The 113259-nt window shown below is 64.6% G+C and carries 105 protein-coding genes, 2 tRNA genes and 1 other RNA gene (2 of these 108 only partly in view); 56 read left to right on the top strand and 52 right to left on the bottom strand.

The window, feature by feature from the left end:
• Positions 1 to 2061, top strand: partial view of a TonB-dependent receptor gene (locus tag WBP07_RS09545; protein ID WP_395390789.1) — the 3' portion only. It extends 540 nt beyond the left edge of the window; the window shows 2061 of its 2601 coding nt (coding positions 541–2601); the start codon falls outside the window, past its left edge; it ends in the stop codon at positions 2059 to 2061.
• Positions 2062 to 2191: 130 nt separating this feature from the next.
• Positions 2192 to 2587: a DUF1801 domain-containing protein gene (locus tag WBP07_RS09540; protein WP_395390788.1), complete on the top strand. Its 396-nt coding sequence runs from the start codon at positions 2192 to 2194 to the stop codon at positions 2585 to 2587.
• A gap of 68 nt (positions 2588 to 2655) precedes the next feature.
• Here the strand turns inward: WBP07_RS09540 and mtgA are convergent, their stop codons facing one another.
• Positions 2656 to 3324 carry a monofunctional biosynthetic peptidoglycan transglycosylase gene (gene mtgA, locus WBP07_RS09535; RefSeq protein WP_395390786.1) on the bottom strand — a complete coding sequence of 223 codons (669 nt, stop codon included), beginning with the start codon at positions 3322 to 3324 and terminating at the stop codon, positions 2656 to 2658.
• A gap of 79 nt (positions 3325 to 3403) precedes the next feature.
• On the bottom strand, positions 3404 to 3784 hold the full coding sequence (locus WBP07_RS09530; RefSeq protein ID WP_395390785.1) for a winged helix-turn-helix transcriptional regulator: 381 nt from the start codon (positions 3782 to 3784) through the stop codon (positions 3404 to 3406).
• A 103-nt stretch (positions 3785 to 3887) separates the two neighbouring features.
• Between WBP07_RS09530 and WBP07_RS09525 the strand changes: the two genes are divergently transcribed.
• On the top strand, positions 3888 to 4637 hold the full coding sequence (locus WBP07_RS09525; protein ID WP_395390783.1) for an SDR family oxidoreductase: 750 nt from the start codon (positions 3888 to 3890) through the stop codon (positions 4635 to 4637).
• An 89-nt stretch (positions 4638 to 4726) separates the two neighbouring features.
• Positions 4727 to 5761 carry a patatin-like phospholipase family protein gene (locus WBP07_RS09520; RefSeq protein ID WP_395390781.1) on the top strand — a complete coding sequence of 345 codons (1035 nt, stop codon included), beginning with the start codon at positions 4727 to 4729 and terminating at the stop codon, positions 5759 to 5761.
• A gap of 255 nt (positions 5762 to 6016) precedes the next feature.
• Here the strand turns inward: WBP07_RS09520 and rpoH are convergent, their stop codons facing one another.
• Positions 6017 to 6928 (bottom strand): RNA polymerase sigma factor RpoH, encoded by a 912-nt coding sequence (gene rpoH / locus WBP07_RS09515; RefSeq protein ID WP_395390779.1) that lies wholly within the window; start codon positions 6926 to 6928, stop codon positions 6017 to 6019.
• Between the two features lie 89 nt (positions 6929 to 7017).
• Positions 7018 to 7962, bottom strand: coding sequence for an RluA family pseudouridine synthase (locus WBP07_RS09510; RefSeq protein WP_395390777.1), 945 nt, complete (start codon positions 7960 to 7962; stop codon positions 7018 to 7020).
• Between the two features lie 18 nt (positions 7963 to 7980).
• On the opposite strand from WBP07_RS09510, the gene WBP07_RS09505 reads away from it, so the two are divergent.
• The 4 genes from WBP07_RS09505 to rnpB all read left to right on the top strand — a co-directional run bounded on the left by WBP07_RS09505 (position 7981) and on the right by rnpB (position 10327).
• Positions 7981 to 8442 (top strand): M67 family metallopeptidase, encoded by a 462-nt coding sequence (locus WBP07_RS09505; protein ID WP_395390776.1) that lies wholly within the window; start codon positions 7981 to 7983, stop codon positions 8440 to 8442.
• Positions 8443 to 8507: 65 nt separating this feature from the next.
• Positions 8508 to 9164 (top strand): histidine phosphotransferase family protein, encoded by a 657-nt coding sequence (locus WBP07_RS09500; protein ID WP_395395764.1) that lies wholly within the window; start codon positions 8508 to 8510, stop codon positions 9162 to 9164.
• 16 nt (positions 9165 to 9180) lie between these two features.
• Positions 9181 to 9885, top strand: a complete 705-nt coding sequence (locus WBP07_RS09495) for an N-acetylmuramoyl-L-alanine amidase (protein ID WP_395390774.1) — start codon at positions 9181 to 9183, stop codon at positions 9883 to 9885.
• A gap of 9 nt (positions 9886 to 9894) precedes the next feature.
• Positions 9895 to 10327: RNase P RNA component class A (gene rnpB, locus WBP07_RS09490), an RNA gene on the top strand.
• A gap of 17 nt (positions 10328 to 10344) precedes the next feature.
• Here the strand turns inward: rnpB and WBP07_RS09485 are convergent.
• Complete coding sequence (locus tag WBP07_RS09485) at positions 10345 to 11139, bottom strand: metallophosphoesterase (protein WP_395390771.1); 795 nt, start codon at positions 11137 to 11139, stop codon at positions 10345 to 10347.
• Between the two features lie 237 nt (positions 11140 to 11376).
• Here WBP07_RS09485 and WBP07_RS09480 point away from each other — a divergent pair, with 237 nt between their 5' ends.
• Both WBP07_RS09480 and WBP07_RS09475 read left to right on the top strand, forming a co-directional pair.
• Positions 11377 to 12138 (top strand): TorF family putative porin, encoded by a 762-nt coding sequence (locus WBP07_RS09480; RefSeq protein WP_395390768.1) that lies wholly within the window; start codon positions 11377 to 11379, stop codon positions 12136 to 12138.
• Positions 12139 to 12305: 167 nt separating this feature from the next.
• Positions 12306 to 12734 carry a VOC family protein gene (locus WBP07_RS09475; protein ID WP_395390766.1) on the top strand — a complete coding sequence of 143 codons (429 nt, stop codon included), beginning with the start codon at positions 12306 to 12308 and terminating at the stop codon, positions 12732 to 12734.
• 23 nt (positions 12735 to 12757) lie between these two features.
• Here WBP07_RS09475 and nhaA read toward each other — a convergent pair whose 3' ends face one another.
• Positions 12758 to 13969: a Na+/H+ antiporter NhaA gene (gene nhaA, locus WBP07_RS09470; RefSeq protein WP_395390764.1), complete on the bottom strand. Its 1212-nt coding sequence runs from the start codon at positions 13967 to 13969 to the stop codon at positions 12758 to 12760.
• Between the two features lie 151 nt (positions 13970 to 14120).
• Here nhaA and WBP07_RS09465 point away from each other — a divergent pair, with 151 nt between their 5' ends.
• The 5 genes from WBP07_RS09465 (at position 14121) to WBP07_RS09445 (ending at position 20462) form a co-directional block, all read left to right on the top strand.
• The gene (locus WBP07_RS09465) at positions 14121 to 15599 is read left to right on the top strand and encodes a glycosyl transferase family protein (RefSeq protein ID WP_395390762.1); all 1479 of its coding nucleotides are present in this window, start codon (positions 14121 to 14123) and stop codon (positions 15597 to 15599) included.
• A gap of 11 nt (positions 15600 to 15610) precedes the next feature.
• Positions 15611 to 16876, top strand: coding sequence for a hypothetical protein (locus WBP07_RS09460; RefSeq protein WP_395390760.1), 1266 nt, complete (start codon positions 15611 to 15613; stop codon positions 16874 to 16876).
• 46 nt (positions 16877 to 16922) lie between these two features.
• Positions 16923 to 17837 carry a sulfite exporter TauE/SafE family protein gene (locus tag WBP07_RS09455; RefSeq protein ID WP_395390759.1) on the top strand — a complete coding sequence of 305 codons (915 nt, stop codon included), beginning with the start codon at positions 16923 to 16925 and terminating at the stop codon, positions 17835 to 17837.
• Positions 17834 to 18598 (top strand): TIGR02186 family protein, encoded by a 765-nt coding sequence (locus tag WBP07_RS09450; protein ID WP_395390756.1) that lies wholly within the window; start codon positions 17834 to 17836, stop codon positions 18596 to 18598. The genes WBP07_RS09455 and WBP07_RS09450 overlap by 4 nt, the downstream gene beginning before the upstream one ends.
• Before the next feature lie 97 nt (positions 18599 to 18695).
• A complete protein-coding gene (locus WBP07_RS09445) occupies positions 18696 to 20462 on the top strand; it encodes an ATP-binding protein (RefSeq protein ID WP_395390754.1) in 1767 nt (588 codons plus the stop codon).
• 41 nt (positions 20463 to 20503) lie between these two features.
• Here WBP07_RS09445 and WBP07_RS09440 read toward each other — a convergent pair whose 3' ends face one another.
• The 3 genes from WBP07_RS09440 to WBP07_RS09430 all read right to left on the bottom strand — a co-directional run bounded on the left by WBP07_RS09440 (position 20504) and on the right by WBP07_RS09430 (position 25717).
• On the bottom strand, positions 20504 to 21934 hold the full coding sequence (locus WBP07_RS09440; RefSeq protein WP_395390752.1) for an MATE family efflux transporter: 1431 nt from the start codon (positions 21932 to 21934) through the stop codon (positions 20504 to 20506).
• 7 nt (positions 21935 to 21941) lie between these two features.
• Positions 21942 to 22688: a 7-carboxy-7-deazaguanine synthase QueE gene (locus tag WBP07_RS09435; protein ID WP_395390749.1), complete on the bottom strand. Its 747-nt coding sequence runs from the start codon at positions 22686 to 22688 to the stop codon at positions 21942 to 21944.
• 359 nt (positions 22689 to 23047) lie between these two features.
• Positions 23048 to 25717: a valine--tRNA ligase gene (locus WBP07_RS09430; RefSeq protein ID WP_395390747.1), complete on the bottom strand. Its 2670-nt coding sequence runs from the start codon at positions 25715 to 25717 to the stop codon at positions 23048 to 23050.
• 292 nt (positions 25718 to 26009) lie between these two features.
• Here WBP07_RS09430 and WBP07_RS09425 point away from each other — a divergent pair, with 292 nt between their 5' ends.
• The 5 genes from WBP07_RS09425 to WBP07_RS09405 all read left to right on the top strand — a co-directional run bounded on the left by WBP07_RS09425 (position 26010) and on the right by WBP07_RS09405 (position 30566).
• A complete protein-coding gene (locus WBP07_RS09425; protein ID WP_395390745.1) occupies positions 26010 to 27125 on the top strand; it encodes an MlaE family lipid ABC transporter permease subunit in 1116 nt (371 codons plus the stop codon).
• Positions 27122 to 28072 carry an ABC transporter ATP-binding protein gene (locus WBP07_RS09420; RefSeq protein ID WP_395390744.1) on the top strand — a complete coding sequence of 317 codons (951 nt, stop codon included), beginning with the start codon at positions 27122 to 27124 and terminating at the stop codon, positions 28070 to 28072. The genes WBP07_RS09425 and WBP07_RS09420 overlap by 4 nt, the downstream gene beginning before the upstream one ends.
• A gap of 11 nt (positions 28073 to 28083) precedes the next feature.
• Positions 28084 to 29022, top strand: coding sequence for an MlaD family protein (locus WBP07_RS09415; RefSeq protein WP_395390742.1), 939 nt, complete (start codon positions 28084 to 28086; stop codon positions 29020 to 29022).
• Positions 29023 to 29045: 23 nt separating this feature from the next.
• Complete coding sequence (locus WBP07_RS09410; RefSeq protein WP_395390741.1) at positions 29046 to 29675, top strand: ABC-type transport auxiliary lipoprotein family protein; 630 nt, start codon at positions 29046 to 29048, stop codon at positions 29673 to 29675.
• A 321-nt stretch (positions 29676 to 29996) separates the two neighbouring features.
• A complete protein-coding gene (locus WBP07_RS09405) occupies positions 29997 to 30566 on the top strand; it encodes an outer membrane protein (RefSeq protein ID WP_395390739.1) in 570 nt (189 codons plus the stop codon).
• 109 nt (positions 30567 to 30675) lie between these two features.
• Here WBP07_RS09405 and WBP07_RS09400 read toward each other — a convergent pair whose 3' ends face one another.
• Genes WBP07_RS09400 through crcB form a run of 6 tightly spaced genes read right to left on the bottom strand, consistent with a single transcriptional unit; the run spans position 30676 to position 34624 of the window.
• On the bottom strand, positions 30676 to 31374 hold the full coding sequence (locus WBP07_RS09400; RefSeq protein WP_395390738.1) for an ATP12 family chaperone protein: 699 nt from the start codon (positions 31372 to 31374) through the stop codon (positions 30676 to 30678).
• A 14-nt stretch (positions 31375 to 31388) separates the two neighbouring features.
• A complete protein-coding gene (locus tag WBP07_RS09395; protein WP_395390736.1) occupies positions 31389 to 31622 on the bottom strand; it encodes a hypothetical protein in 234 nt (77 codons plus the stop codon).
• Positions 31619 to 32269 (bottom strand): HAD-IA family hydrolase, encoded by a 651-nt coding sequence (locus WBP07_RS09390; RefSeq protein WP_395390735.1) that lies wholly within the window; start codon positions 32267 to 32269, stop codon positions 31619 to 31621. Before WBP07_RS09390 ends, WBP07_RS09395 begins: the two co-directional genes overlap by 4 nt.
• Positions 32266 to 32868 carry an FMN-binding negative transcriptional regulator gene (locus tag WBP07_RS09385; RefSeq protein WP_395390733.1) on the bottom strand — a complete coding sequence of 201 codons (603 nt, stop codon included), beginning with the start codon at positions 32866 to 32868 and terminating at the stop codon, positions 32266 to 32268. Before WBP07_RS09385 ends, WBP07_RS09390 begins: the two co-directional genes overlap by 4 nt.
• Complete coding sequence (locus WBP07_RS09380) at positions 32868 to 34220, bottom strand: RluA family pseudouridine synthase (protein ID WP_395390731.1); 1353 nt, start codon at positions 34218 to 34220, stop codon at positions 32868 to 32870. Before WBP07_RS09380 ends, WBP07_RS09385 begins: the two co-directional genes overlap by 1 nt.
• A complete protein-coding gene (gene crcB / locus WBP07_RS09375; protein ID WP_395390730.1) occupies positions 34217 to 34624 on the bottom strand; it encodes a fluoride efflux transporter CrcB in 408 nt (135 codons plus the stop codon). Before crcB ends, WBP07_RS09380 begins: the two co-directional genes overlap by 4 nt.
• A 155-nt stretch (positions 34625 to 34779) precedes the next feature.
• Between crcB and WBP07_RS09370 the strand changes: the two genes are divergently transcribed.
• The 7 genes from WBP07_RS09370 (at position 34780) to gatB (ending at position 40766) form a co-directional block, all read left to right on the top strand.
• Positions 34780 to 35415 carry a hypothetical protein gene (locus WBP07_RS09370; protein WP_395390729.1) on the top strand — a complete coding sequence of 212 codons (636 nt, stop codon included), beginning with the start codon at positions 34780 to 34782 and terminating at the stop codon, positions 35413 to 35415.
• 243 nt (positions 35416 to 35658) lie between these two features.
• Positions 35659 to 35865 (top strand): 30S ribosomal protein S21, encoded by a 207-nt coding sequence (gene rpsU, locus WBP07_RS09365; protein WP_132386556.1) that lies wholly within the window; start codon positions 35659 to 35661, stop codon positions 35863 to 35865.
• A 363-nt stretch (positions 35866 to 36228) separates the two neighbouring features.
• Complete coding sequence (locus tag WBP07_RS09360) at positions 36229 to 36798, top strand: FKBP-type peptidyl-prolyl cis-trans isomerase (protein WP_395390728.1); 570 nt, start codon at positions 36229 to 36231, stop codon at positions 36796 to 36798.
• An 11-nt stretch (positions 36799 to 36809) separates the two neighbouring features.
• Positions 36810 to 37349 (top strand): FKBP-type peptidyl-prolyl cis-trans isomerase, encoded by a 540-nt coding sequence (locus WBP07_RS09355; RefSeq protein ID WP_395390726.1) that lies wholly within the window; start codon positions 36810 to 36812, stop codon positions 37347 to 37349.
• Between the two features lie 129 nt (positions 37350 to 37478).
• A complete protein-coding gene (gene gatC / locus WBP07_RS09350) occupies positions 37479 to 37781 on the top strand; it encodes an Asp-tRNA(Asn)/Glu-tRNA(Gln) amidotransferase subunit GatC (protein WP_132263426.1) in 303 nt (100 codons plus the stop codon).
• Positions 37781 to 39268, top strand: coding sequence for an Asp-tRNA(Asn)/Glu-tRNA(Gln) amidotransferase subunit GatA (gene gatA, locus WBP07_RS09345; RefSeq protein WP_395390723.1), 1488 nt, complete (start codon positions 37781 to 37783; stop codon positions 39266 to 39268). The genes gatC and gatA overlap by 1 nt, the downstream gene beginning before the upstream one ends.
• Position 39269: 1 nt before the next feature.
• A complete protein-coding gene (gatB, locus tag WBP07_RS09340; protein WP_395390722.1) occupies positions 39270 to 40766 on the top strand; it encodes an Asp-tRNA(Asn)/Glu-tRNA(Gln) amidotransferase subunit GatB in 1497 nt (498 codons plus the stop codon).
• A gap of 412 nt (positions 40767 to 41178) precedes the next feature.
• On the opposite strand, the gene WBP07_RS09335 is transcribed toward gatB, so the two are convergent.
• From WBP07_RS09335 to WBP07_RS09325, 3 genes are all read right to left on the bottom strand, one after another.
• Positions 41179 to 41478 carry a hypothetical protein gene (locus WBP07_RS09335; RefSeq protein ID WP_395331636.1) on the bottom strand — a complete coding sequence of 100 codons (300 nt, stop codon included), beginning with the start codon at positions 41476 to 41478 and terminating at the stop codon, positions 41179 to 41181.
• Between the two features lie 34 nt (positions 41479 to 41512).
• Positions 41513 to 44437, bottom strand: a complete 2925-nt coding sequence (locus tag WBP07_RS09330; RefSeq protein WP_395390721.1) for a M16 family metallopeptidase — start codon at positions 44435 to 44437, stop codon at positions 41513 to 41515.
• A 276-nt stretch (positions 44438 to 44713) separates the two neighbouring features.
• On the bottom strand, positions 44714 to 45169 hold the full coding sequence (locus WBP07_RS09325) for a nuclear transport factor 2 family protein (protein WP_395390720.1): 456 nt from the start codon (positions 45167 to 45169) through the stop codon (positions 44714 to 44716).
• A 349-nt stretch (positions 45170 to 45518) separates the two neighbouring features.
• On the opposite strand from WBP07_RS09325, the gene clpB reads away from it, so the two are divergent.
• Positions 45519 to 48098: an ATP-dependent chaperone ClpB gene (gene clpB / locus WBP07_RS09320; RefSeq protein WP_395390719.1), complete on the top strand. Its 2580-nt coding sequence runs from the start codon at positions 45519 to 45521 to the stop codon at positions 48096 to 48098.
• Positions 48099 to 48241: 143 nt separating this feature from the next.
• Positions 48242 to 48769: a hypothetical protein gene (locus tag WBP07_RS09315; protein WP_395390717.1), complete on the top strand. Its 528-nt coding sequence runs from the start codon at positions 48242 to 48244 to the stop codon at positions 48767 to 48769.
• A gap of 57 nt (positions 48770 to 48826) precedes the next feature.
• Here the strand turns inward: WBP07_RS09315 and WBP07_RS09310 are convergent, their stop codons facing one another.
• From WBP07_RS09310 to WBP07_RS09295, 4 genes are all read right to left on the bottom strand, one after another.
• A complete protein-coding gene (locus WBP07_RS09310; RefSeq protein ID WP_395390716.1) occupies positions 48827 to 49081 on the bottom strand; it encodes a hypothetical protein in 255 nt (84 codons plus the stop codon).
• A 77-nt stretch (positions 49082 to 49158) separates the two neighbouring features.
• The gene (locus WBP07_RS09305; protein WP_395390715.1) at positions 49159 to 52170 is read right to left on the bottom strand and encodes a TonB-dependent receptor domain-containing protein; all 3012 of its coding nucleotides are present in this window, start codon (positions 52168 to 52170) and stop codon (positions 49159 to 49161) included.
• Between the two features lie 332 nt (positions 52171 to 52502).
• The gene (locus WBP07_RS09300; RefSeq protein ID WP_395390713.1) at positions 52503 to 53066 is read right to left on the bottom strand and encodes a hypothetical protein; all 564 of its coding nucleotides are present in this window, start codon (positions 53064 to 53066) and stop codon (positions 52503 to 52505) included.
• 151 nt (positions 53067 to 53217) lie between these two features.
• The gene (locus tag WBP07_RS09295; protein WP_395390712.1) at positions 53218 to 53433 is read right to left on the bottom strand and encodes a hypothetical protein; all 216 of its coding nucleotides are present in this window, start codon (positions 53431 to 53433) and stop codon (positions 53218 to 53220) included.
• A 34-nt stretch (positions 53434 to 53467) separates the two neighbouring features.
• Here WBP07_RS09295 and WBP07_RS09290 point away from each other — a divergent pair, with 34 nt between their 5' ends.
• The 9 genes from WBP07_RS09290 to WBP07_RS09250 all read left to right on the top strand — a co-directional run bounded on the left by WBP07_RS09290 (position 53468) and on the right by WBP07_RS09250 (position 64629).
• On the top strand, positions 53468 to 56536 hold the full coding sequence (locus tag WBP07_RS09290) for a TonB-dependent receptor domain-containing protein (protein WP_395390711.1): 3069 nt from the start codon (positions 53468 to 53470) through the stop codon (positions 56534 to 56536).
• Positions 56537 to 56643: 107 nt separating this feature from the next.
• The gene (locus tag WBP07_RS09285; protein ID WP_395390709.1) at positions 56644 to 58698 is read left to right on the top strand and encodes a tetratricopeptide repeat-containing sulfotransferase family protein; all 2055 of its coding nucleotides are present in this window, start codon (positions 56644 to 56646) and stop codon (positions 58696 to 58698) included.
• A gap of 74 nt (positions 58699 to 58772) precedes the next feature.
• Positions 58773 to 59900 (top strand): aspartyl/asparaginyl beta-hydroxylase domain-containing protein, encoded by a 1128-nt coding sequence (locus tag WBP07_RS09280; protein WP_395390708.1) that lies wholly within the window; start codon positions 58773 to 58775, stop codon positions 59898 to 59900.
• Entirely contained in the window at positions 59897 to 61393 is a 1497-nt protein-coding gene (locus tag WBP07_RS09275; RefSeq protein ID WP_395390707.1) for a 2OG-Fe(II) oxygenase family protein, read from the top strand. Before WBP07_RS09280 ends, WBP07_RS09275 begins: the two co-directional genes overlap by 4 nt.
• Before the next feature lie 118 nt (positions 61394 to 61511).
• Positions 61512 to 61817: a hypothetical protein gene (locus WBP07_RS09270; protein ID WP_395390705.1), complete on the top strand. Its 306-nt coding sequence runs from the start codon at positions 61512 to 61514 to the stop codon at positions 61815 to 61817.
• 208 nt (positions 61818 to 62025) lie between these two features.
• Entirely contained in the window at positions 62026 to 62811 is a 786-nt protein-coding gene (locus WBP07_RS09265; protein WP_395390704.1) for an SDR family oxidoreductase, read from the top strand.
• A 14-nt stretch (positions 62812 to 62825) separates the two neighbouring features.
• Entirely contained in the window at positions 62826 to 63467 is a 642-nt protein-coding gene (locus WBP07_RS09260) for a TetR family transcriptional regulator (protein WP_395390703.1), read from the top strand.
• Positions 63457 to 64347: an S-methyl-5'-thioadenosine phosphorylase gene (gene mtnP / locus WBP07_RS09255; RefSeq protein WP_395390702.1), complete on the top strand. Its 891-nt coding sequence runs from the start codon at positions 63457 to 63459 to the stop codon at positions 64345 to 64347. The genes WBP07_RS09260 and mtnP overlap by 11 nt, the downstream gene beginning before the upstream one ends.
• An 18-nt stretch (positions 64348 to 64365) precedes the next feature.
• A complete protein-coding gene (locus tag WBP07_RS09250) occupies positions 64366 to 64629 on the top strand; it encodes a hypothetical protein (protein WP_395390701.1) in 264 nt (87 codons plus the stop codon).
• A 44-nt stretch (positions 64630 to 64673) separates the two neighbouring features.
• Here the strand turns inward: WBP07_RS09250 and WBP07_RS09245 are convergent.
• A tRNA-Ala gene (locus WBP07_RS09245) sits at positions 64674 to 64749 on the bottom strand.
• A 366-nt stretch (positions 64750 to 65115) separates the two neighbouring features.
• Between WBP07_RS09245 and WBP07_RS09240 the strand changes: the two genes are divergently transcribed.
• Together WBP07_RS09240 and WBP07_RS09235 are read left to right on the top strand one after the other, a co-directional pair.
• Complete coding sequence (locus WBP07_RS09240; protein WP_395390700.1) at positions 65116 to 65436, top strand: hypothetical protein; 321 nt, start codon at positions 65116 to 65118, stop codon at positions 65434 to 65436.
• 70 nt (positions 65437 to 65506) lie between these two features.
• Entirely contained in the window at positions 65507 to 66145 is a 639-nt protein-coding gene (locus tag WBP07_RS09235; protein ID WP_395390699.1) for a LysE family translocator, read from the top strand.
• Between the two features lie 88 nt (positions 66146 to 66233).
• Here the strand turns inward: WBP07_RS09235 and WBP07_RS09230 are convergent, their stop codons facing one another.
• The 7 genes from WBP07_RS09230 to WBP07_RS09200 all read right to left on the bottom strand — a co-directional run bounded on the left by WBP07_RS09230 (position 66234) and on the right by WBP07_RS09200 (position 73639).
• Positions 66234 to 67247 carry a type II secretion system F family protein gene (locus WBP07_RS09230; RefSeq protein WP_395390698.1) on the bottom strand — a complete coding sequence of 338 codons (1014 nt, stop codon included), beginning with the start codon at positions 67245 to 67247 and terminating at the stop codon, positions 66234 to 66236.
• Positions 67248 to 67266: 19 nt separating this feature from the next.
• Entirely contained in the window at positions 67267 to 68238 is a 972-nt protein-coding gene (locus WBP07_RS09225; protein WP_395390696.1) for a type II secretion system F family protein, read from the bottom strand.
• A gap of 65 nt (positions 68239 to 68303) precedes the next feature.
• The gene (locus WBP07_RS09220) at positions 68304 to 69575 is read right to left on the bottom strand and encodes a CpaE family protein (protein WP_395390695.1); all 1272 of its coding nucleotides are present in this window, start codon (positions 69573 to 69575) and stop codon (positions 68304 to 68306) included.
• 4 nt (positions 69576 to 69579) lie between these two features.
• A complete protein-coding gene (locus WBP07_RS09215; protein ID WP_395390694.1) occupies positions 69580 to 70239 on the bottom strand; it encodes a CpaD family pilus assembly protein in 660 nt (219 codons plus the stop codon).
• 14 nt (positions 70240 to 70253) lie between these two features.
• Positions 70254 to 71786, bottom strand: a complete 1533-nt coding sequence (locus WBP07_RS09210) for a type II and III secretion system protein family protein (protein ID WP_395390693.1) — start codon at positions 71784 to 71786, stop codon at positions 70254 to 70256.
• A 47-nt stretch (positions 71787 to 71833) separates the two neighbouring features.
• Complete coding sequence (gene cpaB, locus WBP07_RS09205; protein ID WP_395390691.1) at positions 71834 to 72862, bottom strand: Flp pilus assembly protein CpaB; 1029 nt, start codon at positions 72860 to 72862, stop codon at positions 71834 to 71836.
• Between the two features lie 69 nt (positions 72863 to 72931).
• Positions 72932 to 73639, bottom strand: a complete 708-nt coding sequence (locus tag WBP07_RS09200) for a prepilin peptidase (protein ID WP_395390689.1) — start codon at positions 73637 to 73639, stop codon at positions 72932 to 72934.
• 129 nt (positions 73640 to 73768) lie between these two features.
• On the opposite strand from WBP07_RS09200, the gene WBP07_RS09195 reads away from it, so the two are divergent.
• The gene (locus tag WBP07_RS09195; RefSeq protein ID WP_395395763.1) at positions 73769 to 74725 is read left to right on the top strand and encodes an alpha/beta fold hydrolase; all 957 of its coding nucleotides are present in this window, start codon (positions 73769 to 73771) and stop codon (positions 74723 to 74725) included.
• Between the two features lie 5 nt (positions 74726 to 74730).
• Entirely contained in the window at positions 74731 to 75843 is a 1113-nt protein-coding gene (locus WBP07_RS09190; RefSeq protein WP_395390688.1) for an NAD(P)/FAD-dependent oxidoreductase, read from the top strand.
• Between the two features lie 42 nt (positions 75844 to 75885).
• On the opposite strand, the gene WBP07_RS09185 is transcribed toward WBP07_RS09190, so the two are convergent.
• Genes WBP07_RS09185 through ispH form a run of 4 tightly spaced genes read right to left on the bottom strand, consistent with a single transcriptional unit; the run spans position 75886 to position 79417 of the window.
• On the bottom strand, positions 75886 to 76998 hold the full coding sequence (locus tag WBP07_RS09185) for an FUSC family protein (RefSeq protein WP_395390687.1): 1113 nt from the start codon (positions 76996 to 76998) through the stop codon (positions 75886 to 75888).
• A 4-nt stretch (positions 76999 to 77002) separates the two neighbouring features.
• Positions 77003 to 77443, bottom strand: a complete 441-nt coding sequence (gene rnhA, locus WBP07_RS09180; RefSeq protein ID WP_395390686.1) for a ribonuclease HI — start codon at positions 77441 to 77443, stop codon at positions 77003 to 77005.
• Complete coding sequence (gene thrB / locus WBP07_RS09175; RefSeq protein ID WP_395390685.1) at positions 77440 to 78429, bottom strand: homoserine kinase; 990 nt, start codon at positions 78427 to 78429, stop codon at positions 77440 to 77442. Before thrB ends, rnhA begins: the two co-directional genes overlap by 4 nt.
• A gap of 13 nt (positions 78430 to 78442) precedes the next feature.
• Complete coding sequence (gene ispH / locus WBP07_RS09170) at positions 78443 to 79417, bottom strand: 4-hydroxy-3-methylbut-2-enyl diphosphate reductase (protein WP_395390684.1); 975 nt, start codon at positions 79415 to 79417, stop codon at positions 78443 to 78445.
• Between the two features lie 68 nt (positions 79418 to 79485).
• On the opposite strand from ispH, the gene WBP07_RS09165 reads away from it, so the two are divergent.
• Positions 79486 to 80160, top strand: a complete 675-nt coding sequence (locus tag WBP07_RS09165) for a hypothetical protein (RefSeq protein WP_395390683.1) — start codon at positions 79486 to 79488, stop codon at positions 80158 to 80160.
• Positions 80161 to 80202: 42 nt separating this feature from the next.
• Here the strand turns inward: WBP07_RS09165 and WBP07_RS09160 are convergent, their stop codons facing one another.
• The 7 genes from WBP07_RS09160 to WBP07_RS09130 all read right to left on the bottom strand — a co-directional run bounded on the left by WBP07_RS09160 (position 80203) and on the right by WBP07_RS09130 (position 84925).
• The gene (locus WBP07_RS09160; RefSeq protein ID WP_395390682.1) at positions 80203 to 80949 is read right to left on the bottom strand and encodes a hypothetical protein; all 747 of its coding nucleotides are present in this window, start codon (positions 80947 to 80949) and stop codon (positions 80203 to 80205) included.
• A gap of 164 nt (positions 80950 to 81113) precedes the next feature.
• Positions 81114 to 81881, bottom strand: a complete 768-nt coding sequence (locus tag WBP07_RS09155; protein WP_395390681.1) for a lysophospholipid acyltransferase family protein — start codon at positions 81879 to 81881, stop codon at positions 81114 to 81116.
• A gap of 10 nt (positions 81882 to 81891) precedes the next feature.
• A complete protein-coding gene (locus tag WBP07_RS09150; RefSeq protein WP_395390680.1) occupies positions 81892 to 82329 on the bottom strand; it encodes a Fur family transcriptional regulator in 438 nt (145 codons plus the stop codon).
• Between the two features lie 177 nt (positions 82330 to 82506).
• Complete coding sequence (locus tag WBP07_RS09145) at positions 82507 to 82953, bottom strand: MucR family transcriptional regulator (RefSeq protein ID WP_395390679.1); 447 nt, start codon at positions 82951 to 82953, stop codon at positions 82507 to 82509.
• 176 nt (positions 82954 to 83129) lie between these two features.
• A complete protein-coding gene (locus WBP07_RS09140) occupies positions 83130 to 83612 on the bottom strand; it encodes a GNAT family N-acetyltransferase (protein ID WP_395390678.1) in 483 nt (160 codons plus the stop codon).
• Positions 83613 to 83626: 14 nt separating this feature from the next.
• Positions 83627 to 84319 carry a tRNA (adenosine(37)-N6)-threonylcarbamoyltransferase complex dimerization subunit type 1 TsaB gene (gene tsaB, locus WBP07_RS09135; protein ID WP_395390677.1) on the bottom strand — a complete coding sequence of 231 codons (693 nt, stop codon included), beginning with the start codon at positions 84317 to 84319 and terminating at the stop codon, positions 83627 to 83629.
• Between the two features lie 27 nt (positions 84320 to 84346).
• A complete protein-coding gene (locus tag WBP07_RS09130) occupies positions 84347 to 84925 on the bottom strand; it encodes a NifU family protein (RefSeq protein ID WP_395390675.1) in 579 nt (192 codons plus the stop codon).
• Between the two features lie 207 nt (positions 84926 to 85132).
• Between WBP07_RS09130 and WBP07_RS09125 the strand changes: the two genes are divergently transcribed.
• The 5 genes from WBP07_RS09125 to WBP07_RS09105 all read left to right on the top strand — a co-directional run bounded on the left by WBP07_RS09125 (position 85133) and on the right by WBP07_RS09105 (position 91771).
• Positions 85133 to 88195 (top strand): M16 family metallopeptidase, encoded by a 3063-nt coding sequence (locus tag WBP07_RS09125; RefSeq protein ID WP_395390674.1) that lies wholly within the window; start codon positions 85133 to 85135, stop codon positions 88193 to 88195.
• Positions 88196 to 88297: 102 nt separating this feature from the next.
• Positions 88298 to 89116: a ribonuclease E inhibitor RraB gene (locus WBP07_RS09120; protein ID WP_395395673.1), complete on the top strand. Its 819-nt coding sequence runs from the start codon at positions 88298 to 88300 to the stop codon at positions 89114 to 89116.
• 207 nt (positions 89117 to 89323) lie between these two features.
• Positions 89324 to 90697, top strand: coding sequence for a class II 3-deoxy-7-phosphoheptulonate synthase (locus WBP07_RS09115; RefSeq protein ID WP_395395671.1), 1374 nt, complete (start codon positions 89324 to 89326; stop codon positions 90695 to 90697).
• Between the two features lie 173 nt (positions 90698 to 90870).
• The gene (locus WBP07_RS09110; protein WP_395395669.1) at positions 90871 to 91239 is read left to right on the top strand and encodes a hypothetical protein; all 369 of its coding nucleotides are present in this window, start codon (positions 90871 to 90873) and stop codon (positions 91237 to 91239) included.
• Positions 91240 to 91303: 64 nt separating this feature from the next.
• Positions 91304 to 91771: a GNAT family N-acetyltransferase gene (locus WBP07_RS09105; protein WP_395395667.1), complete on the top strand. Its 468-nt coding sequence runs from the start codon at positions 91304 to 91306 to the stop codon at positions 91769 to 91771.
• Positions 91772 to 91805: 34 nt separating this feature from the next.
• Here the strand turns inward: WBP07_RS09105 and WBP07_RS09100 are convergent, their stop codons facing one another.
• Complete coding sequence (locus tag WBP07_RS09100; protein WP_395395665.1) at positions 91806 to 93614, bottom strand: tetratricopeptide repeat protein; 1809 nt, start codon at positions 93612 to 93614, stop codon at positions 91806 to 91808.
• A 152-nt stretch (positions 93615 to 93766) separates the two neighbouring features.
• On the opposite strand from WBP07_RS09100, the gene WBP07_RS09095 reads away from it, so the two are divergent.
• Together WBP07_RS09095 and WBP07_RS09090 are read left to right on the top strand one after the other, a co-directional pair.
• Positions 93767 to 95686 carry a CocE/NonD family hydrolase gene (locus WBP07_RS09095; RefSeq protein ID WP_395395663.1) on the top strand — a complete coding sequence of 640 codons (1920 nt, stop codon included), beginning with the start codon at positions 93767 to 93769 and terminating at the stop codon, positions 95684 to 95686.
• A gap of 50 nt (positions 95687 to 95736) precedes the next feature.
• A complete protein-coding gene (locus tag WBP07_RS09090) occupies positions 95737 to 96486 on the top strand; it encodes an SDR family NAD(P)-dependent oxidoreductase (protein ID WP_395395661.1) in 750 nt (249 codons plus the stop codon).
• Positions 96487 to 96707: 221 nt separating this feature from the next.
• Here WBP07_RS09090 and WBP07_RS09085 read toward each other — a convergent pair whose 3' ends face one another.
• From WBP07_RS09085 to WBP07_RS09065, 5 genes are all read right to left on the bottom strand, one after another.
• A complete protein-coding gene (locus tag WBP07_RS09085; RefSeq protein ID WP_395395659.1) occupies positions 96708 to 98027 on the bottom strand; it encodes a glycoside hydrolase family 1 protein in 1320 nt (439 codons plus the stop codon).
• Between the two features lie 25 nt (positions 98028 to 98052).
• Positions 98053 to 98622, bottom strand: a complete 570-nt coding sequence (locus WBP07_RS09080) for a TetR/AcrR family transcriptional regulator (protein ID WP_395395657.1) — start codon at positions 98620 to 98622, stop codon at positions 98053 to 98055.
• A gap of 246 nt (positions 98623 to 98868) precedes the next feature.
• Positions 98869 to 100623 (bottom strand): chloride channel protein, encoded by a 1755-nt coding sequence (locus WBP07_RS09075; protein WP_395395655.1) that lies wholly within the window; start codon positions 100621 to 100623, stop codon positions 98869 to 98871.
• 240 nt (positions 100624 to 100863) lie between these two features.
• Entirely contained in the window at positions 100864 to 101442 is a 579-nt protein-coding gene (locus WBP07_RS09070; RefSeq protein WP_395395653.1) for an HD family hydrolase, read from the bottom strand.
• Between the two features lie 242 nt (positions 101443 to 101684).
• A complete protein-coding gene (locus WBP07_RS09065; protein WP_395395651.1) occupies positions 101685 to 102479 on the bottom strand; it encodes an SDR family oxidoreductase in 795 nt (264 codons plus the stop codon).
• 248 nt (positions 102480 to 102727) lie between these two features.
• Between WBP07_RS09065 and WBP07_RS09060 the strand changes: the two genes are divergently transcribed.
• Both WBP07_RS09060 and WBP07_RS09055 read left to right on the top strand, forming a co-directional pair.
• On the top strand, positions 102728 to 103906 hold the full coding sequence (locus tag WBP07_RS09060; protein ID WP_395395649.1) for a MaoC family dehydratase N-terminal domain-containing protein: 1179 nt from the start codon (positions 102728 to 102730) through the stop codon (positions 103904 to 103906).
• 13 nt (positions 103907 to 103919) lie between these two features.
• On the top strand, positions 103920 to 104429 hold the full coding sequence (locus WBP07_RS09055) for a nuclear transport factor 2 family protein (RefSeq protein ID WP_395395647.1): 510 nt from the start codon (positions 103920 to 103922) through the stop codon (positions 104427 to 104429).
• Here WBP07_RS09055 and WBP07_RS09050 read toward each other — a convergent pair.
• Positions 104426 to 105340: an SMP-30/gluconolactonase/LRE family protein gene (locus tag WBP07_RS09050; RefSeq protein ID WP_395395645.1), complete on the bottom strand. Its 915-nt coding sequence runs from the start codon at positions 105338 to 105340 to the stop codon at positions 104426 to 104428. The two genes, WBP07_RS09055 and WBP07_RS09050, sit on opposite strands and share 4 nt — an antisense overlap.
• A 150-nt stretch (positions 105341 to 105490) precedes the next feature.
• Here WBP07_RS09050 and WBP07_RS09045 point away from each other — a divergent pair, with 150 nt between their 5' ends.
• The 3 genes from WBP07_RS09045 to WBP07_RS09035 all read left to right on the top strand — a co-directional run bounded on the left by WBP07_RS09045 (position 105491) and on the right by WBP07_RS09035 (position 108974).
• Positions 105491 to 106567 carry a glycoside hydrolase family 76 protein gene (locus WBP07_RS09045; protein WP_395395644.1) on the top strand — a complete coding sequence of 359 codons (1077 nt, stop codon included), beginning with the start codon at positions 105491 to 105493 and terminating at the stop codon, positions 106565 to 106567.
• 119 nt (positions 106568 to 106686) lie between these two features.
• Positions 106687 to 106761, top strand: a tRNA-Gln gene (locus tag WBP07_RS09040).
• Between the two features lie 206 nt (positions 106762 to 106967).
• The gene (locus WBP07_RS09035) at positions 106968 to 108974 is read left to right on the top strand and encodes a site-specific integrase (protein WP_395395642.1); all 2007 of its coding nucleotides are present in this window, start codon (positions 106968 to 106970) and stop codon (positions 108972 to 108974) included.
• Positions 108975 to 109137: 163 nt separating this feature from the next.
• On the opposite strand, the gene WBP07_RS09030 is transcribed toward WBP07_RS09035, so the two are convergent.
• The 3 genes from WBP07_RS09030 to WBP07_RS09020 form a co-directional block, all read right to left on the bottom strand.
• Positions 109138 to 109710: a hypothetical protein gene (locus tag WBP07_RS09030; protein WP_395395640.1), complete on the bottom strand. Its 573-nt coding sequence runs from the start codon at positions 109708 to 109710 to the stop codon at positions 109138 to 109140.
• 347 nt (positions 109711 to 110057) lie between these two features.
• Positions 110058 to 110198: a hypothetical protein gene (locus WBP07_RS09025; protein ID WP_395395638.1), complete on the bottom strand. Its 141-nt coding sequence runs from the start codon at positions 110196 to 110198 to the stop codon at positions 110058 to 110060.
• Between the two features lie 220 nt (positions 110199 to 110418).
• Positions 110419 to 111264, bottom strand: a complete 846-nt coding sequence (locus tag WBP07_RS09020) for a hypothetical protein (RefSeq protein ID WP_395395636.1) — start codon at positions 111262 to 111264, stop codon at positions 110419 to 110421.
• A gap of 89 nt (positions 111265 to 111353) precedes the next feature.
• On the opposite strand from WBP07_RS09020, the gene WBP07_RS09015 reads away from it, so the two are divergent.
• Entirely contained in the window at positions 111354 to 112028 is a 675-nt protein-coding gene (locus WBP07_RS09015; protein WP_395395634.1) for a helix-turn-helix domain-containing protein, read from the top strand.
• Positions 112029 to 113169: 1141 nt separating this feature from the next.
• Here the strand turns inward: WBP07_RS09015 and WBP07_RS09010 are convergent.
• Positions 113170 to 113259, bottom strand: partial view of an antitoxin Xre/MbcA/ParS toxin-binding domain-containing protein gene (locus tag WBP07_RS09010; protein ID WP_395395632.1) — the final stretch only. Its footprint extends 432 nt past the window's final position; only the last 90 of its 522 coding nucleotides appear in the window; its start codon lies beyond the right edge, outside the window; the stop codon is at positions 113170 to 113172.

The raw sequence follows: 113259 nt of genomic DNA, 5'->3' as shown, positions 1-113259 counted from the left end.
ATGCGCGGTTCGATCGGTGAGTACGGCTACTTCCGCATGTTCGGCGTGGTCGACACCGGCGTGTTCACCGGCATCGGCACCCGCGCGTTCTTCGCGGCCAGCCACTCCGAGAACGAGAACCCGTTCCAGCGTTCGAGCGACATCAACAAGAACCAGTTCAACGCCAAGATCTACCAGCCGATCGGCGATAACGGCGACTTCATCTCGATCGCCGGTAACTACAACGTCAACCGCAACCGCAACTTCTCGTCGGTTCCGCTGCGTACCGACAGCTCGATCTTCGCGGTAAGCGGCACCTCGCCGAACCAGACCCTGACGACCACCGACCGCGTCGTCGGCTCGGGTTCGACCAACCGCTTCCCGACCACCAAGGATGAGCGCGACTACACGCTCGCCGCTTGCCAGGTTTCCGCGGCACGTGCCGGCGTCGTCGATTCGCCGAACACTTGCGGCACTCGTTATGACGAGAGCTACAACCCGTCGAACACCGGCAACATCCGCGTCAACTCGCGTTTCGGGCTGACGGACAAGCTTACGCTGACGGTTGATCCGAGCTACCAGTACACCAAGGCCAATGGCGGTACCGGCGCGGTTACCGGCTATGAAGGCACCTATACCCGCAAGGCGAGCGGCGCGAACGCTGCCATCACCACCCCGATCTACGGCTACATCGGCGGCAAGCCCTACTTCGGTGGCGTCGATCTCAATGGCGACGGCGACACGCTCGACAGCGTGACCGTCTACGCGCCCAGCGAGACCAAGACCAACCGCTTCGGCGTCATCGCCAACCTGATCTGGAACCCGATCGATGGTCAGACCTTCCGTCTGAACTACTCGCTCGACTACGGTCGTCACCGTCAGACCGGCGAAGCCGCTTTCGTGCGCCAGAACGGCCTGACCTCGGAATACTTCCCTGAAGACAATCCGATCCTCGATGCGTCGGGCGATCCGATCCAGAAGCGCAATCGCAAGTCGATCGCGATGCTGAACCAGGTTTCGGGTGAATATCGCGGTGAATTCCTCGACAAGCGCCTGACCGTCAACCTTGGCGTCCGTTCGCCCTGGTTCACGCGTAAGCTGGACAACAAGTGCGTGACCGAGGCCGGCGGCGCCTATGTCGACTGCTTCAACGACACCGTTTCGCAGGCGGCCTTCCTCGCTGCTACGCCGGGTGCCGTTGGTCCGACGAAGCGCACGTATCACTTCCACAAGATCCTGCCGACCGCCGGCGTGAACTTCTCGGTGATCGACAACCTGAGCGTCTATGCCAACTACACCAAGGGCATGCAGGTTCCGGGCACGGACAACCTGTACCAGTCGCTGGGCTTCACCTCGGGCCAGGCCCTGCCGAAGCCGGAAACCACCGACAACGTCGATGTCGGCACGCGCTATATCTCCGGCAAGTTCCAGGCTCAGCTCTCGGGCTGGTACACCTGGTTCAGCAACCGTCTGGCCTCGTCCTACGACCCGGTGCTCGACGTTACGCTCTATCGTAACCTTGGCAAGGTTCACAAGTACGGCCTCGACGGCAGCGTCGGCTACTCGCCGATCCCCGAAGTCACGCTCTATGCGTTCGGCTCGGTGCTGAAGTCGAAGATCATGGACAACGTCCAGTCGGGCGTGGATGCCAACGACAATCCGACCTACTACCTGACCAAGGGCAAGCGCGAAGGCGGTGCTCCGACCTACATGTTCGGCGGTCGCGTTCAGGGCGTCGTCGGTCCGGTCATGCTGGGCGCGCAGTTCAAGCGCACCGGTCCGCGTTACGTGAACGACCAGAACGTCGCGATTACCTCGAGCTACACTCTCAACGGCGCGGTCACGAACTATCAGGTCTATGGCGCCAAGACCCCGGCCTACAACGTGGTCGACCTCGACGCCAAGGTGAAGCTGGGCTTCCTGGGTCTGAACGATCAGACCTTCCTGCAGCTCAACGTCACCAACCTGTTCGACAAGCTCTATGTCGGCGGTTTCTCGTCGAACACCTCGTCGACTTCGATCCCGTATGCCTACATCGGTTCGCCGCGCACTGTCAGCGGCACCATCTCGGTGGGCTTCTGATCGACCGATATCGCGTCACGCGAAACAGGGGAGGGGAGAGAACTTCGGTTCTCTCCCCTTTTTTGTTGCGTGAAACGAAGGCCTTTCGCGTAATTCCACTGCCGAACTAGAACGCGGGAGCGGGGCGAAGATGGCCGAAGCGAATGAAGCGTCCCGACTGATCGACGCGCGGATTGCGGAGCTGGGTGACTGGCGCGGTGAACTGCTCGCGCGTCTAAGGGCGGTCGTGCTCAGGGCAGATCCCGAAATCATCGAGGAATGGAAGTGGCGGGGCGTGCCGGTCTGGTCGCGCGGCGGCATCGTGACTACGGGCGAGACCTACAAGGCCGTGGTCAAGCTGACCTTCGCGAAGGGAGCTTCGCTGGCCGATCCGAACGGCCTGTTCAACGCCAGCCTCGACGGCAACACGCGCCGCGCGATCGATTTCCATGAAGGCGACGCGGTGGACGAAGCGGCGCTGACCGCGCTGGTGCACGAGGTTGTCGCGCTCAACCTGGCGAAGAAGAAGCCCGCCCGCGCGCAGTGAGCGGTTTCAAGCTTGGGAATTGCCCCAGCATGGAATCCGGCCGTTCGAATCGAACGGGCCGGAACAGCTCAATCGTAGACGCAGGAATTGAAGCCTTCGCGCTTCACGGTGCCGATGCGCGCGGCGATGATGTTGCCGTAGCGGCGGGTGAAGCCCGAAGGGTTCTTCACGTCGCGGGTCTTGGGGCTGGGCAGGGCGGCGGCGATGCGCGCGGCTTCGATCGGGGTGAGGTTGGTTGCCGATTTGCCGTAGTAGCGCTGCGCACCCGCTTCCACGCCGTAAGTGCCGATCCCGGTTTCCGCGACGTTCAGATAGACTTCCATGATCCGGCGTTTGTCCCACAGGTTTTCGATCAGGAAAGTGAACCAGACCTCGAAACCCTTGCGCAGATAGCGGGTCCAGCCATCGCCCTGCCAGAGGAAGACGTTCTTGGCAGTCTGCTGGCTGATCGTAGAGCCGCCGCGAATGCGGCCGCCTGCGGCATTGCGTTCGAACGCCTTCTCGATGGCGTCGGTGTCGAAGCCATTGTGCGTGCAGAACTTGCCATCCTCGCCGGCGATGGCGGCGGCGACCATGTTGCGGTCGATCCGACTCAGGGGCTGCCAGTCCTTGGTGATGCCGTTGCCGTCGACCAGCATCGTCACCGTCACGGGCGGCGGAACGAAGCGGTAAAGCACGGTCACGCCCACGCTGATGGCGACGAAGCAGACGATGATCTTGGCAGTGAGGCGGAGCAAGCTAGGAATGCCCTTGAATTCGGGAAGGAAGGAGCCTGCTGCCTAGCGGGCTTGCTGGCCGCCGAAAAGTGGGTCGCGATCAGTCGCGTGCATCGAAGGCATTTCGGGCGTCGTGAACGTCGCGCAGATGCGCCTCTGCCCAGAGCCATACGCCGCAGAACGCCTCGCCCAGGCTGTGGCCCAGCGGCGTGAGGCGATAATCGACGTGCGGGGGGATCACGGGGTGGACGGTGCGCTGGACGAAGCCGTCGCGCTCCATTTGCCGCAAGGTCTGTGTCAGCATCTTCTGGCTGATGCCCGGCACGAGTCGCGCCAGCGCGGTGAAGCGCTGCTCGCCATGCTCTTCCAGCGATTCGAGGATCAGCAAAGTCCACTTGTCGGCCACGCGGCCGATCAGTTCGTTGACGAGGGCATCTACCCCAGGGGTATCGGAATGACGGGTGAGGGGCTGATTTTCCATTTCTTACCTCTGGGTGCGTACCGCACGTTCAGGTGCCTACTTTCCAAAAGAGAGTATAGCCGTACAACGGCCTTCGCAACGTTCCTTCCAAAGGAGTTTCCCCATGAAGACCAGTGGCAACACCATCCTTCTTTCCGGTGGCGGGTCGGGTATCGGCCGCGAACTGGCGCAGCGCTGGCACGATGCCGGCAATGTCGTGATCGTGACCGGCCGCACGCTCGCCAGCCTTGAGCAGACAGCGAAGGGGCGGGAGAACATCGTGCCGATGGCCCTCGACGTTTCCGATCCAGAAGCCATCCGGGCGTTTGCAAAGCAGGTGCTGGCCGAGTTTCCGGCGCTCAATGTGCTGGTCAACAATGCCGGAATCATGCCCTTGGAGGACATCTCCGCGCCGCGCGACCTGACGCTTGCCGAGGCTTGTGTGACGACCAACCTGCTTGGCCCCATCCGGCTGACCGACGCCTTCGTCGAGCATCTGTCGGGCCAGCCCGATGCGGTGATCGTCAATGTCAGCTCAGGCCTGGCGTTCGTGCCGTTGGTCAGCGCGGCGGTCTATTCGGCGACCAAGGCGGCGATCCACTCCTGGTCCGATTCGCTGCGTTTTGCGCTTTCGGGCAAGGTAGAGGTGATCGAACTGGCGCCGCCCGCGGTGCAGACCGAACTCACGCCTGGCCAGTCCACCCGCGAAGGCTACATGCCGCTCCAGGACTTCATCGACGAGGTCATGGATCTTTTCGCCCGTGTGCCCACGCCCGAACTGATTGGCGTGCAGCGGCTTGGCTTCCTGCGCAATGCCGAGGCGGAGGGGCGCTATGCGCAGACTTTCGCCACCTTGAACGCTCCCCACGCCTGATCGCTGGCGCGGCGCGGCCGCCGATGCTATGACCGCCATGTTGCGGCGCAGCATCGGCGGCCATGCTTATGTTTTCCAACGACAAGCCTATGCATAAACTCGACCTCGCCTTGCAGGGCGGGGGTGCGCATGGCGCATTTACCTGGGGTGTGCTCGATGGGCTGCTTCAGGATGAGCGGCTGATGCCCGGCGCGCTGAGCGGTGCGAGCGCCGGCGCCATGAATGCGGCCGTGCTGGTTTCCGGCCTTGTCTCCGGCGGACGCGAGGGCGCGCGCGAACGATTGCGCGCCTTCTGGAAGGAATTGAATCGATCGGGACGCGAGGCGGGCCCGCTGATCCCGATCATGGAGGCGTTTCCGCAGACCTCCCGCGCGCTCTCCTCATGGTGGACGACCGTGTTCGGAGACGTGGGCATGACGCACGCTTCGCCCGAACTCGGCCGGGAAATGCAGGAGATATTGCGCAAGGTCATCGAAACCCACGTGGATTTCGATGCGATTCGCAGTAAGGACGCGCCGCTTTTGTTCATCTCGGCCACGAATGCCCGTTCCGGGACCTTGCGCCTGTTCCGCAATGCCGATCTATCGACCGACGCGCTGCTCGCCTCGGCCTGTCTACCGCTCTATTTTCCGCCGGTGACCATTGACGGAAAGGACTATTGGGATGGTGGCTACAGCGCCAATCCACCCCTGGTCCCGCTGGTGCAGGAAAGCCCTAACGACGATCTCCTGCTCATCACGGTGAACACGCAGGTTCGTTCCGAAACGCCGCGCAACGCTGCCGCCATCATCGATCGGCTCACGGAGATCGGTTTCAACCAGTCCATGCGCAAGGAATTGCAGGGGCTAGTCCTGCTGCAGCATGCGATCGGGCAGGCGCAGACGAAAGCAGGGGCGAAGGACGGCTTGGTCGCCCAAGTGGAGCGCTTACGACTGCACGAAATCCACGACGAAGCGACGCTGGCGGCGATGCCTGCACAGACCAAGTTGCTGCCAGTGCGGCACTTGCTGCTCAAGTTGCAGGACGCCGGCGAGGCGGCGGCGATGCACTGGTGCGAGACTTGCGTCGAGCATCTGGGCAAGCGGAGCACGGTGAACCTGGCGCGGCGGTTCGGGCCGGCGTGAGGGTCTCCGGATCGGACACGCCGCTATTGTGCCTTAACTAGTCCGTCATCCCCGCGTAGGCGGGGATCCCGCTTGTTCTTGAGGCGTAGCGCGAAGGAAAGCGGGGCCCCCGCCTCCGCGGGGGCGACGGGGTGTTGTGCCGACCGGTTGCGTCCGCGCTAATATGATTGCGCCGAGGGCGAGGGCTTTCCGCCAAAAAGAAAGCCGGGCCGTCCTGTTGGACGACCCGGCCAATCTTCAGCATTCCCGTGAAGTTTAGAGCGCGGGAACCAGCTTCTTGTCCGTGGCGATGCGGTTCATCGCCTTCTGGAGCTTCTCGAAAGCGCGAACCTCGATCTGGCGTACGCGCTCGCGGCTGACCTTGTAGACCTGGCTCAGCTCTTCGAGCGTCTTCGGGTCGTCGGTCAGGCGACGTTCGGTCAGAATGTCGCGCTCACGATCGTTGAGCGAGTCCATCGCCTCGACCAGCATGTCGTGGCGAACGGTCGATTCCTGGGCCTCGGCCACGGTTTCGTCCTGCAGCGGGCGGTCATCCGCAAGGATGTCCATCCACTGGCCTTCGCCTTCCTCGCGCAGGGAGACGTTCAGCGAAGCATCGCCGCCCATCATCATGCGCCGGTTCATATTCACCACTTCCTGCTGCGACACGCCGAGCGTGGTCGCGATCGTGGCGACATCGTCCGGATGCAGGTCGGTGTCTTCGTAAGCGTCGAGGTTCTTCTTCATGCGGCGCAAGTTGAAGAACAGCTTCTTCTGGCCCGCGGTGGTGCCCATCTTCACAAGCGACCACGAGCGCAGAATGAACTCTTGAATCGACGCCTTGATCCACCACATAGCATAAGTGGCAAGGCGGAAGCCCCGATCCGGCTCGAACTTCTTGACCCCCTGCATAAGGCCGATGTTGCCTTCGGAGATCAGTTCGGAAACGGGCAGGCCATAGCCACGATAGCCCATCGCGATCTTCGCGACGAGGCGAAGATGGCTGGTTACCAGCTGTGCAGCTGCTTCGGGATCCTCGTGTTCCTTGTAGCGCTTGGCGAGCATGTATTCCTGCTCCGGCGCAAGTATGGGGAACTTGCGGATCTCGGAGAGATAGCGATTTAGGCTCTGCTCGCTGCCCAGCGTCGGAACAGCCGGGAGATTGCGTTGCTTGGTGCTCACTGTCATCCGTCCTTTCCGGTCGGCCCGCGGTCGAAGACCCTATGCAGGCATCTTAGCTTGGGGCCACCTTTATAAGATAGCATGTTAATCCGATTTCACTGACGCAGTTCGTCGATCAGGGCCCGCATGTCGTCGGGCAAGGGGCTGGAAAATCGGACTGTCTCCCCAGTAACGGGGTGGACGAAGCCAAGTTCCGCTGCGTGAAGCGCTTGGCGGTGAAATCCGAGTCGCTGAAGGACCGGGCGAATCGCTGAAGGTGTACGTCCATAGACTGGATCCCCCAATAGCGAATGCCCGATTGACGACATGTGAACGCGTACTTGGTGCGTTCTTCCCGTTTCGAGGCGACATTCCACGAGCGCGGCGCTTTTAAGCGCTTCGATCGTGCGGTAATGAGTCACAGCGTGTTTGCCCCTGCCTTGTTCGACCAGTGCCATCTTCTTTCGGTTGGTATTCGAACGGCCGATCGATCCGGTTACAGTCCCGGCGAGAGGAATCGGTTTTCCGGCGACGACCGCCCGATAAGCGCGCTCGATCGAGTGGTCCGCGAACTGGGCGGCGAGACCTTCGTGGGCGCGGTCGGTCTTGGCGACCACCAGAAGTCCCGAGGTATCCTTGTCGATGCGGTGGACGATGCCCGGCCGCGCAACGCCGCCGATGCCCGAAAGTTGCCCCCGGCAGTGGTGGAGCAGGGCATTGACCAACGTGCCGTCCAGATTGCCGGCGGCGGGATGGACCACCAGGCCGGGCGGCTTATCGACCAGGATCAGGTATTCGTCCTCGAACACGACGTTCAGCGGAATGTCCTGCGGGGCGGCTTCGGCGGGAATGGCTTCGGGAACGGCGATGGCGAAAGGCGTGCCGGGTTCGACCTTGAGCGAAGCTTGTGCGGCGGGCTTTCCCGAAAGCGTGACGCGGCCTTCGCCCATCAGCGCCTTGATCCGTTCGCGCGAAAGGCCGCTGGCCTCTGCAAGCGCCTTGTCGAGGCGGCCACCGGCCTCCCCGATCGTACCTTCAATGATGTTTTCCATGACCCCCATTGTCTGTACGATTTGGGGATGAATGTCGAAGTGACAAGGGCAGTTGTGACCGCTTTGCTGGATGAGGCGGCACGTATTTATCCGGAGGAGTGCTGCGGGCTGCTGCTGGGCGGGGCGTCAGATGGCGGATTGCGGATAGAGACCGCCGTTCCCACCGCCAATGTCGCCCCCGAACGCACGCGTCATTTCGAGATAGACCCTGCCGCGCTGCTTGCCGCGCATCGCGCCGCGCGGGGCGGAGGGCCGCAGGTTCTGGGCTATTATCATTCGCATCCTACGGGCCAGCCCGTACCTTCCGACGTGGATTGCGAACATTCCACCGGCGATTTGCGGATTTGGGCGATCATTGGCGACGGGCGTGTTGCATTCTGGCGAGATAGCGGGAATGGTTTTTCCGCAATTATCTGCGATGTCATCGGCGGGAATCATCCGGATTCGCCTATAGATTCTGCTGATGCGGCGCGGGTTGCCGAATCCTGATCGCCACCTATCTGGTGGCCACCTGAAAAAGCATGGAAGTTTCCGCAGACAATGAGCACGCCCAGATGAGCACCAGCGCGATCGAACTTGCCAGTCTCCTCTGTTCGCGCCTGTGCCACGACATGTTGAGCCCGGTGGGCGCACTGTCGAACGGGCTTGAGCTTCTGTCGGATGAGAAGGATCCGGAGATGCGGCAGCGCTGCTTCGAACTTCTCGACCAGAGCGCGCGGATCTCGGCGGACAAGCTGAAATTCTTCCGCCTTGCTTTCGGCGCTGCCGGCGGCTTTGGAGACATGGTGCCGGTCAGCGAGGCGCGGGCGCTGGTCGATGCGCTGATCGCCAACAACGCGCGGATCGTGGTCAACTGGTCGCTGGGCACCGATGTGATGCCGAAGCCGGCGATCAAGACGTTGCTGAACTTCGCGCTGATCGGGATCGAGGCATTGCCGCGTGGCGGCACGCTGGACATTGCCGCTGAGCTGCGGCCGGACCAGCTGACCTGCGGCACCAGCGAGATCGTGGTGCGCGCGGCCGGCCCGCGCATCGCGTTCGACCGGGACGTGGGCCGCGCGCTCGAAGGAGATTTGCCGGAAGGCGACCTGTCCAGCCGCACTGCGCCGGCGGCGATGATCCAGCAGCTTGCACAAAGCCTGGGCGGCCGCCTGCAATATGCCTTGGCCGACGACGCGCTGGTCCTCGGCGCGGTGTTGCCGGGCATCTGATGGAGCCGATGGGGCGATGAACCGCTGGCTGGTCAACAAAGTCGTCCAATCGCCCAACTGCAACGAGCGCAAGCTGCCGGTGTCGATGGTGGTGCTCCACTACACCGGCATGAAAAGCGCGGACGAGGCGTTGGCGCGCATGTGCGATCCGGCGGCGGAAGTTTCCGCGCATTACATGATCGACGAGGAGGGGCTGGTCACCTCGCTGGTGCCGGAAGACAAGCGGGCGTGGCACGCCGGCCGATCCTACTGGCGCGGGGTGACCGACGTGAATTCCGCCTCGATCGGGATCGAACTGGTCAATCCCGGGCACGAGTGGGGCTACCGGCCGTTTCCCGAACCGCAGATGGACGCGCTGCTGCCCCTACTGGCGGACATCATGGACCGGCACGACATTCCGCGCGCAAACGTGGTCGCCCATTCGGACATCGCGCCGGCGCGCAAACAGGATCCGGGCGAGTATTTCGACTGGGCGCGCCTTGGCCAGTTGGGCCTCGCTCTGGAAATCCCGCCAGCCAAGATGAACCTGTTCTACGACAATCCCGGCGCCTTCTATCTGGCGCTCGAACGGTTCGGATATGACATCGCCGATGGGCGCGCTGCGGTCAGCGCTTTCCAGCGGCGCTGGCGGCCAGAGATCATCGATGGCGTGATCGACGGCGAAATTGGCGGAATTCTCTTCGAACTGCTGTTGGAGCGCGACACCGGTCGTGCTAGGTGACCCGCCGCACCGGGGAGCCGGGCAGCCGCGGGCGTTCTAGGACGCGCGAGGAAAGTCCGGGCTCCACGAAACAAGGGTGGCGGATAACGTCCGCCGGGCGAGTCGGGTTTTCAGGCCCGGCGAAGCTTAGGGAAAGTGCCACAGAGAGCAGACCGCCAACCGGGCTAACACTCGGAAGGTAAGGGTGAAAGGGTGCGGTAAGAGCGCACCGCGCTACCGGTAACGGCAAGCGGCATGGCAAACCCCACCCGGAGCAAGACCGAATAGGGGCTGCGCGCCATCTTGAATGGCGGGTTCGTTTCGGACCCAGGCAGCCCGGGTTGGTCGCTTGAGCGGCGCAGCAATGCGCCGCCTAGAGGAATGGCTGCCACCGCGGCGTAAGGTCCCTCTGTTTGGGAGACCACGCCAGGTACAGAACCCGGCTTACAGGCTCCCCGGTGCGAATCCTTCGACGATCGGTCAGGCGGCGACCTGGATGGAAATCCCGTCGCCATCGTCGCGCGCCTGGATGAACCAGCGATTCTCGCCCTCCAGGCCGATCGCGGTCAGCGTGCCGTGGACATAGGCGCCGGTGTCGATGCCGATGCGGTTGGCGCGGATTTCCGGCTGCTCGGTAATCGTATGGCCATGCACCACCACCGCGCCGAAATCGCCGTCGTGCGTCAGGAACGGTTCGCGAATCCAGCGGCAGTCGTGGCCCAACTGATGCTCCAGCGGCGTGTCGGGGCGCACGCCGGCATGGACGAACAGATAGTCGCCAATGCGCAGCATCTTCTCGAAGCCGTCCACGAAATCGAAATCGTCCTGCGGGATCGCTTCCAGCATCGCCAGTTGCAGTTCCTCGGTGCTGGCTTCCATCGCGAATTCCGGATCGACGCCATAGGAGAACAGCGTCTCGCGCCCGCCGTACTTCAGGAAGCTGCGGAACGCGTCCAGCTTGCGCGCGGCGACCAGCAGCATTTCCTCATGATTGCCCTGGATGAATTCCACCCGGCGCTCCTGCGACCACTGCCGCGCGCGGGCGATCACGCCGGCGCTGGCGGGGCCGCGATCGATGAGATCGCCCAGCAGGATGACATCGCTGATCGCATCGCCGCGACTGGCGTCGTCGCGTTCGATCGCGGCGATGAGTCCCTCGAAGAGGTCGAGCCGGCCATGAATGTCCCCCACGGCATAGACGCGTTGTCCCGGCGGGAGCTTGGGCGTCCGCTGCCTGGCGGGACGGGCGACAAGGTTTCTGAGCTTCGCAAGCATTCTATGTCGCCAGATATACGCCGCGCCCGGGGTATCGGCAAGCATGGCCTGCTGCAGGTGCGAGTGACAAAAAGTCCACACTTCGTTTCCCGATTGTTGCTTCTGTGAAATTTTCCTTGTGCCCCTCCGTGGTGCGATGCAGCATTATTGTGCTGACGCACGCTGGCCCGACACGAGGAAGCGGCGAAAAGCGCAGGCGGGAACAAAGCACCAAGAAGAATTAGTGAGGGAATGACCATGCTTATGTCCGTCCGTGGCGCCATCGCCGCGACCCTTCTTGCGGGCTCCGCGCTCGCAGCGACCCCCGCCTTCGCTGATGAAGCAGACGCTCCCAAGGACTTCACCGTCACCGGCAACGTTGCGCTCACCACCGATTATCGCTTCCGCGGCGTCTCGCTCTCGAACGGCGATCCGGCCATCCAGGGCGGCATCACCGTTTCGCACAAGAGCGGCGTCTACGTCAGCACTTGGTCGTCCTCGATCCATGGCGGCGACGTGTACGGCGATCAGGAACTGGACCTTATCGCGGGCTGGACCGGCGATCTGGGCCACGGCCTGACGCTTGACGCCGGCATGCTCTACTATGTGTATCCGAGCGGCCACGTGGGCGATGCGAACTACTGGGAGCCTTACGCATCGCTGGCCTATTCGGTTGGCCCGGCGAAGCTGAAGGCGGGTCTGGCCTATGCCTGGAAGCAGAAGGGTTTGCTCACCATCGACGGCTATAAGCACGACAACGTCTACGTCTACGGCAACGTCGACGTAGCCATTCCGAACACTCCGGTCACTGTTTCGGGCCACCTGGGCTACACCAGTGGCGTGCTGGCGCCTTGCTACTACTGCAATGGCGACAAGACCGGCGTGGACTATTCGATCGGCGCTTCGATGACGGTCTACGGCCCGCTTTCGGTCGGCGTCAGCTACATCGGCGTCAGCGGACCCAGCATCGACAGCTACACCAACGACGCCGTGGTCGGCACGCTGACCGCTTCGTTTTGATCCAACGATACGTTCGCAGGAGGACCCGCCCGGAGCATTCCGGGCGGGTTTTTCGCGTCCCGACGCTGCGATTGCGAGAACATGGTGGAGTGGCGGGCGCGGTCTGGTCTATCGTGGCCTAAGGCAGACGCCGTAAAGGCGCGCCGCCCTCTTCCAAAGGACATCCCGTGACCAAGTATCTCCACACCATGATCCGCGTGACCGATCCGGAGGCGACGATCGCCTTCTTCGAATTGATCGGCGTGAAGGAAACGCGCCGCTTTTCCAGCGAGCAGGGGCGTTTCACGCTGATCTACCTGGCCGCGCCGGGCGAGGAATCGGAAGTCGAGCTGACCTACAACTGGCCGGCCGAGGACGGTTCGTTCGAAGAGTATACCGGCGGGCGCAATTTCGGTCACCTCGCCTTCCAGGTCGAAGACATCTACGCCACCTGCCAGACGCTTGCCGATGCCGGCGTGACGATCAACCGCCCGCCGCGCGACGGGCACATGGCTTTCGTCCGCACGCCGGACGGCATCTCGGTGGAACTGCTGCAGGATGGCCGCCTCGAACCGGCAGAGCCCTGGGCTTCGATGCCGAACACCGGATCCTGGTAAGGCGGAACCCGGTCGGCGCGGTGTCAGGCCGCGTCGACCGTTCTCCCTGCGCGCCGTGGCTGCGGCGCCAGGCGCAGGATCGCAAAGCCCAGCAGCGATGAGAGCAGCGAACCTGCCAGGACGCCCAGCTTGGCTTCCTCCACCAGATGCGGATCGCCGGGGAAGGCCAGGGCGCCGATGAACAGGCTCATGGTGAAGCCGATCCCGCACAGTACGGCCATGCCCCAGAGCTGAATCCAGCTTGCACCCTCCGGCCGGGATGCGAAGCCCAGGCGGTCGGCCAGCAGGATGGCGGCAAAGATGCCGATCTGCTTGCCCAGGAACAGTCCCAGCGTCACGCCCAGCGGCACCGGATCGAGCACGCCCGCCAGCCCGATGCCTGCCAGCGCGACGCCGGCATTGGCAAATCCGAACAGGGGCACGATCAGGAAGCTGTTCCACGGCGCCAGCCCATGCTCCAGCTTCAACAGCATCGACCGGCCGCGCATCGGGCGCAGCGGGATCGTGAAAGCCAGCAGAACGCCGGCCACCGTGGCGTGGATTCCCGAGTTGAGCACGCAGAACCACAGGCCAAGGCCCAATAGCAGGTAGACCGGCATAAACGGCACGCGCAGGCGCCCGCAGGCGACCAGCGCAACCAGCAGGCCCAGCGCCGTTACGGCCCAGACGGGTTCGATCCGCGCCGTATAGAACAGTGCGATCACCGCCACGGCGCCAAGATCGTCGACAATGGCCACGGTCAGCAGGAACAGGCGAAGCGAGGCCGGGACGCGCGGGCCCAGTAAGGCGAGCACGCCGACGGCAAATGCGATGTCCGTGGCGGCCGGGATGGCCCATCCGCGCTGGGCGGGCAGCGCCGTTCCAGCCGTGGCGAGATAGATCAACGCCGGCACCGCCATGCCGGCCAGCGCCGCCAGCACGGGAAGCCGTCGCCGGGCCGGGCTGGACAGTTCGCCGTCGATCACCTCTCGCTTTATCTCCAGCCCGACGACGAAGAAAAACACCGCCATCAGCGCGTCGTTGATCCACGCATGCAACGTGTCGAGTCGTGCAACCGGGCGCCAGCCAAGCGGATGATGAAACAACTCGTGGTAACCATGACCAAGCGACGAATTCGCTATGAAAAGCGCCATTAGCGCTACGAAAATCAGCAAAATTCCCGAGGTCGCGTCGCTGCTCATTAACTTTGTGAAACGAACAGCCAATTCATTGGCGTATTTGCGGTGCGAAATCATAAGTCCTGTCTCGGGCAGACTTGGAGGCGACGCAAGCCGACGGGCTTCCCAAAAGGCCACGATCTTGGGGGTAGGCTGAGATCTGGCTGGGGGTGAATGGTGAGCGTCGGGGGAAAACGTGGGGGCAGCAGGGGCAATTGATCGGGCGTTGGTGTGTTTGCAGCATGTCGAGCAGGAACTGCTGCTGTTTACTGCATTCTGGCTCCTGCTGGGTGCGTTCGACGATCTTGGAGCGGATATCGCCTGGCTGTGGCTGTGCCTGACAGGAAAGGCAAGAAGCACACGCCTACCTGCTGACGCGTGTAACGCGCGGCTGACCGGCCGCATCGCCATCTTCATTGCGGCCTGGCATGAGGACGGCGTGATCGGCCACACCGTACGCCATGCCCTTTCTGCCTGGAATGCGCAGGATTTCCGTTTGTATGTCGGTTGCTACGCCAACGATCCGGCGACGCTGGCGGCGGCGATGGAGGGGGCAGGGAACGACACACGCGTGCGGCTGGTCATACATTCGCGCCAGGGGCCGACGACAAAGGCCGATTGCTTGAACCGTCTCTACGCGGCGCTTTGCGAGGATGAGGATCGCTGGGGCGCGCCCTTCCGCTGCATCGTGCTCCATGATGCGGAGGACATGGTCCATGCGGCCGAATTGACCGTGATCGATCGGGCGCTCAGCGATGCGGACTTCGTCCAGCTGCCGGTCCGCCCGGAGCGGCAGCCGCGATCGATCTGGATCGCGGGCCATTATCTCGACGAATTTGCCGAAGCGCACGGGAAATCCCTGGTCGTGCGCGATGCATTGGGCGCGGCCTTGCCGGCAGCCGGCGTGGGCTGCGGTTTTGCGCGCGAAATGTTGGGCCGCATCGCTGCATATCGCCAGGCGGAGGGTGGCAACGGCCCCTTCGCTGCGGAATGCCTGACCGAGGATTACGAACTGGGCGTGCTGGTCTGGCGGGAAGGGGGCAAGGGCCGCTTCGTACGCGCGCGCGATGTACAGGGCGAACTCGTCGCCACGCGCGCTTTCTTCCCGGACCGACTGGAGGATTCGGTGCGCCAGAAGACGCGCTGGATCCACGGCATCGCCTTTCAGTCGTGGGATCGGCTGGGCTGGAGCAGGCTGGATGGTAGGGCTGGCATGGCTGCGGGAATGGCGGATGTCTGGATGGCATTGCGCGATCGCCGCGGGCCTTTGACGGCGATCATCCTCGCCGCGAGCTATCTCCTGGTCATCGTGGAAGGGCTCTTCGCCATATTGCGCCTTTCAGGGTGGCAGATCGCGCCGATCCATTCGCCTATCCTGCGGTTCATGCTGATCGCCTGCGGGGTCAGCCTTGCCTGGCGCTGCGCTTTGCGGGGACTGTTCACGGCGCGTGAGTACGGGGCGATGGAAGGCCTCTGGGCCATGCTGCGGTTGCCGGTGGCCAATATCGTCGTGATCCTTGCCGCACGCCGGGCTTTGATGAGCTACCTGCGCACCTTGGCCGGGGGCAAGGTCGTCTGGGACAAGACGCGTCACGAAGCGCATCCGGCGGCAACGCCTGTTTGCGCGGGAACGTCGCCGCCCGGGGCGATCGTGCCGTTGCCCGGTGCGCGCGTGAGGACCCAAGATGCCATGCGGACGGCCGCGTAATGTCCGGTCGCATGCGGGGGCAACCCGTCATCGCCTTGCTTGCGGTGCTTTGCGGGTGGGTCGGTGGGCGCCTCTCCGCATGGGAGGCGGATTCCTCGTTCGCGGCGCCGGCGGCACATTCGGCGACGGCCCAGTCAGGGATGGCACAGTTGGGGATGGCGCAGTCGGGGACGGCGCAGGGCGAAACCGGCTATCGGCTCGATCCGAATGCGGGCCCGCAAACGCCTGTGGGCGGTTTCATGCCATCGATGCCGCCGATCGCCGGACGGGAGGATGCCATGCCTGCGGATCTGGCCTATTATCGCTCGGTCATGCTGGCCCGGCGAAACGCGGTCGGCCGATATCTGCCGGTTTCCTACGGTTTTTCCGGCGCAGACCCCGCTTATCCCATGCATGGGAGAGGCGATGGGGCAGGCGACGCGTTCCGATCGCCGGAGCTGGCGCAAGGCGGTGCAAATCCCGGCCGCGACTTTCCGCGCACTCTTGTCGATATCCGCGCGCGTGAACGATTGCCGGACGGGCTGCCCCCGCTTTCAGGCCTCCAAGCCAGGCCTGAGGCGGGCGATGGCACGGCCGGGGTAGGCGATTTAACCGGCACCCAGCAAAGGCCGGTGGCCCGGCGGTGGTCCGCCGATGCCTGGGCGCTGTTGCGCGGCAGTGGGCCCGGACCGCTGGCCAATGGCGCGCTGCCGGCGACCTATGGCGCCAGCCAGGCCGGCGTGGTGCTGCGCTATCGCCTGTCACTTGCATCGCGTTACCGGCCCGATTTCTACATGCGCGCCACCTCCACGCTTCACCAGATGCAGCGGGAAACCGCAGCAGCGCTCGGCATCGCCGTACGTCCGTTGGAGGCGCTGCCGGTAATCGCGGCAGTGGAAGCACGCCAGACCAATCAGGGGGGCAGGCGCTTCTTTCAGCCGGCGGCAATGGTGATTACGACGCTGCCGCCTTTCGATCTGGCCAGCCGGCTGCGCGGCGAAGCTTATGTGCAAGCGGGCTATGTGGCCGGCACATTTGCGACGCCGTTTGCGGATGGGCAGTTCAGGGTGGACCATCCCTTGTTCCGGTTCGGACGGGGGGAGGGCCGGATCGGTGGCGGCGTCTGGGGAGGCGCGCAGAAAGGCGTAAGCAGGCTGGATGCCGGGCCTTCCGCAACCATCGCCCTGCCGCTGACGCGCAGGGTCTATGGCCGGATCGGCGTCGACTGGCGGTTTCGGGTCGCCGGTGCCGCCGAACCGGACTCCGGACCGGCGCTGACTCTTTCCGCAGGTTTCTGATTCGCGGCTTTTCTCGGCTCTCTTGCTGCGGTAGCGAGAGGCTCGCATGGATGTCTATCTTCCCATCGCCAATCTCTCGGTCAACGGTCTGGTCATCGTTGTTCTGGGCGCACTGACAGGAATCCTGTCGGGCATGTTCGGCGTGGGCGGCGGCTTCCTGACGACGCCGCTAATGATCTTCTACGGCATTCCGCCCACGGTCGCGGCGGCATCGGCGGCAAGCCAGGTGACAGGGGCAAGCGTTTCCGGGGTGTTCGCGCATGCAAAGCGCGGCGGGGTCGATTACCTGATGGGCACAGTGATGGTGTTCGGTGGTATCGTCGGCACCGGTCTCGGCGCTTTGCTGTTCAACTTGCTGGCCCGGCTGGGGCAGATCGATACCGTCATCAACATTCTCTACGTGGTCATGCTCGGCTCGATCGGCAGCCTGATGGCCAAGGAAAGCATCCAGGCGATCCGCGCCGAGCGCAGCGGTGTGCCGATCGCCGCGCGAAAGCGTCGCCATCACCCAATGGTCGCCAACTTGCCGATGCGCTGGCGCTTCTATCGATCGGGCCTCTACATATCGCCGTTGGCACCGCTGCTGCTGGGTATCGCCACCGGCATCCTGACGATGCTGATGGGCATCGGCGGCGGTTTCGTGCTGGTTCCGGCCATGCTCTATATCCTGGGCATGAGCGCCAACGTCGTCGTTGGCACCTCTCTCTGGCAGATCCTTTTCACCACGATCGCAACAACCATGATGCATGCGATGACGACGCATGCGGTCGACATCGTGCTGGCTTCCTTGCTGCTGTTCGGTTCGGTCACCGGGGCACAGCTCGGCGCACAATTCGCCCAGAAGGCCAGCCCCGTGAAGCTGCGCCTGATCCTGGCGGTGATCGTGCTGCTGGTGGCGGCTCGGATGGCGCTGGGCCTCGGCTATCGGCCGGATGAGATATTCACGGTCGCGCCGTTGTGAGGGCGGCGTTCGTCTCGGCCTTCGCCCTGCTGGCGACGATCTTGCTGGGCGGTGCGCGCGATCCGATCCTGGTGCCCGAAGTGTCGCAGCACGAGGTTGCCTTGCAGCAGGGCTTCACCGGCACCGAACTGCTGCTGTTCGGCGCCATTCTGACGCCGGAGGGATCGCGCGCCGCGCAGGACTACGACATCGTCATTGTCCTCAAGGGGCCGACCCAATCGATCATCCTGCGCGAAAAGCGGAAAGTCGCCGGCATCTGGATCAATGTCGATAGCGCCGAATTCCGCTCTGCGCCTTCCTACTACGCGATAGCCTCTACCCGTCCGATTGCCTCGATCGTCGATGACAAAACGGCGGCGATCTATGAACTGGGCCTCAAATGGCTGCAACTCTCGCCGATCGGCGCGATCGATCCCGATGAACAGGCGCGCTTTGCCAACGGGCTTGTCGACCTCAACCGCCGCAATGGGCTCTATCGAGAGGACGAAGGCGGCGTGAAGGTGAGCGAGCAGGTGCTCTATCAGGCCCGCATCGGCCTGCCTTCGCGGGTGCCCACGGGGACATACACGGCAGAGACTTTCGCCATTTCCAAAGGCCGCGTGGTAGCCTCGGCCAGCAGCCAGGTGGAAGTTCGCAAGCTTGGCTTCGAACGCGCGGTTGCCGGTTTCGCGGAGGATTACGGCTTTGCCTATGGCCTGATGGCGGTGGCGGTTTCGGTCGGCATGGGGTGGTTGGCCGGGCGCCTTTTCGCGCTGCGTTGAGACTTTCGTACGAGTGCGATCTTAGCTGGAAATTAACTGCCCGGTCATAGCTCAGGGAGGACCAGTTTTACTGGGCCAGTTTCACTTGAGGGGCAGAATGAACCAGATGCAGATGGAGGGTTTCGATCCCTCGCGCGCGCCGCAGGCCGATCAGCCCACGGCTCATGCCGCGCCATCCCATCCAGCCCAGCCGCATCCTGCCCAGGCTCATCCCGCGCACGCCCATTCGGCGCCCCCCAGACATGCCGCGCCGCGCCTCGACACCGGGCGCGAACCGATCGGCGTGATCCTGGAGATTTCGGGCGCCGGTACGCGCATCGCGCTCGACATCAACCGCCTTGGCGAAGTGATGAAGGATGGCGATCCCTCTGTCGCGCAGTCGGGGCAGGTCGGCAGCCAGGTGAAGATCCGCGTCGGCAACGGCTGGCTGCTTGCCAGCATCCGCAACCAGAAGAGCGACAGCAAGACCCCCGGCGGCATCGTTGCCGAGGCGGACTTCCTGGGCGAAGGCAGTGAGGAGCGGCTTACCGGGCGCATCCACGGCTTTCGGCGCGGCGTCACGTTCTATCCGTCGCCAGGCGCGCTGGTCTATCCGGCGACGACTGACGACTTGCGCCAGATCTATGCCAGCGACGGGCGCAGCGCGATCCAGATCGGCAACGTCTATCCCACCAAGGACATTCGCGCCGGGCTCTACATCGACGCGCTGCTGGGCAAGCACTTTGCCCTGCTTGGCTCCACCGGCACAGGCAAGTCGACCAGCGCCGCGCTGATCCTGCACCGCATCTGCGAGCATGCGCCGGCCGGCCACATCATCATGATCGACCCGCACGGCGAGTATGCCTCGGCCTTCCGCAATACCGGCGTGATCCTTGACGTTTCGAACCTTCAGATGCCGTACTGGCTGATGAACTTCGAGGAGCATTGCGAGATCCTGCTGTCCTCGCGCGGGGACGATCGCCAGCTCGACAGCGAGATCCTGGGCAAGTGCCTGCTGGAGGCGCGATCCAAGAACCGTCTGGCCGAGCAGCTTGGCAAGATCACCGTGGATTCGCCGATCCCCTATCTGCTTTCCGACTTGTCCAACATCCTGAACAATCACATGGGCAAGCTGGACAAGGGGCATTCCAGTGCGCCGTACATGCGGATCAAGAACAAGCTGGACGAGTTGAAGGGCGATCCGCGCTACCAGTTCATGTTCTCGGGCATGCTGGTGGGCGACACGATGGCGGAGTTCATCTCCAAGATCTTCCGCCTGCCTTCCAACGGCCGCCCGATTTCGATCATCGACGTGTCCGGCGTGCCTTCGGACATCACCAGCACCGTTGTCGCCGTGCTCAGCCGCATGGTCTTCGACTACGCGATCTGGGGGCGCGAGGAGAAGACCCGGCCGATCCTGCTCGTCTGTGAGGAGGCTCACCGCTACGTGCCGAGCGAGAAGAACGCCGACGGATCCTCGGTCGGGCGCATTCTTTCGCGCATCGCCAAGGAAGGCCGCAAGTACGGCATCTCGCTGGGCCTGATCACCCAGCGCCCGTCCGACCTTGCCGAAGGCGTGCTGTCGCAGTGCGGCACGATCATCTCGATGCGCCTCAACAACGACCGCGACCAGGCCTTCGTCCGCGCGGCGATGCCCGAAGGCGCGCGCGGCTTCCTCGATTCCATCCCGGCGCTGCGCAATCGCGAATGCATCATCTGCGGGGAGGGCGTTACCATCCCCATCCGTGTCTCGTTCGACGAGCTTGAGGATTACAAGCGCCCGGCATCGGCGGACCCTTCGTTCACCGAACTGTGGAACAGCTCTGGCGGAGAGGAAGAGGCCGTCCTGCGCACGGTCCAGCGCTGGCGCGCGCAGGGGCGGTAATTCGGTCGTTTATCCTCCCCCGTGAGGGGGAGAGGAGGCGCTTACAGATCGAACGCCCGCCGCCACTTGCCCCAGCGGTAATAGGCCAGGGTCAGCAGCACCGTCAGCGTCGATCCCACCGGGTAGGCCCACCACAGCGCTTCGCTGCCGATCACCGGATAGGCGAGGTAGTAGAAGCCCAGGCGCCCCGGATAGAGCCCCAGGAACATGATGATCAGCGGTGCGACCACCGCGCCATAGGCGCGCAGAGTGCCGGTGAGGATCATCGTGATCGACATGATCACGAACGATGCCGTGCAGACCAGCTGGATATGCCGCGCGATCGGCATGGCCGGGCTGTCTCCGCCCAGGAACAGCGCCAGCAGCGGATGGTCGAACACCACGATCAGCGCGGCCATCAGCAGCGAGATGGCAAGGTTGGTGGCAAGGCCGATTTCGGTCACCTTGCCCACGCGGCTGTGATCGTGCGCCCCCAGCGACTGCGCGACCATCGCGCTTACGGCCGAGCCGATCGCCATCGCCGGCATCTGGAGGTAGTTCCACAGCTGCAGCGATGCGCCGTAGGCCGCCGCCGAATCCAGCCCCTCTCGGTTGACGAGGCCGACCATGATGAGCCCGGCGGAGGACACCAGCAGCATCTGCGCGCCCATCGGCAGACCCTTCAGGATCACATATTGCAGCTCGCTGCCGCGCGGGATCAGGTAGCCCAGCTCCGCGCCGCGCAGGCGCATCGGCAGGTCCTTGCGGTAGATCGTCCAGAGCTGGAACACGAGGCCGGCGAAGTTCGCGAAGGCCGTTGCCGCCGCCGATCCGGCAATGCCCAGCGAGGGCAGGGGCCCGGGGCCGATGATCAGCAGCGGGTTCAGAATCACGTCCAGCGCCACGGTCAGGATCATCGCGTAGAGCGGCGTCTTGGAATCGCCCGCGCCGCGCATGCCCATCGACACCATCAGCGAGAGCGAGCCCAGCGGCAGCGTCACGAAGATCACGCGCAGATAGGCCAGCGCCTCGATCCGGCTGGCGCCCGGCGTGCCCAGCGCGTGGAGCAGGGAGTCCGCCCCAAACCAGCCGGCGAGCCCGCAGCCGATCGCCAGCATCGTGCAGAAGCCGACGCCTGAACCGAACGTCTTGCGCGCCGCGTCGATGTCGCGTGCGCCGAAATGCTGGCCCACGCGCACCGTGGTCGCCATGCCGAAGCCGAAGACCAGCGCGATCAGCAGGAACATGATGATGTTGGCATTGGCCGTTGCCGCCAGCGCGCTTTCGCCCAGCAGCCGGCCGACCCAGATCGCATTGACCGATCCGTTGAGCGTCTGGAGGACGTTCGAGATCAGCATCGGGATCGAGAACACCAGCAGCGTCTTCAGGATCGGCCCCTGTGTGAGGTCGCCCTTCATGCGCTGCTGCTGCGCTGGCGTTTCAGGTTCCCCCGGCTCGGTTTCCCCGGCGGGAATCGGCGATGCTTCGTTCATGTACCCCTCAAGTTCCCCGCGTATCGCCCCAGATGTGGATGTGCAGGCGGTCCGTGAAGCGATAGCCTTCGCGCATGCATAAATCCGATAGCCAACCCGAGCGCTGCCGGATGACATCGCTGGAGCGTCCTTCGGGCATCAGGAATAGCCGTTCGAGCGGGATCGCGTAAGTCTCCCTAAGCGCTTCCACCTCTTCCACGTCGGCCGGTTCCGCCACCACGAACTTGAAGAAGGCGCGCGGATCCGCCGCCCATGCGGCAAGCCGCTCCGGCACAAGCGCCAGTTCCGCCGGATTGCCGCTGTGCGCCAGCTTCGGGCTGACATTGTACTGCTGCACCCGCGCATCGAGCGCGGCGTGCGGGGCGACCGATCCGTTGGTCTCGATCTCCACATGCATGCCCGGCCGCGCCTCGTCGAGCGCCGCCAGCATCCGTGCCAGTTGCGGGCCCTGAAGCAGCGGTTCGCCGCCGGTGATGACCAGGCGGTCGGGCGGCAGGTCCGCCACCATCTGCGCTACCTCGGCCTCTTCGGCCATGACCTGGTTGGCCTTGCGCTCGAAAGCCAGATCGTCGCGGTGGAAGCGATTGTCGCCGGTGAAGCGCCATGTGTAGGCCGTATCGCACCACTGGCAGGCGAGATTGCAGCGCGACAGCCGCACGAATGTGCTCGGCCGCCCCATGCTGGGGCCTTCGCCCTGAAGCGAGGCGAAGATTTCGGGTTCGCCGGGGGTGGTGGTGGCAAGCGCAAGCGTCACGGGAAATCTCGAATGCAAGTTTACGGTTTCGGGGCGGGCGGTTGACACAGTTTACACGGTCCAGAGGAAAAAGTGTCACCTTGTGTCGGAGGTGTCACCTTGCGGCCGGTTTCGGGGGGAGAGAGCAGGGCGGTCACGCGCGGAAATGTGTCAGAGGCGCGTGGGGTAGGAAAACGAAATCGGCCGTTTGTGGGCGTCGCGCAAGCCCACCCCGCTGCGACTAGGCAGGCGAGCTGCCAAGTCTCGCGGCCCTCCCGCCTGCGGGAGGGCTCGCTTGCGCAGCCGCGTCATCGCGGCGCTGTTACTCCCCTCCCGCAGGCGGGAGGGGTTGGGGGTGGGCCTTGCGCGACCTGTCGGGGTCAGCCCAGTCGCGCCAGCGCTGCCGCCAGACGCTCCGCCTCGGCAGAGTGGTGCGCGTGGTCGGCGCGGGCCTTGTCGATAGCTTCCGGCTTGGCCTTCTCGACGAAGGCCGGGTTGCCCAGGCGCTTATCGAGCGAGTCCCGTTCCTTGACCGAAGCGGCCATGGCCTTTTCCAGACGGGCCTTCTCGGCAGCAATGTCGATCACGCCTTCCAGCGGGATCGCCAAGGTCGCGTCGCCCGCGCCCACTTGCATGGCGGCACCGGCCGGAGCTGCCTCGAAGTGGATCGCATCCAGACGCGCCAGACGGTCGATCGCGGTGCCGTTGCGGCCGATCACCGCGCGGGTGGCGTCCGAAGGATCGGCGACATAGGCAGTGAGGCGCGCACCCGGTGCGATGCCGAGTTCGGACTTGGCGCCGCGAAGGTTGCCGATCAGCGCGATCAGCCATTCGACTTCGGCCTTCGCCTCGGCATCCACTGCAGCGTCCGGTGCGGGCCATGCGGCGACGATCAGGTCCTGATCGCGCGTGCCCATCTTGCTCCACAGCTCTTCGGTAACGAAGGGCATGAAGGGGTGGAGCATGACCAGGATTTGGTCGAGCACCCAGCCGGCGACGGCCTTAGTCTCGTCATCGAAGCTGCCCTTGATCAGTTCGATGTACCAGTCGCAGAACTGGTTCCAGACGAAGTGGTAGATCGCATTGGCGGCCGCGTCGAAGCGCAAGTCGGCCATGGCCTTGTCGAGCAGGGCGACGGTCTCGACGACTTCGCCGATGATCCACTTGTTGACTGCGGTGGTCGCTTCCGGAGCCTTGACCGAAGTGCTGGCGACGATGCCATTGGACTGGCAGAAGCGCGCGGCGTTCCACAGCTTCGTGGCGAAGTTGCGGTAACCTTCGACGCGCTTTTCATCCATCTTCACGTCGCGGCCCTGGCTTTCCATGGCGGCCATGAAGAAGCGCAGCGCGTCGGCGCCGTACTTGTCGATCAGGCCCAGCGGATCGACCACGTTGCCCTTGGACTTCGACATCTTCTGGCCATCGGCGGCGCGGACGAGGCCGTGGAGGTAGAGCCGCTTCCACGGCACTTCCTTCATGAAGTGAATGCCCTGCATCGCCATGCGCGCATCCCAGAAGAACAGGATGTCGAAGCCGGAGACGAGCAGGTCGTTCGGATAGTGCTTCTTCAGCAGCGGCGCGTCTTCATCAGGCCAGCCGAGCGTGGCGAAAGGCCAGAGCGCGGAGGAGAACCAGGTGTCCAGCACGTCGTTGTCGCGGGTCAGCTTCTTGTTGCCGGCCTGCGCCTGCGCCTCTTCCTCGGTTTCGGCGACGAAGATTTCGCCGTCTTCCGAATACCACGCCGGGATGCGGTGGCCCCACCAGAGCTGGCGGGACACGCACCAGGGCTGGATGTTTTCCATCCAGTTGAAGAAGGTCTTCTCCCAGGTCTTCGGGACGATCTCGATCGCGCCGGAGCGGACGGCTTCCATCGGCGGGCCGGCAAGCGTCTGCGCATCGACGTACCACTGGTCGGTCAGCCAGGGTTCGATGACGACGCCGCTGCGGTCGCCGAACGGGGTCTGGATCACGCGATCCTCGACCTTTTCGAGCAGGCCGTCGTCTTCCAGGAATGCGACGATCGCCTTGCGCGCCTCGAACCGGTCCATGCCGATGAACTGCGCGGGGACAAGGCCGTCCTGCGTCTGGCAGACCTTGGCATCGGCATCGAGCATGTTGAGCATGTCGGCGGCCTTGAAGCCCGCACGCTTGCCAACCTCGAAGTCGTTGAAGTCATGGCCGGGCGTGATCTTCACCGCGCCGGAGCCCAGTTCGGGATCGGCATGCTCGTCCGCGACGATGGGAATCTCGCGGCCGGTGAGCGGCAGGGTGACGGTGGCGCCGCGCGCCAGCAGTTCCTTGTAGCGCTCGTCCTCCGGGTTCACCGCGACGGCCATGTCGGCCAGCATCGTTTCGGGGCGGGTGGTGGCGACGTGGATGTGGCCCGAACCGTCCGAAAGCGGATACTTGATGTGCCAGAAGTGGCCGTTGGTCTCGCGCGTTTCGACCTCAAGGTCGGAAATGGCGGTGCGGAACTTCGGATCCCAGTTCACCAGGCGCTTGTCGCGATAGATCAGGCCCTGCTTGTGCAGATCCACGAAGACCTTGACCACGGCCTTGGTGAAGTGCGGGTCCATCGTGAACTGCTCGCGGCTCCAGTCCATCGAGCAGCCCAGGCGGCGCAGCTGGCCGGTGATGGTGCCGCCGGATTCGGCCTTCCACTCCCAGACCTTCTCGATGAAAGCTTCGCGGGTGTAATTCGCGCGCTTGTCCTGCTTCGCTTCCATCTGGCGCTCGACCACCATCTGCGTGGCGATGCCGGCATGGTCGGTGCCGACCACCCAGAGCGCGTCCTTGCCCTTCAGACGCTCGTGACGGATCACGATGTCCTGCAGCGTATTGTCCAGCGCGTGGCCGATGTGGAGCGATCCGGTGACGTTCGGCGGCGGGTTCACGATGGTGAACGGCTGCGCGTCAGGACGCTCGGGGCGGAACAGCCCTTCGCCTTCCCAGTGCTGGTACCACTTCGCCTCGATCTGGGCGGGGTCGAAGGTCTTGTCGAGCCCAGTTTCGAGGGTGCCTTCGGGCGCGGTTTCTGGAGTGTCGGTCATGGGGCGGGGCTTTGCCAGTAGAGGCACCCGCGCGCAAGTACGGGGAGTCCTTTGTCGGGTACGCCTTCGACATCCGTCGAAGGCTTGCGGCACCAGCCCACTCCCCCACCCGACCTCCCATCCAGGATACACTGCTGTGGGAGGTCGGGTGGGGGAGTGGGCTGGTGCCGCTCAAAGCGGGCGGATGCCCGTTTTGCCCGACCGTGAGGTCGTCCTAATTGCAAAATCAACAATCTGTCGCAGCCGGGGAACCCCTTGCCGGTACAGGCATTTTCCCCCAATACGAGCGCACATGCGGGAATGGGCTGAATTCACTCTGTCGGGAAGCGACAACGATGGCGTCCGCACGGTGGCGCTGGCGGGGCCGCTTTGCGTGCATTCGCTGGGCAATCTGGACGCCAAGATGGCGGAATGCGGCGGTCCGGTGCACCGGATCGACATGTCCGGCGTGACCGATATCGACACCACCGGCGCCTGGCTGGTCAAGCGTTTCGCCGAAGAGCACGGGCTGGAGATCGCCGGCCAGAGCGAGGCGGCCAAGCGCCTGTTCGCCGCGATCGGCCGTCTTCCCAAGGACGAATCGAAGGCGGAGCCGCAGGCCGGCCTGCTGCTGCGGACGGTCGGCGAATTCGGGGACGTGATCGTTGCCTGGGGCAAGGGTCTGGTCAAAGCCGTCGGCTTCCTGGGCGAACTGATCCTGGCGCTGGGCGTGGCGATCCGTCACCCGTCGCGGCTGCGCGGCACGGCGCTGGTCTTCCACATGCAGCATGTGGGCATCAACTCGCTGTGGATCATCGGGCTGATGAGCTTCCTGATCGGCATCGTCATCGCCCAGCAGGGCGCGGTGCAGCTGGCGCAGTTCGGCGCGGAAATCTACACGATCAACCTTACCGGCCGCCTTGCCATGCGCGAACTGGGCATCCTGATGACTGCGATCATGGTCGCCGGCCGCTCGGGATCCGCCTTCGCCGCGCAGATCGGCACGATGAAGCTGACCGAGGAAGTGGACGCCATGCGCACGATCGGCGTCTCGCCGATGCAGGCGCTGGTGGTGCCGCGCGTGCTGGCGGCGATGCTGATGATGCCGCTCTTGGGCTTCTATTCCACCGTGCTGGCGATCATCGGCGGTGCCTTCATCGCCAACTTCGCGCTCGACATTCCGTTCTGGACCTTCCTCCAGCGTACGCAGGAAGTGGTGCCGGTTACCGATATCTGGGTGGGCCTGCTGAAGGCGCCGGTCTTCGCGCTGATCGTGGCGCTGGCGGGCTGCTATCAGGGCATGCAGGTCACCTCCAATGCCGAGGAAGTGGGCCAGCGCACCACGCAGGCAGTGGTGACCGCGATCTTCACGGTGATCGTGCTGGATGCTTTCTTCGCGATCTTTTTCACCAAGATCGGCTGGAAATGACCGAACTCGCCACCGACACCCAGGCCGGGGCCGAAGCAGGGCGCTCCCCGGCGCAGGACGACTATCCGATCGTCGTCGAAGGGCTGACCAATGCCTTCGATGGCTTCGTGGTGCACGACAACCTCTCGCTCAAGGTTCGCAAGGGAGAGATTCTGGGCGTCGTCGGCGGATCGGGTACCGGCAAGTCGGTGCTGATGCGTTCCATCATCGGGCTGCAGCAGCCGGAATCGGGCGATATCACCGTGCTCGGCCACCATATGGAGGACTCCACGGACGAGGAGGGCATCGACCTGCGCTCGCGCTGGGGCGTGCTGTTCCAGGGCGGTGCGCTGTTCTCCACGCTGACGGTGGGTGAGAATGTGGAAGTGCCGCTGAAGCAGTTCTTCCCTGAGATCGGCGATGAACTGCGCGCCGATATCGCGCGCTTCAAGGTGCGCCTTGCCGGCCTGTCGGAAGAGGCGGCTTACAAGTATCCCAACGAGCTTTCGGGCGGCATGCGCAAGCGCGCCGGGCTTGCCCGTGCGCTGGCGCTCGATCCCGAACTGCTGTTCCTGGACGAGCCGACCGCCGGCCTCGACCCGATCGGCGCCGCCGCTTTCGACCGGCTGACGCGCGGGCTGAAGGAGACGCTGGGCCTCACCGTATTCCTGATCACCCATGACCTGGATACGCTGCACGCCATCTGCGACCGCGTGGCCGTGCTGGCGGACAAGAAGGTGATTGCGGTGGGCACTATTCCGGAGCTTCTGGCGCTCGACCATCCGTGGATACAGGAATACTTCAACGGCCCGCGCGGCCGTGCGGCGTTGAGCGCCAAGGACGAGATTTCGGATACGACTTCGGACAAGAACGACCCCGCGAACGCGTTTTTCGGCGCGGCGGAGGACGGTTCCGGATCCGGTAACAATTCAGGCTCCGGCAACAATTCGGACGAGCCGGAGGCATAGGGCACCAGAGTATGGAAACACGGGCCAATCACGTCTGGGTCGGAGCGGTCACGCTGGTGCTGCTGGCGGCGCTTGCGGCGTTCATCATCTGGATTGCCCGCCTGAACGAAGGCGCGCGCAACGAATTCGACATCTTCTTCAAGCAGTCCGTGGACGGGCTCGCGAAGGGCTCCGGCGTCGATTACGCGGGCGTTCCGGTCGGGCAGATCAAGCAGATCGAGCTTTGGCCGCAGGATCCCAGCTTCGTGCGCGTGCGCATCAGCGTCAATTCCGACGTTCCGGTTACGGTGGGCACCACGGCGACGATTCAGGGCAGCTTCACCGGCGTGTCGGACATTCAGCTTGAAGGCGCCGTCAAAGGCGCGCCGCTGCTGATGGAACCGGGGCCGGAAGGCGTGCCGGTGATCCCGACCAAGCGGGGCGGCCTGGGCGAAATCCTGTCCAACGCACCGCTGTTGCTGGAGCGATTGGCGACGCTGACCGAGAATCTGAACCTGCTGCTGTCCGAAGACAATCGCCGATCGATCACCGGCATTCTCAAGAATACCGACAAGATGACGCACGATCTTTCCGCCGCTACGCCGGAAGTGCGCAAGACGCTGACGCAGCTTCAGGGCACGCTGGATCAGGCGACCAGGACTCTGGCGGCGTTCGAAGGCGTGGCCGGCAAGGCGGACAATCTGCTGGGCGATCAGGGCAACTCGCTGGCCGAACAGCTGCGCAAGACGCTGGCATCGGCGCAGAAGTCGATGGATACGCTGGACCAGACGCTGCAACACGCGCAGCCGGCTTTCGACAAGGTGTCCGATCAGACCCTGCCCGCAGCCGAAGCCGCGATCCGCGACTTGCAGGCAACCAGCCGCGCCTTGCGCGCAGTGACGGAAAAGATCGACGAACAGGGCGCCGGCGCGCTGCTCAAGGGGCAGAAGCTGCCCACTTACAAGCCATGATGGGGCCAAGGATGCGAACTGAGATGCGAACCGCGAAGAGCAGCGCCCGTAAGCCTGGCGCCCGCCATGTTCTCGGCAGCGTTCTGGCGGTTGCGGCCTGCCTTGCGCTGCCCGGCTGCATCAGCCTGGCCGCCAAGCCGCCCGCGCAACTGATCCGCCTGACGCCGGACGAGAGCGCACCTGCAGGTTCGCAGACCACCGGCCAACTGTCCGAAGCGATCGTCGTGCTCGATCCCGAATCCGACCGCAGCCTGGATACGCCCCGCGTGCCGGTGAAGATCGACGCCTCCAGCCTGTCCTACCTGAAGGACGCGTTCTGGACGGAGAAGCCCGCACGCCAGATGCGCACGCTGCTTGCAGAGACGCTGCGCGCGCGCAGCGGCCGGCTGGTGGTGGAAGGCCTGGACTTCGAAGGGCGCGGTCAGGTCCAGATCGGCGGACGCCTGCTGGCGATGGGCTATGACGTGCCGACGCGTTCGGTGATCGTCCGCCTCGACGTCACCCGGTCCGAGCGCAATGGCCCGATCACTTCCCGCCGCTTCGAAGCTGCCGTACCCGACGTAAAGCCCGATGCCGCGGCCGTGGCGCCGGCGCTGAACCGCGCCGCCAACGACGTGGCCAAGCAGGCGGCCGACTGGATCAAGGGTTCCTGAAACGACTTGATCGTGGCTATGTAAGGAACGGTAACAATAATTGTCACCATTTCTTGCACTGATCAGCGTTCCAGTGAATTTTCTGTAGTCCAGTCGATTGCATTTGACAGGGTGAGGCCCGATTTTCGGGTTTCAATTGTTGCTCAAGGATTTCTGCGGGCTGGGCGGTCAATCCCAATTGTTTTCGTGTGACAAGATTGCAACGTTTGGATGACGGGCAAGACTTTTACGCGTCTTGCCCGGTTGCAACATGACAGGTGCCCTGTATTCGGCCCCCACTCCACGCCAGGGGGGCGGGAGTGATTACAGGTGCGATTTACCATGAAGAAGATCACCCTCGCGGCCGCTGCGGCCGCGCTGTTCGCCATGCCTGCTGCCGCCAATGCGCGGGCTTATGTCGAAGTCGATGGCGGTTTGGACAGCGCGTCGATCGGCGGCGAGGCGTCTCAGGGCTTCGCCTATGGCGTGGCTGCGGGTTACGACATAGAACTGGGTAACTCTATGTTCGCAGGCATTGAGGCTACTGCTTCGGACAGCACGACCAAGAAATGCTACGGCTCGATGGCGACCATCGGATACCGGTATTGCGTGAATTCCGGCCGCGATCTTGCCGCCGTCGTTCGCCTTGGCACCAGTGTTGGTGAAAAGACCAAGCTCTATGTGCTGGGTGGATACACCAACGGCCGCGTCCGTGAATCGGAAGAGATGGACACCGGCAACGGCATCGTTGGCTACAAGGACGGCACCAACCTCGACGGCTTCCGCCTCGGCGCTGGATTGGAGCAGGAACTGGGCCACAATCTGTTTGGCAAGGTCGAATACCGCTATTCGAACTATCAGTACGGCGTGTCGCGCCACCAGGTGGTTGCGGGTGTCGGCATCAAGTTCTGATCGACTGACGTACCGTCGCTGACGGACGGGGCGTGCGACCCTGCCCCGTCTGCGCGATGTGGCCCGCTCCGGCTCTTCCGGGGCGGGCCTTTTCCGTGGTGAGTGGCTTTCAGTGGGCCCGCGACAGGCGGGCGAAGTCCATCGCCAGCTGGAAGGCGGTGAAACGGGTGGCGCGGCGTTCGGCGGCTTCCCAGTCCTCGCCCCAGAGTTCGACCTGCCAGTCTTCCTCCAGATTGGCGGCCTTCCACAGCGCTTCCGCATCGGCGTCGGGCTCGATCGCGGCAAGGGCGATTACCAGCGAGGCGGCAAGGCTCGCCAGCATCCGCAGCGCAGCGAGGGTGAAGGCGTCCTCGGCCGCCAGCACGGCTTGGAGATGCGCTAGCGTCTCGGCCGGCAGGGGCTTGTGGAGAATGCCGGAGACGCGCGGGAACTGCACGCCATGCTTGGCTTCTGCGGCAGTCAGCAGCGGCTCCCACACCGCAAGCTGGCGCTGGTACAGCGCATCCTCGGGATCGGCGCGGTAGGACAGCGTGTCCGTCTCGGCATAAGGCAGGATCTCGCGCAGGGCGAGCGCCGGGTCGGCACCGATGGCGTCCACCGCGAAATCGGCCAGGTCGCGCAGCGGGAAAGTCTGCGGATCGATCTTTTCGCCCTGCGCAGCCCATTCGGCGGCCAATGCCTGCGCCAGCGCCTGGGTGGGAACCTCTTGCGCACGGCCGCCGGCGGTCTTGATGCCCCGCCCGTCCAGCAGCACGCGCCAGCCATTGTCCGCTTCGGCGACGGTCACTTCCTTGTAGAAACGCTTCACGTGTCGAATTCCGGTCAGTTGCGGCTGCGCCACTTGCGCGCGAGCAGGCGGGGGATGACGAAGACGTCGATCATGCCGTTGGCGATGAGCAGGTAGCCCAGCCAGAGCGGCCATTGCAGCTTGTTCGAACCGATCGCCAGGCCGGCGACGACACAGGCGACGCCGAAAATACGCACGAGCTGGATGGTGATCCAGCGGTTGCGCGCCGGGTCCTTCGCCGTTTGGTCGGCCGTTCGATTGGTGCTCATGACAGCAGGTGCTCCAGCAGTTCGCGTGGCGTCTCGACGACTTTTTCGGCCCCGGCGGCCAGCAGTTCGGTCGGGTGATGATAGCCCCAGTCCACGCCGACGCCGCGCGTGGCGGCATTGCCGGCCATGTGCATGTCGTAGACGGTATCGCCGATCATCACCGTTTCGCTGGGCTGTGCGCCGGCATCCATCATCGCCTCCTCCAGCATCGCCGGGTGCGGCTTGGAGGGGTGGCGGTCCGCCGTCTGGAGCGAGACGAACAGGTCCTTGATCGCATTGCTCTCAAGGCAGAAGGACAGCCCGCGATCGGACATGCCGGTGGCGACGGCCAGCGTCCAGCCGGCATCGCGCAGGGCGTGCAGCACTTCGGCAATGTCCGGGAACAGCGGCTGCGAGACGCGGCCCTCGGTGCGGGCCTGCCGGAACGCGGCCTTGTAGGCATCGGCCATGGCGTGCTGCTGCGCCTCGTCGCTGTCGGGCAGCAACTGGCGCATCGCCTGTGGCAGAGAGAGGCCGACCGCACGGCGGATCAGCCCGCGTGAGGGGGCGGGAAGGTCGAACTGCGCGAACGTCGCCTCCATCGCCTCGCAGATCGGGGCCTGCCCGTCGACGAGGGTGCCGTCGCAATCGAATACCGCCAGTTTCATCCGACCAAATCTCGCATCAATTGGGCGATGGCGCGCGACCCTTCGGCCTCCAGCCCCAGCGCCACCCGCTCACGCTCGTCGGCGGGCTTGTTCTGGGATAGCTTGAAGGTGGGGCGCCATGCCTGCACTTCCAGTTCGAAGCCGACGATCGCGGCCTTCAGCTTGGCAAGGTAGCCGGGCGAGACTTTGTCCATCGTCCACACCTTTCCCTCGGCAATCCGAGCCTCGTTACGGGCGGAGAGGGCTTCGAGAAGGCCCATCAGCCCCTCGTCATCCATCCGGCGCACGCGGCCTTCCATCTCGACGCTGACGTAATTCCACGTCGGCACTTGCTCGCTGTCCGCATACCAGCGGGGCGAGACATAGGCGTCCGGCCCGTTCACCACCGCCAGCACCGTGGCATCGGCGATATGGCGGGTGAGGGCGTTTCCGCGCGCCAGATGGAACTGCACGGCGCCGTCACCCGTCCACAGCAGCGGCGTGTGGGCAACGCGCGGCCCGTCCGGCGTGGCGGCGAAGATCATGCCGAAGCCGACCTCCTCCACCAGCGCCTCGGCCATCATACGATCGGCCGGACGGAACTGCGCGTTGGGATGCATCAGCGCTTGCCGCGCGGTGCGCCGCCACCGGCGGGGCGACCGGCAGGCCTGCCGCCGCCAGTGCCAGGGCCAGTGCCATTGGGCTTGCGCGGCCCGGACGGCTTGCGGACGCCGGCGGGCTTGCCGGCAGCAGGTCTACCGGGGGCGGGCTTGCCCGCAGCCTTGCGCGGCCCGGCCTTCGCTGCGCCCGGTTTACTGGCAGCCTTGCCCGAAGGCTTCCCGCGCGATCCGGGGCGTTCCGAACCACCGTCACGGCGCGAGCGGCGCTCGCCGCGGCGTTCCTTGCGGTACTGCTTGGCGTAGGCCTTGGCGGCGCGCTTTTCGTCGTCCTTGGTGAACTCCGGCGCGCCTTCGGGCAGTTCCGCGCCGTCCGCCTCGTCGAAGCCGAGCGATTCCATCGAATTGGCGAAATGCTCGGGCAGGGGGGCAGTCACGTCCAGCGGGGCGCCGTCCGGATGCTCGATGATCAGGCGGCGCGCGTGGAGGTGCATCTTGCGGCTGATCGTGCCGGACAGGAACGCTTCCTGCCCGCCGTACTTGCCGTCACCCACGATCGGGTGGCCGATCGCCGCCATGTGCACGCGCAGCTGGTGGGTGCGGCCGGTCAGCGGGTGCAATTCCACCCATGCGGCGCGGTTGCCGGCACGGTCCAGCACGCGGTAGCGCGTCTTCGCCGTCTGGCCTTCCTTCTCGTCCACATGCATCTTCTCGCCGCCGGTGCCCGGCTGCTTGGCGATCGGCAGTTCGATCATGCCATCGTTGATGCTGGGCACGCCGACGACCAGCGCCCAATAGATCTTCTTGGCCGTGCGCCCCGAAAAGCGCTTGGAGAAGAACGCCGCGCTGCCCGGCGTGCGGGCGACGAGCAGCACGCCCGAGGTGTCCTTGTCGAGACGATGGACCAGACGCGGGCGCGGGCCCTTGTCCGCATAGGCGTCGAGCAGGCCGTCGACATGCTCCTTCATGCCCGAACCGCCCTGGGTGGCGAGGCCCGGCGGCTTGTTAAGCACGATCGCGGCACGGTCCTGCGTCAGCACCATGGCGTCGGCACGCTCGATCTCTTCCTCGGTCAGTTCGCGGCGCGGGCGCGAGGCGCCAAGGCCGGGCTTGGGCTCGCCGCCCGGCGGCACGCGCAGGATCTGGCCCGCTGCCAGGCGGGTGTCGACATCGGCGCGCTTGCCATCGACGCGCAGCTGGCCGGTGCGCGCCCAGCGCGAGACCATCGCGAAGCCCACTTGCGGCAGGTGGCGCTTGAACCAGCGGTCCAGCCGCACGCCATCGTCGTCATGACCGACGGTGAACTGGCGAACGGTGTCGGAGTTGGAAGGGGGGGAATTGTCGGCGCGGCTCATGCGGCGCTCCTCATCATAATAAGGCCGAGGAACAGCGCGGCGAAGCCTGCTGCCAGCGAAATGGCGACGTAGAATGCCGCAAGGCCCGGCTGTCCGCGCTCGGCCAGCGCGATAGTGTCGAGACTGAAGGAGGAAAAGGTCGTGAAGCCACCCAGCACGCCCACGCCGACCAGCAGTCGGACGTTTTCTCCGCCGGGCGCCATACGGCCCAACCAGCCGGCCAGCAAGCCCATGACAAGGCTGCCGACGACATTGACGGTCAATGTGCCATAAGGAAACGCCAGCGCGCGGGCGGGGCCAAGCAGGGCAGTCCAGGCATAGGCTACGACGAAGCGCAGCCATGAGCCGACCGCGCCGCCCAGCGCCACCATGCAGGAGGCGAGGAGGAAGGAAGGTTGGGGCATGGAGCCCGCCTTAGCCGCGAATGCGCGGATTTCCAATCGTGGTGCAAAACCGCATGCCTATCCGTGCAGATACTTGTGTGCGCTTTGACCGGTTGGCGGTTCCCGCTCTCTATAAAGAGCCTCGGGTGCGACCCCACTCCGCAAGGAGACATTCTATGCAAGTCTCATCCGCAACGAGCGCCATGAGCGCTCTGTTCAATCCCCGCAAGGACATGGACGACAAGATCTCGTCCGCCGTCAGCAGCGGTTCGATCAGCGATACCGACGCCACTGCTCTGGAATCGGCCCTCGATTCGATCGACAGCTCGCTTTCTTCCAGCTCCAGCACTTCGGGCAGCCGCCTCGATCCCTCGCAGATGAAGGATCGCATCGATTCGCTGATCTCCGACCAGGTCTCTTCCGGCGCGCTGACCGAAGACCAGGCGAGCGCGCTTCAGTCGTTGTTCGCGCAGGGTCCTTCGGGATCGTCCTCCACCGACGCATCGGCTTCGGCCGGCGGCGAGGATGCGATGGGCGGTATCGAGGGGATGGGCGGTCCGGGTGGCCCCAAGGGCGCCGGTGGTCCGCCTCCGGGGCCGCCGCCGCCGGGCGCGGCCGATGAAACCGACGATACGGACGATTCGACTTCCACCGATTCGACCGACTCCACGGACTCGACCGACCAGGCGCTCGATGCGATCCTGGCCTTCATCCAGAACCTGAAGGATGCCTCGGGCACCAGCAGCACCTATTCGGCCTCTGGCGTCAGCGAATCCGTGGCTTCCGGCCTGATCGTAGACCAACTGGCCTGATCGCCCGCATTGGTGTAGAACATTCTCCGTCGGGCTACCGCGCCCGGCGGAGGACTGTGTGAAAAGCGGCTATTTCGGCCTCGATTGAGCCGAGATTGCTTGCCTTGCACCCCCGTTGGTGCTAGCGGCCCCCAACTTCGAGCCGACCTCGCAAGGGATTCGGCGTATTTTCGTATTTTTTCAGGGCACCTTCCGCGTCGGAATGCGGAAACAGTGCTTTCGATTTGTGAGGTGTGTCGGTTTATGCAGATTCTCGTCCGCGACAACAACGTTGATCAGGCTCTCCGGGCTCTCAAGAAGAAGCTGCAGCGTGAAGGCGTTTACCGCGAGATGAAGCTGCGTCGTCACTTCGAGAAGCCCTCCGAGAAGCGTGCACGCGAAAAGGCTGCTGCCGTTCGCCGCGCCCGCAAGCTGGAGCGCAAGCGTCTCGAGCGCGACGGCGTCAAGTAAGAGCACCTGCCGATAGGCGTGGGGACTGCCCCCGCGCCTTAAGGCTGGCTCGGGCGGCTCGCGCCCCCACCCGATCCCCTTCCGGCCGTGCCGGGGGAATGTCGGGTGAGGGCGCGGGCCGCTTTCGCTTGCCTGCGTTTCAGGCGTTTGTCTGCGTTTCAGGTGTTTGCAGGTTCGGCCCGGCGATCTCCTGTCGCGCCTGTGCATGCCTGCATATCCGGCAACCGGCAGCGCGGCTTAATCGCTTGATGGTTGCGTTTTCCTGATCCATGAGGGCGCGGACGAATCCCGCGCCCTTTTGCCTATTCGCGCCCCGCGCGCCTATGCAGACGATCGGCGCCACAAGAAAACCAGGAAGGCTCCATGACAGAGATCACCCGCGTCCCGCTGCAGCCGGTTGCCAAGGGCGCCGTTGCCAAGATCTGGATCGGCGTGGCCGCCATCGCGCTCGCCGCCGCTGGCATCGCCTATGCCTCGCTGCCGCCTGCGGTCCATGTCGAGACGATCAAGGCCGGTTCGGGCGAATCGCCGACCATGGATGACGTTGTGCTGATCAACTACAAGGGCACGCTGGCCGACGGTAAGGTGTTCGACGAGCAGAAGAACGCCCCGATGGCGCTGGCGGAAGTCATCCCCGGCTTCGGCAAGGCGATGGTGAAGATGCAGCGCGGCGGCAAGTACGAAGTCGAGATTCCGGCTGAGCTCGGCTACGGCGCCAAGGGTGCCGGCCCGATCCCGCCGAACAGCAACCTGAAGTTCGAGATCGAACTGATCGACTTCAAGAGCCGTGCGGAGATCGAGCAGCAGCAGCGTATCCTCCAGCAACTGCAGCAGATGCAGGCGCAGCAGGGTGGCGCTGCCGGTGCGGCGATGCCGGGTGGTCCCGCAGGTGAGATGCCCGGCGGCCCCGCCGGCGCTCCGGTTCAGCCCTGATCGCGCGCCCGGTGAAGATCGCTTCCATCGCGTCGGCTTCGCTGCTGGCGCTCGCACTGCCGGTGGCGGCCCACGCCGCCGCAAAGCCGGCTGCCGCTGCTGCCGCCAAGCCCGCCGCGGCGCCGGTTGCTCCGGCAACGGCGGCCGCTCCGGCCGCGCCCAAGGTCACTGTCGAAACGGTGACCAAGGGTGATGGCGCCATGCCCGGCCGCGACGATTTCGTGCTGATCGCCTACAAGGGCATGCTCAAGGACGGCACCGTGTTCGACCAGTCGGAAGCGACGCCGATGGGCGTTGCCGATGTGGTGCCGGGCTTCGCCGATGGCCTGGTGCAGATGCAGCGCGGCGGCACCTACCGCCTGACGATCCCGGCGGTGCTGGGCTACGGCGCTGAGGGCTCGGGCCCGATCCCGCCGAATTCGGACCTCGTCTTCGAAGTCCAGATGATCGACTGGAAGACCCGCGCCGAATACGAACAGTTGATGGCGGCGGCTCAGGCCCAGCAGCAGGAAGCTCCTGCCGATCCGCAGGCCCAGCAACCCAAGCAATAAAGACGTCGGCGGCCCTTCGTGGGCCGCTCGATGCTTGAAGCAATTCCGGCCGGGTGCTAGCGCCCCGGCCAGAACTTCTGGCGTCCGCGCGTTTTATCGGCGCGGTGCCGGTCTAACTGAAGGAACGCCATGTCGGTCGATACCGCAACCGTTGCGAAGATCGCCAGCCTTGCCCGCATCAAGGTGAGCGAGGCTGAAATCGAGGCGATGGTCCCCGAACTCAACGGCATTCTTGCCTGGGTAGAGCAGCTCGGCGAAGTCGATACTTCGCAAGTTGAGCCGATGACCGCCGTCATCCCCAACACGCTGCGCCTGCGCGATGACGTGATCGATGCCGATCCGCTGACCGGCGGCAACAAGCGCGATGCCGTTCTGGCCAATGCTCCCGCCGCCGAACACGGCTTCTTCGGCGTGCCCAAGGTGATCGAATAATGACTGATCTTACCGAATTTGGCGTCGCGCAGATCCGCGACGGCGTTGCGAACGGCGATTTCTCCGCCGTCGAAGTGGCTACGGCGTTCAACGCCAATGTCGCCGCCGCGCAGGAAGCGCTGAACGCCTTCATCATCGCCACGCCTGAAAAGGCCATCGAAGCCGCACAGGCCACCGATGCCAAGCGTGCCAAGGGCGAAGCTCTAGGCAAGATGGGCGGCGTGCCGATCGGCATGAAGGATCTGTTCGCCACCTTCGACGTGCAGACCACTGCCGCCAGCCACATGCTGGAAGGCTTCAAGCCGCAGTACGAATCGACCGTCTCGCAGAAGCTGTGGGATGCTGGCGCGGGCATGCTGGGCAAGCTCAACCTCGACCAGTTCGCCATGGGCTCGTCGAACGAGACCAGCTACTTCGGCAACGTGATCTCGCCGTGGAAGCGCAACGATGGTGGCAACGCCGCCCTCGCGCCAGGCGGTTCCTCGGGCGGTTCGTCGTCGGCTCTCGCCGCGCGTCTCTGCCCGGCGGCGACCGGCACCGATACCGGCGGTTCGATCCGCCAGCCTGCCGCCTTCACCGGCACCACCGGCATCAAGCCGACCTACGGCCGTTGCTCGCGCTGGGGCGTGGTCGCTTTCGCCAGCTCGCTGGATCAGGCCGGCCCGATGGCCCGCTCGGTGCAGGACTGCGCGATCATGCTCGAAGCCATGGCCGGTTTCGACGCCAAGGATTCGACCAGCCTCGACCTGCCGGTACCGAACTGGGAAGCCGCGCTTTCCGGCGACATGAAGGGCAAGAAGGTCGGCATTCCGAAGGAATACCGCGTCGATGGCCTGGACGAAGACGTGTCGAAGTCGTGGGACGACGGCATTGCCTGGCTGAAGGATGCGGGCGCGGAGATCGTGGAGATCTCGCTGCCGCACACGAAGTACGCGCTGCCGACCTACTACATCATCGCGCCTGCCGAAGCCTCGTCCAACCTCGCGCGCTATGACGGTGTGCGTTACGGCCTGCGCGACCTGCCGGACGGTGCCAACCTTCAGGACATGTACGCTGCGACCCGCGCCGCCGGTTTCGGCCCCGAGGTGAAGCGCCGCATCCTGATCGGTACCTACGTGCTCTCGGCCGGCTTCTACGACGCCTACTACACGCAGGCCCAGAAGGTCCGCGCGCTGATCGCGCAGGACTTCGCCAAGGCCTTCGAGCAGTGCGACGTGATCCTCGCGCCGACCGCGCCCTCGGCCGCCTTCGGCCTGGGCGAGAACGTCGACGATCCGCTGAAGATGTACCTCAACGACGTCTTCGCGGTGCCGGCCTCGCTTGCGGGTCTTCCGGCGATGTCGGTTCCGGCCGGCCTCAACCGTGAAGGTCTGCCGCTGGGTCTTCAGGTCATCGGCAAGGCTTTCGACGAACAGGGCGTGCTGAACGCCGGTCTCGCCATCGAGGCTCGCGCACAGTTCGCGGCCAAGCCGGAAAAGTGGTGGTAATATGAGCACGTATCGCATCCAGGGCGCGACCGGTGACTGGGAGGTCGTGATCGGCCTCGAAGTCCACGCGCAGGTCACCTCGAACTCCAAGCTGTTCTCCGGCTCGGCGACGGCTTTCGGCGCGGAGCCGAACAGCCAGGTCTCGCTGATCGACGCGGCCATGCCGGGCATGCTGCCGGTTCCGAACCGCGAATGCATCCGTCAGGCCGTGCGCACCGGCATGGCGATCGAGGCGCAGATCAACAAGTGGTCGCGCTTCGACCGCAAGAACTACTTCTATGCCGATCTTCCGCAGGGCTACCAGATCAGCCAGCTCTACCACCCGATCGTGGGTGAGGGCTCGCTGACCATCGATGCGGACGAGAAGGCAGGGATCCCGGCCGACAAGGTGATCGGCATCGAGCGCATCCACGTCGAACAGGACGCGGGCAAGCTGATGCACGACCAGCATCCGACGATGTCCTATGTCGACCTCAACCGATCCGGCGTGGCGCTGATGGAAATCGTCAGCCGTCCGGACATGACCTCGCCCGCAGAGGCCGGCGCCTACCTTTCGAAGCTGCGCACGATCCTGCGCTATGTCGGCTCGTGCGACGGCAACATGGACCAGGGTTCGATGCGTGCCGACGTCAACGTCTCGGTGCGTCGCCCCGGCGAGGAACTGGGCACCCGTACCGAGACCAAGAACGTCAACTCCGTGCGCTTCGTCATGCAGGCGATCGAGCACGAGGCGAGCCGTCAGGTCGACGTGCTGGAGAGCGGTGGCAAGATCGTGCAGGAAACCCGCCTGTTCGATCCGGGCACCGGCTCAACGCGTTCGATGCGCTCGAAGGAAGACGCGCACGACTATCGCTACTTCCCCGATCCGGACCTGCTGCCGCTGGAACTGGACGATGCCTTCCTTGAGGCTTGCCGCGCCAGCCTGCCCGAACTGCCGGACGCCAAGCGCGCCCGCTACGAAGGCGAACTGGGGCTTTCGGCCTACAACGCTGCCGTGCTGACCGCCGACGTCGATACCTTCGCGTGGTTCGAGGCGCTGCTGGCCGAAACCGCTTCGGCACAGGGCAAGGCGCCCGCCGAAGTGGCCAAGCAGGCGGCCAACTGGCTGATTTCCGAGTTCTTCGGCGCGCTCAACAAGCAGGGCAAGTCGCTGGAAGACTCGCCGATCAGCCATGAGCAGGCGGCGGAACTGCTGGCGCTGGTGGGCAAGGGCACGATCTCGGGCTCGATCGCCAAGCAGGTTCTCGAAACCATGTTCGAGACCGGTGACAACGCCGGCGTCATCGTCGAGCGCGAAGGCCTCAAGCAGGAATCGGACACCGGCGCCATCGAGGCCAAGGTGGACGAGATCCTCGCCGCCAATGCCGACAAGGTCGCGCAGTACCGCGAAGGCAAGGTTGCGCTGTTCGGCTTCTTCGTCGGCCAGACGATGAAGGCTATGGCCGGCAAGGGCAACCCGCAGGTCGTGAACGAGATCCTGAAGGCCAAGCTGGGCTGATTTCGTTTCGGATCGCTTAGAAAAGCCCCGGAAAGCAATGTGCTTTTCGGGGCTTTTTCTTGTGGTGCGGCATGGCCCACCCCGCTGCGACTAGGTTCGCCTGCGGCTCACCAAGTCTCGCTCCCCTCCCGCTTGCGGGAGGGGGTGGGGGTGGGTGCTTGCGGCATTGTGCAGGCGCAGCGTTGAGCGGATCGTGCACGCCATCCCATTCCCGTCGCCCCCGCGAAGGCGGGGGCCCGCTTTCTTTCCTCCATTCTCGCCATGCGCGCGCCAAGAGGAAGCGGGATCCCCGCCTTCGCGGGGATGACGAATTATTGTTAGGTTGTGGGACGGACCGGCTGGGTCTGAACCGGAGCGGGCCGGTCCAGCGCTTGTGAGGCAGGGCGCACCCCACCTCACAAACATGCAGATTTCAGCCGACCTTGGTGCCGTTCAACTGCATCGTGCCGAAGAACCCAGCCTTGATCGTGCCGGTCAGGTCGGTGCCGTCCACGGTCGCCTTGCAGTCGAGGTCGATCGGCATGGGCGAGGTCATCTTCATCTTCCAGCTCAGCGTATTGCCGCTGATGGTGCCGTTGCGCAGTTCCATCGTGCCCAGATCGCCGGTGATCTGGCCGGTGAAGGTGTCACCTTCCGGCACGATGGTCAGTGTACCCTTCTGGTGGCCCATCGGGGTCTTGGTGGAGCATTCGTAGGTTCCGCCGAGCGACATCATATTCTCCTGTTCGAGTCCGTGCGCGGGCGCATCATTCCGATTCGCCTTCCGCGCCTTCTTGCGCGGCGGGTGCCTGCTGGAATTCGATCGGCAGGCCAAGCCCCTTGAGCTGAGGTTCCACGGCCTTGCGATCACCCACGATCACGAAGACCAGCCCCTGCGGGCGCAGGAACTGCGTGGCGGCGGTGGCCACGGTGGGCTTGCCGATGCCGCGGTACTTGGCTGCCAGCGTCACGTAATAGTCCTCAGGCCGGCCCAGGCGGTCGTTCTGGCTGATCGCGCCGGCGACTTGTCCGTTGGTTTCGAACAAGTTGGGAAGCTGGCGGATGGCGCCATCGGTCACGCGCTGGAATTCCTCGTCCGTGATCGGCTTGGTGGCGGGGTAGGCGGCCATGTCCGCCAGGATCGCCTTGATCGCGGCGCCGGTACGGTCCGACTGGACGGGGGCGGAGAGCATGAAGCTGCTGGGACCGATCGGCTTGCTGACGCCGCTGTAGACGCCGTAGGACCAGCCTTTTTCCTCACGCAGGTCCTTGTTCAGGCGCGAGAGGAAGCCGCCGCCCAGCACTTCGTTGGCCAGTTGCAGCGGTTCGGTATCGGGCGTGCGGCCGGTGATCGGCAGGATGCGGCCGGCCATGATCACGGACTGGGGCGAATGCGGTCGGTCGATCAGCACGATGCGCGGCTTGCCGGCGGTGATCGGCGCGGTGAGCGGCTTGACGGGGGCGGGGGTGGCCGGCGCCTTCCAATCGCCGAAAGCGCGTTCCAGCAGCGGCTTGAGCTGCTCCATCGTCACATCGCCGACCACGGTGATGCGGGCCAGGTCCGGCCGCAGCCACTTGTCATGCGCGGCCTTCAGCGCATCGGGCGTCAGTGCGGCGAGGGTGGCGGCCTGTCCCAGCCCGTCGCTGGGCTGTGCGTAGGGGTGGCTACCATAGAGCGCGGAACCCAGTGCACGGCGGGCCAGCGCCGGCGGCGAGGACTGCGTCTGCGCCAGCGCGGCTTCGGCCTGCGCCTTCACGCGCTCCACTTCCGAAGGGGCGAAGGCGGGGCGGCGCACGACGTCGGCCAGCAGGTCCAGCGAGGGGCCGAGGTTGTCGGTCAGGGCCGTCAAAGACGCGCTGGAGGTATCGAGCGATCCGTCGATGGAGATACTGGCGCCCAGCCGTTCCTGCGCCTCGGCAATGCCGGTGGCGTCGAGAGTGGCGGTGCCCTGGTCGAGCATCGAGAGCATCAGCCCTTGCGTGCCCGGCGTGTCGAGCGCGTCGGCGGCATAGCCGGCGTCGAAGTCCATGGTCAGCACCAGCTTGGGCACGGCGGTGCGGCGCGCGAGCACCACGGGGATGCCGTTCGAGAGCGTGGTGCGCTCGATCGCCGGGAACACCAGCGCGCCCACCGGGGCGACCGGCGGCGCGGAAATTTTCGGTGCGGGCGGCAGCGCGGGGGCGGGCGCCTTGGGATCGGGCTTCGGCGCGGGGGTCTTGTCCTCATCCCCCCAGCCGCCCAGCTTGGCGCCGTCCATCGTGCGTTCGCCGGGCACCACGTCCAGCGCGTAGACCGGGCGAGAGAGCCACTTGTTCATTGCCGCCTTGATCTGCGCGGGCGTCAGCGCGGCCATGGCGGCCAGATCGCGCTTGTACTTGGCCGGGTCGCCCGAATAGGCCTGACCTTCGGCCAATGTGGCGCCCTTGCCTTCGAACCCGCCGACGCGTTCCAGCCCGCCGATCTCTTCCGACAGGGTGCTGACGACGGCGCGGCGCACTTCGTCCTCGCTCGGCCCGTCCCGCAGGTAATCGGCCAGCACCTGGTCGAAGGCGGCATTGGCCTTGGCGCGGTCCACGCCCGGCTTCACGCGCATGCCCATCGACAGGAAGCTGATGCTTTCCTCCACTTGCGCGCTGGCGGTGACGCCCACGGCAAGCTGCTGGCCGCGGACCAGTTCGTTGTCGAGCCGGGAACTGGCAAGGCCGCCCAGGATGTCCATGCCGACGGCCAGTGCGGGCGCATCGGGATCGTTGAGACCGGGGCCGGTCCAGTTGCGACTGAGGTAGGTCAGCGGCACCTGGTCGGCGATCTCGCGGTGGATCGGCGCGGGCAGGGTGACCGGGCCGGCGGTGACGGGCGCGACTTCGGGCCCGCGCGGGATCTGGCCGAACCACTTTTCGACCAGCGGTTTCGCCGTCGCCGCGTCGATATCGCCGGAGAGGACGAGCACCGCGTTGTTGGGGCCGTAATGGTCGGTGAACCATGCGCGCACATCGGTCAGCGTTGCCGCGTCAAGGTCGGCCATCGAACCGATGGTGGTGTGGCGATAGGGGTGGCCGACGGGCAGCAGCCCCTCGTTCAGCGCATACTCGACAAGGCCGTAGGGCTGGTTGTCGCCCTGCCGCTTCTCGTTCTGGACGACGCCGCGCTGCTTATCGAGCTTGTCCTGCGTGACGGCGGGCAGCAGGTGGCCCATGCGGTCGCTTTCCAGGAACATCGCCAGCGGTAGCGCGCCGGTGGGCACCGTCTCGACATAGTTGGTGCGGTCGTAGGACGTGGAACCGTTGCTGGAGGTGGAGCCGGCGGCGTCCAGCGGCACGTCGAAGTCCGGCACGTTGGAGGAACCGCCGAAGAACAGGTGTTCGTAAAGGTGCGCGAAGCCGGTCTTGCCGCGGGGTTCGTTGCGGGAGCCGACATGGAAATAGAGCGTGACGCCGACGATCGGTGCCTTGCGGTCGGTGTGGACGATCGTGGTGAGGCCGTTGGGCAGCACGAACGTCTCGTAGGGAATGTCCACACGCGACACGAGTGCGGCGGGGCTGGCCGGCTGCGGCGCGGCGGGCGCGGTGTTGGCCGCTGGCGGCAGGGCCGCGCCTGTCGCGGGAGGCGTGCCGGCAGGGGCAGTGGCGCAGGCGGAAAGGAGCAGGGCGGTGGAGAGCGCGAGCAGGCTCGAACGGGTCACGGTTCGCATGGCCAGAGGTCTAGCACGGATGGCGCGGCCCGCCAGTGTTTCAATCGCTTGGTGGGTTTTGGTGGTGGCGGCGGTTTGTGGGCGAGTGGTCGGGGATGGGTATGAACGCGAGACCGGCCCCACTTACCCGTCATCCCCGCGTAGGCGGGGATCCCGCTTTTCTTTGCGGGCGTGGCAAAAGGAAGCGGGGCCCCCGCCTTCGCGGGGGCGACGGAGTGTCATTGTGCGTGGGATGGATGGGCAGCCTGAACCGCCTCTAGACCCACCCCTGCACACTCACCCCCGCCGGAAGATCTGCCCCGAATCGAAGCGGGTGATGCGCCATTCGCCGTCCGGATCGCGGCGGCATTCCATCTTCACGTCGGCCACCGCCAGCGGGTCGCAATACTTGTCGAACGGCGCCTCACCCTGCGCGGCGAAGAACACCAGCAGGTAGCCGACCTTGGCATTGTCCGCATCGTCGAACGAGACGCGCAAGCTGGTGATGATGTGGCGCATGGTCATCAGCCCGGCACCGGCGCGCAGCGCCTCGGCACGGCCCTGGTAGAAGGTTTCGACCGCCTTCAGCCCTTCGCGCCATTCGCCGCCCACGTTGTAGGCCACGTCCTCCGCCAGCACGTCCGACTTGCGCATTTCCAGGCCGTTGTGAATGTCCAGCTCGTCGCCCCATTCGTAGACCACCTGCTTGATCGCGAGCACGTCCGCTGCCTGCTGGGGGGTGAATTTCGCCACTGTCGATACCTCTTCCAGTTGGTCCCGGCCGTTGGGTCCGGTCCTGCCGGCGCAGGCTAGGCAAAGGGCGGGCCTGCGCCAAGCACTTGCGCGCGAAACACCGGCTTCACCGCCCGGGCGACGTTGGCCGAAATACGGATAGGCAAAATTGTCGGCAGGTTCAGGGTTATCGGGGGCTGGCAATCTGGCGGCAGACCCCCATGTTGGGGCGGGCCGGCTCCGGCTTCCCGTGAGCCACCTGTGATTTAACGATTTTCCTTGCGCGGCATCACGCGCGAAAAGATCATTGCACGTCTTGTGTTGCAATAATGCAACACTATATGATCGGGATCAGGAGGCAATTCAGACCATGAATCTCGAAAAATTCACCGACCGGGCCAAGGGGTTCCTGCAGGCCGCGCAGACCGTGGCGATCCGCATGAACCACCAGCGCATCAGCCCGGACCACATCCTAAAGGCTCTGCTGGAAGACAGCGAGGGCATGGCCGCCGGGCTTATCAAGCGTGCGGGCGGCAATCCCGATTTCGCCGTGCAGGAAGTGGACAAGGCGCTGGGCAAGCTGCCTGCCGTCTCTGGCAGCGGGGCGCAGGCATCGCCCGGGCTCGACAACGATGCCGTGCGCGTGCTCGATCAGGCCGAGCAGCTTGCCACCAAGTCCGGCGACAGCTTCGTCACGGTGGAGCGCATGCTGCTGGCACTGGCGCTGGCCACCACGACCACCGCAGGGCAGGCGCTCAAGGCCGCCAACCTGACGCCGCAGGCGCTGGAGGCGGCGATCACCGACTTGCGCGGTGGCCGCAAGGCCGACAGCGCGGGCGCGGAAAACGCCTATGACGCGATGAGCAAGTACGCGCGCGACCTGACCGAGGCGGCACGCGCCGGCAAGCTGGACCCGGTGATCGGGCGCGACGAGGAAATCCGCCGCACCATCCAGATCCTCGCCCGCCGCACCAAGAACAACCCGGTGCTGATTGGCGATCCCGGCGTTGGCAAGACTGCCATCGTCGAGGGGCTGGCCCTGCGCATCGCCAATGGCGACGTGCCGGACAGCCTGAAGGACCGGACCCTGATGTCGCTCGACATGGGTTCGCTGATCGCGGGCGCCAAGTATCGCGGCGAGTTCGAGGAACGCCTGAAGGCCGTGCTCGACGAAGTGAAGGGCGCGGACGGGCAGATCATCCTGTTCATCGATGAGATGCACACGCTGATCGGCGCGGGCGCTTCCGAAGGTTCGATGGACGCGGGCAACCTGCTGAAGCCCGCTCTCGCACGCGGCGAACTGCACTGCATCGGCGCGACCACGCTCGACGAGTACCAGAAGTACGTCGAGAAGGATGCGGCTCTGCAGCGGCGTTTCCAGCCGGTCTTCGTGGGTGAGCCGACGGTCGAGGACACAATCTCGATCCTGCGCGGGCTCAAGGAAAAGTACGAACTGCACCACGGCGTGCGCATCACCGATGCGGCGCTGGTGGCGGCGGCGACGCTTTCCAACCGCTACATCACCAACCGCTTCCTGCCGGACAAGGCGATCGACCTGATGGACGAGGCCGCCAGCCGCATCCGTATGGAAGTGGAGAGCAAGCCCGAGGAGATCGAGAAGCTCGACCGCCGGATCATCCAGCTGAAGATCGAGGAAATGGCGCTGGCCAAGGAAACCGACGAGGCTTCCAAGGATCGCCTTGTCAATCTGCGCGAGGAACTGGCCAATCTTGAGCAGCAATCGAGCGAACTGACCACCCGCTGGCAGAACGAGCGCGACAAGATCGCCGCCGAAGGCAAGATCAAGGAACAGCTCGATCAGGCGCGACTGGAACTGGAACAGGCGCAGCGCAATGGCGATCTCGCCAAGGCGGGCGAGCTGTCCTACGGCACGATACCGTCGCTGGAGCGCAAGCTGGCCGATGCGCAGGCCCAGGCCGGCAACGCCCTGCTGCGCGAGGAAGTGACCGAGGATGACATCGCCTCGGTCGTCAGCCGCTGGACCGGCGTGCCGGTCGACAAGATGCTGGAGGGCGAGCGCGAGAAGCTCCTCAAGATGGAGGAAGTGATCGGCGCCCGCGTGATCGGCCAGAAGGATGCGGTCTCCGCCGTGTCCAAGGCGGTGCGGCGTGCCCGCGCCGGGCTTCAGGACCCGAACCGGCCGCTCGGCTCGTTCCTGTTCCTCGGCCCCACGGGTGTCGGCAAGACCGAACTGACCAAGGCGTTGGCCGGCTTCCTGTTCGACGATGACAGCGCGATGGTCCGCATAGACATGTCGGAGTTCATGGAAAAGCACGCGGTGGCCCGCCTGATCGGCGCGCCTCCGGGCTATGTCGGCTATGAGGAAGGCGGCGTGCTGACCGAAGCCGTGCGGCGCCGCCCCTATCAGGTCGTGCTGTTCGACGAGGTGGAGAAGGCCCACTCCGACGTGTTCAACGTGCTGCTGCAAGTGCTGGACGATGGCCGCCTGACCGATGGCCAGGGCAGGGTGGTGGACTTCACCAACACCTTGATCATCCTGACCAGCAACCTCGGCAGCCAGTACCTGACCCAGCTTGACGAAGGGCAGGACGTGGACACCGTGGAGCCGCAGGTGATGGAAGTGGTGCGCGGGCATTTCCGGCCCGAGTTCCTCAACCGGCTGGATGAGATCGTGCTGTTCCACCGCCTCGGTCAGGAACACATGGGCCCGATCGTCGATATCCAGGTCGCGCGCGTGCAGAAGCTGCTGAAGGACCGCAAGATCACGCTGGACCTGACCGACGCCGCCAAGCGCTGGCTGGGCCGGGTGGGCTACGATCCGGTCTACGGCGCAAGGCCGCTGAAGCGCGCGGTGCAGCGCTACCTGCAAGACCCGCTGGCCGAGAAGCTGCTGGCCGGCGAGGTGCCCGATGGCTCGCACGTCAAGGTGGACGATGGCGACGGGGCGCTGGCGATCAGCGTCGTGTGAACCATAGCAGGGTAACTTGGGTAATCCGTTGTAATATGGCCCCTCGTCCGCTTGACCGTGGGCGAGGGGCCGTTACCGTGGCGCGATTATCGAGGCGCCCGGCCCATAGTGCCGGTGCCTGTGCATGCGATGGGGTATTTTCGATGAAGCGTTCGTTCCTGCTGCGCGGTGTAGTTGCCGTCGGTGCGCTGTCGATCGCGTTTCCCGCCGCTTTCGCACAGGACGTATCGGGTGAACTGGTTCGTTGCGGCGCAATTTCCGATGATGGCGCGCGGCTCAAGTGCTTCGATGCGCTGGTGCCCAATGCGCGCAAGACCGATGCCCAGCGCCAAGCCGAGGCGGCAGCGAAGACGACCGCCGAATTCGGTTTGACCCCGGTGCAGCGCAGCGAACATGCAAAGCGCGAGAATCCCGAAAAGGCCGCGCGTGAGGAACTGGCCCACCAGCAGGACTTGAGCGTGACCGCGAAGATCGCGGCCATGGACATAACGCCCTATACGGCGGTGTTCACGCTGGACAACGGGCAGGTCTGGCAGACGACGTCATATGGCCGCCTGAACACCATCCCGCGCGTGGGGCAGGGGGTGTCGGTGAAGTCCGGGCCGCTTGGCGGCTACCGCCTGACGATCGAGGGCAAGACCAGCGAAGTGGGCGTAAAGCGCATCAAATGAGGTCCGTCGGATGCGGCTTTGGCCGCGCTCCGACGATTTTGGTTCGATTGTAGGCGGTCAGCAGGCGTTGCCGCCACATGAGCTGGCGCGGTTGCGCGCCTCCATCGCGGCGCGTGCTGCTTCCTCTTCCTTCTTCCATTCAGCATTCGTCTTGCAAACACGTTCTGGAATTCGCGATGCCACATCGCGGACTGCGCGGCAGCGCATGGCGTCGGGATCCACAGGTGCACCTTTCGTCTGTGGATCATCCTTTCCTGCAGCGACAAGCGGGCTGCCTGCTGCAAGCAAAAGAAGTGGCAGGATGTAACGCATCTCTCTGGTTTCTCGCATAAAAAAGGAGGCAGCGATTTCTCGCTGCCTCCCATGTTTCGTTCTGACTGGCAAGCCGATCAGAAGTGGAAGCGAATACCCGCGTAGTAGCGGCGACCGAAGATGTCGTAGACGTCTGCAGCCGTATTCGAACCCGTCACGTTGAAGACCGAACCCGACAGGATGTTGGGGGCCTTCGTGTTCAGCAGGTTGTCGATGCCGAAGTAGAACTCGAACTTCTCGACCGGTGCGACGCTCGCCTGGGTGTCCAGGTAGAAGATCGCCGGAACCGAGACGCACTTCGCCGGCAGGTCGAACGAAGCACAGTAGCTCTGATCGTCTTCATAGGACTTGCCGATGAAGGTGCCGGTGAACGACCACTTGAACTTGTCGCTGGTGTAGCCGAGCGTCGTGGTGAAGCGATCGCCGGCCGTGCCGATTTCGCCATCCGACGGATCGGTGATGCCGCCCGCAACCGCAGTGTAGTCGTACTGGAACAGGTGCGTGTACGACAGGTTCAGGTTCAGGGCACCGTCGACATTGAAGAAGTGGACGGGGGTGAACCAGCTGGCGGTTACGTCAAGGCCCTGGGTCTTGAGCGTTGCGCCGTTGACGTTGTAATCGTTCACGAACTCGATCGAGCCAGAGCTGTTGGTCGACGTTTCGGTCGGGCGGCGAACGATGCGATCGCAATAGAACGGATCGCCAGTTGTGTAGCACTGGTTCAGGATCGTAGTGCGACCGATGGTGTCGATCACATTGTCGATCTTGATGTTGTAGTAGTCAGCCGTGATCGTCAGGTTACGCAGAGCGTCGAACGAACGCGGGTTGATGACCGCGCCAACCGTCCACGAGGTCGACTTTTCTTCCTTCAGGTTGGCGTTGCCGCTGTCGAAACCGCTGAGGCTCTGGGCGTCTGCCTGGGTCAGCGTAAACTCGCCGTTTGCGGCGATATTCGCAGCCACACCCGGTGCTGCACGGCAGTTGGTTCCCAGTGCGCCTGCAGTGGTTGCAGTCACGCCTTCGCAGGGATCCTGAATGCCGGCCGGGAAGGTCTGGGCCAGACCCTGGTACAGCTCACCGATGTTCGGTGCACGAACCGAGCGTGCCCAGCTGCCGCGAATACGCAGATCGGAGATCGGCTGCCACGTGCCCTGCACGTTGTAGCTGTAGATCGTGCCGACCGTGGAGTAATTCGCGGTACGCAGTGCGCCGCCGATTTCGAGCAGCTTGGCAAAGGGCTGATCCTTGAGGATCGGCGCCTTGACTTCGGCATAGCCTTCGATGACGTCGAACTGACCGTAGGTGTCGGGCAGCTGGTTGCCGCCGTTCAGGCCCTGGTTGGTCAGCGCGTCGTTGTCTTCCGAGCTCGATTCCTTGCGGTATTCGAAGCCGACGGCGATGCCGAGCGGGCCGGCGGGCAGATCGAACAGCGAACCGCTGACGTTACCCTGGACGACCTGCTGCTTGATGTTGGTCTGCAGCGACTGCTGAGCGGCGATGTACTGGATCGCCTCCTGCGAGATCGAGCCCTTGCCGAAGATGTTGACCGGAACGCAGCCGTTGGCGCGCGCTTCGGCATCGATGCAGACCACGTTGCCATCGGCATCCGTCATCGCGGCAAGCGCGTTGCGGAAGTTGTTGATGTTCACCTGGCCGTTCGAGGTCTGGTTCTCGGTAACCTGGCCGTAGTTGTAGCTCAGGTCCCAGTTGAACTTGTCGAGGATCGTGCCTTCGAAGCCGACCACGAAGCGCAGGAAGTCACGCGTGGTCTTGCCGGTGCGGTTGCCGAATTCCGACAGGCGACGGGCAAAGCCCATGTCGCGCAGGCCGTCGCCGTCCGTATCGGTCGCGGCAGCGAGAATCTCAGCGGGGACCAACGGGTTCGGCGTGAGGACGCCCACGCCGTTGGCGCCGATGACATAGTTTTCAAGCGGCATGCGGCCGGTCGCAGGATAGACGCCGGTCGAGGTGTCCGACGACAGTGCGAACGGCTCGATGATGCGCGACGACTGCGTCTTGTTGTAGGTGCCTTCGAAGAAGAACGAGATATCGTCCGACACGTCGTAGTGGCCGACGGCGGCAAGCGTGTAGCGCTGCACCGGAACTGCAAGGGTGCGGTACTGCTGGCGGTTGAAACCGTTCGGGCCCGTACCGTCGCCAAGACTGCTCGAACAGGTCAGGCCGCTGGTGGTCGAGCAGGACTGCAGAGCACCGTCGGGGCCATAGGTGAAGTTATAGGGCGCCTTAGTGGCGGGATCCAGGCCGACGACAAAGCGGCCCTGCTCCGGATAGCTCGAATAAGCCGGTGCGTAGGGCTTTCCGTAGTCGGCAATATCACCCGTCACGTAGATGGAGGTGTCAAGATTGTCGACCTGGGTGCCCTTGCGCTGGCGCGAGAGCAGGCCCTTCTCGTTCGAGTAGCCGAAGTTCACCATGATGTTACCGCGACCGTCGTCGAAGTTCGAACCCATGGTCAGGTTGGCCTGGTAGCGCGGGCTGTCGCCGTGCTCGGTGATGCCGTACTGGGCATCGCCTTCAAGGCCCTGGAAGTCCTTCTTGTAGACGAAGTTCACCACGCCGGCGACGGCGTCCGAACCGTAGAGCGACGAGGCGCCGCCGGTCAGGACGTCAACGCGTTCCAGGAACTGGGTCGGGATGACGTTGAGGTCGACCGTGGACGAGCCGGGAACGCTGGCAACCACGCGGCGGCCGTTGACCAGCACCAGGGTGCGGGCCGAGCCGAGGTCGCGAAGGTCGATCGAGGCAACGCCGGTGCCCGACGTGAGGAACGCCGAGTTGGTGCGGCTGAACGTCGGCGTACCGAACGCCGGGTTCTTGAGCAGCAGGTCCTGGATGTTGGTGACGCCGGACTGCGCGATGCGGGCGCTGTCAACGATCTGCAGCGGTGCGTTCGATTCGGCGATCGGGCTGGCGATGCGCGAGCCGGTGACCACGATGGCCGGGCCTTCTTCGGCATCCGGCTTGCTGGCGCCCGCGTCCTGCGCGTAAGCCTGCGTCGAGCACAGAACGGCAAACGCCGTCAGGCTCGTGGCGCCCCGCAGGACGGCCTTCTTGAGTGTGAGTGTCACTGTGTGTCCCTTGTTTGCAACCCCTCTCCCGCAGCGTGACCAGACGGAGAGAGGAGCCGGATTTAGCGTGCAGGTCTGAATAAATTCCTGCAGCCATGGGACTTGTGTTGCTGCCGTGGGGCGGTCGTTCAACCCGTTTTGCCACCTGAACGGCTAATGAATTTCACCTTGTTGCGTTTATGTAACAGGTTTTCCGTCCATGTTTTTCGCCATTTTTGGCGTAGGCCTCACGCTCTTGGAATGAAGTGCGCGGATGTCAGGAGCTTGCGGCGAAAATGTTGCAAGTTCGTGGGCGTTCCGGCAATTCCGTTGCTTCGGATTGTGTGGGCGAACTATTTCACCCGCCGCATTTTCACGGCCGCTTGGCCGCGCACCGAAACAAAATAGGTTCCCAGCACGCCCCGCGAGATTCGCGCCTCATTTCCGGCCTTGGGCGACAGGACGAAGTCGCGCGTGTCGTTCTGTTCCCATGTGCTGCCATCAGCGAAGGTGATGACCCAGCCGTTGGCATTCTGGCGCGCGCTTTCGACGGTCGTGGTTACTTCCTTGATCTCGTTCGAATCTTCTTCGCTGCCACCGAATCCCATCAGCTTGGCGACCGGCGCGGCAAAGCCGAACAATCCGCGCTTGGCACGCTGCACCGCCTGCTTGTCGGCGATGACGATTTCCTTCTTGCGCGTGGCTTCATCCAGCGCGGCTGACTGACGATCGAAACAGGCGAGGCGTGCTGTCCCGTCCGTGATCGTGCGGCAGTCCATGAGTTGCTGGAAAAGTTCGGGCTGAGGAGGGGGCTCGTCGTCCTTTTTGGCGGCCGACGCCGGCAGCGAGGCAAGCATTGCAAGAACCAGAACGGATTTCAGGGTGGTGCTTCTCATCCTGCGCATCGTGTCCCTCATTGCTGTTCGACAGGCTGGGGAGTGGTTAGCAATCGCTGGCGGGTTTCGGCAAGGCGCTTGGATGGAGCATGGAAGATGTCCGCTGCAGCGCTGCGATGCGCAATAAACTTACATCAAGAAGGGCCTCAATTCTTGCAATGTTGCGACAATGTCACGACGGCTGGTCGCGGCGGTGTGGCGGCATTTCAGGGCGCCGCGATTGCAGCAATTCTGCAATGTTGCGCTTTTGCCACAAGGTTTCGTGAATGTTGCGCCGCTGCGCGCAAGGCTCTTTGAGATAGATCCGCTTTGCGTAAGAAAAGCGCATCTTCCGGTGCGCGAAACATCGTTGCTCGGATTTCGCGCTTCCGGGGACTTCAAGGTGCATGGGTCACGCCGCACCTTAGGAAAGGGACACACCAGTGAAGACAACATCTCTCACCGCGCTGAAGGCAGGTGCAGCACCCATGGTGCTGGGCTTCGCCCTATTCAGCACTGCCGTGCAGGCGCAGGACACCGCAGCAACGGACGCTGCGCCCGAGGCCGGCGCGCCGATCATCGTCACGGGTTCGCGCATCGCGTCGCCGAACCAGACGTCGATCGCGCCGATCACCACGGTGACGTCGCAGGACATCAAGCTGCAGGGTACGATCCGTACGGAAGACCTGCTGAACTCGCTGCCGCAGGTTGTTGCGGGCCAGAGCTCGGGCCTCGCCAACGGTGCGACCGGTACCGCCACGGTCGACCTTCGCGGCCTTGGGCCGTCGCGCACCCTGGTGCTGATCAACGGCCGCCGTCTGATGACCGGTGACCCGAACAGCACTTCGTCGGCCGCTGACCTTAACTTCATTCCCGCCGCGCTGGTGAAGCGCGTCGACGTGCTGACCGGCGGTGCTTCGGCAACCTACGGTGCGGACGCTGTCGCCGGCGTCGTCAACTTCCAGATGGACACGGAATTCGAAGGTTTCCGTATCGACGCCAACTACGGGCTTTATACCCATAGCAACGGCAACGACTTCGCCCAGGACGTGCTGAACCAGCAGGCCGGCAACCTGGATTACACGTACCCGACCGGCAACAATGCTGACGGCGGCCAGTACGACGTCACCGCCGCGTTCGGCACCAGCTTCGATGACGGCCGTGGTCACGCGACTGCCTATGTCGGCTATCGCCGCGCGAGCGCCGTTCTGCAGGGCCGTCGCGATTACTCGTCGTGCTCGATCGGCGCCAGCTCGACTGGCACGTTCAGCTGCGGCGGTTCGGCCACGGCGAACCCGGGCAACGTTCTCTACTACGATCCCGCTAACATCAAATCGTCGACCATCGGCGCGTTGGGGGCGGGCACGATTACGCAGGGTGCGCAGAACATCTACAACTTCGCGCCGCTGAACTACTATCAGCGTCCGGACGAACGTTACACCGCCGGCGTCTTCACCGACTACGAGATCAGCAGCGCCATCCATCCGTACATGGAATTCATGTTCATGGATGACCGTACCGTTGCGCAGATCGCGCCTTCGGGCGATTTCGGCAACACGCTGACGATCAACTGCGACAACCCGCTGATGTCGGCTGCGCAGCGTGCCGAACTCTGCCAGACAAGCAATCTGATCAACGGGTTCATCGGCAATTTCCCGGTGGCTGCGGGTGCTCCGTTCAACGAAAACCCCGGCGCGGCCCCGATCAGCTATACCGATCCGACTACTGGTCAAACCTACAACAGGGCGTTCATGCAGTTGCTGCAGCGCAACGTCCAGGGTGGTGCGCGCCAGAGCGACCTTCAGCACACTGCGTTCCGCACCGTGATCGGTTCGCGTGGTGAGCTGGGCAAGGCTTGGTCGTACGACGCCTACTACCAGTACGGCCGTACCAACTATACGCAGGTCTATTCGAACGAGTTCTCGGCCTCGCGTCTCGCTAATGCGCTTGACGTGGTGAGCTATACCAATCCTGATACTGGCGTAACGAGTAATGTCTGCCGCGTCGCTTTGTCTGATCCGTCGTCGCGTTGTGCGCCGTACGATGTGTTCAGCGGCAACGTTTCGCAGGCCGCGCTGGACTACCTGTCGGCTACGGGTTTCATGAAGGGCCAGAACTCGCAGCAGGTCGCCAGCGCCACGCTGACGGGTCTGCTGGGCGAATATGGCATCAAGTCGCCGCTCGCGTCTGATGGCGTGAACGTTGCGCTCGGTGTCGAGTATCGCCGTGACTCACTGGAACTGAAGACCGACGAGGCCTTCAGCACCGGCGATCTCACCGGCCAGGGCGCGCCGACCCTTGATACCAACGGTAGCTACAAGGTCAGCGAACTGTTCGGCGAAATCGACATTCCGCTGATCCAGGACGGTTTCGTTCAGAGCCTGTCGTTCAATGGCGGCTACCGCTATTCGCACTACAGCATCTCGAACGGCCGCACCTTCAATACCAACACCTACAAGCTGGGTCTCGAACTGGCTCCGATCTCGGACATCCGTCTGCGCGCCGGTTACAACCGCGCCGTTCGCGTGCCGAACATCCAGGAACTGTTCGCGCCGCAGATCATCGCGCTTGACGGCACGACCGATCCTTGCGCTGGCGAAGACACGGTGTCGGCGGCTTGCGCGGCGCAGGGCGTGACTGGCGGTACCTCGCTGAACCCGGCGAGCCAGTACAACGGCCTGATCGGTGGCAACCCCGATCTGAACCCGGAAAAGTCGACCACCAAGACGCTGGGCGTCGTGCTTGCTCCGCACTGGATCCCGGGCCTGACCGGCAGTGTCGACTGGTTTGACATCAAGGTTAAGGACGCGATCCAGCAGTTTGGCGCTGACGCGATCCTGGCGGCTTGCGGTGTCTCGGGTGGCACGGCTGACGCGTGCGATCTCATCCATCGTAATCCGGCCGGTTCGCTGTGGCTTAGCTCGGACGGTTACGTGGAAGATATCTACCACAACGTCGGTAGCGTGAAGACCCGCGGCATGGAGTTCAACGCCAACTACACCCGTGAAATCGGCGATGCGGGTCGCCTGTCGCTGAACTTCGTCGGCACCTGGCTGGACAACTACACCGTCGACAACGGTCTGACCGAAAAGTACAACTGCGCTGGCTGGTATGGCCCGACTTGCGGCACTCCGCTGCCCAAGTGGCGCCACAAGGCCCGCGTGTCGTTCAACACGGCTAACGGCATGGGCTTGTCGTTCCAGTGGCGTCACCTCTCGGGTGTCACCACCGAGTTCGCCAACCCGTCGAGCACGCTGTTCGACGATCGCGCTCGTCAGCAGAACTCGCTGGACTACAAGATCAAGTCGCAGGACTACTTCGACCTGACCTTGACGGCGGCTCTGGGCGATCACCTGACCTGGCGTCTGGGTGCGACCAACCTGTTCGACAAGGATCCGCCGCTGGTCACCTCGACTGGTTGCGCCAGCGTGGTCTGCAACGGCAACACCTACCCGGGCACCTACGACGCTCTGGGTCGCTATGTGTTCACCGGCATCACGATGAACTTCTAATCGTTCCCTTGAGCGTTTAGTCTTTGGCGGCGGTCTTCCCTGGGAGGCCGCCGCCTTTGTTTCCGGGTCTCGTTCAAAAGGGGCCGTCACGAATTTCGGACCCGTTCATGACCAATACCGCTATGCCCTCGGATACGCTTCGCCAGATTGCCGGACTGGCGCGGATGGGGCGGTTGGATGAGGCCGCGCTTGCCGTGGCGACGGCCATTGCGGCCAATCCCGGCGATCCCGCGCTCGCCGCGCTGGGCGGAGCGGTTGAATTCCATCGCGGGCGTTTCGATCGCGCCGCGACTTATCTGGAGCGCGCCCATTCCCTGCGGCCGCAGGATATGGTGGTGCGTACCAACCTTGCGGAATCGTATTTCCGAACCGGCCGCAATGCGGAGGCATTCGCGCTGTGCGACGAGGCTTCGGTACTGGCCGAGCCCAGCCTTCGGCTGGCGCGGCTGGCCGGGCACCTCGCGCAGGAAGCGGACGATCTGCCATTGGCGATCAGGGTCTACCGCCATGTCCTGGCGAAGCAGCCGGACGACTGGTCGCTGCTCAATAACCTCGGCAACGCCCTTTCCGGGAACGAGGAGAACGCGGAAGCCGTCAAGGTTCTGCAGCGGGCGATGAAGCTGGCGCCCGATTCACCTCCTATCCGCGTAAACTTGGGAACCGCTCTGCTGAGAGCCGGACAGATCGAGGAGGGTGAGCGTGTCCTTCACGATGCGGCGCGCGATTTCCCTGACGACCATGTACCGATGCTGACGCTGGCAACGTTCTATCGCGACACCGGCATGGAGGATCGCCTTTACGAGGCGATTGCTGAGGCGGCGCGGCGCGCGCCCGATAATGCGGGCATACTCTCCGATTACGGCCAGGAAGCTGCGCTTCGCAACGATTTCGGGATTGCCGAAACTCAGTTCGAAGCCGCGCTTGCCATCGATCCGGCGCTTGGTCCGTCGCTGGTCGGGCTTGCCGCCATCTACGAACGCAGCAACCGCGAGGCGGAACTGGATCCGCTGCGCGAGCGCGCGGTCGCCGGCGCGGCCGATGCGCAGACGCTGGCTTTCATCGATGCCCTTCGCTTCAAGCGCGCGGATCAGTTCGATCAGGCTTTCGAGGCGCTGGAGCAGTCCGGCGAGGTGGTCGTGGTCAGTCGCCGCCACCAGTTGCGCGGCATCATGCTGGACCGCATGGAGCGCTACGACGAAGCATTCGCCGCGTTCTCGGCGATGAATGCCAGTCATTTGGATGAGCCGTCGCGCCCGGCCGAACGCGCCGCGCATTTCCGCGCAGGCGTTGCGCGGGACAGGGCGCTGGTGACGCCGCAATGGGCGGCGGGATGGACGAACACGCCGCCGCTCGAACGGCCGTCGCCGGTGATTCTGCTGGGCTTTCCGCGTTCCGGCACGACGCTGCTCGACACCATGCTGATGACTGCGCCGAATACCCTGGTGCTGGAGGAAGAGCCGTTCCTGGCCGAGATCGAGCAGGAACTGGGCGGAGTCAGCGCTTTGCCGGCACTGGACGAGGGCGCGATCATCGCCGCCCGTGCGCGCTATTTCGAACGGGTGGCCGCGCATGGCCCGCTGGGGCCGGAAACGCTGGTGATCGACAAGCATCCCATGCACCTGAACCAAGTGCCGGTGATTCGCCGCCTGTTCCCGGATGCCCGCTACGTATTGGCGCTGCGCCATCCTTGCGACGTGCTGCTCAGCTGCTTCATCACAAATTTCCGCAACAACAACGCCATGAGCAATTTCCTCGATCTGGAAACGGCGGCCGAGTTCTACGACCTGGCCTTTTCCTACTGGCAGCAGGTGCGGGCGGTGTTCGACCTGCCGGTGCAGACGGTCGTCTACGAGCGGTTGGTGGCCGATCAGGCGCGTGAGTTGGAGCCGTTGTTCGACTGGCTGGGCCTGCCTTGGCAGGGCGAATCCTTCGATCACCGCACGGCGGCGCGATCGCGCGGTGTCGTACGAACGGCCAGCTATGCACAAGTGACCGAACCGGTCTACACACGTGCCGCGGGTCGCTGGCGCCGGTACGAGCGCCATCTCGCACCCATTTTCGAAACGCTGAAGCCCTGGGCGGAGGGCTTCGGATATTCGCTCGATGACAATCGGGTGCCATCGTGGCCCGAACCGATCGGTTCGGCCGCCGACAAAGTTTGACCTGACCCGGGGGGGCAATGAATTCAGGCCTATCGCAACTCGCTGAAATTGATCGACTTGTTGCAGCGGGGCAGTTGCCCGATGCTGCAGAAAAACTCGAAACACTGCTGGCCGACGATGCGGGGGCATTCGTTGGCGCGCAGGCCCTTGCCCAATGGCTGAAACTGGCGGCGCTGCGCCGGGCTTTGCGGCAGCCACGCCGCGCGCTGGATGCGGTGCATCGCGCGCTGGCACTCGCTCCGCTGGACTTCATGGCGCTGGTCATGCGGGCAGGCCTGCTCGAGCGCCTTGAGGACGCCGCCGCCGGCGAAGCCTGGGGCGCGGCGATCGCGCAGAAACCCGAAACGCCATTGCCGGCTCCGCTGGCCGCCGCGCTGTCGGCGGGCGAGGCGTTTCACGCGGCCTGGCAGGCGCGGCGGGCGGAGCAACTGGCGCAGGCCGGCAAGGCAGCGCTGGACGCTTCCGGTGAGACGGATGCGGAGCGAGAGGATATGGAATGGCGGCTTGCCCGCTTCCGCGACAACATCCTGCAGAAGACCCGCGTCTACCACTCGACGCCGACGCATTTTCATTACCCCGGCCTTGTCGAGCGTGAGTTCCACCCGCGCCATACCACCCCTTGGCTTGCGGATGTGGAAGCCGGGTTCGAGGCGATCCGCGCGGAAATGCAGGCGCTGATCCAATCCGAGCGGGCCGAGCTGGAACCCTATGTCCAGTACGACCAGCACCAGCCGCTCGACCAGTGGCAGCCGCTCAACCACAGCCCGGATTGGAGCGCGATCCACCTGCTGCGCCACGGGCGCGTGGTGGAGGGCAATGCCGCGCAGGCACCGCGCACGATGGAGATCCTGTCGCGCCTGCCGCAGCCGCAGGTTCCCGGCGCCTCGCCCAATGCGATGTTCTCGCTGCTGGCGCCGCATACCGCGATCCCGCCGCACGTCGGTGTCGACAATACCCGGCTGGTCTGCCACCTCCCGCTGGTGGTGCCGTCGGGCTGCTGGTTCCGGGTGGGTGCCGAAACGCGCGAATGGCGCGAAGGAGAGGCTTTTGCCTTCGACGATACGATCGAGCATGAGGCGTTGAACCCCAGCGACCTGCTGCGCGTGGTGCTGATCTTCGACGTGTGGCACCCGGGCCTTTCCGCGCCGGAGCGGCAGGCCGTGGCGGCAACCGTAGCATCGCAAGGCGCTCGCGACCGATGATGAAAACGAACGCTTCCTTGCGCGACGATCCGGAGAGCTTGGCCGAATTGGCGGGCCAGGCGCTGGCGAACGGAACCGAGGAAGCGGCAGAGGCGCGCCTGTCCGGCTATCTGCGCGGCCATTCGCCCGAACCCTCGCTACTGCATTGGGCGGCGATGCTTCGCCGCGCGCTTGACCGGCGCGCGGACGCGATTGCGGCGTTGGAGCAGGGCCTTCGCCTTGCGCCGGGCAATGCCGGAATGATGCACGCGCTGGCGCATGTGCGGCTGGAAGCGGGCCTGCCCGCCTCAAGGCAGTTCGAAGAGGCGATCCGATTGGCCCCGACCAAGGGCGAGATCCGTTTCGGCCTCGCCTCCGCCCGCCATGCCGAGGGGGAGGGCGCGCGCGGACTGGCCGAACTGGAAGCGATGCTGGCGGCCAATCCCGGCTGGATGGAAGGGCATCGTCAGTTTGCGCAGCTTGCCACGCTTGTCGGGCAGGGCGGCCGCAGCTTGGCGACCATCGAAGCGGCGCTTTCGCGGTTTCCACAAAGCGATGCCTTGCGGAGCTTGGCGATCGATCTCCTGCTGGCGGGGGAGAAGTTCGGCCCGGCGCTTGCCGTGGCGGAGCGCGCGCTTGCCGTGCATGGCGCCGCGCCCGGCTTCCAGCTTTCCCGTGCGGCGGCGCTGGACGAACTGGGGCGCAGCGACGAGGCGGCGGCGCAGTTCGCGGCGCTAGGTGTGCCGGTCGATCATGGGCACGCGGTCTGGCTGGTGCGACATCTGCTGCGCACCGGGCGTGTGGCTGAGGCTTGCGAAACCATCGAGCCCTGGCTGGCAGCGACCGGGGCGGAAGGCATGTGGCCCTATGCGGCGCTGGCCTGGCGGCTGACCGGTGACGCCCGGTCCGAATGGCTGGACGGGCAGGAGGGCCTGTGCCGCGTGGTCGATCTGGATCCGGAAGCGATCGGCTTGGCCGACCTGCGCTTGCTGCTGGGCCGACTTCACGGCGGCGCCGGACGCTTCCTCGACCAGTCGGTGCGCGGTGGTACGCAGACCGATGGCGCGCTGCTTTCGCGGATCGAGCCTGAAATCGTCCGCCTGCGCGAAGTGCTGCGGCGCGAGGTTTCGCACTATCTTGCCGCCTTACCCGCCCCCGATCCGCGCCATCCCACGCTTTCGCATCCGCGCGCGGGGCGGCCGCGTTTCGCCGGAAGCTGGTCGGTCCGGCTGGGGCAGGCGGGGTTCCATGCCGCGCACCATCATCCGCAAGGCTGGATCAGTTCCGCGCTCTATATCGCGGTTCCACAAGGGCTTGAGGGGGAGGAGGGCCATCTCGACCTGGGCGGTGCGCCGTCCTCGCTGGGGATCGAACTGGCGCCGCGTCTCACCGTGCGGCCGCAACCGGCGCGGCTGGTGCTGTTTCCGTCGTGGATGTGGCACGGCACCCGGCCGTTCCCTTCGGGCGAGCGCATGTCGGTGGCATTCGATGTGGCCTTTCCGCTGCGCTCTTGAACGACTGCCCAACGCGGCATAGTTTCGTTTCATGAGAAAACGGCACGACGCCTGCGGGGCGCGTGCTTGGGAGAATACCATGTTCAAGCGTACCCCAGTTTTGATTGCTGCGATTTTGATGACTGCCGCCCCTGCTTTCGCTGCCGCTCAGGCTGCGCCTGCACCTGCCGCCGCTCCGGCCTCTGCCGCCGAGGGCGTGGCCAATACGGCCCCCGCCGCCGCACCGGCTGCGCAACCGGCGGCACAAGTGAGCGCGATCGACAAGAAGGATCCCGTGATCTGCCAGCGCCAGCAGGAAATCGGCTCTCTGCTGCATGCCAAGAAAGTCTGCATGACCAAGAGCCAGTGGGAGGCCCAGCGCCAGGCCGATCGCTCCAACATCGAACGTTCGCAGATCCAGCGCGGGATGGACCCCGTGCAGTGACCGTTTCGCGTGCTCCTTTCGGCATGACGATGTGTCGGACGGAGCACGCGCTGCGACGTGTTCTACGTCGCGCTTTACGTCGCCGGGGCGGGTTTTCGCGCTCGGTGATTGACCTGTCCACGAAGGCCGCTTAACCGGCCGATTAAATGTCGTGCGTGTCTTCCGGACGAACGGAGGGTCGTGGGGCTTCGTGGAACGGGAGAATGCGATGATTCTGGACAGCAGCACGGCCGCCGTCGTTACCGGTGCGGCCTCTGGCCTTGGCGCGGCAACCGCGCGCGCGCTTGCGGCCAAGGGCGTGAAAGTGGCGATCTTCGATCTGAACGAGGAAGTCGGCGAAGCCATCGCGGCAGAGATCGGCGGCGTGTTCTGCAAGGTGGACGTCACCAACGACGCCAGCGTCGATGCAGGCTTCGCCAAGGCCCGCGCCGCCCATGGCCAGGAACGCGTGCTGGTGAACTGCGCCGGCATCGCGCCTGCCGCCAAGACCGTGGGCAAGAACCGCGAAACCGGCGAACCGCGCGCGCATGACATGGCCGTGTTCGAGAAGGTGATCGCGATCAACCTGGTCGGCACCTTCCGCTGCATCAGCAAGTCTGCGGCAGGCATGGTCACGCTCGATCCGGTGGACGAATTCGGTTCGCGCGGCGCGATCGTGAACACTGCCTCGGTCGCGGCGCAGGACGGGCAGATCGGCCAGGCCGCCTATGGCGCGTCCAAGGGCGGCGTGCTGGCGATGACCCTGCCGGTCGCGCGCGATCTGATGAGCGAGGGCATCCGCGTCAACACCATCCTGCCCGGCATTTTCGAAACGCCGATGATGACGGCGATGCCGCAGCAGGTGCAGGATGCGCTGGCGGCGATGGTGCCGTTCCCCAAGCGTCTGGGCAAGGCAGAGGAATACGCCAAGCTGGCGGTGTTCATGGTGGAGCATGACTACCTCAACGGCGAAAGCGTCCGTCTGGACGGCGCGATCCGCATGGGGCCGAAGTAACGGACAGGCAGGCGATGGCCCCGATCGGCACCAGCAGCACCGAAGACGCCGCGCCCCCCGGGGCGCGGGCGCACCTGCTCGACACGGCCAGCGCGATCATGCGCGAAGGCGATGTGATCGACATCTCCCTGTCCGAACTGTCCCTGCGTTCCGGTCTCAATTCGGCGCTGGTGAAGTACTACTTCGGCAACAAGGCGGGGCTGCTGAAGGCGCTGCTCGATCGCGACTGGCAGGCCATCGTCACCAGCGTGGACGCGCTGCTGGCGAAGGACGGCTGGTCGCCCGAGGCCAAGCTGCGCCGCCATCTCTGGAAGGTGGTCGATACCTTCTACGAGGTGCCTTACCTCAACCGCCTGACCATGCGCATGGTGCGCGAAAGCGACGATGCAGAGGCGCGGCGCATTGCCGACAGCTACCTCTCGCCGATCTACCGCGCTTATGAGGAACTGATTGGCACCGGCGTGGACGCCGGTGTCTTCCGCGAGATCGACCCGCAGCTGTTCTACTTCACGGTGACGGGGGCGGTGGACCGGTTCTTTTCGGCCCGCCTCGTCCTCAAGCATTGTTTCGGTCAGGATACGTTGACCGAAGAGCTGCGCGACCGCTATCGCGAGCATACCATAGACATCATCATGGCAGGTATTCTTGCGCGCTGAAAAAGGCAGCTTCTGGCACATCGGAGTGATCGGCGGATCGGGACTGACCGCCGGGATCGAATTGGAAGAGGCACAGGAGATTTCGGTCTCCAGCCCGTTCGGCGAAGCTTCGGGGCCGGTCACGACCGGGCGGATCGAGGGGGTGCGCTTCACCTTCATCGCCCGCCACGGGGCCGGGCATGCGATTCCGCCCTCGGCCGTGAACTATCGCGCCAATATCGACGTGCTGGCGCGCTGTGGCGTGACCGATGTGCTGGCGCTTTCCGCCATCGGTTCGCTTCGTGAGGAGATGGCGCCGGGCCACATGGTGATGGTGGACCAGTTCATCGATCGCACCCAAGGCCGCAACGGCAGCTTCTTCGGCACGGGCATGGTCGCGCACGTCTCGCTGGCCGATCCCGCTTGCCCGCGGCTTTCGGCGCTGGCCGGGGAAGCGGCGCGGCTGGCGGGGGCGACCGTGCATCCGGCAGGGTGTTACCTCGCCATGGAAGGGCCGCAGTTCTCCACCCGCGCCGAAAGCCGCATGTATCGTGCCTGGGGCGCCGATGTGATCGGCATGACCGGCATGCCCGAAGCGCGCCTCGCCCGCGAGGCGGAGCTGCCTTACGCAATGCTGGGCATGGTCACCGACTATGACTCATGGCGTGAGGAAGAGGCGGGCGTGGAAGTCAGCCACGTGCTGGAAGTGATGCACGCCAATGCGCGCGTGGCCCGCCAGACCTTGCGCCTGCTGGCGGCGACGCTGCCTGCGGAGCGGCCGCACAGCCCGATCGACCATGCGCTTGACCATGCCTTGATCACCGCGCCCGAGGCGCGCGATGGCGCGCTGCTGGCGCGGCTGGATGCGGTGGCGGGCAGGGTGCTCGACCCTCAGGGCTGAGCGGCAAGCGATTCCACCATGGCAAAGCGGAAGAAGCGCTATCTCACGGCAACGATGCCCGATGGTTACGTAAAGACCATCGGGCCGACCGCCGATCCCTTCACCCATTACTGGCGCATCGTGGCGGAGCTGGAAAACGGCAAGACCGAGGTGTTCTGGGGGCACGAACGCTCGCTGGCCGAAGCCAAGCGCAAGCGCGCCGCGAGCGAGGACGCCAAGCGCATGCGCGGCTGGAAAAGCTACGTATTCGAGATCGTGGAACTGGTTGAAGTTCCGGTCTGAAACATCTGATTTTTTTGGGAAAATCCGCAAGAGCGGAAAGGAAATGGTGGAGCCTAGCGGGATCGAACCGCTGACCTCCTGCATGCCATGCAGGCGCTCTCCCAGCTGAGCTAAGGCCCCAATCATTTCATCGGATCGATCCCTGGGAGGTTCGATCCAGCCCCTGCTTGCGCCGGGGAGGAGCGCCCTTTGGCGTGCCTTTGCCGGTCTGGCAAGACAAAAATTGAGTTATCGACAGGCTGTTTGTGGAAAGGCGCGAGGATGCGTCATTCGGAGCCATGCGAATTGGCGGCCTATGCGGGCATCGGGGCAGGGAAATCGTCCGAGCCGGTCGGCATTGCACCTGAAGATTGGCACCTTGGCGGCTTTTCGTGATTTGAATTCAGAGCTTAGCCATCTGCCGCAGTCGAGATTCGTTGTAGATACCTGCATTGCAGACAGGGGGCGGCCGGTTTGCCGGCGCCGTGCTTCAGGAGGACCCCGCTCATGGACTGGAACCCGATTGTCCAATTACTGGATGAACTGAGGGATGGGGAGCGCTCCCTGCTCGATATGATTAGCGCGACCTCGCGTTACGATCGCGCTTCGTTGGCCGAGAGTCTGCTGTACCTTGCGGATCGGGAACTGGTCGGACTGGCTGCGGGTGAATATCCCTTCGAGCCGATTCCCCGAACGGAATGGTCGCGCCGGCTGCGCGACGCGTTCGCAAGCGACGGTTCCGATCCCGTGGGATTGGCCGGCATATCGGTCGGCCTGACCGAACGGGGCGAGAAAGTCCTCGAACTCTTCGGCATCGGATATCCGTAGGGCGTCGGGCCTCGCGGCAGGGGATCAGCAAGGGGGTGGCAAGCGGGCCGCGCGGCTGTAGAAGCGGCGCATGACCAGTCTTTCCCTGCTTCTCGCCTTTCTTGTTGCAGCCACGATCCTGACTATCACGCCGGGTGTCGATACGGCCATGGTGCTGCGTTCGGCCACTGTGGAGGGCCGCCGGCCGGCGATCTTCGCGGCGCTGGGCATTCTCATTGGCTGTCTGATCTGGGGCGCGGCGGTCGCACTGGGGCTGGGCGCCCTGCTGCGCGCGTCGGAACTGGCCTATACGATCGTCAAGTTCCTGGGCGCCGGATACCTGCTCTGGCTGGGCGCGAAGCTGGTGCTTCGCCCGCGCGAAGGTCTGGATGTGGCGCAGGGTTCATCGGGCAGGCGGGGCGGCGGAGCCTTTCTGCAAGGGTTCCTGACGAACATGCTCAACCCCAAGATCGGGGTGTTCTACGTCACCTTCCTGCCACAGTTCGTACCGCACACCGTATCGGGCAGCACGGGCGTTGCCGGGTATACTTTCCTCCTGGCCTGCCTTCACGTGCTGCTGACCGTCGTATGGTTCGCCGCATTGATCGGCGCGGCGGCGCCCCTTGGCCGCTTCCTGCGCCGGCCCGGGGCGGTCAAGACGATGGACCGGCTGACCGGCGGCGTTTTCATGGCGTTCGGCCTGAGGCTGGCGGCGTCCTCCACGCGTTGAATTGCCTCGGGTGAGGTAGTGCGCCCAAACGAAAACCCCCTTCGCGGCCTATGCCGGGAAGGGGGCTCGGTTCCGAAAACGGTTTGTCTTACTTCGGCGGGTGCGGATCGCCGCCCGAGAAGGCGTCGGCGATCGAACAGGCCGCCGGGCCGAGAATGACGACGAACAGCGTCGGCAGGATGAACAGGATCAGCGGCACGGTCATGATCGCCGGCAGGCGCGCGGCCTTTTCCTCGGCACGCATCATGCGCTCGTTACGGAATTCGGCCGAAAGCACGCGCAGGGCGGAGGCGAGCGGCGTGCCGTAGCGTTCGGTCTGGATCATCGTCGTCACCACGCCCTTCATCGAGTCCAGGTTGACGCGATAGGCCAGGTTTTCGAAGGCCTGGCGGCGCTCGGTCAGGAACGAAAGCTCGATCGAGGTGAGCGAGAATTCCTCGCCCAGTTCGGGATAGGCGCGGCCCAGTTCGCGGGCGACGCGATCGAACGCGGCATCGACGGTAAGGCCGGCCTCGGCGCAGATCACCAGCAGGTCCAGCGCGTCCGGCAGGCCCTTGCGGATCAGGTCGGTGCGCTTGGAGATCAGGTTCTGCAGGAAGATGTCGGGGCCCTTGTAGCCCAGCAGCAGCATCGCGGCGAAGCCCATGAAGCGCTTGAATGCGCCCCATTCGGGGAAGTAGTTGATGCCGTAGATCATGAGCGCGGCGATGCCGCCCAGCACGATCGGCGCGACCATGCGGGCGAAGACGACCGCCACGGCCCATTCCTTGTTGCGGATACCGCCCTGCGCCAGCTTCTGCTGGATGACCTTCAACTGGCTGTCCTGCAGCACGCTCAGCGCGCCCAGGAAGCTGCCGATCTTGTCGGTGGTCTCGTTGCGGCGAACGACGGACGTGCGCTTCTTGGCCGTAGTGACGATCCCGGCCTTCAGCGCCTCGCGCCGCTGGTTCAGCGCCTTGACGCGCTTGGCCATTGGATCGCGCACGGTGATCGCGGCATAGATCGCCAGGAGCGCCGAGATGGCGGCCACGGCGGACAGCAAGGTGCCGACGAGATAGACGTCGAAACCGAGAATCGTGGGACCGGCGGGTTGATTGAGCATTGTGGCTGGTTCTTTCCGCTCAGATCTCGAAGCTGACCATCTTGGCCATGATGAAGGCGCCGATGCCCATCCAGATGGCGCCGCCGATGCCGGCGACCATCAGGCGTTCGTCGATGAAGAACTTTCCGCCGTAGCTCGGGTTGATCCAGAAGATCATGCCGAAGACGATGAAGGGCAGCGAGCCGACGATGTAGGCGGACGCCTTCGATTCCGAACTCATCGCGCGGATCTTCAGCTTCATCTGCGATCGCTTGCGCAGCACGTCGCCCAGGTTCGCCAGCGTTTCGGCCAGGTTGCCGCCGGTTTCGCGCTGGATCGCCAAGGTGATGCAGAAGAAGTTGAATTCGGCGATGTTGAGGCGGTCGGCTGTTTCCTGGAGGGCGTCCTCCATGGTCTTGCCGATTTTCATGCGTTCGGTGACGAGCTTGAATTCCTCACCCACCGGGCCGGGCACTTCCTGGGCGACGATGCCCAGCGTTTCGGTCACCGGCAGGCCCGAACGCAGGCCGCGCACCAGCAGGTCGATGGCGTCGGCGAACTTCACGTTGAAGGCATTGGTGCGCCGCGCGACCATCTTGCCCAGCACGAAGTGCGGCACCCATGCCCCGATGAAACCGCCGAACGCCAGCGCGAACGGCAGCACGCCGGACTTGAGGAAGACCAACACCGTCACCGCGACGCCAAGGCCGACCGAGCCATAGATGTACTGCGTTACCGTCCAGGTCCGTCCGGAACGATGCAGGCGCAGGGCCAGTGCATCGATCATCGATCCCGATCCGGCAACCTTGTGGACGCGCGGCTTGCGGGCCGCCACGGCGCGGCGCATCTGCGCCTCCAGCCGGTCGTCCTGGTTCTGCGAGTGGCGGAACCGCACACTCTTCAGGCGGCGGGTCGATTCCTTGTCGGGAGAGGGGCCGGAGAATGCGGCCAGGACGAGCCCGATCACCGCCAGCAGGCCGACCATCACCAGACCGAGTTGCATCAGATTCATCGCCGTCGTCCACTTGTCGCTGCGCCATCAGGGCTGCGTGGCGGCCGGGCCGCCACGCGCCACGGTCAGGCCGCCGCTTCCTTCTTGGTGGTCTTGCCCATGATCGACTTGAGGTCGAACTTGCCCAGCAGCGAAGGCTTGGCGCCGCCCTTTTCGGGGCCGTCGCCGGCGTCATCGAGAATAAGGCGCGACAGTTCGCGAATTGCGCCGCCCGCCCGGGTGGAGCGGTTGGCGTCGGCAAAAGTCTGGCCCAGCTTCGCCGCCGTCGATGCGGCCTTGAGGTCATAGGGGATCGAAAGCTGGACGCGCGTCTCGATCGAGGCCTCGAAATCCGCCTTACTGATCTCGGCTAGGCCCGACTGCACCTTGTTGGCGACCACGATCACCCGCGCGTGCGGGGCATTGACCCTGAGCCACGAGAGCATGCGGATCGTGTCGCGGGCGGAGGCCAGCGTGAATTCGGTGGCAAGCACCACCACGTTCACGTCCGCCACCAGTTGCGGGAAGTTGATCAGCATGTTGCGCGGCAGGTCGATCACGGTCATCTCGAAGGCCTGCCGGAACTCTTCCTCCAGCTGGAGGAAGGCGGAACCGTCGGTCATCAGCGGGGTGCTGATGGGCGCTTCGGCCGAGAGGATCGCAAGATTGTCGTTGGCGCGGATCATCGCGCGTTCGATGAACAGGCCGTCGATGCGGCTGGGGTTCTCGATCGCGTCGGTCAGGCCGCGGCCCGGCTCCAGATCCAGCACCAGCGCGCCGGTGCCGAAGTGGATGTCGAGATCCAGCAGCGCGGTCGGCAGCTTGTTGTCGGCGCTGAACAGCCAGGCGAGCGAGGTCGCCAGCGTGGAGGCGCCGACGCCGCCGCGCGTGCCGATCACCGCGGTGGCGACGTGCGCCTTGGCGGCCCCGCCGTCATGCGAACGGGGGGCGGAGATTACGGCCTGCGCCTGCGTCAGCGAATCGCGCACTTGCGCGGGCGACAGCGGCTTCAGCAGGTAATCGTGGATGCCGCTGGCGATCAGGTCGCGGTAGAGGCGGACGTCGTTGACCTGCCCGACCGCGATGACCATCGTGCCCGGCTCGCAGACTTCCGCCAGGGCATTGATGTCGTTCAGCGGGTCACCGCTTTCCGACAGGTCGACCAGCAGGATATTGGGCGAGGCGGTGATCGCCAGCGATTGCACGGCATTGCGCAGGCCGCCCTTGTTGCACTTCTCCGGCTGCCAGCCCATTTCAACGGCGAGCGGACGCAGCACGTCGAGCGAGGCTTCGTCGCAGAGATAGGCGGCGAACTGGTCGCGGCCGCCGGGGCCGCCGGATTTCCAGGGTGCGTTCATGGGATTATTCTCCCTTACTCGAAGTAGCGGGAAGCTGGGTGCCGCCCTTGCCGGACGGATCGGCAGCGCGGTAGGCTTCGATCGCCTTGGTGCTGCGGACGCTGACCGTGGTGTCGCCGGTCGCGCCGTGGACCAGGTCTTCCGGATTGGCGACCATCGCGGCAAGGTTGGAATTTGTCGCGCAGCCGTAGTTGCCCGAAAGGCCGTTGCCCGGATTGAAATCGCTGTTGGTCGACCAGTCGGGGCAGCCGGGTACAAAGGCCTTGGAGCGGACCAGCACCACGCGGGCACGGCCCTTGTCGAGATAGCCTTCGGTGGCCGGCGTGCCTTCGCTGAGCGACAGGCCGAAGCGGGCGGCCACTGCCTCTACCGCGCTGCGGGTGCCGGGGTTGGAGCCAGCATCCTCCACATAGATGCGATCGCCGTAGCGCGCGCCCATGGCGGAAAACCAGTCGGCCAGACGCGCCTGTTCGCCATAGGCGAGGCCGTCTCCGCCGGTGCCCACATCGAGGGCGTAGTTGACCTTCTCGACGATCGGCTGATGCACCGAATTCATCGAGCGGTTGGTGGGTACGCCGCCACATCCGGCAAGCGCCAGGCCAAGCGACGTGGCGAGTGCAATGCCGGCTGTGCGGCTGGAAAAGGCGAAACGGGACTTGGTCATCGGAATCACCTTCCTCAATTCATGCTGAAGCCAGGCTTCGCGCCGGCCGACGCAGAGGCGCCCTTGGTCTTGTTGTCGCTGGCGCGGGCCTCTCCGCTCACTGCGCCACCCACTGCAGGCGCAGCGGGGGCCGGAGTGCCGGACGGCGGGGTGCTCTTGCCACTGCTGACGCCGTCCGCGTTCATGTTGCCGAGGACGCGTTGCAGATCGTTGGGGGCATTGAACCCGTCGGTCGGCAGCTTGATCTCAGAGTTGTCGACGGGATTGACGAGGTAGGGGGTGACGACGATCACCAGTTCGGTTTCACCACGCTTGTAGCTGGTGGACCGGAACAGAGAGCCCAGGATCGGTAGATCGCCTGCGCCGGGCAGCTTCTGGATGGAATTCTGCGAATTGTTGCTCAGCAGGCCGGCGATCATAAAGCTTTGGCCGGAGCCCAGTTCCACAGTCGTTTCGGCCCGGCGCACGGTCAGTGCGGGAACCGAATAGCCGTTAAGCGAAACCGCGCCATCGCTCGTCAATTCCGAGACTTCCGGGCGAACGCGCATAGAGATGCGGCCATTGCCGAGCACGGTGGGCGCGTAGCTGAGCGACACACCGTACTTCTTGTATTCGACGGTGATGGTCGTGCTGCTGGTGCCTTGCGCGATCGGGATGGGATATTCGCCGCCCGCCAGGAATTCCGCGCTTTCGCCCGAAAGCGTGGTGAGGTTGGGCTGGGCGAGCGTGGTGGAAAGGCCCACCGTCTCGGCCGCATCAAGCGCGCCGAGGATGTTCACGCCGAACAGCTTCCCGGCGAGGGCGAGCGTGCTGCCCGTCGTCGCGGGGTTGACGCCCGTGGCACCGGTGGGGGCCGTGCCCATGCCCAACGCGCCACCGGGCGTGTACTGGTTGAACCAACCGCTGCGTCCCTGGCCGATGCCGAACTTGAAGCCGCCGGTACTGTCCACCGTCGTCAGGTTCGATTGCAGCGACTTGACGACCGTACGGCTGACTTCGGCGATGCGCACTTGCAGGTTTACCTGCAGCGGCGTGGCCATACGCAGGCGGCTGATGACGTTGGCGTCCTTGCCGACATAGGCCTGGACCAGCCGTTCGGCTTCAGCCGCGTCTTCCGGTGTCTTGACCGTGCCGGTGAGCAGGAAGGTGCCGGATCCCACGGTGGAAACGCCGATCTTGGCTTCCGGCATGGCCAGGCGCAGCATCGAATCGACGCTGTCGATGTTCGAACCCACCCGCACCGTTGCCGACCAGACCACCGCACCGGCCGAGTTGCTGGCGTAGACCGTGGTGGTGCCGCCGGCCTTGCCGAACAGGTAGAACTGGTTGCGCGACTTGACCTGCACATCGGCCACCGCGTCATTGGCGACGAACACGTCGGTCATGGCGCCGGGGACATTGACGAGCTGACCGTTGCCGATCGAAAGCGTGATGTCCTGCACCGGGCGAACCACCGACTGCGCGGCGATCGGGGCGGCGAACGGCATGGCGAGCGGTGAGAGCACGCAGGCGGCACGCAGCAGGGACTTGAGAAGGCGCGTATTCATCGGATGGCCCTTCTTCGGGTGGAAGCGGTTGGTTCGCGGCGCGTGCATCAGTGGCTGCCCACGGGTTCGACGGTGACGTTCTTGCCACGGGTCACGCGGATCACCGGGCCGACGGGGGCGGCCGGAGCGGAAGAGACCGGGCCGGAGGCGACGATCGGACCAGCCGCGACCACCGGTGCAGACGATGCCGAGGTCGACGGGCGGCTGGAGCGCTGGAAGCGCGAGACGTCACCACCGGTCACATACGTCGTGTTGCCCTCGATCGGCTGGTTCATGGCATTGCGCATGAGCTGTTCCTCCTGCGCCTTGCTTGCGCCTTCGGGAACCTTCAGCTGTCCAGCGGCGAGCACGCGTTCGAATTCGCCCTGATTGTCGGAGATCGAGCGCAGCGAGAGGCTGATGGTGCCCAGTTCCTGCGCCACGGCGACCTTTTCGGCGATGCGCGGGGTGACTTCGAGAGTGACGGTGCTGACGGCCTTGACCACGGTCTTTCCGTCCACGATGTCCTGATCTGTGGCCTGGTCGGTCGCCAGAACGCGCAGATTGCGCAGGATGGTTTCGGAGGCGCGCAGGGCTTCGCCGCCGTCGGTGCCGGCGACCTGCTGGGTCAGCACCAGGTCGACGCGGTCACCCGGGAAGACGAAGCCGCCGACGCCGGTCTTGGCGGAGACGGGGATGGTCACGGCGCGCATGCCCGGCCCGAGCGCGGCGGCCAGGAAGCCGCGGTCGCCCGGCGCGACAAGGCCGCCCTGGGTGATCGGCTGACCGGCCGTGATCGGATAGCGGACCACGGTGCCCATCAGCTTCTGCATGTCGGCCTCGCCCTCGATGAAGTAGGCGTCCTTCACCAGTTCCTTGGGCCAGTCCTGGTAGGACACGGAGTCGGCGGTGATGATGGTGCCCACCGGCAGTGCGCGCTGCGCCACCAGGACCTTGGGGCCCGTGGGTACGGCAGCGGCGACGGCGGCACCGGCCTGGGGCGCCGCGGCGCCGCTGAACATCGACCTGGCGGCAAAGGCGGTACCGGCTGCGACGAGCAGCGCGATAACCAGCAGCACCAGCTTCTTCTTATCCATGGCTATGAAGCCCCCTGAGTATCCCCGACTAACTCTGTGTACCTTCGGGTAAATTGGTTAAAATCAGGTTCACCCCGTTATGGTGCCCAATATGGAATTTGCCGGGACCGCAGAGATTGTGCGGTCCGCGAGCACCCACAGCCCCGCCGCCGCGATGGCGACCCCGTAGGGCACGCGCAGCTTCGACTTCTGGCGGCGCTGGATGTGAGCGAAGGCAAGAGTGAACAGGATGACGATGAAAAGGCCGGTCACGGCCGCCGTCAGGGCGGTCGTGCGGGCCAGCAATTCGGGTGCGAACAGCGGGCGGCCCTTGGCCAGCGCCCAGGTCATGGCGGCGGCCAGCCAGACCCAGCCGGCGGCGGCCAGCCATGCGGCGATATCGCGCACGGCTTCGCCGGGGCGGCGCTGCATGTTGCAGGCGGCCATGGCCACCGAAGCACCGCCGCCGGCCACGGCCATCAGTACCACCAGCATCAGGAAATGCGCGGGTGCGAACCACAGCGCCAGTGCGGTCAGCAGCTTGACGTCGCCGCCGCCCATCTGGCGGATGACGAACAGGATGCAGGTGATGGCGAATGTCGTGAAGGCGAGGGCGATCTGGTAGCCGATATCGGCCCAGCCATAGCCCATCGCCAGCCACCAGAGGGGGGCGGCTAGGGCTATGCCAAGGTTAAGCGCGTTGTCTATCTCGCGCCGCTTCAGATCGGTGAAGGCGGCGACGAGCAGCGCGGTTGCCAATGCGGCCAGCAATGCGTAGGCAAAATACGCGGCGTACATGCGTTAGGACCCCCCTTAACAAGGGAGTGATCTAGCGAGTATCACTTACCAAATAGTAACCAGTGCACTGAGGCTGGAATTAGCCACGTGACCATCGAGACAAGTGAAATTCCCTATCCTTTCAAGGTGATGGAAACCAAGGACCGGGCGCGGCGCGCGATCCCGCAGGGCGTAGTCGAAAGCCGCTGGCTGGCCAGCGACGGCAAGACGGCGATCCGCCGGATCGACTGGCCGGTGCCAGCGGAGCCGCGCGGATCGCTGCTGTTCCTGCCCGGGCGCGGGGATTGCTACGAAAAGTGGCTGGAGACGCTGGAGCAGTGGGCCGAGGAAGGTTGGGCGGTTAGTTCCATCGATTGGCGCGGGCAGGCCCTGAGCGGCCGGCTGGGCCGCGATGGCATGACCGGCCATGTCGATGACTTCGCCATCTGGATCGACGACCTTGCGAAGTTCTGGGCGGAATGGGCCGCCGGAACGCCGGGGCCGCACGTGCTGGTCGGCCATTCGATGGGCGGCCATCTGGCCCTGCGCGCGGTGGCGGAACGGCGCGTGGTGCCTGATGCGCTGGTGCTCTCTGCGCCGATGCTGGGCATCCATCCCACCACGATTCCCGCCACGATCCTGCATCCGGTGGCACGGATGATGACCGCGCTGGGCGATTCGCGCCGGCCGGCGTGGAAGGGCAACGAGAAGCCCCAGCTTATCCCGAACGCGCGTGCACTGCTGCTGACGCATGACGAATCGCGCTATGCCGATGAGGACTGGTGGCGCCGCGAACGCCCGGCCATTGCCATGGGGGCGGCAAGCTGGCGCTGGATCGAACGTGCCTTGGCCTCGATCAAGGGGTTGGAGGCCAAGGGCGTGCTCGAATCGGTGGAGCTGCCGGTGCTTCTGCTGGCCACCCGCCATGACGGGCTTGTCTCATGGCCGGCGATTCGCAAGGCCGCCGCCCGGCTGCCGCATGCCCAACTGATCGATTGGGGGCGCGAGTGCCGGCATGAGATCTTGCGTGAGGTCGATCCGGTGCGAGATCGGGCGATGGCTGCGATCCGGGACTTCCTGAAGCGGGAAGCGCCCGCTAGGGGCTGATCCCCATGGACGCCCCCACGAATACGCGGTTCGATTTCGTCATTGTCGGCGCCGGCATGGCCGGTGCCTCGCTGGCCGCGCGGCTGGCGGGTAGCTCAGCGGGCGCGCGGGTTCTGGTGATCGAGGCGGAGGAACGGCCCGGCTATCACGCCACCGGCCGGTCCGCCGCGTTCTGGACCGAAAGCTACGGCGGGCCGCGCGTTCAGCCGCTGACGGCGGCTTCGGGCGCCGAACTGCGCGCGCTTGGCGTGCTGGCCCCGCGATCCGCGCTGACGCTGGGGCGGGTGGGCGAGGAGGCCGAGGTCGAGCGCTTTGCCCGCACTTACGGCGATCTGGGAGTCGAGGTTCGGGTTCTGGACCGCGCGGGGATCGAGGCACGCGTGCCCGGCCTGCGTCCCGGCTGGACCAGCGGCGTGCTGGAGCCGAGCACGTGCGACATCGACGTAGCCGCGCTGCACCAACACTATCTGGCTGCCGCCCGGCGCGAGGGCGTGGAGATTCGCTGCCGCGCGGGCCTGCGCGCCGCCACCCGCACCGCACACGGCTGGACGCTGACGCTGGCCGATGGGCAGGAGATCGTCTGCGGCGTGTTGGTCGATGCCGCTGGGGCATGGGCCAATTCGGTGGCGCGATTGGCGGGCATGCGGCCGCTGGGCATCGCGCCTTACCGCCGCACCATGGCGCAACTGGCGATCGGCCGCCCGGTGCCGGACGACCTGCCGCTGGTGCTGGACCTTGGCGAGACCTTCTATTTCAAGCCCGAGCATGGCCGCCTTTGGCTGAGCCCGCATGACGAAACGCCCAGCGCCCCTTGCGATGCCGCGCCGGAGGAACTGGACGTGGCGCTCGCCATCGATCGGCTGGAGAACGTGGTCGACTGGCCGGTGGAACGCGTGGAGCACCGCTGGGCGGGCCTGCGCTCCTTCGCGCCGGACCGGCTGCCGGTCTACGGCTTCGATCCGGCCGACCCGGCGTTCTTCTGGTTCGCCGGGCAAGGCGGCTTCGGCATCCAGACCGCACCGGCCGCTGCCGTATTAGGGGCGGCGTTGCTATTGGAAGAGAAGGGCGGCGATCTCGATCCCGCGCCTTATTCGCCGGACCGCTTCGTGACGGCGTAAGGACGCGATCATACTCGGATACGGGCCTACTCGGATCCGGGCCTACTCGGATCCCGGAACGTCCTCCACGCGCTCTGCCGGTTTGCGGCCCGGAGCGACGAAGTGCCAGATCAGCAGCACCGGCTCCAGCACGGCCATGCCGATCACGATGCTGATCAGGCGGTGGATGGCGGGCAGGATATGCGCGTCCGCATAGGAATCGGGCACCAGCACCACCAAGACCGTCAGCGTGAATTGCAGGCCCAGATAGGTGACTTGCGGCAGGCCGTTCTCGATATGGCGGCCGATCACGATGCCAAGGCAAGTGCCTGCGATCAGCACCGGTGCGCTACCCTCTGCCAGCAGCAGCACGGCCAGGGCCAGACCGCCGCCGGCCAGGCAGCCCAGGGTACGGTGGAACAGCCGCCGCGTCACCGGCACGAAGCCGCTGGCGCCGATGCCGGCCACCGGCACGATCATCACCGCCATGATCGTCACGGCTGCCTGCGCCATCTCTGGCAGGTCGAACAGGGCGTGGAGCAGGGGCAGCACGGCAATGGCGATGCCCGCCTGCACCGCGTGGCGCGCGGCGTGAGGATGCCAGCCCATCCGATCCGGCCGGGGGCTTTGCAGCGCCAGCCACTTCTTGCCCGCCAGTGTGGCGGTGACGAGGCTGACGATCACGCAGGCGACGGTGCCCGCGATCACTTCCAGCAGGCGCGTCTGCGCGAATTCTATGGTGTCGAGCGCGGGATGCTCCAGCTTGTCCAGCAGCACCATCTCGAACGTCAGGCCGAACAGCAGCCACGCGTAAGCCCGCCTTGCGGTAAGCATGCCGTAGAGGCCGACCGCGCCCACCGCCGCCGCGCTCACCATCGCCAATGGCAGCGACCGTGCGGCCCATGGCACCACGATCAGCGCAAGTCCGGAGCCGAGCGCGGTGCCGACGATGCGCAGCACCCCGCGCAGCATCGTTTCCGAAGCCTCGCTCTTCAGCAATACGAAGGCGGTGAAGGCGGCCCAGCCGACCATGCGCGCGCCGATCAGATGCGCGATGACTATGGCCAGCATGACCGAGGCGACGCAGGCCCACTCGTCCGCCATGCGCGGGCCGGGCGTTACCAGCGCGCGCGCTTCTTCCTCGAAACGCTGGCGAAACGCGCTCAGCGCCGCCAAGGCGTCAGGCCTTGCCGGCAGCGACCGCCGCGTCGCTCGCCAGCTTGTCCACGCGCTCGTTCTCGACATGGCCGGAATGGCCGCGCACCCATTGCCAATCCACCTGATGGCGGCCGCTGGCCTCGATCAGATCGTGCCACAGGTCGGCATTGCGCACGGGCTGCTTGCTGGCGTTGACCCAGCCCTTCTTCTTCCAGCCGTGCACCCACTTGGTGATGCCGTCGATCACGTACTTGCTGTCGGTATGCAGCGTGACTTCGCAGGACTCGGTCAGCGCGTTCAGCGCCTTGATGACCGCGGTCATCTCCATGCGGTTGTTGGTGGTGTCGGGATCGCCGCCCGACATCTCCTTCTCGTGCACGCCCATGCGCAGCAGCACGCCCCAGCCACCGGGGCCGGGATTGCCCTTGCAGGCGCCGTCGGTGAAAACGTCTACCTTCTTCATGCGCCGAAGATACCGAAGTTGGCCGGATCGGCATAGAATTCAAGGCGACGCGCGAAAGCCATGGGGTCCTTGGGGGTAACCAGCGCGTCTTCGGGCGTGTTCAGCCAGTCGTAGGCGCGGGTGGAAAGGAAGCGCACGGCGGCGCCGCGTGCCAGCACGGGCAGGGCGGCGCGTTCGGCGGCGGAGAGCGGGCGGATGCTCTCATACCCGGCGATCAGCGCGGCGGAGAGATCGGCGTCGAAACGCGTGCCGTCGTTGGAGAAGCACCACGCCGCATGCGTCACCGCCACGTCGTAGGCCAGCAGATCGGTGCAGGCGAAATAGAAGTCGATCAGGCCGGTGACCTTGTCGCCCAGCATCAGCACATTGTCGGTGAACAGGTCGGCATGGATCACGCCGCCCGGCAGGTCTTGCGGCCAGCTTGCGGCCAGCAGCGGCAGTTCCCGCTCGACCAGAGCGGCTAGCCCTGCATCGATCGAGGCCAGCCCGTCATGCCCGCAATCGCCCAGAAGCTGCTGCCACGCGGGCAAGTCCAGCGAGTTGGCGCGGTTCATCGGAAAGTCCGCCGAAGCCTGATGGACTTGCGCCAGCGCCGCGCCCACCGCGTGGGCCTGGCCCACGGTCGGCTCCGAAACCGAAACGCCGGGCAGATACTCGATCAGCGCCAGCGCCTTCTTGCCTTCCGGCGTATCGATCAGGCGGTGGCTGGCGCCGTCGCGGTCATGCATGGTGCGCGGCACCGGGCAGCCGCGTGCGGCCAGATGGTCCAGCAGGTCCAGGAAGAACGGCAGTTCCGTGATGTCGGTCCGGCTTTCGTAGACCGTCAGGATGAAGCGGCGAGAGGCGCCGTCCTGTTGGGTTTCGATCAGCCAGTTGCTGTTGGACACGCCCTCGGCAATGCCCTTGGCGGAGATCAGGGTGCCGACATCGAACGCATCGACGATCGACGCCATCTCTTCGGCGCCGAGCCGGGTATAGACTGCCATGTTTAGGGAATCCTCAGCGGGCGAGCTGGCGGGGCAGCTTGAAAGTGATGGTCTCTTCGGCCGTGACGACCTGCTCGGCCGTAACGTCGCGCAGTTCCGCGATGCGGGCGATCACTTCGTTGACCAGCTCTTCCGGCGCGGAGGCGCCGGCGGTGAGGCCGACATTGGCAATCCCGTCGAACCACGCCGGATCGATATCGGCGGCGCGCTGGATCATCCGGCCCACCGAACCCGAACGCTCCGCCACTTCAACAAGCCGCAGCGAGTTCGAACTTTTGGGCGAACCGATCACCAGCACCAGTTCGCACTGCGGCGCGATCTGCTTGACCGCGGCCTGCCGGTTGGAGGTGGCGTAGCAGATATCCTCCGCCTTGGGCGCCACGACATGCGGGAATCGCGCCTCGATCGCGGCGATGATCGCGTGGGTATCGTCCACCGAAAGCGTGGTTTGGGACAGATAGGCCAATTCGCGGTCGGCCGGAACGTCGATGGTGGCGACATCCTCCACCGTTTCGATCAGCGTCATGTTGCCTTCGGGAACCTGGCCGAAAGTGCCGATCACTTCGGGATGGCCGGCGTGGCCGATGAAGAGAATGTGGCGCCCGTCCGCGATCTGGCGCTCCGCCTGGCGGTGGACCTTGCTGACCAGCGGGCAAGTGGCGTCCAGCCACTCAAGGCCGCGTGCGCTCGCTTCGGCGGGGACCGACTTGGGCACGCCGTGCGCGGAAAAGATCACCGGCACGCCGTCCGGCACCTGATCGACGCGCTCCACGAAAACGGCGCCCTTGGCCTTCAGATTGTCGACCACGAACTTGTTGTGCACGATCTCGTGGCGGACGTAGACGGGCGCGCCATAGATCTCCAGCGCGCGCTCCACGATTTCGATGGCACGGTCGACGCCGGCGCAGAAACCGCGCGGGGCGGCAATCAGCAGACGTAGGGGTTTGCTGTCGGTTAATGTCTTCTCAGGCGGAAAGGGCGCGTTCATGAATGGGCCTCTAGCGCTTTGCCGCGCGCGCCGCTAGGGCAAGCGCACGCCACTCGAGGGATGTACCGATGAATGCACGCCGCCTGACTGCTACCGTCCTCTGCTCCGCCGCCGCGGTGACCGCGCTCAGCGGCTGTGCGAAGAAGGGCGATATCGTGGTCGATTCGGGCGTGGGCATCACTGCGGTGCGTACCGCGTGCCCGGCCGTGGGCATTCCCGACTACACCGGCGACATCACGCTGTTCCGCACGCCGAACGACAAGACCTCGACCAATATCGACGTCGTGGCAGCGATGACCAACGTGCGTACGCAGTGCAGCGACCAGAACGGCGCGCAGGCGAACGACAAGGTGACCTCGCAAGTCAGCTTCGATGTTCTGGCCCGCCGCAACGACACGCAGAGCGCCCGCCAGGTAACGCTGCCGGTATTCGTCAGCGTGCTGCAGGGCGGTTCCGCCGTGGTTTCCAAGCGCGTGGGCCAGGTGCAGGTCTCGTTCGCCGCCGGTCAGGACCGCGCGCAGGCGCACTTCGCCGGCACCGCCTACATCGACCGCTCGGCAGCGACGCTGCCTGCCGACGTGCGTGAGCGCATCACCCGCCCGCGCAAGGCCGGCGATCAGGACGCCGCCGTCGATCCGCTGTCGCAGCCCGACGTGAAGGCCGCCGTGGCCCGCGCCAGCTTCGAAGTGCTGGTGGGCTTCCAGCTTGATGAGAGCCAACTGGCCTACAACGCCACGCGTTGAGTTATCCGGCGGGGGCCTTGTCCCCCGTCGCCATCGCGATGATCAGCAGCTTCTTTTGATGCCGCTGATCTCCCGCAGGTTCGCCGCCGATTTTCTCAGCGTCTCTGTCTGCTCGCCTACCTGTCGGCTCAGGCGCTGGTAATTGTCGGTCGCTTGCAACGCGTTTGCTTCTTCGGACAATTCCGTTGCTTGCGAATGTAGGGCGAAGGCTTGCGCATCGATCTTAGCGCGCTTTGCATCCCGCTCCTCCGCGTTCTCACGATGGAGGTTCGCGATCTGCGCTGTCAGCGATCTCACCAGTTGCAATTTTTCCACCATAGCCCGGGCGGCGTCCGGGCTTGTTGCAACTTCGCATTGCAGGCGTTCAACTTTGGCCCGATGTAGCTTGATCTGCGCTTCGAGGGGCGCTGCGCGTTGACGGATGCTCTCCAACTGCTGCTTGTGTTCCAGCGTGTGGGTGCGACGCAATTGAGCCGATTTGCGGTGTAGAGCGGCTGCTTCATGGAGCAATTCGGTGCGGCGGGTCTGAAGCGGTTTCAGCTCGTTCAGATTTTCCTCCATTTGCGTGCGCAGCTTCAATGTAGAGGAAGTCGCGTTCTTCATGGCGCGTTGCCATCGGTGCGTGATGAAGAAGGCCATTAGTATGACGGCGAAAAGTAACGCCTCGATAAGCATATGCAGGTGGCTTCGACTATTCTGATGTACCACGATGCGAACGAGTGGTGATGCGATGAAAATAGCGATCGTTGCGAGTTTTCCGTTTCTCGCAAGCTTTTCGGTCTGCGGCATGGAGAGTTATCCCGCTATCTTGCTATGAGCGCTGTATAGCCGGGCAGATAAAAATCCTCTTAACTGGAAGATCTCGACGGGATGACGGATTTTGACATCCGTTAAAGAATATTTCCCTGCAATATTCCCGGACAGTCGCTGGCTGCATCAACCTAAGGGCGCGGCTATTGCGCCTTTGTCCGCTCGATCGCCTCTCGCGCGTGGCGGGCTATCGTCTTGCGGTCGCTGCGCTGTTCGCTCGTCAGCGGCGGCAGGAAGTGTAGCGTAAGGCGCAGCGGCTTCCAGCGCGCGAGGAGGCGCAGGAAGTTGTCCAGTCCCGGCTCCTCGCCCACCCAGGCCATGTCCGCCACGCGCGGGCCATAGTCCAGCCAGACCGGCTGGATCGCCAGGTCGTCGCAGCCGGTCTCGACCGCCGAGAGCAGCGATGACTTGAACGGCAACAGCCCCGTGCCGTCGCTGGTGGTGCCTTCGGGGAAGATCGTCAGGCTGCCGGTATCGGCGATGGCCTGGCGCACCTGCTCGATCTGCGCGGCGACGCTGCGGCGTTCGTGGCGCGCCACGAAGATCGTGTCGTTCAATTCGCAGAGCCAGCGCAGCGGGCCGAAGTCGGCAAGGCCGTCATGCGCGACGAAGGCGGTGCCCGTTGTCCCGGCAAGGGCGGGAACGTCCAGCCAGGATACGTGATTGGCCAGCAATACGCTGCGTTTTGCAGGGCGCGCGCCGCGCATCGTGATGCGCAGGCCGGAAATCGCCGCCACCGCGCGCAGGAACAGGCGCGGTGCTGGGTTGGCGCGCGTGAAGATCGCGATCAGGTAATAGGCGGCAAGGCTGGCCAGCAGCGTTAGCAGCAGGGCGAACAGCCGGACGGCCACGAGCGGCCAGCCCCAGAGCGCGATGGGATGCTCCGGAGCGGCCGCCGTTGCCTGTGTCACGGGTGGCGCATCACTTGCGGGTTTCGCCGTCCTCGCGCTCGATCCGCACGCCGAACAGTTCCATGCGGTGATCGACGAGACGGAAGCCGAGGCGTTCGGCCACCTGGCGCTGCAGCGCTTCCAGCTCGGGGTCAACGAATTCGATGACGGCGCCGGATTCGACGTCGATCATGTGGTCGTGATGCGCCTCGGGCGCGGCTTCGTAGCGGGCGCGGCCGTCGCCGAAATCATGGCGGTCCAGAATGCCCGCTTCCTCGAACAGGCGCACGGTGCGGTAGACCGTGGCGATCGAGATGCCGGGATCGAGTGCGGAGGCGCGCTGGTGCAGCTTCTCCACATCGGGGTGGTCCGTGCTTTCGGACAGGACTCTTGCGATCACCCGACGCTGTTCGGTGATGCGCAGGCCGCGTTCGGCGCAGAGGGCTTCGATGTCGATAGGTTGGTGCACGTTTGACCTGTATCAATGAAAAGAGGCGCACCCGCTATTTAGGCTGGTGCGCCTCCAATCACAACCTTTGGGGGCGCTGGACCATCCGGCTTTCCGCAGTTTGGTCCCTTGGCGATGCCGCGAAGGGATGTTTTTGCGGTGCCAGACGGCAACCAAGCGGCCTCAGGGCGCCGTCGCTCAGGCGGCGGCGGTCTTCGGCTTGCGGCCACGGCGCGCGTTGGGCTTGCGGCCCAGGCCGATTTTCTTGGCCAGTTCGCGACGCTTTTCGGCGTAGTTGGGGGCAACCATCGGATAGTCGGCGGGCAGGTTCCAGCGCGCGCGATATTCTTCCGGCGTCATGTTGTAGTGCGTCATCAGGTGGCGCTTCAGCATCTTCAGCTTCTTGCCGTCTTCAAGGCACACGATGTAGTCGGGCTTCACCGAAGCGCGCACCGAAACGGCGGGCTCAGGCTTTTCTTCTTCGACTACGGGTGCGGTGCCGAGACCGGCAAGGGCGCCATAGACATTGGTGATCAGCGAGGGCAGGTCCTCGACGCCGACGCTGTTGTTGCTGACATGTGCTGCCACGATGTCAGAAGTAAGCGTGATGAGAGTCTCGTTGGCGTCAGCCTGGATAGTTTCCATATTCTTACGACCTTTTATTTTTGCGACCTGATGGACCGGACGCCGGAAGCGTTTCTCGGTCGAAAGTCGCCATGAACCATTCGCTGGGAGAATACAAGGTGATTCCCCGATGGTTACCAGTTCTCATAACTGTTTGCCGTTAATCCAGCGTGAATAGTACCGGATTGGTTGTTACATCAGGGCAAGTTGGCCGTAATCTTGTCGCAAATGTCACAAGCGAAGGTGATCGCATCGATGCGTTCGCCATTGGGCAAGCGATAGTATTCCTTGCGCTCACCAATAGGATAGAAGCCGAATCCGGAATAAAGGAAGCCGGCAGGGTTGCCTTTCCTCATTTCCAGCAGGAGTCGATTTGCGCCGCGCGCCGATGCGGCAAGACGCAGCGCATCCAGCAAGGTTCGGCCAAGTCCAAGGCGCCGGTATTCGGGCTTTACTGCAAGAAGAAGCAGTTCTTCTTCTTCGTATCCGGTGCGGGAAAGAGAAAATCCTGCCGCTTCATCTCCTTCGCCAACGGGAAGGCCTTGCGGCGTCAGCAGGCAGTAGTGGCAATTCCCGATGGCAAGCGCGTCATCTACCTGGCGGCGATTCCACGCCTCGCCCCATGCCGGATCGAATGCGGCCGCCATTACATCCATGATGCGGTCGAGATCGTCCAGCATGGGCGCTCCCTTCATTACCTGGCTCCGGGAATGGTTTCGGCGGGAATGGTTGTGGCGGCGGCCATTGGCTTGGCGTCGGGCGCGCGGCCGTAAAGCGGATGTGCCTCGTGCGTCAGGGCATCGGCGGGCAGCAGCGCAAGGCGGCGGGCGTCGGGCCAGATGGCGAATGCCTCACCAGTGCCGCGCGCGGCGACCAGCGCCTCGGCCTGGGTGCCGGCGACGACCGTTTCCGCGCTGGCCGCAGCCGCCGCATCGGGGCGCATCGAGGCGAGGGGGCGGGTGACCGCGCCGATGCCGTCGAAGCCTTCGGTGAACCATTCGCCGTGGCCGCCCGTCATGGCCACGGCCACGGGCACCTTGCCACGCTCATTGCGGGCCATCGCCGCGATCAGGGCCATCGTTGGGTAGCCCAGGACTTCGGCGCCCCAGGCCAGTGCCAGCGCGCGCGCGGCGGCAAGGCCCACGCGCACGCCGGTAAAGCTGCCGGGGCCCAGCGCCACGGCAATGCGGGCGGCTCGGCCGCGATCGGGCAGGGCGGCGATCATCGGCACCAGTGCCTCGGCATGGCCGCGGCCCAGCATGCGGTAATCGCCTGCGATCAGTTCGCCATCCCGGAACAGCGCGACCGAGCAGGCCTCCGTTGCGCTGTCTATCGCGAGAGTAAGGCCAGGAAGGTCCAGTGCGCGGCTATCGGCGGATGCGGTCACGATATCGTTGGGTCAGGATCGGCGGGATCAGGCGGCGCGGACTTCGGTGACTTCGGGAACGTAGTGCTTCAGCAGGCTTTCGATCCCGTGCTTCAGCGTCGCGGTGGAGGAGGGGCAGCCAGAGCAGGCGCCCTGCATCGCAAGGTAGACCACGCCATCGCGGAAGCCGCGATAGACGATGTCGCCGCCGTCGTTGGCGACGGCGGGGCGCACGCGGGTTTCGATCAGGTCCTTGATCTGCTCCACGATGTCGGCATCGGCCGGATCCTCGCCATAGTCCACCTCTTCCTCGGGCGGGACGGAGAAGCCGCTGGCGGTGCCGCCCGCGAACAGCGGGGCCTGCGATACGAAGTGATCGAGCAGGACGGAGACGACCTGCGGCTTCAGATCGGACCATTCCACGCCGGGCGCGGCGGTGACCGAAACGAAATGCTCGCCGAAGAACACGCCGGTAACGTCGCCCAGATCGAACAGGGCCTGCGCCAGCGGCGAGGCTTCGGCCGCCTCGGGCGAGGTGAATTCGCGCGTGCCTGCGGGCATTACCTGCCGGCCGGGCAGGAATTTCAGCGTGGCGGGGTTCGGCGTGGCTTCGGTTTCGATGTACATGGTTCTCGCGATGTAGGAGGAGTGGGCCTCCGGTCAAGTCCACACTGCTGCCGGAATGAGGCAAACGACTGGCGTAGACTGCAACTAAAGTACTCGCCGGACGCAAACGTGGCGACGCGGATTGGTCGGAAAGTGTTCTAATGGCGCGTTTCCGGGGGTATCTCTATTCACTGGCCCTTAAGGGATGCCCGTCTTATACCCACCGCGATGACCACTACTTCGCGCGCCGCACGCTCGCTCGCCGCCTTGCTGCTTCTGGCCCCGCTCCCGCAGCCTTTTCTTGCACCGGCGTTTGCCGGAACCACGGCGAACGCCGCAAAGGACGGTGCCGCTGCGGACGCGCCGAAGCCGGCCCAGAAGGCGGTCCAGAACGGAAAGAAGCAGGCCGGCCGTCCCGCCACGGCGCCGGCGCAGCGCCCGCTGCCGGTGGTGGTCAAGCAATCCGGCGAGGATGAGCCGCTGGCGGGTGACGCCGACCCCTGGCTCTATCGCGGCAGCGACATCCCGCATGACAAGGAATGGCACTTCGGCGAACTGTCGAACGGCCTGAAGTACGCCGTGCGCCGCAACGGAGTGCCGCCGGGGCAGGTTTCGATCCGTATCCGCGTCGATGCCGGTTCGCTCTACGAAACCGATTCGGAGCGCGGCTATGCCCACTTGCTGGAACACATGCTGTTCCGCGAATCGAAGTACATTCCCGAAGGCACCGCGATCGCCGCCTTCCAGCGCCTGGGCGCGACGTTCGGCAGCGACACCAATGCGGTAACCTCCACCACGCAGACCGTGTTCAAGCTGGACCTGCCCAACGCCACGCCCACTTCGCTGGACGAGACGTTCAAGCTGATGAGCGGCATGGTCACCGCGCCGGCACTTTCGGCATCGAACCTGAAGCAGGACCTGCCGATCGTCATGGCCGAAATGCGCGAGCGCGGCGGTGCCTCGAAGCGCGTGCAGCAGGCGATGCAGCAGGTGCTCTACGCCGGCCAGCCGCTGGCCCAGCGGGAGCCGATCGGCACGGTGGAGACGCTGACCGCGGCCACCCCGCAAAGCGTGCGCGCCTTCTATTCGCGCTGGTATCGTCCGGACAATGTGGCCGTGATCGTGGCGGGTGACGCCGATCCGGCGACGCTGGAAAACTACGTGAAGAAGTGGTTCTCCGACTGGAAGGCCAACGGCGCGCTGGCCACCGCGCCCAGCTTCGGCGATCCGGCAGCCCCGGCCGATGCCGATCCGAAGAACCCGGTGGGCGAGACGCGCGTGCTGGTGGAGCCGGACCTGCCGCCTTCGCTGCTCTACGCCACGCTGCGTCCGTGGCGCCAGGTGACGGACAATATCGCCTACAACCAGGGCCTGATGGTGGATGCCATCGCCCAGGCCGTGATCAACCGCCGTCTGGAAACCCGCGCGCGGGCAGGGGGCAGCTATCTCTCCGCCTCGGTCGATCAGCAGGACGTCTCCCGCTCCGCCGATGCCACCTTCGTTTCGATTACCCCGCTGGGAGATGATTGGAAGGCTGCGCTGCGCGATGTGCGCGCGGTGATCGCCGATGCCCTGACCCATCCGCCCACGCAGGCGGAAATCGACCGCGAAGTGGCCGAGCTGGACGTCAGCTTCCAGGTCCCCGTCGAACAGCGCCGCATCCTGCCGGGATCGAAGCTGGCGGACGACATGGTCAATGCCCTCGATATCCGCGAGACGGTAGCCGGTCCGGAAGACGTGCTGAACATCTTCCGTGAATCGAAGCCGCTGTTCACCCCGGCGAAGGTGCTGGAACATACCCAGCAGCTGTTCTCCGGCACGGTTACCCGCGCGCTGTTCACCACGCAGAAGCCGGGCGTCGTCACCGACGATGCGCTGCGCCTTGCGCTGATGGAGCCGGTGAAGCCCGATGCGGCGACCCGCACTGCCAGCAATGCGCCGCCGGTCTCGTTCGATACGCTGCCCGCCATCGGCAAGCCGCAGAAGGCGGTTTCCGACAAGCCGACCGGCCTGCTGGATATCGAGCAGCTGGACTTCGCCAATGGCGTGAAGGTCCTGCTCTGGCCGGTGCAGGAAGAGCCCGGCCGCGTCACCGTGAAGGTGCGTTTCGGCGGCGGCACGCGCTCGTTCTCGCCCAAGGATGCGCCCTATCTCGGCCTGGCGGACTATGCACTGGTGGGGTCCGGCCTTGCCACACTGGGCCAGGAAGACCTCGACCGGATTTCCACCGGCCGCAAGATGGGCTTCGATTTCAGCACGCAGGACGCCTCGTTCGTCTTCACCGCCGAAACGCGCCCGCAGGATCTGGCGGATCAGCTCTACCTCTTCGCAGCCAAGCTGGACCTGCCGCGCTGGGACCCCAGCCCGTTCGCCCGTGCCAAGGCCGCCGCGAAGATCCAGTACGATACCTTCTCCACGTCGCCGCAGGGCGTGTTGAACCGTGATCTGGCGTTCTACCAGCGCGGGCAGGACCCTCGCTTCGCCACGCCCACCCCTGCGCAATTGGCCGGCACCACTGCCAAGGGCTTCAAGACGGTGTGGAGCAAGGCGCTGGCCAGCGGTCCGGTGGAAGTGCAGATCTACGGCGATTTCGACAAGGCGGCCGCCACCGCCGCGCTGGAAAAGACGTTCGGCGCGCTGAAGCCGCGCAGCCCGGCACCGATCGTGCCCGCCGCCGACGTGCAAGTGCCCAAGCCATCCGACGTGCCGATCGTGCTGCACCATCATGGCGACCCCGATCAGGCGGCGGCCGTGATATCGTGGCCGACCGGCGGCGGTGCCATGGGCATCAGCGAATCGCGCAAGCTGGAAGTGCTGACGCAGCTCTTCACCAACCGCCTGCTCGACGCCGTGCGTGAGAAGCTGGGCGTGGCTTATTCGCCTTACGTCTATTCGCAGTGGCCGGTGGACATGAACACCGGCGGCTCGATCACTGCGATGGCGCAGATCGATCCCAAGTCGGCCACGGTGTTTTTCCAGACCGCCGACGAGATTGCCGAGAACCTGATCGCCAACCCGCCCAGTGCCGAGGAACTGGCGCTGGTGACGGAGCCGATGCGCCAGCAGGTGACCCGCGCCGCATCGAGCACGGCCTTCTTCATGAGCCAGCTGGAGGGCGCCACCTACGACCCCTCACGCTTCGGCACGGTGCGGACGATCCTCAACGACTATACCAAGGTGACCCCGCAACAGATGCAGGAACTTGCCGCGCGCTATCTGGGCAAGGACAAGTCCTGGCGGCTTGAGGTGATGCCGGAAGGCAAAAGCTCCGGCACGGTCGCCAAGCGCTGAACGCGTGACCGTCTGCCAGCAGGGGACGGCGCCAATTTGAATAGCCGCCCGCCATCGGTGGGCGGCTATTGTTATATTCTTTAAATGGGCGGGGGGGCTCGAATGTTCAGGAAGGTTGTATCCCTGTTGGTGGGAGCCTTGGCAGTGCCGCAGGCTGCGCAGGCCGAGGCTGACGATACCGGTACGGGCGAGGCATGGGTTGTCTATGAACGGGCGGGGGCAAATGGCCTCCCGTTGGTTGTCTTGGCGCGCACGGGCAATGCAGAGGGCGACAAGCTACTGCGCGAGGGGCTGGTCACTGCGGTAAGCTGTCGTGCCGACGCTGACAACATGAACGAAAATGGCATGCCGCAAGGCACGGATCGCCTCTATGCGTTGGAAGACCGACTGGCCAGTGAGCGCGGGTTGATAGACGCAGGCGGGGTGCATGTAGCCAGTGTGACTGGTGACGGTCAGCGTCGCACCTTCTACGCTCACCGTGCGCCCATCGACCTGAACGCAATTGTTCGCGGCATGTCCGTTCCAGGCTTTTCTTGCGACGCTTCTGCGGTGGCGGACCGCCGATCGCTGATTGCGCTGATCACGCCGACGGCATTGGAGCGTCAATTGAACGGTGATCAATCCATCATCGCCATTTTGCAGCAAAAGGGCGATGATGGGCGTGTGCCGCGCAAGACCGATTTCTGGTTCTACGGAGACAAGCAGGGCATTGCCTCTCTCGCGGCCTATCTGAAGCCCAAGGGTTTCACCGTCGATCATGCCCTGAAGGACCCGGCAGGCGTGGTGTTGTCCCGGAATATGGCCATCGATCTGGCCGAGTTTCGGTCTATCACGCCAAGCCTCGTCGAAGCGGCAGATCGCGCCGGAGTAGAGTACGACGGATGGGAAACCCGCGTGGTCAGACCCGCCTCGGCACCCTGAAAATTCCCTTGCAGGCGTTCGTTCTGTAACAATCTTACCCATCGCCCCGGTGCTGCGGCGCAATCGATCACGCTGATCGGCTAAACCGGCTTTGCAAAAATTGCTTGGAGCGGCTATGGCGCGCCCCTTGTTTGCGGTTCTTGCCGGTTTGGCCCCATGCATGTGGCGCGGGGAGAGAAGGCGAAGGAACCGCCAGGAGTACGTGACGTGGCTAGCAATTGGACCCCGGATAGCTGGAAGGCTCAGGAAGCCCGCCATCTTCCGGTATACGGCGATGCGGAGAAGCTGGGCGAGGTTGAGGCCACGCTTGCAAAGTTTCCGCCGCTGGTCTTTGCGGGCGAAGCGCGTGCTCTGAAGGCGGATCTCGCCGAAGTCGCTGCCGGTCGCGGTTTCCTGCTCCAGGGCGGGGACTGTGCGGAGAGCTTCGCCGAATTCAGCGCCGATAATATCCGCGATTCCTTCCGTGTGCTGCTGCAGATGGCGGTGGTGCTGACTTTCGCCAGCAAGCAGCCGGTCGTGAAGCTGGGCCGCATGGCGGGCCAGTTCGCCAAGCCGCGCTCGGCGCCGACCGAGATGGTCGATGGCGTCGAGATGCCCAGCTACTTCGGCGACATCATCAACGGCATCGAGGGCAACGCCGATGCGCGTCGCAACGATCCGGAGCGCATGCTGCGCGCCTATGCGCAGTCTTCGTCCACGCTGAACCTGCTGCGCGCCTTCGCGCATGGCGGCTATGCGAACCTGCGCCAGGTCCACCAGTGGACGATGGAACACATCAACCGCAGCCCCTGGGGCGAGAAGTTCTCGCTGATGGCGGACCGCATTGGTGAGGCGCTGGACTTCATGGCCGCCTGCGGCGTGGATCCGACCTCGGTCCCGCAGCTTCAGGGCACCGACTTCTACACCAGCCATGAAGCGCTGCTGCTTCCTTACGAGGAAGCGCTGACCCGCCGCGATTCGCTGACGGGCGACTGGTACGACTGTTCGGCCCACATGCTGTGGATCGGCGATCGCACCCGCTTCGAAGGTTCAGCCCATGTCGAATACCTGCGCGGCGTCGGCAATCCGATCGGCATGAAGTGCGGCCCCAGCCTTGAGTCCGACGCGCTGCTGCGCATGCTCGATACGCTGAACCCGGCGCGCGAGCCGGGCCGCATGACGCTGATCAGCCGCTATGGCTATGACAAGGTGGAAGCGGGTCTGCCCAAGCTGGTGCGCGCGGTGAAGGCCGAAGGTCACCCGGTGGTGTGGTCGTGCGATCCGATGCACGGCAACGTCATCAAGACCGACACCGGCTTCAAGACCCGTCCGTTCGACCGCATCCTGGCCGAAGTGCGCGGCTTCTTCGCGGTTCACCGTGCAGAGGGCACCCACGCCGGCGGCATCCATATCGAGATGACCGGGCAGGACGTGACCGAATGCACCGGCGGCGCCATCGCCATCACGGACGAGGCGCTGAAGGACCGTTACCACACGCATTGCGACCCGCGCCTCAACGGTGCGCAGTCGATCGAACTCGCTTTCGAGATCGCCGATCTGCTCAACCTCGAAGCGACGGAGCGCCAGAAGCAGGCTGCCTGATCCGCTGCTTCGGGAAAGCCTGAAGCCAGATATGAACGGGCAGGGGAGCCATCGCTCTCCTGCCCGTTTGCTTGTCCGGTGGTGCCCTGAACTTGCCGGTCCGACGATGTTGTCGTAGATTTTCCCGGATATTGTTCGGGTGGAAAGCCCGCGCGCATGGAGAGGCTGGGGCGATGGCGGTTTTTGCGCGACGTGTTGCTGGGGCTCTTGCTCTGGTCGGCTTGGCCCAGGCCAGCCTGATCCTGACGGCTGGCTCGGCGCTGGCGCAGGAAGCCCAGACCGCTCCCACGCCCACGCCCGCGCCCACGCCTCCGCTTACGCCTCCCATCGTCGTGCAGGGGGATAAACCGCAACCGGCTGCCTCTGCCTCGGCGATCGATCAGGCCGACCCGATACGATGCGAGATGATCCGCGAAATCGGATCGCGCCTGAAAGTGAAGAAGGTCTGCCTCACGAAAAGCCAGTGGGACGCGCAGAAGCGCGAGGACCGGATGAATATCGAGCGATCGCAAATGACCCGCGGCGTCGGCCCCAACGGATAGCAGACGGCCGCATTGCCGGTCGCATGGCCCATTTGTCGCCACAATCGGCGGTGAGGGAGCGGGCATGATCGCGATCCGTCCCGCATGCTTTCCCGAAGATGCCGCCGCCGTGCTGGATATCTGGCGCGAATATGTCGCCAGCCCCAGCGTCAGCCTCGACTATCAGGGCAACGATGCCGAGTTCGCGGACCTGCCGGGGAAATATGCCGCGCCGGAAGGGCGCCTGTTGCTGGCCGACCGTGACGGCGGTGTGGTCGGCTGCATCGCCTTGCGCAAAGTCAGCGCGGACATCTGCGAGATGAAGCGGCTCTACGTCCGCCCGTCCGCGCGAGGCGAGCGGCTTGGCCATCGACTGGTCGAGCGCCTGATCGCCGAAGCGCGGGAGGCCGGTTATCGCGAAATCCGCCTCGACGTGCTGGCGGAGTTCGCGCAGGCGAGGCGGCTCTACGAAGGCTTCGGGTTCGAGCCTGCCGAACCCGTCGCGTTGAATCCGATCCCCGGCACTTCGTTTCTGGGCCTGCGGCTGCGGTAAGGCGATCTCATCCCGGTGAAGCGCCGCCAGCGCTTCAAGGCGCGCTGGTGGACGGATGGGCGGCATTTGCCGGCGCGGTGGCGAACAGGGTCTGCGCGGCCTTGCGCTCGGGGGAATCGTAGGCACCGTAGAGCACCGGCGCCAGAACCTCTCGCGCCAGTTCCTGCTCGCCTTCGCGGATCAGTTCGCGGCCCAGATCGAGGCGCGGGGCTGGGGCCGCAGGCACGCGCTGGATGGCCAGGGCCATGGCCTGCATGGCACTTTCCGGAACGGGCTCGTTGGCCCCGACGAAACTCTCGAAATAGGCGATCGCGGGCAAGGGCGCCTGGCTGTCCAGCGCTATGGCCCGCTCGATCGTCTTGCGCGCCTCTGCCAGCCGGGCCGGTCGTGCGCTTGCGGGGCCGACGATCGCCTGGTCGGCAAGGGCGATGCCTTTCCATGTCAGAGCACTGGCATCGTCCGGCGCCGAAGACAGCACGCGCTCGGCGCTGCCAAGGCATTCCGCAATGCGGCCGCTGCGACATTCCGCTTCCGCTGCAAAGAGCTGCGCATCGGCATCGGTCGGGTATCGTTCGGTCAGTTCATGCAGGCGCGCCAGCCAGCGATCCCGGCCGGTTTCCTGCCCGCCCGCTTCGTCACCTGAGGCGAAGGAGGAAAGGCGCGAGTCCAGTTCGGCCCGCGCCGTCACCAATGCCGCCGCTGCAGGCGACAGGGCGGTGACTACGGGGGCAGGAGGCGGCGTATCCGGCGCCTTTGCATGCGAATAGGCAACGTCATGTCCGGCATATCCGACTATCTCTCGCTGCAGCGCGGGCATGTCGCCGAAATTGGCGGCGGCCTCTGCCGGCGGGGTTCCACGCCGGATCGCGGCCATGTAACGCTGGAACTGGTCGTACCGCTCCCCCTTCGTCTTCGAGAAAACGAAAAAATGGGTCATCAGCCACGCGGTGTAGGGCGACCAGCCTTGCGCTCCATCCGCTTCACCGAGATAGCGCCCGGTGAGGATATCGGTGATCTGCGGATAGCCATAGGACTTGTAGACATCCCGATAGCCTGCCGGCGGCGCGGCATAGTCGATGGCACCGCTGCGCTTGATGTCTACCGAGGAAAACAGCGCGCCGATCCCGTCGAGATACCAGCGCGGATAGGCGGCGGGCAGGTAGGTTACCATGAAATGCTGCGCGAAAGCGCCGGCCAGGATCGCTTCCCATGGCCGGATAAGCGGTAGCTGTCGCGGTGCGGTCGTGCAGAAGTCCGCCCCCTCGGCGGACAGCGCGTCACAATCGCTGGAGAACCGGCGGCTGGTGTTGAGATCGATCGTCTGGTCGCTGCGGGCGATGACGAGCACATCCCCACTTTCGCGCGGATCGTAATAGTGCTGCTGGGCAAAGGGGCGGGGGAAGGGCCCTTCCTGCGATCGCAGGTCCCGCAATCCCATTGCCTGGAAGCTGTCGCGCGAATCCATCAAGATCACCTGCATCTTCAAGGCTTTGCCTTCAGAAGAGCCCTGAAGGTAGAGGCGGGCCATCAGGCGGTGAAGCTGTTCCAGATCGCTGGCGACCCGGCGAAGCTCGTCCTCGCCGCCGGTGCTGAAGACCGTAACGTGGTCGGTCTCGGCACGCTTCCAATCGGCTTTCTCCTGAGCGGGCGCCTCGCCGGGCGCCTTGACGACGATGTCGCTCGATCCGGTGTGCGGACGGTCGCGCGCTGACGGCTGGGCCGATGCGGGGGCGGCGAGGCAGATGGAGAGGGCGGTCCATGCAAGCGCACCCCATTTTCGGCGGCGCCGCGCGATTCCCGTGCCAGCTTGCGTTCCCGTCTCGCGCCCAGCCCTGTCCATCATTCAATCCCGTCCCCACTATCCGGAACAGACAGCGTAACATACCGATTTTATGGGAATAAGACAGTTATGGCACCGATTGGGAGCGGTCTTACCGCAAGTCCTTTCCGCTTCACGCTTGACCGCTGGAAATGCACAGGCCACCAATCGCGCCCATGACAAAAAACATTCGGCCAAAAGCCCTCAAGGTCGCCGCCATCCTCGCAGTCGCGCCGCTCGCTGTTGCCGCAGCGCAGCTTTCCGCGCAGGATGCGCCCACGCACACCGACACCATGGCGAACGAGCAGGTCGCCGCGTACGACTGGGTGCGCCCGCAGGCGGATTACATCCGCCGTGTGGTGATGATCCCGATGCGCGACGGCAAGAAGCTCTACACCGTGATCGTCATGCGCAAGGGCACGCATGACGGGCCGATCCTGCTCAGCCGCACGCCCTACAATGCCGACAAGATGACCAGCCGCAACCGCAGCCAGAAGATCGAGGAGATCCTGCCGGTCGCGGACGCGGATTTCGTGAACGATGGCTATATCCGCGTCTATCAGGACGTGCGCGGGCTGGACGGGTCCGAAGGCGATTACGTGATGAACCGGCCGCTGCGTGGGCCGCTTAACCCCACCAAGGTCGATCACGCCACCGACACCTACGATACCATCGACTGGCTGGTGAAGAACGTGAAGGAAAGCAACGGCAAGGTGGGCATCACCGGATCGTCGTACCTCGGTTTCACCTCGCTGATGGCGCTGATCGATCCGCATCCGGCGCTGAAGGCCTCGGTGCCGCAGAGCCCGATGGTCGATGGCTGGATGGGCGACGACTGGTTCCACAACGGCGCCTTCCGCATGTTCGGCTTCGATTACGATCTGGGCCAGACAGTGAAGAAGGGTGGCGGCGCGGTGCCAAAGGGTACGGGCGACGAATACCAGGCCTATCTGGAAGCCGGTTCGGCGGGGGAATACGCTAAGGCCTATGGCCTCACGCAGTTGCCGGTGGTGCGCAAGGTGCTGGAACATCCCAGCTATGACGCATGGTGGCAGGGTCAGGCGGTGGACAAGCTGCTGGCCGCGCGCAAGCTGACCGTGCCGACCATGCTGGTCGTCGGTCAGTGGGACCAGGAAGACAGCTATGGCGCCCCGGCGGTCTACAAGGCGCTGGAGCCGCAGGATACGAACAACGACATGGTGAGCCTCGCGATCGGCCCCTGGCGCCATTCGCAAGTGAACTACGAAGCGCGTGAGCTTGGCCCGCTGAAGTGGGAAGGCGATACCGGCAAGCAGTTCCGCCAGCGCTACATGAAGCCGTTCTTCGACTGTCACCTGAAGACCGACGCACCGAAATGCGATACGCCGCCGGTGCTGACTTACGCCAGCGGCGTGGACCGCTGGGAAGTTTCGCAGAAGTGGCCGGCGGGGAACTACACTCCGCTCTATCTGGCGGGGAACTACGGCCTTTCGTGGGCGAAGCCGACCTCGGGCAGCGACAGCTATGTCTCCGATCCGGCCAAGCCGGTGCCGATGCTGCCGCGCCCGGTCCACATGCAGGGCGACGAATGGCGCACCTGGCTGGTGCACGATCAGCGCTTCGTCGATGGCCGTCCGGACGTGCTCAGCTACACCACCGGCGTGCTGGACAAGCCGGTGCACATCATGGGCGCGCCCAAGGTGGAACTCCATGCCAGCACCACCGGGCAGGACAGCGACTATGTGGTGAAGCTGATCGACGTCTACCCGCAGGAAAACTCGGCCAATCCGGAACTGGCCGGCTATCAGCTGGGCATCGGCATCGAGATCTTCCGCGGCCGTTACGTCCATGGGTTCGACAAGCCGCAGCCGCTGGAGCCGGGCAAGGGCTATACCTTCCAGTGGTCGCTGCCGAACGTCGATCACGTGTTCCTGCCGGGCCACAAGATCATGGTGCAGGTACAGTCCAGCCTGTTCCCGCTCTATGACCGCAACCCGCAGTCCTGGGTGCCGTCCATCATGGAGGCGATGCCGAAGGACTATGTGAAGGCCACGGAGACCGTGCAGTATGGCGGCGACGCGGCCAGCGCGGTCTGGCTGCCGATCGCCGGGGACTGACGCTTATCGGATCGTCTCCCGGTGGACAGAAAAGACACCGGGAGACGATCATGAGCGGACCTTTCGACCTTTCGGGGCGCCTTGCGCTCGTGACCGGCGGCGCCAGCGGGATCGGCGCGGGCATCTGCGCGGTGCTGTCGTCCGCCGGAGCGCGGGTGGTTATCCTCGACCGGGATGAGGCCGGGGCCCGCGCGCAGATCGACGCCGGCGCGGCCGTGGACGCGGTGCCGGTGGACCTGGCCGATGAGGGCTCCATCGTCGCCGCCTGCGCGGAAGTGGGCAGGCGGCACGGAACGCCGTGGCTGCTGGTGAACAACGCCGGACTCCAGCACCGCGAAATGCTGCTGGACGGCACGTCTGCGCATTGGCAGCGGATCGAGACGATCAACGCGCGCGCGCCGTTCCTGATGATCCGCGAAGTGGCGCGCATGATGATAGAGGGCGGAGAGGGCGGCCGCGTGGTCAACTGCGCCTCTTCCGGGCTGGTCGGTCAGTTCGTGCAGGGTCTGGCCGCCTACATGGCCAGCAAAGGCGCGCTGGCGGCGCTGACCACCAGTGCGGCGTTCGAGCTTGCGGCGCATGGCATCACCGTCAACACCGTGCTGCCGGGCGGCGTCGGCACCCCCGGCGCGATCCATGCCGAGGGACCGCCGCCCGTGGGCCCCGGTAATCGCGTGCCGCCGCTGGGCCACTGCACGCCGGAAGACATCGCCTCTGCCGTGCTCTACTTCGCGACGCCGATGGCGCGGAAGGTGACCAATCAGGTGCTCGCCGTCGATGGCGGGTTTACGGTGACTTAGGGGAGAGTCGACCGGCGGATTGGCGGCCCTAGCGCAGACCGAGCCGATAGCCTGGATCACCACCCAATATCCCCGTCATCCCCGCGAAGGCGGGGATCCCGCTTCTTCTTTGCGAGCTTGAGCGCGCACGCAAGTAAGCGGGGCCCCCGCCTTCGCGGGGGCGACGAAGTTTGTGGTGTTACCGTTTGCCCTGATATCGAGCTTATCAGCCGCTCATCCCCTCAAACCGCATTCCGCTTCGCAATCGCCCCCAGCACGGCCGCGCTCGGCTTGGGCGTGCGGGCAAATGTCGCGCGGTCGACCGAGCACAAGCCGTACTTGTGCTTGAAGCCGAACACCCATTCGAAGTTGTCCGCCAGGGTCCAGTGGACATAGCCCAGTACCGGCACGCCATCGGCAATCGCCTGTTGCAGCCCCGCCAGCGCCTCCGGGATGAACTTCGCACGCACGGCGTCGTCCTCGATGCCGATGCCATGTTCGGTGACCATCACCGGCCGCCCGGTCGCCTCGTGCGCATAACGCACCGCACCGGCAAGCGAGGCGGGGTAGATCTCCGTGCCCATCTGGTTGCGCGGGGTGTCCGCCGGCGGCTGGACCTGCCCTTGCGCATTCCAGATGGCGCGGGCGTAGTTCTGCACGCCGATGAAATCGTCTTGCTTGGCGAGTTCCAGCCAGGCGCCGTAGAACTGCTTGCGGATGGCATCGCGCTGCGAGTTTTCGCCCACGGCCTGATCGTCGCTCATGGTCAGGCTGACGCCCACCGGCAGGTCGCCCCGCACGGCCTTGATTGCGGCGCGTCCGGCCTTGTGCGCGGCCAGCATGTTCGTTTCCAGCAGCGGAATATCGTCATGCTCGGGCAGCATGCCGTTCTTGAAATTGGCCGCTCCGCAGGCCGCCCCGGCCGCCTGATTCATCGCTTTCACCATGCCGGCCATCTGCGGCGGCAGGCCCTTGTCCACCAGGTGGATCATGTTCGGCTCGTTCAGCGTGGTGGCATAGCCCATGCCCGCCGCCAGCCGCCGCGCCGCCTTGTCGCAATAGCGGGCGAACAGGTCGGCCGCGTCCTGCTGCGTCCACCCGCCTTGCGCCGCGAACCAGCGGGGCAGGGTGAAGTGGTTGAACGTCACCATCGGCGTCAGCCCGCGCTCGTGGCAGCCCTCGATCATCCGCGCATAGTGATCGAGCATGGCGATCGAGAACACGCCCGGGCGCGGCTCGATCCGGGCCCATTCGATCGAGAAGCGATAGGTATCCAGCCCCATCTGCTTCACCAGATCGAGGTCGCGCGGCCAGAGTTCGAACGAGTTGTTGGCATCGCCCGAAGGCTCCATGAACATCGTGGGCTTCACTTGCTCGACCAGCCAGAGGTCGCTCAGCGTGTTGTTGCCCTCCACCTGATGCGCTGCGCTGGCGGTGCCCCAGCGGAAGCCCTTGGGAAAGCCCTTAGGCACTGCCGCCATCGCCTTGCCCGCCGGCGTGGCGAGCGCGGCTGCGGCGCCGGTGGCGGCCAACCCAGAGGCCAGCATCGTTCTGCGGTCCATTACTCTCTCCCTGTTTCGCGCCGGCTTATGCGATCAGCCGGTCGGCGGTTTCGTTCCAGCTTGCCATGAGGTCGAAGGCCCGATCCTCCTGAAGCCATTGCAATTCCAAGCCGTCCATCGCCGAAACCACCTGCCGGGCGAGCCGGTCGGGGCTGTCGCTCAAGGGGCCGAGAATTTCGGCGAAGCGCCGGCGGGCGAGCCGGTCGCGCGTGGTGAAGTAGGCGTGGGCGGGGTGATCGGGCGCCAGGGCCTCCACCCGCAGCATCGCGTAGAGCCGTACCAGTTCCGGCCGCTCCGCATTGCGCGCGACGACGGCGGCGAACACGCGCAGCACTTCCGCACGGGTGCGGGGAGGGGCATCGGCCGGGAACAGGGCGGCGATGGCCTCCTCGTCCTGTGCGTCGCGATGGTCCAGCACGGCCAGCAGCAGGTCGGTCTTGGAGCCGAAGTGATGGAGCAGCCCAGCATCGGTCATCGCGCAGCGCATTGCCAGGTCGCGGATCGAGAAGCCGTGGAACCCGCGTTCGCCGATCACGGCGATGGCCGTGTCGAGGATGGCAGCGCGGCGGTCTTCGCGGTTCATGCGGGTGCGCATGGCGGGCTCTTTCGTTACCTAGTGAGTGCTAGGTAAGCGGATCGGCGAGGCGCGGGAAGCGGGGGTGGGAAGGCATCGCCGGGGCGAAGCGGGCGTCAGATCCTCCCCTGCAAGGGGAGGGGGACCGCCCGAAGGGTGGTGGAGGGGTGTAACGCTCTCGGCGTGGCGTACTACCAAGTCGGTGACACCCCTCCGTCAGCCCTGCGGGCTGCCACCTCCCCTTGCAGGGGAGGAGCCGGTGCTGCTTCAACTCTCGCCGAACAGTTCCCGCTGGGAAGCCTCGATTTCCTCGAAGTACCGCCGCCTTGCATGGCGCTCGGTCACCACGCCGACCACTTTGCCCACGCCGTCCACGACTGCCAGTTCATCGGCCACCGCAATGTCGAAAGCCTTGATCATCGCGCGGATGTCGGTCGCCGGGGCAAGGGTGGTGTCCACCAGCGTCGCCAAAGTGCCTACCTCGGTCTCGGGATCGAGGTTGGGATTCCATGCCGCTGCCGTGGTGACGATGCCTGCATAGCGGTCCTCCGCATCCAGCAGGATCGCCTTGCTGGCAGACCCCAGCGGCACGCGCGCGCGGAATTCGGACAGCGGCAGGTCGGCCGGTGCCGAAACCCAGTCCGTGCGCATGATCCGCCCGGCGGTGAGGCTGAGCATCCAGCCGATATCGCGCGGGGAGCGGATGATCGAGCCGCGAATGTGCAGCCGCCAGGTGGAGAACGAGTAGCCGAACGTCTCCCGCGTGAAGGCGCTGGAGACGAGCGAGGCGGTCAGCACCACGCCCATCAGCGCAAAGTCGTGCGTAGTTTCCAGGATCAGCAGCGCCAGCGTCATCGGCCCGCCGACGATGGACACGGCCACGCCCGCCATGCCGACGAGGGCCGACTGCGTGGGGTCCAGTTCGATGCCGAAGGGCAGCATCTGCACCGCGTCCGCAAAGATCAGCCCGACCAGCGAACCCAGGAACAGCGAGGCGAAGAACAACCCGCCGCGAAACCCGAAGCTGAGCGAGATGACGGAGGCCGCGATCTTCACCGCCAGCACCATCAGCAGGAACTGGATCGCCGGCTGCATCTCCAGATTGAGGTGCATCGCGCCATGTCCGGCCGAAAGCGACTGCGGCGAAATCCATGCCAGCGGCATCAGCAGCAACCCGCCGATTAACGGCCGCCAGCGGGCGATGCGGGTCCATTTCTGGACGTGGATCTCGATGAACGTGACCAGCCGCATCACCAGAATGCCTACCAGCGCGCAGGCGAGGCCGAGGATGGCGTAGATGAAGTAGTCCGGCGTGGTCAGCGCGCGCGTGCTCGATGCCGCGATCAGATAGGGTTCGACGCCCAGTTGCCGGGTGATGAACGCGGCGCCCAGTGCAGCCGCGATGACCGGGGCGATCGCCGCCGGCGTATAAGTGCCGATCACGATCTCGAACGCATAGAACGCACCGGCCAGGGGCGCGCCGAACGCCGCGCCCACCGCCGCGCCCGCGCCTGCGCCGACCAGCGTGCGCATGTCCGCGCGGCGCAGCTTGAACCATTGGCCCAACACCGAGGCGACGCCGCCGCCCATCTGCGCATAGGCCGCCTCCAGCCCGACGGAGGCGCCCGCGCCGTTGGAAACGATGGTCTGGGCGGAGATGATCAGGTTGTCGATGAACGGAATCCGCCCGCTGTGCAGCGCGTTCGCCTCCACCACGTCGATCGGCGCGCGGCGGCGGCGGCGCAGCAGATAGGCGATGCCGATCAAGACCAGCCCGCCCAGCGGCAGTGCCAGCAGGCGGATCGGGTGGCGGATTTCGCCGATGGCGCTCAGCCGGTTGCCGGTGACGCCGTAGAGCAGTTGCTGGATGCCGTGCGCCAGAAAGCCCTGCAGGTTGGTCAGCCATCCGGCGGCGATGCCGGCGCCGACGGCGAGCAGGATGAACGCCAGTTCGCTTTCGCGCATGCGTCGGCGCTGGCGGACGATCAGGGCTTTGAGGGCATTGACGGCGGGACGTCGCATCGCCGCCGATTGGGCCTCAGCGCGGGGGAGAGTCAAGGCGGGTGTTGGGAGAAAAGGAGGAATTTGGGGGTGAGGGGGGCAAGTTCCTCCCCTGCAAGGGGAGGGGGACCGCCCCCCGTTTATTCTGAACTGGGGGTGGAGGGGTGTCAGCCTCTCGGTCGTGCGCGGCTGAACCGGTTACATCCCTCCGTCAGCCCTGCGGGCTGCCACCTCCCCTTGCAGGGGAGGAACTGACAAGGCTCAGGCCCCGAACCAGCCCTTTGCATCCGCCGCGGCCAGCTCTCGCTCCAGATAGTCCCACAAGGCTGGCGCGCCGAGGCTGATCTGGGCCTTCAGCCGCTTCACCACGCGCGCATGGCTGATGCCGTTCTCACGCCAGCTCTGGCCTTCGTTGCGCAAGTTCAGCAGGGCGGGCATGGCGCGGTCGATGGCGTGGGCGAACTGGGCCTCGACGGTCTGCTCTTCCTCGAACTCGATCCACAAACCGCGCAGATAGTCCGCCTCGGCATCGGGCAGGATGCCGAAGATGCGGTCGATGGCGGCGCGTTCGGCTTTCTTGCGGTCCGCTAGGCCTTCTTCGAAGAACACCATGACGTCGCCGGTCTCGATTTCGCCGATGTCGTGGACCAGGAGCATGGCCATGACGCGGCCGATGTCCGGCGTGCCGGAGGCGTAAGGCGCCAGTGCCACGGCGAAGAGGGCGATCTGCCAGCTATGCTCTGCCGAGTTTTCGTAGCGGTCCAGCCCGACCGGCTTCACCTTGCGGGTGACGGCCTTCAGCCGGTCCAGCTCCATCACGAAATCGATGACGTTCTGCATTGCCCGCTGCCTCCTTTGCCGACCGGATGGTCGCTCTGGAGGTTCGGCGGGCGATTCTCAAGCGGGTAGAGAGGGCTCAAGCGGGGGAGGCCGTTCCAACATCACCTCACCCAAATCTCCCCGTCATCCCCGCGAAGGCGGGGATCCCGCTTGTTCTTTGCGAGCGTGGCGAAAGGAAAGCGGGGCCCCCGCCTTCGCGGGGATGACGGAGTATTGTCAGATCAAGGAATGGAAAATGCCGATCACTTCGGCGGCATGCGAATGCCGCCGTCCAGACGGATGCACTGGCCGTTGAAGTAGGTGTTGCGCACCAGTTCCAGCACCAGCGAGGCGAATTCGTCCGGGTTGCCCAGGCGCTTGGGGAAGGGCACGGCCTTTCCCAAGCCCTCGTAGACCGCCTCGTTCATTTCCTTCACCCGCAGCATCGGCGGGGTGGCGAAAGTGCCGGGCAGGATGGCGTTGACGCGGATGCCCAGGTCCATCAGGTCGCGCGCCATCGGCAGCACCATCGCATTCACCGCGCCCTTGCCGCCACCATAGGCGACCTGGCCGATCTGCCCGTCTTGCGATGCGGCGGAGGAGGTGAAAATGATGCAGCCCCGCTCGCCATCCTCATTCAGCGGATCGGCATTCGCCATGCCCAGCGCGGCGATCGAGGCGACGCGGTAGGAGGCGGTGAACACGCCTTCCGCCGTCTTGGCGATCTGTTCGGTGGCCATGCGCTTGAAGCCGCCGGTGGTCTTGTCGAAAGAGACAGTCTTGCCGCCACCGGCAACCACGGCACAGTGGACGACCACGCGTTCCTGTCCGTGGGCGGCGCGGGCCTTGGCGAAGCCGGCCTCCACGCTGTCCTCGTCCATGATGTTCACTTTGCAGAACACACCGCCGATTTCGGCCGCGAAGGCTTCGCCGGCTTCCTCGCTGATGTCGAAGATCGCCACTTTCACGCCGGCATCGGCCAGCGCCTTGGCACTCGCCCGGCCAAGGCCCGATGCGCCGCCAGTGACCACGGCGGCCAGCGTGTCGTTGATTTTCATGGCGAAGCATTCTCCCGCGATTCGTATTTGCGCCAAGCGCTAGCGCAACTTTGCACGACGCCGCGCGGGGAGAATGCGCGGGGGCGGCAAGTATCGCTCCCACGCATTGGCGTGCTTCGTCTTCGCCGCGCTTGCGCCGATTGCCGGGGGCGCTTGCGCCGATTGCCGATGCCGCCGCACCTTCGGTCAGGCGCGCGGCGATGCGCAGTGGAAGACCGTGGTGCAAACGAGAACGCGGGAGAGAGATAATGGCCGAAGGCGATGTGGTGCTGGACACCAGCGATGTCGACAAGTGGGTGGGCAAGCCCGTCATCTTCGCGGAGTTCTGGGACCCCTGCAACGCGACCGATATCCGCCGCTGGGCGCAGGCGATGGATTATGCGAACCCGTTGCATTGGGACGAGAACTTCGCCCGCGCCAGCAAGTTCGGTGGCATCGTCGCACCGCAGAGCTTTACGGTGGCGATGGACTATGGCCACGGTTGCCACCCCTCATGCGTGGGCCGGATTCCGGGATCGCACCTGATCTTCGCGGGTGAGGAATGGTGGTTCTACGGCAACCCCGTCCGCCCCGGAGACAAGCTGACGCAGGAGCGCACGTTTGCCGGCTATCGCATTGCCGAAACGGGCTTCGCCGGGCCGACGATGTTCGCCGATGGGGATACCGTGCACCGCAACCAGCACGGCGCGCTGGTCGCCAAGGAACGGGCGACGTCGATCCGCTACCTCGTGGAGGAGGCGAACAAGCGCAAGGTCTACGACAAGGAGAACCGCGCGCCGAAGCTCTGGACCAAGGCGGAACTGGACGAAGTGGCGAAAGTCCGGCTGGACTGGATCAAGTCGGGCCGCGAGGGGATCTCGCCGCGCTGGGGTGCGGTGAACGTGGGCGACACGCTGCCGCGCCGCGTGATCGGGCCGCACAGCCGCGTAACGTTCGCGCTGGAATGCCGCGCACATCGGCAGAACATCTGGGGCACCTGGCGCTGGAACGCGCCGGAGGGCGTGCACGATCCGGCGCAGGAAGATGCCGGCTTCGGCGGCGACATGACCTACGATTTCGAGGCCCGCAAGATCGACCCGCGCCAGGCGGACGGCCTGTTCCACGGCCCCAGTTCCGGCCATATCAACCCCGAAAAGGCCGAGAAGGTCGGCATGGGCGGCGCCTATGGCTACGGATCGTCGATGAACGCCTGGCACCTCGACACGGTGGCCTATTGGGCGGGGCATGAGGGCTATATCTGGCACTCGAAAACCCAGTTCCGCAGCCCCGCTTTCGAAGGCGACGTGACTTATGTGGACGCCACCGTGGTCGACAAGCAGGAGACCAGCGAATTCGGCATGCCGGTGGTCATGGTGGAAACGCGGATGACCACGCAGGACGGGGCGACGATACTGAAGGGCACCGCCACCGTTTCGCTGCCGCTGTAAGGGAGAGGGCACCATGGCGGACCGGGAGGACATCGTCGAACGGCTGAACCTCTACGGGCTCGCCATGGATACCCGGCGTTGGGATCTGTTCGATCAGATCTTCACGCACGACGCGGCGGTCGATTACGGCCCCGGTTCCTGCTGGGACGAGTTAGGTGCGTTCAAGGGCGCGTTCGGTGCCTTTCACGCGCTGTTCGATGCCACCCAGCACATGATGAGCAATCATCTCGTTCGGGTGGAGGGCGACCGGGCCTTTTCGATGACGTACGGCCAGTGGCGTCTGATCCGTCACGCAGCCGGCGACCCGCCGGTGTGGGACGGCAGCGGTTACTACGACGACGAATGGACCCGCACCGGGCAGGGCTGGCGCATCGCGCGGCGGACCTGCCGGGTGATCTACTGGACCGGCAATTCGCGCGTGCAGACGCCCAGCGAAGACCTTGAATTCAAGCTGGACCTGGTGGCGCTGCACAAGGAGGCGGACGGCGGCCGGATCGGCCTCCTTGTGGACCGAACGCCTTAGCCCAGCGCGAAGCGAGGCGGCTCCATCCGCATCCCCGCTACCGGTGCGCGGGTACGGTAGAGGTGGGAATTGCGCGCGGTAATCTCGCCGCCTTCCTTCAGCGTATCCCCACCATCGGCGGGCACGGCATTGATATAGAGATCGCGCATGTCAGACCCGCCAAAGCGGATCTGCGTGATCGAGCCCAGTCCGAGTTCCAGCCGCGTCAACTCGCGGCCATCGGGCGCGAGGCAGGCAAGGTGGCTGGAGCGGAACCCGGTCAGCCAAAGGTTTCCATCGGCGTCCAGCGCCATGCCGTCGGCGTCTTCCTTGTCGAGAAGGAACTGCCGCCCCGTCAGCGTGAAATCGGCTGCGACATCGAAGCCCCACACGCCGCGAAAGGTGTCGTTGCAATAGAGTCGGCGGCGGACGGGATCGAACATCACGCCGTTCGAGAACCCGATCCCCTCGGTAAGCAAAGTGACTTCGCGGTCCACCGACAGGCGATAGATCGCGGTGCTTGCCGGTGCGGCGCCCTTGATGACGCTCTCTATATCGATGGTGCCGAAGATGATCCCGCCGGCGCCGTCGGAAGTCATCTCGTTGATCCCGTTGATCGGCTGGCGGTCGATCGATGCGATCAACCAGCCGGAGCGGCCGCTCTGCGGGTCGTTCCACATGATCCCGCCCTGGCCGCTGGACAGAACGCGGCCATCGGCATTCACGGAAACACCGCCCGTCCACATGCGTTCCGGATTGAGCGTCTTAACGGCGGTGCCATCCGGTTTCACGCCGTGGATACCGCCGGCGATCACGTCGCTATACCAGATCACCTCGCTGCCGTGATCGATGCCAAGCCCTTCCAGATAGATGCCCGACGCAATGGCGTTGCATACAGCCGGGATGTCCGCGCTGCCGATCTCTCCGCTCATATTCTCTCCCGCCTTCCGGCTGTTTTCGTCAGTTTGTTAGCCACTGGCAGGGGAGTCAAGCTGGCGTGCATTTACTCGCAGACGCAGACAACCCGGCTATAATCCGTTAGCGGTGCGGCCGAAGCCTATCGGTAGGGAAGTGCCAGTGAAATGTTCGCGATGCTGCGATTGACGCGCCGGAAGTCGACCGCCGCAGTACGAAGCCACGCCATCCGTTTCCTCGCGGGCGCGGTTCTGGGGCTGGGCGCGATGCCCGCCCATGCGGAAGACAGGACATGGTCTGCCCGCGCGCGCACGGCGGTCGACTATCTCGATGCACAATGGGGCAAACCTGCCGACTGGAACGGCGTTGGCGGCTGGCAGCGGTTCGTCATCGTCGATGCCCTGATCGATTACGAGCGGCGCACGGGCGACCGCAGGCTGAGCCCCAAGATCGCCGCCGCCGTTCGCAATCGCGCCGGGCTTGCCCTCAACGACGATGCCCTCTGGGCGGTGATCGCCAGCGTGCATGCCTGGCAGGTGGACGGCGATCCGGCCCTGCTGGACTACGCCACCTCCACTTACCGGCGGATCGTGACCACCTATTGGGACGATCGCTGCGGTGGCGGCCTCTGGTGGGATCCGGCGCGGAGCTACAAGAACGCGATCACCAACGAACTGATGATCTATGCCTCCACTCAGCTGTTTCTGGCGACGGGGGAGGGAAGCTACCGGGATTGGGCTTTGCGCGGTTGGTCGTGGTTCGAACAATCGTCGATGATCGGAAGCGATGGGCTGGTGAACGACGGTCTGGATGCAGCATGTCGCAACAATGGCCAGCCCCGCTTCACGTACAACCAGGGCGTACTGCTGGGCGGTTTGACCGACCTGACCAAGATCACCGGCGATCCCCGTTACCGCGCCGTCGCGGCGAAGACGGCACTGGCCACCGCCCGCGGCCTGTCGACGCAGGACGGCATTTTGAGGGAGCCGGTTCCGATCGGCGCCGATGGGTTGAGCTTCAAGGGCGTTTTCGCGTTCCACCTGGGCCATTTGCTGGATGACATGGGTGAGGGCCCCGAACGCAATGAACTGGTGGCATGGGCGCGCGTGAATGCGGATTCGGTCTGGCGCGTGAGCGCGTCCGGCACGCGCGCGATCGACAGCGATTGGGCGGGAGAGCCGTCGACCTCCGGCGCGGCGACGCAAGTGTCGGGCATTGCGATGATGCTGGCCGCGGGCACCTGAGCGCGGGGATTCGCTCGAGCCGATGGTTTGAGATGTCGAGATTATCGATTGCCTGCGGAAAACTTCTTCCAAAGCCCCTTTTCAGGCCGCCGCGAACCCGCTAAGCGCGCAATCCCTGCTGGGGCGTCGCCAAGTGGTAAGGCACCGGTTTTTGGTACCGGCATTCGCAGGTTCGAATCCTGCCGCCCCAGCCAGTATAGACTAAGTCGCTGTTATAGGAGTGCGGCAGACCGCGGATTTCGGCCAGTAGCCGCCGCGGGTAGCCATGAAAGGGGAAAGTCCCCGTGCACACCTGTTCCCAGCTGTTTCGCCGCGGCGCCGTCTATTACTTCCGCCAACAAGTCCGCTTTGCCGACGGCGCCCCCTTATAGCTGTGAGCTTGCTGACGAGGAGACTCGAAGTGGCAAAATCGCGCGCGATCCACTTGTCCAGTGCCGCCGACTTCGTGCTGCGCAGTCTCGATCGGGCCGACCCGCCGCTTCCTCTCGCGCAGCGCCAGGCGCTGTTTCGCCGTCGGCTGCTGGCCGAACGTGATTCGCTCGAAGCCCTGCATCTCGACGTCCTGGCCGCGACCCCCGCCGATATCGACCCCGAAATCCACGTCGGCAGCGTGTTCGATGGCATCGAGCGCTTCTCGCGGTCCTTGGTGAGCGGCCGCATGCCGAATGCCGTATCGTCCGCCCGCCTCGCTGCCGAAGGCCTTGCCGTCACCGATCAGACATTGGCGCTGTGGGATGCGGAAGTGTCCCAGGTTATTGCCCATTTCGAGCTCGCCGACGGCGAGGCCATGCGCCGCGCCGTACTCAAGCTGATCCACGAAGCCCGCGTAGCAGGCATCGCCGAGTTTCGCGCTCGGCTGTCGTCACCTGCGGCCGCCTATCAGGACGATACCGCGATGCCGGAGGTGGGAGGCGAGCACGCCGATACCCCGATACCGCCAGCTGTTGCGAACGGCGCGTTGCCGCCGTACCAACCTGCGCAGCCCGAGCGTGGGCTTCCAGCTCGCGGCCGCATTGCGGCTGCCAAGCGCCACGTCAGGCCGCCGCTCGACCGGCCGTCGCCCGAGTGGGCGCAGGTCAGTGTAGTGGAGGCCGGTCAGCGCTATATAGCCAGCCAACCCAAGGCGGGGGCCGGTGCCAGCCCCAAGCTCAAAAAGGCGCGCCGAACGTGGGACCCCAAAACGCTGCGCCAGTTCGAAAGCGCGGTCATGCTCCTCGGCAAAGCCTGCCCAGGGCCGATCTGGCAGCTCCAGCAAGGCGACCTCGATCGTTTTGCGACGCTGCTCGATCGCTTGCCTGCGCGCAGCCATCACAAGAGCGCGCGGCACGATACGATGAGCCTGGAAGAGATTGCCGCTGAAGCGCAGGCGCAGGTTGTTCAGGGCAGGCTGTCGGAAGACGATATCGGGCTGATGCCCCAGACCACCAACCGGCATTTCCGTTTCCTGCGATCGCTGTGCGCGTGGGTGCAGAAGCGGGTTCCACAGATGGCCGAGCTCGATTGGACGGATTTCCTCATCGAAGAGGACGATGACGCCCGCGAGCAGCGCGATGCTTTCACCATTGAGCAGGCGCGCATGCTGTTTTCGTTGCCCACGTGGATGGGCTTCGACACGTTGTTTCACCGGGATCGTCCTGGCAGTCGCATCGTGCACGACGCCGGTTACTGGGTGCCGCTGCTAGCCCTGTACACCGGCGCCCGCCGCGATGAGGTCGCCAAGCTGATGGTATCCGATATTGGCGAGGAAGCCGGCATCGCCTACCTGCGTGTCGAGGAGACGGAGAGCGGCGGGATCAAGACGGCGCGCTCGAGGCGCATCATCCCCGTCGCCGACGAGCTCATCCGCCTGGGTTTCCTCAATTATGCCGATGCGATCCGGCGCGACGGGCAGGCGGTGTTGTTTCCTGATCTCGTGCCGGGGACGGCGAGCCAGAAGATGGGCGATGTCTACTACAAGCGGTATTGGTCGAAGATCGCCCGCCGGTTGCCTTTCCTCAAGCGCGGCCAAGCCATGCACGCTTTTCAGCACATGGTCTCAACCGAACTCAAGGCAGCCGAAGTCTTCGAGGAAAAACGCAGCGACCTGCTGGGGCATGCCTGCGACAACCCGATGGCTGACCGTTACTCGAAGGCCACCCGATTGGCCAAACTCCGGACTGTGGTGAACAAGATTCCCGTAGTGACTGACCACTTGCAGCCGGTTGGCGTTAAGCTCTGCAAGGCACGGTGGTCGCCAAGGACCGCGAACGGGCTGCCCTGTCAGTGCGAGACATCCAGATCGGATTCGCGATCAGGTAAATTCGACCGCAGAAGTACCAGGGCCGGTGGCGCCGCAGCTGCAACGCAGAGCCGAAACCGGAGATCATCGCGTGCACAGCTGCCCATGGGCAGGGTAGGCGCACAATGATGCCCCTCGCACGTCGCTCTCCTCGACTTGCTGCGCGGGCGAACGCTCCCGCAACGTCTAGCCTTCCTTCCTTTCGCATCACGGACTGGAACGCAGATTATCCTCGCCGAGGCTGACGGGAGATGCGGGATCACAAGCGTCGCTCCGAGGCAACTCCCGTGCTTCAGACTTCCAGGCGAGAGGCGAAGCGCACTAGGCGCGCAATGGTTTCCGGATCACCGTTGACCATTTTCATGGGTTGCTCCTCATCGAGCCCCTCGTCACCATAGACAAAGAACTGCAAGAGTGCCCAGGGACTGGTGGTCGGTGTTGCTGCAAGCACGGCCGAGATTCCAGGAGCCACGCTTGCTCCGTCGAACTGGAAAGCTGGGAAGAGCTTTCGGCCATTATCGTCAACGGCGAACAGTCGCCGGCTCGCCGTAGCCTTGTGGACTGCTTGCAGGGATTTGTAGCCGAACAATTTCTGCACCCCTGCAGCTGTCAGCGCGCCTCCTGCTCGCTCTACCATACGAGCCTTGAACGTAATGGTATGCGCCAGTTGCTCGATGATTTGGGCATCGACCGGGTCGACGCCAGGTAGGGTGCGCAAGATGGTGATCAACATCGCTGGGAAACTTGCTGTACCAGCCACCTCCTTCAAGGCTTCCGCAGAAAGCGAGCGTGCGATCAGGTCGCGGCCGTTCATCATGAGCCGGCCGATGATATCCACCACCTCCGAGTTTGTGGCTGTTGCCATTTGGCTTCCACCTTTCTGGTTTACAGCGGATATGATAGGCGAATTTCAATCCCACAGCAACTAACGGGCGCCATGTTATCCGGGCGCAGCGTTAATCGGTGGGCGCTGCAAAGGTATGCCGTTCATCGTACGGTCGATGCCTCGGAATGGCTTGTCTTGGGACTTTTTGGTCAGTCTGCTTCGGAGCGTTGCCTCCAAGTAAGCTGCCCTCCGAGGCCGATCGAACGACCGCTATTGGGAAGCCATGGCTGGGTTCAGTCCTGAGCGACCTTCCAGGACAAGCGGACGTTACCGCGCTGCCTGAGTCTGGTTTAGAGGCATTCGCTAGAACCTCCCGGGCGGTCCACTCAGATCTTCTCAATCGCTTTGGCGATCACGGCCATCATAACCCGCATGGGTTCGGGGCGGCCATCTACATCATAATGAGCAAAAGGGTTGAGCGCGAAGGAAAGGGCGGACCGCAAAGTGAACGACCTGATGCTGGCCATAATTCCAAGGAAATGATCGAAGGCGCCTATCGGGCGGCGTATAAGGCGCGGCGTCAGGAACTGCGGATCCGGGCGAATATGCTGAGTGAAGGGCTGTCCGGCCCCCGCTGTCTGTTCGCACTGCCGCATTAGGCGATCGGCAGTTTCTCGCGCCGCAAGATCGGGCCGTCGGGGGAACCGGAATTCCGGTTCCTGGTCCGGCGAGGCTCCGCGGACTGATCTATCGGCGCGGTCCTTGGCCGCAATTCACATAGGCCCCGATTGCGCCGAGAATATGCTTGACCTCCAGATGGACATCACGCGGCATCTCGTCATGGGTCTTGAGGCCGTCGAAGAAGGTCGACACGGCGGCTGTCTTAAGATCCATGATGTGATTGACTAGTCGCTCTTCCTTGATGGTTTTCGATTCGCCCTGTCGAATCCACCGCGTGAGAAAGATGACGACGCACAGCGCGTAGCGAAAGACGAACGTGTCTACCGCTCTGCGCAAGCCCTTTGGATGGTAGCGGGGATCGATGTTGAGGGAACGGAGCAGCAGTTTGTGAATGTCCATAGTCAGGTGGATCAGCTTCCGCTGAAGGTCCACACTGTAGGGGACGCGCTTGCGCAGGCGGTCCAGTTCGCCCCGCTCGAAAATCGCAACGATCCGATCGAACAAGGTAAGGATGTTTCCGACATTGGCGCGCAACTCTGCGATCTGGTCGCGGGACTGTCCCTCCATCTGAGTGAAATGCATGTCCGTCACATCGTCATCCGACACATTGATGATTGTGCGGCAATAGGCGCCAAAGTTTCCTGTCTGGACCGGCTCGATTAGACGGTTCGCGAGACCCTTGCTTGCACCGCTGTCTCGATACAGGTCAAAGGTTCCACGCAGGACGATGACCTGCTTGGGATATGCGCATAGCGTTCGCAAGAGTTGCCTGCCGTTGTAGGCTGCGGCTTCCTTGTGGACCTCCACAAGCGTCATTTCGGTGATGACCGCGAAGTTTGCGGGTCGGGCTAGAAAGTCGGCAAGGGCGGCATCGCCTAGCCAGTTTGTATCGATTACGTAACGTCCACCCATGTCCAGCCCTTAGTCCTTTTCCGCCTTTCGATAAACTGACGCTCGATTGGCTCTCATTTTTGCAGGCGAGTTCGATCATAGTCTTGGTCATGAAACAGCCCGCTTCCCCTGAGACATTCACGCTCGATCCCGCATCGATCGCGAACTTCGTAAAGCTCCAGCGCCAGATATGGGGCTGGAAGCAGCAGGCGCTGGCGAGCGAGGCCGGCGTCTCACTCGCCACCATCCAGCGGATCGAGCGTGGCGAACGGGTCCGTCCGGCGCAGCTTCGCAAGCTCGCGATCGCGTTCCGGCGGCCTGAAGACGAATTTTTGCGGGAGCGTGTTCGCCCGATGGCCGAGGAATTCGAGGAGAATCTCCGCAATATGTTCTCCTGGACGGAGGGGCGTGTTCCGGTTGATGTGGCACCGTTCCGGACAGAAATTCAGCTTCGCGCGATGCTGGAAAGCTTCAGCCTGCTTGTTGACGCCGATCTTGAAGCTGCAGCGGACGACGATATTTCAGAACTGCGCGAATGGCTGGATCTGGCCAGCTTCGTTCAGGCGGAGCGCAAGGGGCTAATTGGGCCGAAGCCAGGACGTGATTTTAAAGTTCGTGAACTCTGGCGCGATCTGCTCGCCTGTGTGGAGCGGATCGAACGAACGCATGGTGCGATCTGCCTGACTGGCACCTATACGGCGATGTCCACTCCTAACAACGAGCCGGTTGAAATCGCACTGCTGGCCATCGGTCGCGTAACTGCGATCCGTCCGTGGCCAAGTTGACCCAGCTCTGGGCGGACGAGAAAGTGGTTTTCGTAGTGAAGGCGCGCCGTCAGGATTTGTGACATTTTGCGTTCCCTTACAAACGGTTGGTCGTGATCGTCCGGCGTACTTTAAGTGAACGGTCAATCGAGCGGGCGCAGAGCGATAAAGGTTTCGCTCCTCATTCGGTTGTCCGCGAAAAGCGGACAACCGAATGAGGAGCTTCGCTGACACGTGCTCGCGATTTGAGAACATGGCCGCGGGCAAGCGTTTATTCTGTCTGACTTAATGGACTCCATTTTGAAGTTCCGATCATACTGCTTGCGTGCATATCGAGTCATTTCTGATTCAAATTATTGTTAAGATTCAATAAAATATAGTTTTCTAAACAACGTCTGCGGGGCATAACAAAATATCAATCATGAGATGTTAATGTTCAAGAAAGTACATCGCAATTGGGCGTGATAATATTTATTGGAGTTGAGTTTTAGGGCGTGTCCTGGTAATGTTGATGATTTAAGTTGACGAATGTTTTTTTGTAATTTCGATGAACCTTTCTCGGAATGCGACCAAATGAATGGGCGAGTCGGAGGCGGGAGGGGACTTGCATTCACGTTGCTCGCCCATCCGAGTGTGGTTGCCGTGTCGTTGGGTCGGTTGCAGTTGCGATCAACTCGGGGGCGTCGTTCACTCAGATTGTTGATATGGGATCTCCCACGCCTTTCTCCTGACATAGGATGAGATCGGGCGAGCGCTGCTCTCCGCTGGGCCACTGAGGACGATGTAGAGCGCACGCTCGATGGCGCTATGCCACTGTTCTCACCGCTGCCGTCGCCGTCTGCATTGGCTCACTTCGCGATGGAGATGCTGCTCGTTTGTGCTCAGGTCAGTGCATGCGATTTCAACATCAATGCCCTTGAGGCGGTGGATTCGGCGCGATGACCCTACTCTTGAGCACCGGATGCGCTAACAGCGACGTTGTTCGACTCGACCGTTCGATCATGTACGAGATTCGAGTTCAACGGGAGCTTGCGGCGCAATGGAAAGGGCAAGTTCCAGGCTCGCTGATGGCCGAACGTCTCTCCCCCGCGTCGGAACGCCCGAGACGGGCGCATTACGCCAAAGCCTCATTTCAGAGCCAACCGTTTCGCCATCACCGCTCTCAGCAGACGATGATCTCCTCGTCCGTGTACGGCTCGTATCCGATCTCATCGGAAGTTGGCGGCATATGGAGACCTGTCCCGGCAACCTC

It is taken from the genome of Novosphingobium oxfordense (assembly GCF_044029435.1).
In the GTDB taxonomy this organism is placed as follows: domain Bacteria; phylum Pseudomonadota; class Alphaproteobacteria; order Sphingomonadales; family Sphingomonadaceae; genus Novosphingobium.
This window is presented reverse-complemented; position numbering and strand designations above follow the sequence as displayed.

Bases quoted from the DNA above. Each gene is read 5' to 3' on its own strand.
- WBP07_RS09200 (WP_395390689.1), bottom strand. From the start codon at position 73,639: ATGTACGCCGCGTATTTTGCCTACGCATTGCTGGCCGCATTGGCAACC.
- gatA (WP_395390723.1), top strand. From the start codon at position 37,781: ATGACTGATCTTACCGAATTTGGCGTCGCGCAGATCCGCGACGGCGTT.
- WBP07_RS09160 (WP_395390682.1), bottom strand. From the start codon at position 80,949: ATGCCGCAGACCGAAAAGCTTGCGAGAAACGGAAAACTCGCAACGATC.
- WBP07_RS09090 (WP_395395661.1), top strand. From the start codon at position 95,737: ATGAGCGGACCTTTCGACCTTTCGGGGCGCCTTGCGCTCGTGACCGGC.
- WBP07_RS09075 (WP_395395655.1), bottom strand. From the start codon at position 100,623: ATGCGACGTCCCGCCGTCAATGCCCTCAAAGCCCTGATCGTCCGCCAG.
- thrB (WP_395390685.1), bottom strand. From the start codon at position 78,429: ATGGCAGTCTATACCCGGCTCGGCGCCGAAGAGATGGCGTCGATCGTC.
- WBP07_RS09250 (WP_395390701.1), top strand. From the start codon at position 64,366: ATGGCAAAGCGGAAGAAGCGCTATCTCACGGCAACGATGCCCGATGGT.
- WBP07_RS09070 (WP_395395653.1), bottom strand. From the start codon at position 101,442: ATGCAGAACGTCATCGATTTCGTGATGGAGCTGGACCGGCTGAAGGCC.
- WBP07_RS09405 (WP_395390739.1), top strand. From the start codon at position 29,997: ATGAAGAAGATCACCCTCGCGGCCGCTGCGGCCGCGCTGTTCGCCATG.
- WBP07_RS09130 (WP_395390675.1), bottom strand. From the start codon at position 84,925: ATGTACATCGAAACCGAAGCCACGCCGAACCCCGCCACGCTGAAATTC.
- WBP07_RS09125 (WP_395390674.1), top strand. From the start codon at position 85,133: ATGACCACTACTTCGCGCGCCGCACGCTCGCTCGCCGCCTTGCTGCTT.
- rnhA (WP_395390686.1), bottom strand. From the start codon at position 77,443: ATGAAGAAGGTAGACGTTTTCACCGACGGCGCCTGCAAGGGCAATCCC.
- WBP07_RS09085 (WP_395395659.1), bottom strand. From the start codon at position 98,027: ATGGACCGCAGAACGATGCTGGCCTCTGGGTTGGCCGCCACCGGCGCC.
- WBP07_RS09030 (WP_395395640.1), bottom strand. From the start codon at position 109,710: ATGGCAACAGCCACAAACTCGGAGGTGGTGGATATCATCGGCCGGCTC.
- WBP07_RS09520 (WP_395390781.1), top strand. From the start codon at position 4,727: ATGCATAAACTCGACCTCGCCTTGCAGGGCGGGGGTGCGCATGGCGCA.
- WBP07_RS09080 (WP_395395657.1), bottom strand. From the start codon at position 98,622: ATGCGCACCCGCATGAACCGCGAAGACCGCCGCGCTGCCATCCTCGAC.
- WBP07_RS09425 (WP_395390745.1), top strand. From the start codon at position 26,010: ATGCGGGAATGGGCTGAATTCACTCTGTCGGGAAGCGACAACGATGGC.
- WBP07_RS09095 (WP_395395663.1), top strand. From the start codon at position 93,767: ATGACAAAAAACATTCGGCCAAAAGCCCTCAAGGTCGCCGCCATCCTC.
- WBP07_RS09370 (WP_395390729.1), top strand. From the start codon at position 34,780: ATGCAAGTCTCATCCGCAACGAGCGCCATGAGCGCTCTGTTCAATCCC.
- WBP07_RS09055 (WP_395395647.1), top strand. From the start codon at position 103,920: ATGGCGGACCGGGAGGACATCGTCGAACGGCTGAACCTCTACGGGCTC.
- WBP07_RS09140 (WP_395390678.1), bottom strand. From the start codon at position 83,612: ATGCTGGACGATCTCGACCGCATCATGGATGTAATGGCGGCCGCATTC.
- WBP07_RS09275 (WP_395390707.1), top strand. From the start codon at position 59,897: ATGATGAAAACGAACGCTTCCTTGCGCGACGATCCGGAGAGCTTGGCC.
- WBP07_RS09210 (WP_395390693.1), bottom strand. From the start codon at position 71,786: ATGAATACGCGCCTTCTCAAGTCCCTGCTGCGTGCCGCCTGCGTGCTC.
- WBP07_RS09285 (WP_395390709.1), top strand. From the start codon at position 56,644: ATGACCAATACCGCTATGCCCTCGGATACGCTTCGCCAGATTGCCGGA.
- WBP07_RS09230 (WP_395390698.1), bottom strand. From the start codon at position 67,247: ATGCTCAATCAACCCGCCGGTCCCACGATTCTCGGTTTCGACGTCTAT.
- WBP07_RS09440 (WP_395390752.1), bottom strand. From the start codon at position 21,934: ATGAACGAAGCATCGCCGATTCCCGCCGGGGAAACCGAGCCGGGGGAA.
- WBP07_RS09265 (WP_395390704.1), top strand. From the start codon at position 62,026: ATGATTCTGGACAGCAGCACGGCCGCCGTCGTTACCGGTGCGGCCTCT.
- WBP07_RS09530 (WP_395390785.1), bottom strand. From the start codon at position 3,784: ATGGAAAATCAGCCCCTCACCCGTCATTCCGATACCCCTGGGGTAGAT.
- WBP07_RS09060 (WP_395395649.1), top strand. From the start codon at position 102,728: ATGGCCGAAGGCGATGTGGTGCTGGACACCAGCGATGTCGACAAGTGG.
- nhaA (WP_395390764.1), bottom strand. From the start codon at position 13,969: ATGATTTCGCACCGCAAATACGCCAATGAATTGGCTGTTCGTTTCACA.
- WBP07_RS09445 (WP_395390754.1), top strand. From the start codon at position 18,696: ATGAACCAGATGCAGATGGAGGGTTTCGATCCCTCGCGCGCGCCGCAG.
- WBP07_RS09110 (WP_395395669.1), top strand. From the start codon at position 90,871: ATGGCGGTTTTTGCGCGACGTGTTGCTGGGGCTCTTGCTCTGGTCGGC.
- gatC (WP_132263426.1), top strand. From the start codon at position 37,479: ATGTCGGTCGATACCGCAACCGTTGCGAAGATCGCCAGCCTTGCCCGC.
- WBP07_RS09480 (WP_395390768.1), top strand. From the start codon at position 11,377: ATGCTTATGTCCGTCCGTGGCGCCATCGCCGCGACCCTTCTTGCGGGC.
- WBP07_RS09270 (WP_395390705.1), top strand. From the start codon at position 61,512: ATGACTGCCGCCCCTGCTTTCGCTGCCGCTCAGGCTGCGCCTGCACCT.
- WBP07_RS09500 (WP_395395764.1), top strand. From the start codon at position 8,508: ATGAGCACCAGCGCGATCGAACTTGCCAGTCTCCTCTGTTCGCGCCTG.
- WBP07_RS09105 (WP_395395667.1), top strand. From the start codon at position 91,304: ATGATCGCGATCCGTCCCGCATGCTTTCCCGAAGATGCCGCCGCCGTG.
- WBP07_RS09300 (WP_395390713.1), bottom strand. From the start codon at position 53,066: ATGAGGGACACGATGCGCAGGATGAGAAGCACCACCCTGAAATCCGTT.
- rpsU (WP_132386556.1), top strand. From the start codon at position 35,659: ATGCAGATTCTCGTCCGCGACAACAACGTTGATCAGGCTCTCCGGGCT.
- WBP07_RS09410 (WP_395390741.1), top strand. From the start codon at position 29,046: ATGCGAACCGCGAAGAGCAGCGCCCGTAAGCCTGGCGCCCGCCATGTT.
- rpoH (WP_395390779.1), bottom strand. From the start codon at position 6,928: ATGACAGTGAGCACCAAGCAACGCAATCTCCCGGCTGTTCCGACGCTG.
- WBP07_RS09120 (WP_395395673.1), top strand. From the start codon at position 88,298: ATGTTCAGGAAGGTTGTATCCCTGTTGGTGGGAGCCTTGGCAGTGCCG.
- WBP07_RS09430 (WP_395390747.1), bottom strand. From the start codon at position 25,717: ATGACCGACACTCCAGAAACCGCGCCCGAAGGCACCCTCGAAACTGGG.
- WBP07_RS09145 (WP_395390679.1), bottom strand. From the start codon at position 82,953: ATGGAAACTATCCAGGCTGACGCCAACGAGACTCTCATCACGCTTACT.
- WBP07_RS09485 (WP_395390771.1), bottom strand. From the start codon at position 11,139: ATGCTTGCGAAGCTCAGAAACCTTGTCGCCCGTCCCGCCAGGCAGCGG.
- WBP07_RS09390 (WP_395390735.1), bottom strand. From the start codon at position 32,269: ATGAAACTGGCGGTATTCGATTGCGACGGCACCCTCGTCGACGGGCAG.
- crcB (WP_395390730.1), bottom strand. From the start codon at position 34,624: ATGCCCCAACCTTCCTTCCTCCTCGCCTCCTGCATGGTGGCGCTGGGC.
- WBP07_RS09050 (WP_395395645.1), bottom strand. From the start codon at position 105,340: ATGAGCGGAGAGATCGGCAGCGCGGACATCCCGGCTGTATGCAACGCC.
- WBP07_RS09315 (WP_395390717.1), top strand. From the start codon at position 48,242: ATGAAGCGTTCGTTCCTGCTGCGCGGTGTAGTTGCCGTCGGTGCGCTG.
- WBP07_RS09225 (WP_395390696.1), bottom strand. From the start codon at position 68,238: ATGAATCTGATGCAACTCGGTCTGGTGATGGTCGGCCTGCTGGCGGTG.
- WBP07_RS09415 (WP_395390742.1), top strand. From the start codon at position 28,084: ATGGAAACACGGGCCAATCACGTCTGGGTCGGAGCGGTCACGCTGGTG.
- WBP07_RS09505 (WP_395390776.1), top strand. From the start codon at position 7,981: ATGAATGTCGAAGTGACAAGGGCAGTTGTGACCGCTTTGCTGGATGAG.
- WBP07_RS09385 (WP_395390733.1), bottom strand. From the start codon at position 32,868: ATGCATCCCAACGCGCAGTTCCGTCCGGCCGATCGTATGATGGCCGAG.
- WBP07_RS09015 (WP_395395634.1), top strand. From the start codon at position 111,354: ATGAAACAGCCCGCTTCCCCTGAGACATTCACGCTCGATCCCGCATCG.
- WBP07_RS09295 (WP_395390712.1), bottom strand. From the start codon at position 53,433: ATGCACCTTGAAGTCCCCGGAAGCGCGAAATCCGAGCAACGATGTTTC.
- WBP07_RS09330 (WP_395390721.1), bottom strand. From the start codon at position 44,437: ATGCGAACCGTGACCCGTTCGAGCCTGCTCGCGCTCTCCACCGCCCTG.
- WBP07_RS09335 (WP_395331636.1), bottom strand. From the start codon at position 41,478: ATGTCGCTCGGCGGAACCTACGAATGCTCCACCAAGACCCCGATGGGC.
- WBP07_RS09260 (WP_395390703.1), top strand. From the start codon at position 62,826: ATGGCCCCGATCGGCACCAGCAGCACCGAAGACGCCGCGCCCCCCGGG.
- WBP07_RS09065 (WP_395395651.1), bottom strand. From the start codon at position 102,479: ATGAAAATCAACGACACGCTGGCCGCCGTGGTCACTGGCGGCGCATCG.
- WBP07_RS09240 (WP_395390700.1), top strand. From the start codon at position 65,116: ATGGACTGGAACCCGATTGTCCAATTACTGGATGAACTGAGGGATGGG.
- WBP07_RS09020 (WP_395395636.1), bottom strand. From the start codon at position 111,264: ATGGGTGGACGTTACGTAATCGATACAAACTGGCTAGGCGATGCCGCC.
- WBP07_RS09380 (WP_395390731.1), bottom strand. From the start codon at position 34,220: ATGAGCCGCGCCGACAATTCCCCCCCTTCCAACTCCGACACCGTTCGC.
- WBP07_RS09045 (WP_395395644.1), top strand. From the start codon at position 105,491: ATGTTCGCGATGCTGCGATTGACGCGCCGGAAGTCGACCGCCGCAGTA.
- WBP07_RS09495 (WP_395390774.1), top strand. From the start codon at position 9,181: ATGAACCGCTGGCTGGTCAACAAAGTCGTCCAATCGCCCAACTGCAAC.
- WBP07_RS09165 (WP_395390683.1), top strand. From the start codon at position 79,486: ATGAATGCACGCCGCCTGACTGCTACCGTCCTCTGCTCCGCCGCCGCG.
- WBP07_RS09510 (WP_395390777.1), bottom strand. From the start codon at position 7,962: ATGGGGGTCATGGAAAACATCATTGAAGGTACGATCGGGGAGGCCGGT.
- WBP07_RS09220 (WP_395390695.1), bottom strand. From the start codon at position 69,575: ATGAACGCACCCTGGAAATCCGGCGGCCCCGGCGGCCGCGACCAGTTC.
- WBP07_RS09525 (WP_395390783.1), top strand. From the start codon at position 3,888: ATGAAGACCAGTGGCAACACCATCCTTCTTTCCGGTGGCGGGTCGGGT.
- cpaB (WP_395390691.1), bottom strand. From the start codon at position 72,862: ATGGATAAGAAGAAGCTGGTGCTGCTGGTTATCGCGCTGCTCGTCGCA.
- WBP07_RS09540 (WP_395390788.1), top strand. From the start codon at position 2,192: ATGGCCGAAGCGAATGAAGCGTCCCGACTGATCGACGCGCGGATTGCG.
- WBP07_RS09100 (WP_395395665.1), bottom strand. From the start codon at position 93,614: ATGATGGACAGGGCTGGGCGCGAGACGGGAACGCAAGCTGGCACGGGA.
- WBP07_RS09190 (WP_395390688.1), top strand. From the start codon at position 74,731: ATGGACGCCCCCACGAATACGCGGTTCGATTTCGTCATTGTCGGCGCC.
- WBP07_RS09395 (WP_395390736.1), bottom strand. From the start codon at position 31,622: ATGAGCACCAATCGAACGGCCGACCAAACGGCGAAGGACCCGGCGCGC.
- ispH (WP_395390684.1), bottom strand. From the start codon at position 79,417: ATGAACGCGCCCTTTCCGCCTGAGAAGACATTAACCGACAGCAAACCC.
- WBP07_RS09455 (WP_395390759.1), top strand. From the start codon at position 16,923: ATGGATGTCTATCTTCCCATCGCCAATCTCTCGGTCAACGGTCTGGTC.
- clpB (WP_395390719.1), top strand. From the start codon at position 45,519: ATGAATCTCGAAAAATTCACCGACCGGGCCAAGGGGTTCCTGCAGGCC.
- gatB (WP_395390722.1), top strand. From the start codon at position 39,270: ATGAGCACGTATCGCATCCAGGGCGCGACCGGTGACTGGGAGGTCGTG.
- WBP07_RS09310 (WP_395390716.1), bottom strand. From the start codon at position 49,081: ATGCGTTACATCCTGCCACTTCTTTTGCTTGCAGCAGGCAGCCCGCTT.
- WBP07_RS09420 (WP_395390744.1), top strand. From the start codon at position 27,122: ATGACCGAACTCGCCACCGACACCCAGGCCGGGGCCGAAGCAGGGCGC.
- WBP07_RS09025 (WP_395395638.1), bottom strand. From the start codon at position 110,198: ATGGCCAGCATCAGGTCGTTCACTTTGCGGTCCGCCCTTTCCTTCGCG.
- WBP07_RS09195 (WP_395395763.1), top strand. From the start codon at position 73,769: ATGGAAACCAAGGACCGGGCGCGGCGCGCGATCCCGCAGGGCGTAGTC.
- WBP07_RS09235 (WP_395390699.1), top strand. From the start codon at position 65,507: ATGACCAGTCTTTCCCTGCTTCTCGCCTTTCTTGTTGCAGCCACGATC.
- WBP07_RS09460 (WP_395390760.1), top strand. From the start codon at position 15,611: ATGCGGGGGCAACCCGTCATCGCCTTGCTTGCGGTGCTTTGCGGGTGG.
- WBP07_RS09215 (WP_395390694.1), bottom strand. From the start codon at position 70,239: ATGACCAAGTCCCGTTTCGCCTTTTCCAGCCGCACAGCCGGCATTGCA.
- WBP07_RS09360 (WP_395390728.1), top strand. From the start codon at position 36,229: ATGACAGAGATCACCCGCGTCCCGCTGCAGCCGGTTGCCAAGGGCGCC.